102 protein-coding genes and 2 tRNA genes (2 of these 104 only partly in view) are annotated in these 114133 nt (G+C 75.2%); 62 read left to right on the top strand and 42 right to left on the bottom strand.

Going from position 1 to position 114133, the window contains the following annotated elements:
• Window positions 1-496, bottom strand: partial view of a hypothetical protein gene (locus HKK73_RS10690; RefSeq protein ID WP_051028327.1) — the 5' portion only. 422 nt of this gene lie to the left of the window's left edge; 496 of the gene's 918 nt are visible here — the first part of the coding sequence; the start codon lies at window positions 494-496; its stop codon lies beyond the left edge, outside the window.
• 271 nt (window positions 497-767) lie between these two features.
• Here HKK73_RS10690 and HKK73_RS10685 point away from each other — a divergent pair, with 271 nt between their 5' ends.
• The 4 genes from HKK73_RS10685 (at window position 768) to HKK73_RS10670 (ending at window position 3631) form a co-directional block, all read left to right on the top strand.
• Complete coding sequence (locus HKK73_RS10685) at window positions 768-1025, top strand: acyl carrier protein (protein WP_171467967.1); 258 nt, start codon at window positions 768-770, stop codon at window positions 1023-1025.
• Between the two features lie 116 nt (window positions 1026-1141).
• Complete coding sequence (locus tag HKK73_RS10680) at window positions 1142-2344, top strand: iron-containing redox enzyme family protein (RefSeq protein ID WP_137280605.1); 1203 nt, start codon at window positions 1142-1144, stop codon at window positions 2342-2344.
• On the top strand, window positions 2337-3341 hold the full coding sequence (locus HKK73_RS10675; RefSeq protein WP_171467966.1) for a glycosyltransferase: 1005 nt from the start codon (window positions 2337-2339) through the stop codon (window positions 3339-3341). Before HKK73_RS10680 ends, HKK73_RS10675 begins: the two co-directional genes overlap by 8 nt.
• The gene (locus tag HKK73_RS10670) at window positions 3338-3631 is read left to right on the top strand and encodes a CDGSH iron-sulfur domain-containing protein (RefSeq protein ID WP_051028329.1); all 294 of its coding nucleotides are present in this window, start codon (window positions 3338-3340) and stop codon (window positions 3629-3631) included. Before HKK73_RS10675 ends, HKK73_RS10670 begins: the two co-directional genes overlap by 4 nt.
• On the opposite strand, the gene HKK73_RS10665 is transcribed toward HKK73_RS10670, so the two are convergent.
• Both HKK73_RS10665 and HKK73_RS10660 read right to left on the bottom strand, forming a co-directional pair.
• Window positions 3565-4407, bottom strand: coding sequence for an SDR family oxidoreductase (locus tag HKK73_RS10665; protein WP_137280603.1), 843 nt, complete (start codon window positions 4405-4407; stop codon window positions 3565-3567). The two genes, HKK73_RS10670 and HKK73_RS10665, sit on opposite strands and share 67 nt — an antisense overlap.
• Window positions 4404-5000 carry a DUF2231 domain-containing protein gene (locus HKK73_RS10660; RefSeq protein WP_051876724.1) on the bottom strand — a complete coding sequence of 199 codons (597 nt, stop codon included), beginning with the start codon at window positions 4998-5000 and terminating at the stop codon, window positions 4404-4406. Before HKK73_RS10660 ends, HKK73_RS10665 begins: the two co-directional genes overlap by 4 nt.
• A 384-nt stretch (window positions 5001-5384) precedes the next feature.
• On the opposite strand from HKK73_RS10660, the gene HKK73_RS10655 reads away from it, so the two are divergent.
• The 3 genes from HKK73_RS10655 to HKK73_RS10645 are packed head-to-tail and all read left to right on the top strand — an operon-like array spanning window position 5385 to window position 8107.
• Window positions 5385-6266: a manganese catalase family protein gene (locus tag HKK73_RS10655; RefSeq protein ID WP_034653658.1), complete on the top strand. Its 882-nt coding sequence runs from the start codon at window positions 5385-5387 to the stop codon at window positions 6264-6266.
• A 15-nt stretch (window positions 6267-6281) separates the two neighbouring features.
• On the top strand, window positions 6282-6755 hold the full coding sequence (locus HKK73_RS10650; RefSeq protein ID WP_021483047.1) for a DUF4383 domain-containing protein: 474 nt from the start codon (window positions 6282-6284) through the stop codon (window positions 6753-6755).
• Window positions 6752-8107, top strand: coding sequence for a cytochrome P450 (locus HKK73_RS10645; protein ID WP_212715471.1), 1356 nt, complete (start codon window positions 6752-6754; stop codon window positions 8105-8107). The genes HKK73_RS10650 and HKK73_RS10645 overlap by 4 nt, the downstream gene beginning before the upstream one ends.
• A 62-nt stretch (window positions 8108-8169) precedes the next feature.
• Here the strand turns inward: HKK73_RS10645 and HKK73_RS10640 are convergent, their stop codons facing one another.
• Entirely contained in the window at window positions 8170-8349 is a 180-nt protein-coding gene (locus HKK73_RS10640) for a hypothetical protein (RefSeq protein ID WP_021482207.1), read from the bottom strand.
• A 223-nt stretch (window positions 8350-8572) separates the two neighbouring features.
• Here HKK73_RS10640 and HKK73_RS10635 point away from each other — a divergent pair, with 223 nt between their 5' ends.
• On the top strand, window positions 8573-9007 hold the full coding sequence (locus tag HKK73_RS10635) for a DUF6098 family protein (protein ID WP_137280602.1): 435 nt from the start codon (window positions 8573-8575) through the stop codon (window positions 9005-9007).
• A 12-nt stretch (window positions 9008-9019) separates the two neighbouring features.
• On the opposite strand, the gene HKK73_RS10630 is transcribed toward HKK73_RS10635, so the two are convergent.
• The 3 genes from HKK73_RS10630 to HKK73_RS10620 are packed head-to-tail and all read right to left on the bottom strand — an operon-like array spanning window position 9020 to window position 11018.
• Window positions 9020-9829: a cytochrome c oxidase assembly protein gene (locus HKK73_RS10630; RefSeq protein WP_137280601.1), complete on the bottom strand. Its 810-nt coding sequence runs from the start codon at window positions 9827-9829 to the stop codon at window positions 9020-9022.
• Complete coding sequence (locus HKK73_RS10625; protein WP_137280600.1) at window positions 9829-10311, bottom strand: DUF2243 domain-containing protein; 483 nt, start codon at window positions 10309-10311, stop codon at window positions 9829-9831. The genes HKK73_RS10630 and HKK73_RS10625 overlap by 1 nt, the downstream gene beginning before the upstream one ends.
• Window positions 10308-11018 carry an ANTAR domain-containing protein gene (locus tag HKK73_RS10620; RefSeq protein WP_171467965.1) on the bottom strand — a complete coding sequence of 237 codons (711 nt, stop codon included), beginning with the start codon at window positions 11016-11018 and terminating at the stop codon, window positions 10308-10310. The genes HKK73_RS10625 and HKK73_RS10620 overlap by 4 nt, the downstream gene beginning before the upstream one ends.
• A 103-nt stretch (window positions 11019-11121) precedes the next feature.
• Here HKK73_RS10620 and HKK73_RS10615 point away from each other — a divergent pair, with 103 nt between their 5' ends.
• Window positions 11122-11559 carry an SRPBCC family protein gene (locus tag HKK73_RS10615; RefSeq protein ID WP_043659384.1) on the top strand — a complete coding sequence of 146 codons (438 nt, stop codon included), beginning with the start codon at window positions 11122-11124 and terminating at the stop codon, window positions 11557-11559.
• Window positions 11560-11591: 32 nt separating this feature from the next.
• On the opposite strand, the gene HKK73_RS10610 is transcribed toward HKK73_RS10615, so the two are convergent.
• The 5 genes from HKK73_RS10610 to HKK73_RS10590 all read right to left on the bottom strand — a co-directional run bounded on the left by HKK73_RS10610 (window position 11592) and on the right by HKK73_RS10590 (window position 17746).
• Window positions 11592-13190, bottom strand: a complete 1599-nt coding sequence (locus tag HKK73_RS10610; protein WP_249355911.1) for an NAD(P)/FAD-dependent oxidoreductase — start codon at window positions 13188-13190, stop codon at window positions 11592-11594.
• Entirely contained in the window at window positions 13181-14374 is a 1194-nt protein-coding gene (locus HKK73_RS10605) for a zinc-dependent alcohol dehydrogenase (protein ID WP_021482794.1), read from the bottom strand. Before HKK73_RS10605 ends, HKK73_RS10610 begins: the two co-directional genes overlap by 10 nt.
• A 72-nt stretch (window positions 14375-14446) precedes the next feature.
• Window positions 14447-15406: a carbohydrate ABC transporter permease gene (locus HKK73_RS10600; RefSeq protein ID WP_085387839.1), complete on the bottom strand. Its 960-nt coding sequence runs from the start codon at window positions 15404-15406 to the stop codon at window positions 14447-14449.
• A complete protein-coding gene (locus HKK73_RS10595; RefSeq protein WP_232322557.1) occupies window positions 15403-16395 on the bottom strand; it encodes a carbohydrate ABC transporter permease in 993 nt (330 codons plus the stop codon). The genes HKK73_RS10600 and HKK73_RS10595 overlap by 4 nt, the downstream gene beginning before the upstream one ends.
• 1 nt (window position 16396) lies before the next feature.
• On the bottom strand, window positions 16397-17746 hold the full coding sequence (locus HKK73_RS10590) for an extracellular solute-binding protein (protein ID WP_253705618.1): 1350 nt from the start codon (window positions 17744-17746) through the stop codon (window positions 16397-16399).
• A 251-nt stretch (window positions 17747-17997) separates the two neighbouring features.
• Here HKK73_RS10590 and HKK73_RS10585 point away from each other — a divergent pair, with 251 nt between their 5' ends.
• The gene (locus tag HKK73_RS10585; protein ID WP_157446624.1) at window positions 17998-19134 is read left to right on the top strand and encodes a hypothetical protein; all 1137 of its coding nucleotides are present in this window, start codon (window positions 17998-18000) and stop codon (window positions 19132-19134) included.
• An 81-nt stretch (window positions 19135-19215) separates the two neighbouring features.
• Here the strand turns inward: HKK73_RS10585 and HKK73_RS10580 are convergent, their stop codons facing one another.
• From HKK73_RS10580 to HKK73_RS19105, 8 genes are all read right to left on the bottom strand, one after another.
• The gene (locus tag HKK73_RS10580) at window positions 19216-20079 is read right to left on the bottom strand and encodes a DUF1684 domain-containing protein (protein ID WP_171467963.1); all 864 of its coding nucleotides are present in this window, start codon (window positions 20077-20079) and stop codon (window positions 19216-19218) included.
• An 80-nt stretch (window positions 20080-20159) separates the two neighbouring features.
• On the bottom strand, window positions 20160-21464 hold the full coding sequence (locus tag HKK73_RS10575) for an acyl-CoA thioesterase/BAAT N-terminal domain-containing protein (protein ID WP_171467962.1): 1305 nt from the start codon (window positions 21462-21464) through the stop codon (window positions 20160-20162).
• The gene (locus HKK73_RS10570) at window positions 21461-22417 is read right to left on the bottom strand and encodes an Ldh family oxidoreductase (protein ID WP_171467961.1); all 957 of its coding nucleotides are present in this window, start codon (window positions 22415-22417) and stop codon (window positions 21461-21463) included. The genes HKK73_RS10575 and HKK73_RS10570 overlap by 4 nt, the downstream gene beginning before the upstream one ends.
• A 77-nt stretch (window positions 22418-22494) precedes the next feature.
• A complete protein-coding gene (locus HKK73_RS10565) occupies window positions 22495-23154 on the bottom strand; it encodes a GntR family transcriptional regulator (RefSeq protein ID WP_021483335.1) in 660 nt (219 codons plus the stop codon).
• 55 nt (window positions 23155-23209) lie between these two features.
• Window positions 23210-24106 carry an ABC transporter permease gene (locus HKK73_RS10560; RefSeq protein ID WP_081600323.1) on the bottom strand — a complete coding sequence of 299 codons (897 nt, stop codon included), beginning with the start codon at window positions 24104-24106 and terminating at the stop codon, window positions 23210-23212.
• The gene (locus HKK73_RS10555) at window positions 24103-24921 is read right to left on the bottom strand and encodes an ABC transporter ATP-binding protein (protein ID WP_171467960.1); all 819 of its coding nucleotides are present in this window, start codon (window positions 24919-24921) and stop codon (window positions 24103-24105) included. Before HKK73_RS10555 ends, HKK73_RS10560 begins: the two co-directional genes overlap by 4 nt.
• On the bottom strand, window positions 24918-25955 hold the full coding sequence (locus tag HKK73_RS10550) for an ABC transporter substrate-binding protein (RefSeq protein WP_021482976.1): 1038 nt from the start codon (window positions 25953-25955) through the stop codon (window positions 24918-24920). The genes HKK73_RS10555 and HKK73_RS10550 overlap by 4 nt, the downstream gene beginning before the upstream one ends.
• A gap of 183 nt (window positions 25956-26138) precedes the next feature.
• Entirely contained in the window at window positions 26139-26714 is a 576-nt protein-coding gene (locus tag HKK73_RS19105; protein ID WP_043659562.1) for an SHOCT domain-containing protein, read from the bottom strand.
• A 189-nt stretch (window positions 26715-26903) separates the two neighbouring features.
• Here HKK73_RS19105 and HKK73_RS10540 point away from each other — a divergent pair, with 189 nt between their 5' ends.
• From HKK73_RS10540 to HKK73_RS10530, 3 genes are all read left to right on the top strand, one after another.
• Window positions 26904-27287, top strand: coding sequence for an SHOCT domain-containing protein (locus HKK73_RS10540; RefSeq protein WP_034654895.1), 384 nt, complete (start codon window positions 26904-26906; stop codon window positions 27285-27287).
• Between the two features lie 9 nt (window positions 27288-27296).
• A complete protein-coding gene (locus HKK73_RS10535) occupies window positions 27297-28697 on the top strand; it encodes a hypothetical protein (protein WP_171467959.1) in 1401 nt (466 codons plus the stop codon).
• 65 nt (window positions 28698-28762) lie between these two features.
• Window positions 28763-31444: a LuxR C-terminal-related transcriptional regulator gene (locus HKK73_RS10530; protein ID WP_171467958.1), complete on the top strand. Its 2682-nt coding sequence runs from the start codon at window positions 28763-28765 to the stop codon at window positions 31442-31444.
• A 22-nt stretch (window positions 31445-31466) separates the two neighbouring features.
• On the opposite strand, the gene HKK73_RS10525 is transcribed toward HKK73_RS10530, so the two are convergent.
• The 8 genes from HKK73_RS10525 to HKK73_RS10490 all read right to left on the bottom strand — a co-directional run bounded on the left by HKK73_RS10525 (window position 31467) and on the right by HKK73_RS10490 (window position 40625).
• On the bottom strand, window positions 31467-34178 hold the full coding sequence (locus tag HKK73_RS10525; protein WP_171467957.1) for an HAD-IC family P-type ATPase: 2712 nt from the start codon (window positions 34176-34178) through the stop codon (window positions 31467-31469).
• A gap of 147 nt (window positions 34179-34325) precedes the next feature.
• Window positions 34326-35000 carry a response regulator transcription factor gene (locus HKK73_RS10520; protein WP_171467956.1) on the bottom strand — a complete coding sequence of 225 codons (675 nt, stop codon included), beginning with the start codon at window positions 34998-35000 and terminating at the stop codon, window positions 34326-34328.
• Window positions 34997-36457 (bottom strand): sensor histidine kinase, encoded by a 1461-nt coding sequence (locus HKK73_RS10515; protein WP_253705617.1) that lies wholly within the window; start codon window positions 36455-36457, stop codon window positions 34997-34999. The genes HKK73_RS10520 and HKK73_RS10515 overlap by 4 nt, the downstream gene beginning before the upstream one ends.
• Window positions 36458-36491: 34 nt before the next feature.
• Entirely contained in the window at window positions 36492-37265 is a 774-nt protein-coding gene (locus HKK73_RS10510; protein ID WP_253705616.1) for a hypothetical protein, read from the bottom strand.
• Window positions 37266-37335: 70 nt separating this feature from the next.
• Entirely contained in the window at window positions 37336-38226 is an 891-nt protein-coding gene (locus HKK73_RS10505; protein WP_171467954.1) for an ABC transporter permease subunit, read from the bottom strand.
• Entirely contained in the window at window positions 38223-38981 is a 759-nt protein-coding gene (locus tag HKK73_RS10500) for an ABC transporter ATP-binding protein (protein ID WP_114553763.1), read from the bottom strand. Before HKK73_RS10500 ends, HKK73_RS10505 begins: the two co-directional genes overlap by 4 nt.
• 199 nt (window positions 38982-39180) lie before the next feature.
• A complete protein-coding gene (locus HKK73_RS10495) occupies window positions 39181-39771 on the bottom strand; it encodes a hypothetical protein (protein ID WP_171467953.1) in 591 nt (196 codons plus the stop codon).
• A gap of 176 nt (window positions 39772-39947) precedes the next feature.
• Window positions 39948-40625, bottom strand: a complete 678-nt coding sequence (locus HKK73_RS10490) for a FadR/GntR family transcriptional regulator (RefSeq protein ID WP_144723278.1) — start codon at window positions 40623-40625, stop codon at window positions 39948-39950.
• 75 nt (window positions 40626-40700) lie between these two features.
• On the opposite strand from HKK73_RS10490, the gene HKK73_RS10485 reads away from it, so the two are divergent.
• The 4 genes from HKK73_RS10485 (at window position 40701) to HKK73_RS10470 (ending at window position 44322) form a co-directional block, all read left to right on the top strand.
• Window positions 40701-41966 carry a CynX/NimT family MFS transporter gene (locus HKK73_RS10485; RefSeq protein ID WP_171467952.1) on the top strand — a complete coding sequence of 422 codons (1266 nt, stop codon included), beginning with the start codon at window positions 40701-40703 and terminating at the stop codon, window positions 41964-41966.
• 70 nt (window positions 41967-42036) lie between these two features.
• On the top strand, window positions 42037-42726 hold the full coding sequence (locus HKK73_RS10480) for a YoaK family protein (protein WP_137280583.1): 690 nt from the start codon (window positions 42037-42039) through the stop codon (window positions 42724-42726).
• A 101-nt stretch (window positions 42727-42827) separates the two neighbouring features.
• Entirely contained in the window at window positions 42828-43682 is an 855-nt protein-coding gene (locus tag HKK73_RS10475; protein WP_171467951.1) for an SDR family NAD(P)-dependent oxidoreductase, read from the top strand.
• Window positions 43683-43830: 148 nt separating this feature from the next.
• On the top strand, window positions 43831-44322 hold the full coding sequence (locus HKK73_RS10470; RefSeq protein WP_171467950.1) for a hypothetical protein: 492 nt from the start codon (window positions 43831-43833) through the stop codon (window positions 44320-44322).
• Window positions 44323-44410: 88 nt separating this feature from the next.
• Here HKK73_RS10470 and HKK73_RS10465 read toward each other — a convergent pair.
• Window positions 44411-44498 (bottom strand) — tRNA-Leu (locus HKK73_RS10465).
• A 379-nt stretch (window positions 44499-44877) separates the two neighbouring features.
• Between HKK73_RS10465 and HKK73_RS10460 the strand changes: the two genes are divergently transcribed.
• The gene (locus tag HKK73_RS10460; RefSeq protein ID WP_085951296.1) at window positions 44878-46020 is read left to right on the top strand and encodes an AI-2E family transporter; all 1143 of its coding nucleotides are present in this window, start codon (window positions 44878-44880) and stop codon (window positions 46018-46020) included.
• Between the two features lie 82 nt (window positions 46021-46102).
• Here HKK73_RS10460 and HKK73_RS10450 read toward each other — a convergent pair whose 3' ends face one another.
• On the bottom strand, window positions 46103-47866 hold the full coding sequence (locus HKK73_RS10450; protein WP_253705615.1) for an amino acid permease: 1764 nt from the start codon (window positions 47864-47866) through the stop codon (window positions 46103-46105).
• Between the two features lie 108 nt (window positions 47867-47974).
• Between HKK73_RS10450 and ald the strand changes: the two genes are divergently transcribed.
• From ald to HKK73_RS10435, 3 genes are all read left to right on the top strand, one after another.
• A complete protein-coding gene (ald, locus tag HKK73_RS10445) occupies window positions 47975-49090 on the top strand; it encodes an alanine dehydrogenase (protein WP_137280579.1) in 1116 nt (371 codons plus the stop codon).
• 100 nt (window positions 49091-49190) lie between these two features.
• Window positions 49191-49826, top strand: coding sequence for a GNAT family N-acetyltransferase (locus HKK73_RS10440; RefSeq protein WP_171467949.1), 636 nt, complete (start codon window positions 49191-49193; stop codon window positions 49824-49826).
• A gap of 78 nt (window positions 49827-49904) precedes the next feature.
• Window positions 49905-52046 (top strand): M3 family metallopeptidase, encoded by a 2142-nt coding sequence (locus tag HKK73_RS10435; RefSeq protein WP_171467948.1) that lies wholly within the window; start codon window positions 49905-49907, stop codon window positions 52044-52046.
• Window positions 52047-52137: 91 nt separating this feature from the next.
• On the opposite strand, the gene HKK73_RS10430 is transcribed toward HKK73_RS10435, so the two are convergent.
• Together HKK73_RS10430 and HKK73_RS10425 are read right to left on the bottom strand one after the other, a co-directional pair.
• Complete coding sequence (locus HKK73_RS10430; RefSeq protein ID WP_043652640.1) at window positions 52138-52857, bottom strand: response regulator transcription factor; 720 nt, start codon at window positions 52855-52857, stop codon at window positions 52138-52140.
• Window positions 52854-54182, bottom strand: a complete 1329-nt coding sequence (locus tag HKK73_RS10425) for a sensor histidine kinase (RefSeq protein ID WP_081599846.1) — start codon at window positions 54180-54182, stop codon at window positions 52854-52856. Before HKK73_RS10425 ends, HKK73_RS10430 begins: the two co-directional genes overlap by 4 nt.
• Before the next feature lie 167 nt (window positions 54183-54349).
• Here HKK73_RS10425 and HKK73_RS10420 point away from each other — a divergent pair, with 167 nt between their 5' ends.
• The 3 genes from HKK73_RS10420 to HKK73_RS10410 all read left to right on the top strand — a co-directional run bounded on the left by HKK73_RS10420 (window position 54350) and on the right by HKK73_RS10410 (window position 58884).
• A complete protein-coding gene (locus HKK73_RS10420; protein ID WP_198285583.1) occupies window positions 54350-54808 on the top strand; it encodes a hypothetical protein in 459 nt (152 codons plus the stop codon).
• A gap of 241 nt (window positions 54809-55049) precedes the next feature.
• A complete protein-coding gene (locus HKK73_RS10415; RefSeq protein WP_171467947.1) occupies window positions 55050-56768 on the top strand; it encodes a multicopper oxidase family protein in 1719 nt (572 codons plus the stop codon).
• Window positions 56769-57510: 742 nt separating this feature from the next.
• Window positions 57511-58884 carry a M20/M25/M40 family metallo-hydrolase gene (locus HKK73_RS10410; protein WP_085388749.1) on the top strand — a complete coding sequence of 458 codons (1374 nt, stop codon included), beginning with the start codon at window positions 57511-57513 and terminating at the stop codon, window positions 58882-58884.
• Between the two features lie 18 nt (window positions 58885-58902).
• Here the strand turns inward: HKK73_RS10410 and HKK73_RS10405 are convergent, their stop codons facing one another.
• Window positions 58903-59751, bottom strand: a complete 849-nt coding sequence (locus tag HKK73_RS10405; protein WP_043652641.1) for a fructosamine kinase family protein — start codon at window positions 59749-59751, stop codon at window positions 58903-58905.
• A 38-nt stretch (window positions 59752-59789) separates the two neighbouring features.
• Window positions 59790-60023: a DUF5703 family protein gene (locus HKK73_RS10400; protein ID WP_009861400.1), complete on the bottom strand. Its 234-nt coding sequence runs from the start codon at window positions 60021-60023 to the stop codon at window positions 59790-59792.
• Window positions 60024-60124: 101 nt separating this feature from the next.
• Here HKK73_RS10400 and HKK73_RS10395 point away from each other — a divergent pair, with 101 nt between their 5' ends.
• Window positions 60125-60436, top strand: coding sequence for a hypothetical protein (locus HKK73_RS10395; protein ID WP_034651396.1), 312 nt, complete (start codon window positions 60125-60127; stop codon window positions 60434-60436).
• A gap of 31 nt (window positions 60437-60467) precedes the next feature.
• Here HKK73_RS10395 and HKK73_RS10390 read toward each other — a convergent pair whose 3' ends face one another.
• The gene (locus HKK73_RS10390; RefSeq protein ID WP_171467946.1) at window positions 60468-61436 is read right to left on the bottom strand and encodes an aldo/keto reductase; all 969 of its coding nucleotides are present in this window, start codon (window positions 61434-61436) and stop codon (window positions 60468-60470) included.
• A 142-nt stretch (window positions 61437-61578) separates the two neighbouring features.
• Here HKK73_RS10390 and HKK73_RS10385 point away from each other — a divergent pair, with 142 nt between their 5' ends.
• Window positions 61579-62454 carry an undecaprenyl-diphosphate phosphatase gene (locus HKK73_RS10385; RefSeq protein ID WP_171467945.1) on the top strand — a complete coding sequence of 292 codons (876 nt, stop codon included), beginning with the start codon at window positions 61579-61581 and terminating at the stop codon, window positions 62452-62454.
• A 16-nt stretch (window positions 62455-62470) separates the two neighbouring features.
• Here the strand turns inward: HKK73_RS10385 and HKK73_RS10380 are convergent, their stop codons facing one another.
• Window positions 62471-63535: a CorA family divalent cation transporter gene (locus HKK73_RS10380; protein ID WP_171467944.1), complete on the bottom strand. Its 1065-nt coding sequence runs from the start codon at window positions 63533-63535 to the stop codon at window positions 62471-62473.
• A 119-nt stretch (window positions 63536-63654) separates the two neighbouring features.
• Here HKK73_RS10380 and mshC point away from each other — a divergent pair, with 119 nt between their 5' ends.
• On the top strand, window positions 63655-64929 hold the full coding sequence (gene mshC, locus HKK73_RS10375) for a cysteine--1-D-myo-inosityl 2-amino-2-deoxy-alpha-D-glucopyranoside ligase (RefSeq protein ID WP_171467943.1): 1275 nt from the start codon (window positions 63655-63657) through the stop codon (window positions 64927-64929).
• A 46-nt stretch (window positions 64930-64975) separates the two neighbouring features.
• Here the strand turns inward: mshC and HKK73_RS10370 are convergent, their stop codons facing one another.
• Together HKK73_RS10370 and HKK73_RS10365 are read right to left on the bottom strand one after the other, a co-directional pair.
• A complete protein-coding gene (locus HKK73_RS10370) occupies window positions 64976-65842 on the bottom strand; it encodes a PAC2 family protein (protein WP_021482086.1) in 867 nt (288 codons plus the stop codon).
• A gap of 63 nt (window positions 65843-65905) precedes the next feature.
• Window positions 65906-67828, bottom strand: coding sequence for an alpha/beta hydrolase domain-containing protein (locus HKK73_RS10365; RefSeq protein WP_171467942.1), 1923 nt, complete (start codon window positions 67826-67828; stop codon window positions 65906-65908).
• A gap of 217 nt (window positions 67829-68045) precedes the next feature.
• Here HKK73_RS10365 and HKK73_RS10360 point away from each other — a divergent pair, with 217 nt between their 5' ends.
• From HKK73_RS10360 to HKK73_RS10220, 29 genes are all read left to right on the top strand, one after another.
• On the top strand, window positions 68046-68792 hold the full coding sequence (locus tag HKK73_RS10360; RefSeq protein ID WP_256380349.1) for an HAD family phosphatase: 747 nt from the start codon (window positions 68046-68048) through the stop codon (window positions 68790-68792).
• A gap of 74 nt (window positions 68793-68866) precedes the next feature.
• Window positions 68867-70045 carry a site-2 protease family protein gene (locus HKK73_RS10355; RefSeq protein WP_253705614.1) on the top strand — a complete coding sequence of 393 codons (1179 nt, stop codon included), beginning with the start codon at window positions 68867-68869 and terminating at the stop codon, window positions 70043-70045.
• Window positions 70046-70116: 71 nt separating this feature from the next.
• Entirely contained in the window at window positions 70117-71259 is a 1143-nt protein-coding gene (locus HKK73_RS10350) for a tRNA (adenine-N1)-methyltransferase (RefSeq protein ID WP_081599748.1), read from the top strand.
• Between the two features lie 180 nt (window positions 71260-71439).
• A complete protein-coding gene (arc, locus tag HKK73_RS10345; protein ID WP_171467940.1) occupies window positions 71440-73098 on the top strand; it encodes a proteasome ATPase in 1659 nt (552 codons plus the stop codon).
• Between the two features lie 86 nt (window positions 73099-73184).
• Window positions 73185-74822, top strand: coding sequence for a depupylase/deamidase Dop (dop, locus tag HKK73_RS10340; RefSeq protein ID WP_171468739.1), 1638 nt, complete (start codon window positions 73185-73187; stop codon window positions 74820-74822).
• 150 nt (window positions 74823-74972) lie between these two features.
• The gene (locus tag HKK73_RS10335) at window positions 74973-75173 is read left to right on the top strand and encodes a ubiquitin-like protein Pup (RefSeq protein ID WP_021479766.1); all 201 of its coding nucleotides are present in this window, start codon (window positions 74973-74975) and stop codon (window positions 75171-75173) included.
• A gap of 19 nt (window positions 75174-75192) precedes the next feature.
• Window positions 75193-76116, top strand: a complete 924-nt coding sequence (gene prcB / locus HKK73_RS10330; RefSeq protein WP_171467939.1) for a proteasome subunit beta — start codon at window positions 75193-75195, stop codon at window positions 76114-76116.
• A complete protein-coding gene (gene prcA / locus HKK73_RS10325) occupies window positions 76113-76889 on the top strand; it encodes a proteasome subunit alpha (RefSeq protein WP_171467938.1) in 777 nt (258 codons plus the stop codon). The genes prcB and prcA overlap by 4 nt, the downstream gene beginning before the upstream one ends.
• Window positions 76890-76895: 6 nt before the next feature.
• Entirely contained in the window at window positions 76896-78257 is a 1362-nt protein-coding gene (pafA, locus tag HKK73_RS10320; RefSeq protein WP_021479769.1) for a Pup--protein ligase, read from the top strand.
• A gap of 13 nt (window positions 78258-78270) precedes the next feature.
• Window positions 78271-79341, top strand: coding sequence for an FKBP-type peptidyl-prolyl cis-trans isomerase (locus HKK73_RS10315; protein WP_253705613.1), 1071 nt, complete (start codon window positions 78271-78273; stop codon window positions 79339-79341).
• Entirely contained in the window at window positions 79338-80108 is a 771-nt protein-coding gene (gene hisF / locus HKK73_RS10310) for an imidazole glycerol phosphate synthase subunit HisF (RefSeq protein WP_043651192.1), read from the top strand. The genes HKK73_RS10315 and hisF overlap by 4 nt, the downstream gene beginning before the upstream one ends.
• A 252-nt stretch (window positions 80109-80360) precedes the next feature.
• Window positions 80361-82268 carry an ABC transporter ATP-binding protein gene (locus HKK73_RS10305; protein WP_171468737.1) on the top strand — a complete coding sequence of 636 codons (1908 nt, stop codon included), beginning with the start codon at window positions 80361-80363 and terminating at the stop codon, window positions 82266-82268.
• Window positions 82265-84157: an ABC transporter ATP-binding protein gene (locus tag HKK73_RS10300; RefSeq protein WP_171467937.1), complete on the top strand. Its 1893-nt coding sequence runs from the start codon at window positions 82265-82267 to the stop codon at window positions 84155-84157. The genes HKK73_RS10305 and HKK73_RS10300 overlap by 4 nt, the downstream gene beginning before the upstream one ends.
• An 84-nt stretch (window positions 84158-84241) precedes the next feature.
• Entirely contained in the window at window positions 84242-84709 is a 468-nt protein-coding gene (hisI, locus tag HKK73_RS10295; RefSeq protein ID WP_051027462.1) for a phosphoribosyl-AMP cyclohydrolase, read from the top strand.
• A complete protein-coding gene (locus tag HKK73_RS10290) occupies window positions 84706-86283 on the top strand; it encodes an anthranilate synthase component I (RefSeq protein WP_034650999.1) in 1578 nt (525 codons plus the stop codon). Before hisI ends, HKK73_RS10290 begins: the two co-directional genes overlap by 4 nt.
• Window positions 86280-86921 (top strand): Trp biosynthesis-associated membrane protein, encoded by a 642-nt coding sequence (locus HKK73_RS10285; protein WP_051027460.1) that lies wholly within the window; start codon window positions 86280-86282, stop codon window positions 86919-86921. The genes HKK73_RS10290 and HKK73_RS10285 overlap by 4 nt, the downstream gene beginning before the upstream one ends.
• Window positions 86922-87007: 86 nt before the next feature.
• Window positions 87008-87283 (top strand): HGxxPAAW family protein, encoded by a 276-nt coding sequence (locus HKK73_RS10280; protein WP_228075274.1) that lies wholly within the window; start codon window positions 87008-87010, stop codon window positions 87281-87283.
• Entirely contained in the window at window positions 87280-87837 is a 558-nt protein-coding gene (locus HKK73_RS10275) for a DUF4190 domain-containing protein (RefSeq protein WP_171467936.1), read from the top strand. Before HKK73_RS10280 ends, HKK73_RS10275 begins: the two co-directional genes overlap by 4 nt.
• 12 nt (window positions 87838-87849) lie before the next feature.
• Window positions 87850-88281 carry a DUF2752 domain-containing protein gene (locus HKK73_RS10270; protein ID WP_051027455.1) on the top strand — a complete coding sequence of 144 codons (432 nt, stop codon included), beginning with the start codon at window positions 87850-87852 and terminating at the stop codon, window positions 88279-88281.
• Window positions 88282-88467: 186 nt separating this feature from the next.
• Window positions 88468-89280, top strand: coding sequence for an indole-3-glycerol phosphate synthase TrpC (gene trpC, locus HKK73_RS10265; RefSeq protein WP_043651188.1), 813 nt, complete (start codon window positions 88468-88470; stop codon window positions 89278-89280).
• 139 nt (window positions 89281-89419) lie between these two features.
• Window positions 89420-90676 carry a tryptophan synthase subunit beta gene (trpB, locus tag HKK73_RS10260; protein WP_043651228.1) on the top strand — a complete coding sequence of 419 codons (1257 nt, stop codon included), beginning with the start codon at window positions 89420-89422 and terminating at the stop codon, window positions 90674-90676.
• Complete coding sequence (gene trpA / locus HKK73_RS10255) at window positions 90673-91575, top strand: tryptophan synthase subunit alpha (RefSeq protein ID WP_081895742.1); 903 nt, start codon at window positions 90673-90675, stop codon at window positions 91573-91575. Before trpB ends, trpA begins: the two co-directional genes overlap by 4 nt.
• On the top strand, window positions 91572-92585 hold the full coding sequence (gene lgt / locus HKK73_RS10250; protein ID WP_085387877.1) for a prolipoprotein diacylglyceryl transferase: 1014 nt from the start codon (window positions 91572-91574) through the stop codon (window positions 92583-92585). The genes trpA and lgt overlap by 4 nt, the downstream gene beginning before the upstream one ends.
• A 139-nt stretch (window positions 92586-92724) precedes the next feature.
• Window positions 92725-97308, top strand: a complete 4584-nt coding sequence (gene gltB, locus HKK73_RS10245) for a glutamate synthase large subunit (protein WP_061267745.1) — start codon at window positions 92725-92727, stop codon at window positions 97306-97308.
• Window positions 97301-98767, top strand: a complete 1467-nt coding sequence (locus HKK73_RS10240) for a glutamate synthase subunit beta (protein ID WP_034651002.1) — start codon at window positions 97301-97303, stop codon at window positions 98765-98767. Before gltB ends, HKK73_RS10240 begins: the two co-directional genes overlap by 8 nt.
• A 112-nt stretch (window positions 98768-98879) precedes the next feature.
• The gene (pyk, locus tag HKK73_RS10235) at window positions 98880-100310 is read left to right on the top strand and encodes a pyruvate kinase (RefSeq protein ID WP_021480418.1); all 1431 of its coding nucleotides are present in this window, start codon (window positions 98880-98882) and stop codon (window positions 100308-100310) included.
• A 157-nt stretch (window positions 100311-100467) separates the two neighbouring features.
• A complete protein-coding gene (locus HKK73_RS10230; RefSeq protein ID WP_171467935.1) occupies window positions 100468-101334 on the top strand; it encodes a nucleotidyltransferase domain-containing protein in 867 nt (288 codons plus the stop codon).
• A gap of 58 nt (window positions 101335-101392) precedes the next feature.
• Window positions 101393-101749 (top strand): hypothetical protein, encoded by a 357-nt coding sequence (locus tag HKK73_RS10225; RefSeq protein ID WP_171467934.1) that lies wholly within the window; start codon window positions 101393-101395, stop codon window positions 101747-101749.
• Window positions 101750-101924: 175 nt separating this feature from the next.
• The gene (locus HKK73_RS10220; RefSeq protein ID WP_171467933.1) at window positions 101925-102749 is read left to right on the top strand and encodes an alpha/beta fold hydrolase; all 825 of its coding nucleotides are present in this window, start codon (window positions 101925-101927) and stop codon (window positions 102747-102749) included.
• Between the two features lie 33 nt (window positions 102750-102782).
• Here the strand turns inward: HKK73_RS10220 and HKK73_RS10215 are convergent.
• Window positions 102783-102856: transfer RNA gene (locus tag HKK73_RS10215), tRNA-Leu, on the bottom strand.
• Between the two features lie 190 nt (window positions 102857-103046).
• Between HKK73_RS10215 and HKK73_RS10210 the strand changes: the two genes are divergently transcribed.
• Together HKK73_RS10210 and HKK73_RS10205 are read left to right on the top strand one after the other, a co-directional pair.
• Window positions 103047-103667: an ANTAR domain-containing response regulator gene (locus tag HKK73_RS10210; RefSeq protein WP_044144409.1), complete on the top strand. Its 621-nt coding sequence runs from the start codon at window positions 103047-103049 to the stop codon at window positions 103665-103667.
• Between the two features lie 235 nt (window positions 103668-103902).
• Window positions 103903-104568 carry a GNAT family N-acetyltransferase gene (locus tag HKK73_RS10205; protein WP_253705612.1) on the top strand — a complete coding sequence of 222 codons (666 nt, stop codon included), beginning with the start codon at window positions 103903-103905 and terminating at the stop codon, window positions 104566-104568.
• A gap of 36 nt (window positions 104569-104604) precedes the next feature.
• Here HKK73_RS10205 and HKK73_RS10200 read toward each other — a convergent pair whose 3' ends face one another.
• Entirely contained in the window at window positions 104605-104988 is a 384-nt protein-coding gene (locus HKK73_RS10200) for a hotdog fold thioesterase (protein ID WP_043651213.1), read from the bottom strand.
• A gap of 100 nt (window positions 104989-105088) precedes the next feature.
• Here HKK73_RS10200 and polA point away from each other — a divergent pair, with 100 nt between their 5' ends.
• Window positions 105089-107794, top strand: a complete 2706-nt coding sequence (gene polA / locus HKK73_RS10195; RefSeq protein ID WP_085387879.1) for a DNA polymerase I — start codon at window positions 105089-105091, stop codon at window positions 107792-107794.
• 10 nt (window positions 107795-107804) lie between these two features.
• Here the strand turns inward: polA and HKK73_RS10190 are convergent, their stop codons facing one another.
• The gene (locus HKK73_RS10190; RefSeq protein ID WP_034651011.1) at window positions 107805-108662 is read right to left on the bottom strand and encodes a class I SAM-dependent methyltransferase; all 858 of its coding nucleotides are present in this window, start codon (window positions 108660-108662) and stop codon (window positions 107805-107807) included.
• Between the two features lie 203 nt (window positions 108663-108865).
• Between HKK73_RS10190 and HKK73_RS10185 the strand changes: the two genes are divergently transcribed.
• Both HKK73_RS10185 and rpsA read left to right on the top strand, forming a co-directional pair.
• Window positions 108866-109891, top strand: a complete 1026-nt coding sequence (locus HKK73_RS10185) for a 6-phosphofructokinase (RefSeq protein WP_034651013.1) — start codon at window positions 108866-108868, stop codon at window positions 109889-109891.
• A 217-nt stretch (window positions 109892-110108) separates the two neighbouring features.
• The gene (rpsA, locus tag HKK73_RS10180) at window positions 110109-111590 is read left to right on the top strand and encodes a 30S ribosomal protein S1 (RefSeq protein WP_021483115.1); all 1482 of its coding nucleotides are present in this window, start codon (window positions 110109-110111) and stop codon (window positions 111588-111590) included.
• Window positions 111591-111789: 199 nt separating this feature from the next.
• On the opposite strand, the gene HKK73_RS10175 is transcribed toward rpsA, so the two are convergent.
• Window positions 111790-113757, bottom strand: a complete 1968-nt coding sequence (locus HKK73_RS10175; RefSeq protein ID WP_114552746.1) for an ABC transporter ATP-binding protein — start codon at window positions 113755-113757, stop codon at window positions 111790-111792.
• Window positions 113758-113911: 154 nt separating this feature from the next.
• Here HKK73_RS10175 and HKK73_RS10170 point away from each other — a divergent pair, with 154 nt between their 5' ends.
• On the top strand, window positions 113912-114133 hold the beginning of the coding sequence (locus tag HKK73_RS10170; RefSeq protein ID WP_085387880.1) for a MarR family winged helix-turn-helix transcriptional regulator. The gene runs 312 nt beyond the window's last position; the window shows 222 of its 534 coding nt (coding positions 1-222); it begins with the start codon at window positions 113912-113914; the stop codon falls past the right edge of the window.

The raw sequence follows: 114133 nt of genomic DNA, 5'->3' as shown, positions 1-114133 counted from the left end.
GGCCGGCGCCGGCGGCGAGGAGGAGGAACGTCCCCGGACGGCGCCGCGCGAAGTCCTCGACCTCGTGCAGCACCGACGCGGGCTCGCGGTCCTCGAACCACTGCGCCACCTGCCCGGTGGCGTCCCCGGCGCGCCGCACGAGGTCGGTCGCGTAGCCCGGGTCCTCGGTGCCGTCCGCCATCTGGCGGAGCTCGTCACCGAGGGACCGCAGCCCGCCCGCGAGGCGCTCCTGCTGCGTGCGCGCCTGGTCGCTGAGCTCCGTCCTCGTCTGGTCGACCAGGCCGCGGGCGCGGTCCGTGGCCTCGTGCGCGACGTCGCGCGCCTTCTCCTTCGCGTCCTGCGCGACCTCGCGGCCGGCGTCGCCCGCGTGGGACGCGGCCTCGCTCGCGCGCTGCTTCACCCCGGACGCGGCGCCGCCGCCGTCCCCGGTGCCCTGCGCCGTCCCGACACCCGGCGAACCGGGTCCCGAGCCGTACGGCACGTTCGTCTCGCTCATGGTCGGACTCCCGTCGTCGTCGCCGCTCGTGCGGCGTGACTGAAGACGGAGCGGTAGCCGTGCCGGGCTCTCGCTCCGCCGGTACGGCCACCTCCTGGACCACCTCCCACGCTAGGCGCGGGCCGCGCGCACACAACTGGAACGAGGGGTCGCCCGCAGGTTGCGAGCGGGCGGGGCCTTGCGACCGTGGGAGGAGGTCCAGCAGCCGGCCGCCCCCGCCGGGCCGGGCCCGGCAGCACGACCGCGCCCCCGGGCGCAGGAGGTTTCGACCATGGCCACAGGAGAGACCGGGTTCGACGACGTCACGTTCGACCTCATCTCGGTGCAGTACCACTCGCTCAAGGCCGGGCACGACTACGGCCAGTACGTGCGCGACGCCCGGAACGCGGGCAAGGAGGAGATCGCCGCGTTCTTCGAGAAGGTGATGGCGGAGGACTCCGAGCGGGCCCAGCAGTGCCACCGCTTCCTCGCCGACGTGACCCAGGACGGCACGTCCGCGACGTCCCCGCAGGGCTCCCAGCAGGGCTGATGCACCGTCGGCCGCCCGCTCGGGAGCCGGTTCGGCTCGCGAGCCGGGCGGTCCGTGGGGAGCATGGCGGTGGCGTCGAGCAGGGGCGCCGTCCGCGCGAGCGTCAGGAACCCGTGATGACCTCCACCGCCCTCCCCGCCCACGTCCCCACCGCCGGGTCGGCGATTACGACCGGTCCGGCGGACGAGCCCGCGCCCGGAGCCTCGCCGGCACCGGGGTCGGGCCGCCTGCCGCTTCCCCGTCCGCGGGGCCCGCTGAGCGCCGCGCTCCTCGCCGCGCTCGTCGAGCCCCCCGGTGCGGCCGACCGCCTGCGCCCGGTCGAGGACGCGGTCGGGCCGGCGCTCGACGCCGCGGCCGGGACGATCCTGCGCGACGAGGACGTCCAGCTCACGCTCACCCTGCTCTACGAGCTCCACTACCGCGGGGTCGAGGGCGTCGACGACGACTGGGAGTGGGACCCGGCGCTGCTCGCTGTGCGGGCACGTCTGGAGGCCCCGTTCGAGGCCGCGGTGCGCGAGCGCGCGGGTCAGCCGGCGTGCGACGCGACCGACGCGGCGGGCGTCGCGCGACGGCTGTTCGAGCTCGCGGCGGCCGACGACGGCCCGAGCCTGTCGCGGTACGTCGCCAAGCGCGCCGACGCCGGGCAGGCGCGCGAGCTCCTCGCGCTGAAGTCCCTCTACCAGCTCAAGGAGGCCGACCCGCACACGTGGGCGGTCCCGCGGCTCGCGGGCGTGCCGAAGGCGGCGCTCGTGGAGATCCAGGCGGACGAGTACGGCGGCGGTCGGCCCGGCCGCATGCACGCCGAGCTGTTCGCGCAGGCGATGCGCGGCGTCGGGCTCGACGACACGTACGGCCGCTACGTCGACGCCGTGCCCGCGGTCGTGCTCGCGGCCCTGAACACGATGTCGCTCTTCGGCCTGCACCGGCGCCTGCGGGGCGCGATCGTCGGCCACCTCGCCGCGTTCGAGATGACGTCGTCGGTGCCGAGCCGCCTGTACGGCAACGGCTTCCGCCGCCTCGGGCACGACGCGGACACCACCTGGTACTTCGACGAGCACGTCGAGGCGGACGCGGTGCACGAGCAGATCGCGGCGCGCGACCTCGCGGGGCGCCTCGTCGAGCAGGAGCCCGCGCTGCGCGACGACGTCCTGCTCGGCGCGGCCGCGTGCCTGGCCGTGGAGGGCGACGTGGCCGCCCACGCGCTCGAGCGCTGGCAGCAGGGCGCGTCGGCGCTGCGCGAGCCGCTCGCACCCGCCGTCGAGCCGCAGCCGGGCACCGGCCCCGCCGCGGCGCAGGAGGGCGACGCGCCGCGTGGCTGACGTGACCTACGTGCTGCCGCTGCGCCGCGAGCAGCCCGACGAGCCGGCGACGGCCGAGCTGTCCGCGTACCTGCACGACCTCGCGCGCCACGTCGAGGTCGTCGTGGCGGACGGGTCGCCCGGTCCCGTCCGCGAGCGCCACGCCGCCGCGTGGGGCGGCGCGGCGCGCACCGTCGCCGTCGGCCCGCCGCCCCCGGGCTGCAACGGGAAGGTGGTCGGCGTCCTCGCCGCCCTGGCCGCGACGACCGCACCGCGCGTCGTGGTGGCGGACGACGACGTGCGCTGGGACGCCGCGACGCTCGACCGGGCGCTCGCGGCGCTCGACGACGCCGACGCCGTCGTGCCGCAGAACGTGTTCGACCCGCTGCCGCGGCACGCGCGCTGGGACACCGCGCGCTCGCTCGTGAACCGCGCGCTCGGTCACGACTGGGCCGGCACGGTGGTGCTGCGGCGCGACGCGCTCGGCCCCGCCGGGTACGACGCCCGCGTGCTGTTCGAGAACCTCGAGCTGGAGCGCACCGTGCGCGCCCGCGGCGGGACGGTCGCGCACCGTCCCGACCTCCTCGTGGCCCGGCGCCCGCCGTCGACGCGGAAGTTCGTCGAGCAGCGCGTGCGCCAGGCGTACGACTCGTTCGCCCAGCCCGTGCGGCTCGTCGCGGAGCTCGCGCTCGCCCCGCTCCTCGCCGCGTGCGTCGTCGGCGTGGTGCGGCGCCGCGGGGCGGTGCGCGCGGCGTGGCTGGGGACGCTGGTGGCGCTGCTCGCGGGCGCCGTCGCGCTCGCCGAGGCGGGACGACGGCGTGCTGGGGGCACCGCGGCGTGGCCCGCGTCGTCGGCGCTGTGGGCCCCCGCGTGGTTGGTCGAGCGGGCGGTGTGCGTGTGGGTCGCGGTCGCCTGCCGTGCGCACGGCGGCGTGCCGTACGCCGGCACGCGGATCCGCCGGGCCGCGCACCCGACGGCCGCGCTGCGCGGCGCGACGACGCGGGCGGTGGCCGCATGACGGGCGCCGGGGGTGCGTCGCGCGAGGAGTCCCGGGCGGGGTCGCGGGCGGAGGAGGTCACCGTCACGGCGTGCCCGGACGGGCCGCTCCTCGTGCGCGGTCCCGCGCGGCTCGTCGACCAGCAGGGTCGTGAGATCGAGCGGCACCGCGCGACGGTCGCCCTGTGCCGCTGCGGCGGCACGGCCATCCCCCCGTGGTGCGACGGGACGCACAAGGTGAACGGCTACCGCAGCGGCGAGCCCGACGACGGGGCGCGCGGGACCGCCAGCGACGGCGGGACGGGCGCGTAGAACCAGCCGTGGAACGCGGCGCGCGCCGGCTGGGGCAGGACGCGGGCGACCGCCAGCATGGCCTTGCCCTGGAGACCGTGGACGACCTCGGGCCGGCCGTGGACGAGCGCGTCCACGGCCTGCCGTGCCACGGCGGCGGCGCTCGGCTTCGGCAGGCGCCCCACGTGCGTGCGCTCCATGCCGGCCTCCCGGAAGAACGGCGTCCGGGTGGGCCCGGGCAGGAGCGCGGTGACCGTCACGCCCGTGCCGGCGAGCTCGCCGCGCAACGACCACGCGAACGACCGCAGGAACGCCTTCGACGCCGCGTAGGTCGCGAAGTGCGGCGCCGGCATCTCGCCGGCGACGGACGCCGTGACGAGCAGCCGCCCGTGCCCCTCGGCGAGGAGGTCGGGCAGCAGCAGGTGCGTCAGGTGCGCGACCGAGCGCACGTTGAGGTCCACGAGCCGCAGCTGCGCCTCGAGCGGGGTGCGGGCGTACGCGCCGTGCACCCCGACGCCCGCGTTGAGGACGACGGTCGAGACGCCGAGCTCGCGCGCCCGCCGGGCGGTGGCCTCGACGCCGCGCGGCGTCGTGAGGTCGACCGTGAGGCCCTCGTGCGTCCCGCCGTGCGCGGCCAGCTCGCCCACGGTGACGTCGACGTCGCGGTCGGCCACGACCAGGACGTCGTGGCCCCGCCGGGCGAGCTCGTGCGCGAGCGCGCGGCCGATGCCGCTCGTCGCACCCGTCACGAGCGCGTTCGCGCGGTCCCGCACGACCGCCGGGGGACGCGGCGTCACGGGAGGTCCGGGACGTCGTCGTCGCCGAGCGCGACCTCGGCGGGCGGCTCGCGCAGCGCCTGGGCCAGGTGGCCGCCGAGGAACGCGCTCGCCCCGGCGAGCCCGTAGGCGACGAGCGACACCGCGACGCCCGACCGGCGCCGGCCGCCGCGGCGCAGCAGCCACGACGCGCCGTAGAGCAGCGAGACGCCGGAGTTGAGCGCGGCATGGACCGCGCCGACGCGGCGCGCGCGGCGGTCGACGTCGAGGTAGTCGGCGAGGCCCGTGAGCGCGGTCGGCGCGACCGCGAGCACGCCGAGCCCGACGAGACGCTGCGCCGCGGGCGCGCTGCGCTCGCCCCCGACGAGGTCGAGCACGGCGGCGCTCGTCCAGAGACCGACGGGCACGTCGGTGAGGGTCGCGTGCAGGGCGTGGCCGAGCGAGCGGCCGTGCAGCTCCTCGCGCAGCCGCCCGTGCGAGGGGACGAGGGCGAGCGCGACGCCGCGCACGGTGCCGGAGAGCCCGTCGAGCGCGGGGGAGTCCTCGAGCCGCCGGGCGAGGCGCAGGAGGACGGGGGAGTCGTCGTGGACGGCGGTGCCGGGGGCGTCGGGCATGGTGGCTCCTCAGGTCTCGTCGAGCTCCCGTTCTCGAAGCTGCGTCGACCGTAGGCACGTTCGCGTGCGCTCGCGCGCGTGGGCCCGGACGCACGTCGCCCTCGTCCCGGCGGGCCCGGACGAGGGCGGTTCGCCGCGGGGCAGGCGTGCGGCGGTCTTCTTCACCGGCTGCCCCGCGACGGGCACCACGCTAGGGGCTCGGCTCCCGCGGCGGCGTTCCCCGCCGGGGGTGAAATCCGGCGTGTCGCGTCTCGGCGGCCCCCAGATGCGACCGGCGGCGGACGGCCACAGGGTGGGAGGACGCTCGACGCGTCGAGAACGGGGCGCGTGCCGTGGTCCTCCGCGCACGCTCGTGCGGGGAGGCGACCTCCCGAGGGAGAGAACATGTTCTTCCACCGTCAAGAGCTCCAGCACCAGGCCACGCCGGACCGCCCGGACGCCGTCTACGCCCGCAAGCTCCAGGAGGTGCTGGGCGGGCAGTACGGCGAGATCACCGTGGCCATGCAGTACGGCTTCCAGTCCTGGAACGCCCACATCCCCGGCAAGTACCGCGACCTGCTCTACGGCATCGGTGCCGAGGAGTTCGGGCACGTCGAGATGCTCGCGACGATGATCGCGCAGCTCCTCGAGAAGGCGCCCGTCGGCGCCGTCGAGGGAGCGGTCCAGAACGACCCGACCGTGGCGGCGGTCATCGGCGGCACGGACCCGCAGCACGCGATCGTCGCGGGGGCCGGTGCACGGCCCGTCGACTCGAACGGCAACCCCTGGTCGGCCGGGTACGTGACCGCGAGCGGGAACCTGCTCGCCGACTTCACGGCCAACGCCAACGCCGAGATGCAGGGCCGCGTGCAGGTGGCGCGGCTCTACCACATGACCGACGACGCGGGGGTGAAGGACCTGCTGGCGTTCCTGCTCGCGCGCGACACGATGCACCAGAACCAGTGGCTCGCGGCGGCGCAGGAGCTGCGTGACGAGGGCGTCGAGGAGCTGCCGGTGCCCAGCACGTTCCCGCTGTCGAAGGAGGACCGCGACGTGTCCTACCAGTACATCAACTTCTCCGACGGCGAGCACGCGTCCGAGGGGCGCTGGGCGAGCGGCCCGACCCCCGACGGCAAGGGCGAGTTCACGTACGTCGCCGAGCCGCCCGCGGGCGTCCCGATGCCGCCGCCCACGACGCCGGACGAGCGCTTCCACGGCACGACCGGGAAGCCCTCGACGCTCGAGAAGGCGAAGGGCGCCGTCAAGGACGCCCTGCACAAGGACTGAGAGGGGGCGACCGTCATGACCGCCGCATCCGCACCACGGGACGCCGCGCGGGCCGACCGCCCGGCGCGGGGCGTGCACCAGTACCTGGCGCTCGTCATCGGGATCGTCTACCTGCTGGTGGGCGTCGTCGGGTTCGCCGTCACGGGGTTCGACGGGTGGACCGTGCACGACCACTCGCAGACCCTGCTGGTCTTCGCGATCAACCCGCTGCACAACGTCGTCCACCTCGTCATCGGCCTCCTCGGCGTGCTGCTGTGGAGCCGGTCGTCGAGCGCCCGGACGTACGGCTGGATCCTCGCGATCGGCTACGGGGCCGCGTTCGTCTACGGGCTGGTCGTCGTGAACGACCCGGAGGCGAACGTCCTCAACATCAACGGTGCGGACAACGTCCTGCACGCGGTGAGCGCGGCCGCGGGCCTCGCCATCGCGCTGTGGCCGGCGCGCCGGGAGACCGGTCCCGCGACGCCCACCACGAGGACGGCCGCGTGACGGACACCCCGGTCGACCTGACGGCGAGCGAGACCGGGCGCGTCCTGCGGGACGTGCTCGGTCCGCTCGTCGCCCAGGGCGCCATCGTGCGGCGTCCCCGCGCGACCGCCTGGGCGGAGCGACGCCAGGTCGACCGCACGTCGCGCCGGGTCCTCGAGCGGCTGCGTGCCCGGTACGACGGCGCCCCGCTCGTCGTGCGCCTCGGGGGCCGGCGGCTCGTGCTCGCCACGCGGCCCGAGCACGTCGAGCGCATCCTGGCGGGGTCGCCCGAGCCCTTCACGCCGGCGTCCTGGGAGAAGCGGGGCGCGCTCGCCCACTTCCAGCCGGACGGCGTGCTGATCTCGCCGCTCCCGGAGCGGCTGGTGCGCCGCCCGTACAACGAGGCGGTGCTCGACATGTCCGAGCCCGTGCACCGCGACGGGGACGCGTTCGTCGCCGCGGTCGAGCGCGAGACCCGCGCGCTCGTCGCGACCGTCGAGGCGTCGGGCCGGCTGGACTGGGACACGTTCGCCGCGTCGTGGTGGCGCACCGTGCGGACGGTCGTCCTCGGCCGGGCGGCGCGCGACGACGAGCGACTCGTCGCGATCCTCGACGCGCTGCGGCGCGACGGGAACTGGTCGTGGTTCCGGCCGCGCCGACCCTGGCTCCGCGCCGCCCTGGAACGGCGGATCGCCGAGCACGTCGCCGTCGCCGAGCCGGGGACCCTCGCGGCGCGCGGCCGCGACACCGGCGGGGCGGACGCCGTGCGTCGGCAGATCCCGCACTGGCTCTTCGCGTTCGACGCGGCAGGCGCCGCGACGTTCCGCGCGCTCGCGGTCGCCGCGGCGCGGCCCGCCGTGCGCGACCGGCTGCTCGCAGAGCCGGCGACCGCCGGGGACGGTCCGGCCGTCCTCCCGTACGCCCGCGGGTGCGTGCTCGAGTCCGTCCGGCTGTGGCCGACGACGCTCGCGATCCTGCGCGACGCGACGGCCCCCGTGCGCTGGGGCGCGCGCACCTTCCCGGCGGGCACCGGGTTCGTCGTGCTCAGCGCGTTCTTCCACCGGGACGCGGACCGCCTGCCGTTCGCCGACGCGTTCACGCCCGAGGCGTGGCTCGACGGCCGGGCCGACGCCGACTGGGGCCTCGTCCCGTTCAGCGGCGGTCCCGTGTCGTGCCCCGGCCGCAACGTCGTGCTGCTCCTGGCGTCGCACACGCTCGCGCGCGTCGCGCGCCTCGACCTGGCCGTCGCGCGCCGCCGCTACCTCGCCCGGGACCCGCTCCCGCCGACGATGGACCACCTCGGCCTGCGGTTCGGGCTGCGCGGCGAGACGGCCCGCCGGGAGGGCGGGCTCGCCACGAGCGCGGCCGCCTAGGCACCGCCCGGACAGCACGAGGGCCCGGGTGCGCCGCACCCGGGCCCTCGTGCTGCCGTGCGTCAGGCGTCGCCGGACGCCTCCCCGCCGGTGCGCGGGTTGACGTTCCCCGGCTCGGCGTCCGGGTCCGTGTCCTCCGACCCCGAGCCGCTCGCCTGCCGCCCCTCGCGGGGGTTGAGCGACCGCGGGTCGGCGTCCGGGTCCTCGGCGGGGTCGTAGCCGCGCTCGTCGTTCTCGCTCATGTCGGCCTCCTCGGTCGGGCTCTCGTGCTGGTCTCGCGCCCCGGACGGGCGGCGCGTCCTGCCACCGTCGCACGACCTCCCGGCGCTCGCAGGGCTGGGGATGCCTGGCCGCGGACCCGCTCGTAGCCTGGGGGCGGCGGGCGTGACCGGCAGGTCCCGTCCGTCACGGAGAGTCGAGAAGGGGCCCCGCCGGCACGCAGCGACGCCAGTCCAGGAGGTCCCGATGCCCGACGCGCCCAGCATGCTCGACACGCTGCCCCGCCTGCGGAGCCTCGCGGAGGTCGCCGGGCTCGTGGAGGTGGTGCGCCCCCTCTACTTGCGGTTCAGCGGCGGTCCGGAGCAGGATGCCGAGAGCGTGAGCCGCGACCACGAGAGCGGGTGCCTGCTGCCCGGTCTCAGCGTCAACCCGCTGACGCCCGAGCCGTGGTGGGACCGCCCGGTGGAGCACTGGGTGGCACGCCAGCTCTGCCAGTACGCGCACCTCATGACGCCGGAGCGCTTCCCGTGGCTCCTCACGGGCGAGGTCGCCGGGCGCGGCCCGGACAGCGAGCCGCTCCTCGTGGACGTCGTGCCGGCCGCGTCGCTCGACCCGCGGGTCGTCGAGGAGGCGGGCCGGCTCTACCGGGAGGCGTTCGACGCGGGCGACGACGGCACGTGAGGAGCGGCGCCGTCACGCGAGCCCGGGTCGCGTGCGCACGCGCGTGGCCGGGATCTCCCGGGGCCGCGTCGCCGCGTACCACCCGGCCACGAGGAGCACCATGAGCGTGACGTCCACGACGTCGCCCGCGTAGTACATGAGCTGCGCGCCCGTGCGCGCGTCGGCGGGGGAGACGCCCGCCGGCGGGTGGGCGTAGAGCCACTTCGCGAGCACGGAGTGCGCGGCGACGAAGGCGACGAGCACCCCCGCGCGCACCCGGAAGGACGCGCGGGACGGGTGCGGGTCCGGTCCGACGAGCGACGCGGTGAACAACCAGCCCGCGAGCAGGACGTGCGCGTGCACCACCACGCCCACGACCGCGGAGGAGTGGGTGAGGTGGAAGAGCCCTGTCGTGTACAGGAGCCAGAGCCCGCCCGCGTCGAGCAGCCCGGCCACCACGGGGTGGCCGACGACGCGCGGCACGGGGGAGCGCAGCACCGCGCTGACGCGACGCGCCCGGGCGGGCGGCAGCGCGCGCAGGAGCAGCGAGACGGGCGCGGCGAGCACGAGGAGCAGCGGCGCCAGCATGCCCAGCAGGACGTGCCCGGCCATGTGGGCCGTGAAGCCCGACCGCGACGCCTCCGCGAGCGGCCCGACGGTCGCGACGCCCGCGCACGCGAGCCCCGCGTACCAGGACAGCGTGCGCCGCACGGGCCAGGGGCTGCGCGACCGGGCCGCCCGCAGCCCGGCGGCGTAGGCGGCGGCGCCCAGGGCGAGCGCGACGACCGCGACGACCGTCAGCACGGCGGGCCCGCCGGTCGCGACGTGATGGTGCGGGGGCATCACGCGGTCCCGGCGGCGCCGGCACGAGCGGGCCGCGCGCGGCGCAGGACGACCAGCCCGACGACGAGCGCGACGACCGCCGTCCCGATCCACACGACGTCGTACGCCAGGAGGTCGACGCCGTACCGGATCTGGTGGATCCCGAGGATCTTGTGGTTGAGGACGCCGTCCAGGAGCTGGAAGCCCCCGACGCCGACGACCACGGCCCCGACCCAGCGCGACCACGACACCTCCGTGCGGCGGCGCACGTCGGCGAGCAGGAACAGCCCCCAGACGGTGACGAACCAGCCCACCGCGTGGAAGACGCCGTCCGCGGCGAGCGCGACCTGTGTCGTCGACAGGTCGTAGAAGTGGTGCCACTGCAGGCCCAGGTGGAACACGAACAGGTCGATGATCGACGCCGCGATCCCGGCACCGAACAGGACGACCGACAGGACGGTCCGGCGGTCGTGCGCGCGCGCCGCGTCGGCCGGGCCGTTCACGAGCGGCCCGGGTCGTCGTCGGCGGGGTCCGGGGCGTCCTCGACGACGAGCGCGCGAAGGAGGGACTCGGCGACCTCGCGCGGGCTCACGTTCCGGTGCCGGGACGCCGAGTCGATGATGCGGCGGGCCACGTCGGCGGAGCACTGGTTCGTCTGCATGATCGCGCCGACGGCGCGCTCCGTGGCGACGGCGTCGGACATGTCCCGGTAGAAGCCCGCGGTCGAGTCCTCGAGCACCGCCAGCTCGAGCCGCAGCCCGACCGCGGACGCCACGAGCTGGGCGTACGCGTCGGCGGCGGTCAGGAGCTCCGGCGTCCACGGGTCGGGTGCGCGCGAGTACAGGTTGAGCGCGACGGCGACGTCCGCGGTGACGATCGCGGGGACGGCGACCGAGGAGACGAAGCCCTCCTCGGCGCACTGTCGTGCCCAGAGCTCCCAGCCGACCGACTCCTCGACGGACGGCACGAGCCGGGAGCCGCCGTCGTCCATCGCGTCGATGCAGGGGCCGGCGTCGTCGAGCGCCTCGGCCTGGTCGCAGCGCGCCGCGGCGTCGGTGCTGCTGCCCGCGCGCACGCTCACGCCGGCCTGGCGCATCGTCACGCTGACCTCGAGGCCGTGGCCGAGGATCGTCGCGGCCCGGTCCGCGAGCTCCTGCGGGAAGCTGGCGATGCCCATCGTGCCCTCCTGGAGGTCGGCGCCCGCGCCCACGCGGGCAGGTCCTCACGCTACGGCGGGTGCCTCCCGCTCGCGCGCACTCGCGCCGGGGTGCGCGAGCGGTTGCCGGTGCGGGGCGCGCGACTAGCGTCGCCTCATGGTGACCGTCACTCGGGCCGTGCGATGCCCCTCCGACGCGGTGCTCGGCGTCCTCGCGGACGGCTGGTCGTACTCGACGTGGGTCGTCGGGACGGCACGCATCCGTGCCGTCGACGACACGTGGCCCGCGCCCGGGTCGCGGATCCTGCACTCGGTCGGGCTGTGGCCCGCGTTGCTCGACGACGAGACGGTCGTGCGCGCCTGGGACCCGGACCGGGGGATCGACCTCCAGGCGCGCGGCTGGCCCGCGGGCGAGGCGCGCGTGCGGATCGAGGTGCGACCGACGGAGCAGGGCTGCACCGTGCGGATCACGGAGGACGCCGAGAAGGGTCCGGGCACGCTCGTGCCCCGGCCGGTGCGGAGCGCGGTGATCGGCCCCCGGAACGTCGAGGCCCTGCGCCGGCTCGCGTACCTCGCGGAGCGCCGGACCCCGTAGCGCGGGAGCACCGTGCCCGGGGCGCCCCCGCGTCAGGGGTCGCGCAGCAGCCGTGCCCACGCGGTGCGCACGAGCGCGCGGCGCAGCGACCCGCGCGGTCCGGCGGCGGCGAGAGCGGCCCGCGCCGCGTTCCACCCGCACGCCCCGTGGACCCCGCCGCCGGGATGGGCGGACGCGCTCGCGAGGTAGAGCGACGCGACGGGCGTCTCGGGGCGGCCGAGGCCGGGCGTCGGGCGCAGGAAGAGCTCCTGGTGGACGGCCGACGTGCCGCCGTTGATCGCCCCGCCCGCGAGGTTCGCGTCGGCCGCCTCCAGGTCGGCCGGGGTCTGCACGAAGCGACCCACGACCGTGTCGGAGAAGCCGGGCGCGACCCGCTCGACCGCGTCCTCCACGCGGCGCACCTCGTCCGTGACGCGCTCGCGCGTCCACGGGACGCCGTGCGGCACGTGCGTGTAGGCCCACGCCGACTCCGTGCCCGCGGGCGACCGCGTGGGGTCCGACGTCGTCATCTGCCCGAGGACGAGGAACGGCCGCTCGGGGACGTGGCCGCGCGAGAGCGAGGCCGCGACGTCGACGAACCCCGCCCGGTCGACGCCGAGGTGCACCGTGCCCGCACCGCGCGCCCCGGGCGCGGTCCACGGCACGGGCCGGTCGAGCGCCCAGCTCACCTTCACGGTCGGGTGGTCCCACTGGAACCGGCCGAGGTCGCGCACGAGCCGCGCCGGGAGCCGGTCGGCGCCGACGAGGTCGAGGTAGAGCGCGGGCGCGCTGACGTCGGCGAGCACGGCGTGGCGGGCGCGCACGTGCCGCCCGTCGGCCGTGCTCACGCCGACCGCGCGACCGCGCACCACGTGCACGCGCTCGACCCGCGCGCCGGTGACGACGTCGCCCCCGCGGGCGCGCAGCCGGGAGACGAGCGCGTCGGGGAGCCGGCCGGCACCCCCGGTCGGTACGGGGAAGCCCACGTCCTGGCCGAGCATGGCGAGCAGCCAGCCGAACACGCCGCTGCCCGCGGCGTCGGGCGGGACGTCGGCGTGCATGGCGTTGCCGGTGAGCAGCAGGCCGCCCCCCTCGCCGCGGAACGTCTCGTCGGCCAGGCGGCGCACGGGCAGGACGGCGAGCCGGGCCAGGTCGAGCGTGCCCGCCGCGCCGAGCCGGCGCAGCACGCGCAGCACCGGCCCGGCCGCCGGGAGCGGGCTGAACAGCGCGTCGAGGAGCGGGTCGCGCACGCGGTCCCAGCCCGCCACGAGCTCGAGCCACGCGTCGCCGTCGCCGGGTGCGACCTCGTCGAGCCCGGCGGCCGTGTCCTCGGCGCGGGCGCGCAGGACGGCGGCACCGCCGTCGTCGAGGGCGTGCGCGAGGACGTCCGGGGCGCGGGACCACGTGAGGCCGTGCTCCTCGAGGTGCAGTCCCCGGATCACGGGCGACCCCGCGGCGAGCGGGTAGAACGCGCTGAAGAGGTCCGTCTCGTACCCCGGCGCCGCGACCTCGGCGGAGCGGACCGCGCCGCCGTACGTCTCCTGCGCCTCGAGGACGAGCACGTCCCACCCGGCGTCGGCGAGCGCGTTCGCGGCGACGAGGCCGTTGGGCCCCGCCCCGACCACGACGGCGTCGACGGTGGTCAGGCCCACGGGTCGAGCACGACCTTGATGCAGCCGTCCTCCTTGCGCTGGAACGTGCGGTACGCGTCGGGCGCCGACTCGAGCGGCAGCCGGTGCGTGCGCAAATCCAGCACGCCGAGCGGGTCGGAGACGTCGGCGGCGAGGGGGAGGACGTCGTCGGTCCAGCGGCGCACGTTCGCCTGGCCCATGCGCAGGGTCACCTGCTTGTCGAAGAGCTGCATCATGGGCAGCGGGTCCTTCGCCCCGCCGTAGACGCCGGAGATCGAGATCGTGCCGCCGCGGCGGACGAGGTCGATCGCGGTGTAGAGGGCCGCGAGGCGGTCGGTCGCGGCGCGCTCGGTGAGGGGCGCGGCGAGCGCGTCGGGCAGGACGCCGACGACCTTCTGGGTGGCCTCGGCGACGGGGGAGCCGTGCGCCTCCATCCCGACGGCGTCGATGACGGAGTCCGCACCGCGGCCCGACGTGAGGTCGCGCACCGCGCCGACGAGGTCGTCGACCGCCGACGGGTCGAGGGTCTCGACGCCGTGACGCTCGGCCATCGCGCGCCGCTCCGGCACGCGCTCGATCCCGACGACGCGGGACGCGCCGCGGTGCAGCGCGATCCGGGCGGACATCTGCCCGATCGGGCCGAGCCCCAGCACCACGACCGTGCCGCCGGGCGGCACGTCGGCGTACTCGACGGCCTGCCACGCGGTGGGCACGACGTCGGAGAGGTAGAGGTAGCGCTCGTCCGGGGAGCCGTCGTCGGGCACGACGACCGGCCCGTACTGGGCCTGCGGCACGCGCAGGTACTGGGCCTGCCCGCCGGGCACCTGGCCGTAGAGCTTGGTGTACCCGAAGAGCGCGGCGCCCTTGTCCTGCGACCGGACCTGCGTCGTCTCGCACTGGGTCTGCAGCCCGCGCTCGCACATCCAGCAGTGCCCGCACGCGATGTTGAACGGGACGACGACGCGGTCGCCGACCCGGAGGTTCCCCGCCTCGGGCCCGACCTCCTCGACGACGCCCATGGCCTCGTGGCCCAGGACGTCGCCGGAGTCGAGGAACATCCCGAGCACCCCGTACAGGTGCAGGTCGGAGCCGCAGATCGCGGTCGACGTGACGCGCACGATCGCGTCCGTGGGCTGCTCGATCCGGGGGTCGGGCACGTCCTCGACGCTCACCTTCTCGCGTCCCTGCCAGGTCAGTGCTCGCATGGTGCTGCCGTCCTTCCGTGGGTGGTGCGTGTGCGTGGTGCGTGGTGCGCGTGCGTGGTGGGGACGGCGGGCTCAGCCCTTGCTCCCCGTCGTCGCCACCCCCTCGACGAAGTGCCGCTGGCCGAGGAAGAAGAGGAGGATCATCGGGAGGGTCGTGATGACGGAGGCCGTGACGACGACCTCCCACTGCGACTCGCCGCCGGGGCCGAACTGGTCGATGAGCGCCTTGAGGCCGCGCGGGATGGTGAACGTCGACGAGTCCTGCAGGTAGATGAGCGGGCGCATGAGGTCCGTCCAGGCTGCCTGGGCCTCGAAGAGGAGCGTCAGGACGAGGGCGGGCCGGCACAGCGGCACCGCGATGCGCCAGAACATCTGCCAGTTGTTCGCGCCGTCGAGGCGCGCGGCCTCGAACGGCTCGCGCGGCAGGCCGAGGAAGAACTGCCGCAGCAGGAACACGTAGAACGCGCTCGCGAACAGGTTCCCCGCCCACAGCGGCACGTTCGTCCCCACGAGCCCGAGCTGGTTCCAGATGAGGAACGTGGGGATCATCGTCACGGCGCCCGGCAGCATCATGGTCGCGAGCACGAGCGCGAACAGGGCGCCCCGGCCGCGGAAGCGGAAGAACGCGAAGCCCCACGCGACCAGCGCGCTCGACACCGTGACGAGGCCCGCCGCGAGCACGGTGACGACGACGGTGTTCCCGAGCCACAGCGCGAGCGGCGCCTCCTGCCAGACGGTCACGTAGTTGTCGAGCGTGAACGTGCGCGGCACGAGCCGGTTGTCGAACACCTCGGCGCGAGGCTTGAACGACGCGGAGAGCAGCCACAGCAGCGGGTACACGAACGCGACCGTGGCGAGCACGAGCGCGGCGAGCACGACGGCGCGCAGCCACCGGCGGCGCGGCCCGCGCCCGGCGCCGCGCGTCCGGGCGGGGGGCGGCGGCCCTTGCGCCTCGGGCGCGCCGGTGGCCGGGTCCGGCGCGGCGCCCGGGCCGCTCACGGCGGGGCGGGGGAACGAGGGTGCGGTGGTCATCGCTGCTCCCCCTCGTAGTAGACGAGCCGTCGGGACACGACGAGCTGGACGAGCGTGACGAGCATGATGACGACGAACAGCAGCCAGGCGAGCGCCGACGCGTACCCCATGTGGAGCTCCTGGAACCCCTCCTGGAAGAGGTAGATCACGTAGAACAGCGCGGCGTCGTTGCGGTAGGTGGAGTTGCCGGCGCCGAAGTAGGCCGAGTACGCCTCGGTGAACATCTGGAACCCGGCGATCGTGTTGATGACGACGACGAAGAACAGCGCGCCGCTGATCATCGGCACCGTGACGGCGCGCGTCCGGCGCCAGAACCCCGCCCCGTCGACGCGCGCGGCGTCGTACAGGTCGTTCGGCACGTTGCGCAGGGCCGCGAGCAGGATGATCACGGCCGACCCGACGGTCCAGAGGCTGATGAGCACGAGCCCTGGCTTGATCCAGGCCTGGTCGGTCGTCCACGACGGCCCCTGGACGCCGAACCAGGACAGCACCTGGTTGACGACGCCGTACTGGCCGTTGAACAGCAGCAGGAGCAGCACGCCGACGGCGACCGGCGGCGTCATCTTGGGGATGAAGAACGCGGTGCGGAAGAAGCCGGCCGACCGGCCCGCCTGGTTGAGGAGCAGAGCGAGCGCGAGCGCCACGACCGTGTAGAGGGGCACCTGGACCACCGTGTAGACGAGCGTGTTCCACAGCGACAGCGCGACCTTCGGGTCCTGCGCCATCTCCCGGTAGTTGTCGAGACCGACGAACGTCGGGTCGTTGATGACGTCGTAGTCCGTGAGCGACAGGTAGGCGCTGTAGAGGATCGGCCACGCCGTGAACACGAGGAACCCGACGATCCACGGGCTGATGAAGCGCAGCGCCGCGTTGCGCTCCCGCCGCGCGGACGCGCTCAGGCGCGGGCGGCGACCGCCCGGCGCCGTGCGGTGGCCGTCCGACGCCGGGGGAGGGGTCGGCAGGGTCGGCGCGACGTCGGCTGCCGCCACCTCAGTCCTCCTCGTCCCACTGCGCCCAGGCGTCGTCGAGCGCCTTCTGCGCCTCGTCCTGGGCCTGCGCGAGCGCCTCGGCCGGCTCCTGCTGGCCGTTGAGCACGCGGTTCACCGCGTCTTGCCACGCGGTCTCGAACTCGTTGTCCGCGGGGTTCGCCGGGAGCGCGAAGGTCGCGTCGTTCGCCTCGTACATCGCGTCGATCGCGTCCTGCCACGGCTGGGGCGCGTCGTCGGGCACGAGGTCGTCACGGATCTGCTGGTCCGCCTCCTCGTTGCCGGTGAGGACGCCCGTGAAGACCAGGCCGTCCTGCGCACGCGCGTCGGCGCGCGCCTGCGCCGCCTCGACCCAGGCGTCCGTCTCCGTCATGAGGCGCGCGAACCGGCACGCCGCCGCGGGGTTCTCGCTCCCGCGCGGGACCGCCCAGGCGGAGCCGGACGCGAACGCGATCGCGTCGCCGTCGGGCGTGCGCACGGCGTCGAACGCCATGGGGGCGTCCGGCGACGACTCGTTGAGCACGTTGATGTACCACTGCTCCATCGGCATCGCGCCGAGCGCGTCGGTCGCGAACTGGTTCCCGGCGCCGAAGAAGTCGGCGGAGTCGCGGAACGTCTTGACCGCCGGGAAGCCGCCCTGGGCGTCGTAGATCCCCACCGCCCACTCGAGCGACTCGACGACCTCGGGGGCGTCGAGCTGCGCGGTGCGGCCGTCCTCGGAGAGCAGGTCGGCGCCGACCGCCTTCGACCACAGCGGGAGGAATTCGGGCAGCTTCGAGTCGAACCCGATGACGCTCAGCGTCCCGCCGTCGATGCGCAGGAGCGCCTCGTTCGCCGCCGTGACGGCCTCGCGGTCCGAGCCGTTGACGTCCTCGACGGTGAGCCCGGCCGCGGAGAGCAGGTCGGCGTTCGCCATCGTCACCTGGACCTGGTTGAACTCGGGGATCCCGTACACGCTGCCGTCGAACGTCACCTGGTCGACGGCGGTGTCCACGAACGCGTCCATGTCGATCTCCTCGGCCGCGACGCACTCGTCGAGCGGGAGGATCGCGTCGCGCGACGCGAACGTGCCGATCTGGTCGCGGTTCGCGTACACCACGTCCGGCGGGTTGCCCGACGCGACCGCCGAGAGGAAGGCCTGGATGTCGAGCTCGCCCTCCGAGAGGCGCACGTCGACGTCGTCGAGGCCCTCGACGGCGCGGTCGTAGCGGACCTCGCCGATCTCGTCGCCGGTCCCGAAACCCATGACCGAGAGCTCGCCCGACGGCGACCCGTCGGCCGTGAAGTCGACGTCCGAGCCGTCGTCACCGGTGCCCTGCGCACAGCCCGTCAGGGCCAGGGCCGCGACCACCATGCTCGTTCCTGCGGCTGCCGCGCCGCGTCGGCGGACCATCATCTGCCTCCTCGTGGGAGCCACGGGGCGGACGGCAGGGGTGCGCGACGCCACCGTGTTCTCGACGGCGTCGGCGTTTCTCTGCACCGACGCCGCCAGTGAAGCACCGGCTCTGCCCGCTCACACCTCGAACCGCTGCTCGGGCCCGGCGCCCGGCGCGTGGACGGCGGGGCGCGCGTGCGGGCTCCCGCCGGGCGGGGCACCCTCGTCCCGTGGCACGAGACGAGAGCAGGACGGGACCGACCCCGCCCGCGGCCCGGGCACCCCGGGTGGTGGAGGCAGGGACACGGGCGCGCCGCGCGGTCACGGCCGCGCAGCGGCAGTGGGTGCGCCACCCCCGGTGGTCGTTGGCCGTCAAGGGGGCGCTCGCCGCGGCCGTCGCGTGGTACGTCGGGGTCCTTGCCCCGGCCCCGTTCTCCGAGTACCCCTACTACGCCCCGCTCGGCGCGGTCGTCGCGACGACGAGCACGCTCGCGCGCTCCGTCCGCGAGTCGACCCAGGCGATCCTCGCGATCCTCGTCGGCGCGGCGATCGCCCGCGGCGTCGACGTCGTCCTCGCCCCGAGCGCGCTGTCCGTGGCGGTCGTCGTGGGCCTCGCGCTCCTGTGCGCGGGGTGGCGGCGGTTCGGCGAGATGGGCACGTGGGCGGTCACGTCGGCCCTGTTCGTGCTCATCATCGGCAACGACGCGAAGGTCGAGTTCGTCGGCGCGTACGCCGGTCTCGTGGTCGTGGGTGCGGGAATCGGCGTCGTCATCAACCTGCTCGTGCCCCCGCTGCCCCTCACCCCGACCGAGGAAGCCCTCGACGGGCTGCGCGACACGCTCGTCGACCAGGTCGAGGCGCTCGGCGACGGTCTCGCGGGCGAGCGCCCGCCGTCGGCGGAGGAGTGGGAGGAGCGGCGGCGCGAGGTGGAGCCGACGCTCACCCGCGCGCGCGACGCCGTCGCGCGGACCCGGGAGGCCGCGCGCGCCAACATCCGGCTGCGTCGCCACCGCGACTGGGCCGCGTCGCAGGTGCGGCGCGCGCAGGAGCTCGAGGGGTCGGCCGACGTCGTCGAGTCGCTCGTCCGGCTGCTCGTCGAGTGGGAGCGCGAGGACCGCGACGACCCCGCGCTCGGCGCCCGCCTGCGGCCGCTCGCGGCCCGCGCCCTGGACGCCTACGCCGGTGCGCTGCGGTCCGTCGGCACGGAGCCCGCCGACGCGGACGCGCTGCGCGAGCTCTCGGCGCGGACGCAGGAGCTGCACGACGGCGTCCGGGCGGCGCGCCGCGAGGACGACCAGGACTACTTCGTCGCGGGCGCGGTCGTGCTCGCCCTGCGGCGCGGCGTGGCGGTGCTGACGGCCGGCTGACGCCGGGGAGGCCGCCGGGACGACGACGGCGGGCGACCGGACGCGCCGGTCGCCCGCCGTCGGGGGCGTCGCGCGGACGGGTCAGGAGGCCTGCGCGAAGGTCTGGATGCGGTCGATCTGGAGCGGCGGCTTCTTCTCGCCCGCGGTCACCGCGACCGGCAGCCGGTTCTGCGCCGGGGCGAGCGGGCACGTGACGAAGTTCGTGAACGCGCACGGGAAGGAGAAGGCGCGGTTGAGGTCGACCACGGTGTCGCCGTCCCGCTCGGTGTCGGGGACGCGCACGAGCCGGCCGTTGCCGTAGGTCTCCTTGCCGCTCGTGGTGTCCGTGAAGTGCGCGTTGCCGCGCTCGATGCCCGTGTCGTCGTCCGGGCGCCCGGCGACGAGGAGCGTGTGCTCCGTCCCGTCCAGGGTGAACGTCACGGTGCCGATCACGCGCTGCTCCTCGAACACGCCGCGCTCGACCGTCGGGTAGTCCGACGCCTGCTCGGCCGTCCGCGTGAACCGCGCCGGGAGGACCCACCGCTCGTCGAGCGGGAACGTCTCGATGTCGTCGAGACGCTTGCGGGCCGCCTCGCGCGGGTCGCGGACGCGCACGCCGAAGATCTGGCGGCCGGTCGCGTCGGTGCGGCGGATGGTCTCGACGCGCAGGTCGCCGTAGAACGCGGGCACGAGGGAGTACTTGTGGCCGGTCGACACGGGCGTCGGCGAGGTCACGGGGGCGCCGTCGAGCGTGACCGTCTCCCCGCTGCCGTCGGGCGTGTACACGACCTCGTCGTCCTGGACCGACCAGGTGCCGGGCACGCCCTCGACCTGCAGCGGCTCGTCGCTCGTCAGCCAGTCCTGGCTGACCATGGACATCCACCCGTAGGGGCTCGTCAGCTCGTCGATCCGGGCGCGGTGCCACCGCTCCCACTCCTGGCGGTACTCGGCGCTCACTGCGGACATGTCGGTCCTCTCGTCGGGGTTTCGGGTCACGGGTCGCGTCACAGGTCGGGTCACAGGTCGGGACAGGGTCGGGGCGCAGGTCAGGGCACGCGCGTCGCGCGCTCCACGAACGCGCACACCTGCGCGAACGAGTCGGCGTCGGCGAACGCGTTGCCCGCGGGGGTCCCGCCGGCCGACAGCTCGATGCCGGACACGGGGTGGCGCGTCGGGCCCTGCGCGACGGGGAGGTGCGGCAGGGCGATCGAGTGGCCCGCATCGGGGTAGTCGAGCAGCAGCGTCTCGTGGGCGTGGCCCGCGGCGCGCAGCGTCTCGACGACCTGGCGGGCGTACATGCTCGAGGGCCACAGGCCGTCGGCCATGCCGGAGACGCACGCGACGGGGCCCGCGACGCGCTCGACGGGGATGCGCGACGCGCTGGCGAACTCGCGGTCGCGCAGGCCGTCGACGTAGACGTCGCGGTACCGGTCCGGGGGCGGCCCGCCCGTCCACGGCTGCCACGTCACGCCGGGGTTGTCCTGCCACAGGTGCGGGAGCGGCTCGCCGTCGAGCGTCCACGTGGGGGAGTCCCACCCCTGCGCGGGGTCCGCGGCGCCCTGGGAGCCGTGCACGTGGGCCCCGGGCACGTAGGCGACGACGGCGCCCACCAGGCCGGGGTAGGTGGCGCCCAGCAGGAGCGCGAGCTCGCCGCCCCGCGATTGGCCGCTCACCACGACGACGCCGCCGCGCGGCGCGAGCTCGCGGTGCACGTGGTGCAGCGCGGTCTCGAAGTACTCCAACGGCGTGCGGGTGATGTGGTCGGGCAGCCCGGGAACGCCGAAGTAGCCGAGCGCGAGCGCCTGCACGCCGCGCGACGCGTAGAGCGCGCCGCGCTGCTCGTTGATCCCCCCGCCGGAGCCGTTGAGCACGACGATCGTCGGGTGCGGACCGTCGCCTTGCGGCACGAAGAGCGTGCCGACGAGCCCGTCCTCGCGGACCTCGCGCCGTCGCACCCCGGGCCCGGTCCAGCGCTGCACGAGGTCGGCCGTCGCGCGCTGCGTGGCGTCGGACTCGTCCCACGCCTCGAGGCGCGTGCGCAGCGGGCGCGAGACGTCGGTCGCGGCCGGCCGGCCGGCCGCTGTGCCGGGCGTCGGGTCGAGCCGCTGCGACGTGAGGAGCGCCATCCCGTCGACGCGCCCGTAGTCGCCGGACATCGGCGGGTCGCGGTCGAGCAGGACGGTGCCTGACCGGTCCGCGCGGTAGGTCGCGCGGGCGGACCACGCGGTCCCGGAGCGGTCCGTCGTCGCGCGGACCGTGACGAGCGCGCCCGGGGCGGCGCCGGTCACCTCGATGCGGCGGGGGACGTCGAGCAGGTCGTCGGCGGGGCTGACGGTGAGCCGGAGCGTCACGGCGTGCCTCCCGTCGCCGGGTCCAGCGCGTCCCAGACGTCGCGGTCGACGTCGAACGTCTCCGCGTCCGGCCGGTCGCCCGGGACGCGCCCTCCGGCGCGCGTCCAGTCGTCGCCGAGGCGGTCGGCCCGGTCGGCGAGGTCCTCGGCGCCGAACGCGCGGGGGTCCAGCGCGAGCACCCAGAGACCGCGGCCCACGGCGTCGCCGCGCGCCCCGGTCAGCAGCCCGGCGAGCGCCTCCACCGTGAGACCGAGGAGGGACCCGAGCAGCCCCGCGGGGAGCAGCGCGCCGACGGCAGCCGCGTCCCGGGTGGTCTCGCCGTCGGGGCCGAGCGCCGCGCCGTCGGGCAGGGGCGTGCCCTCCCGGGCGCGGCGCCGCGCGTCGGCGAGCGTGACGGCGCTCGTCGCGGCGTCCACGACGAGCGCACGACCCTGCCCGGCCCGCGGCACCGCCACGGCGAGCGGGTTCGTGCCGACCACGGGCGCGGTCCCGCCGTACGGGGCGACGGTCGCGGGGGACTGGGCGAGCGCGACCCCGACCAGCCCGTCCTCGGCGAGCGCGCGGACGTACGCGCCGACGCGCCCCGTCCCGCCCGCGTGGCGCACGGCGACCACGCCGACGCCGAGGCCGCGGGCGAGCCCCGCCGCCCGGCGGACCGCCGCGGCGAGCGCGACCGGCCCGGGGAGGTCGTGCGCGTCCAGCGTCGCGGTCGCCCCGGTCACGACGGCGGACGGCGCCCCGGTCCCGGCGCGCCCCGTCGTCGTCCGCTCGCGCGCGTCCCGCAGCTCGCGGACGAGGAGCGCGAGGCCGAACTCCGGCCACCCCGACGCGTCCCCCGCGACGACGGCGCGGGCCGCGAGGTCGGCGTCGGCGGGGTCGTGGGCGGCGAGCGCCGCGCGGGCCCGGGCACGGGCGGCCGCGGCGTCGACGCGCACGGTGGGGGTGGCGGGCACGGCGGTCCTCTCGGGTGGTGGCGGTGGGTCGGGTCGTGCGGGTGGGGCGGGACGCGCGGGTCGTCGCGCGGGGACGCTCAGTCGTCGCCGAAGAACGCCCCGGAGTCGATCGCGAGGCCCATGACGACGCTGCGACCGCGACGGATGTGCTCGAGCTCGAGGCGGGCCGCGCGCTCGCCGTCGCCCGCGCGGAGCGCCTCGATGAGGAGCCGGTGGTCGTCGAGCGGCGGCCCGGGCTCCAGCGGCTGGCGCCCGCAGAGCCGGAACGCCCGCTCCAGGTCCTCGAGCGCGAGCTCGGTGATCGCGTGCAGCCGGGGGTTGCGCGAGTACTTCGCGACCCGGCAGTGGAACAGGTGCGACGCCGACAGGATCGACTGCACGTCCTGCGCCTGCGGGTACGTGCCCTCGGCGATCGCCGCGAGCTCGTCGACCTCGGCCGGGCTCGCATGGGCGGCCGCGAGGCGCGTCGCCATCGGTCCCGTCGCCTCGCGCACGTCGAGCACGTCGACGAGCGTCTTGAGGGTGACCGGGGCGACGCGGCACAGCGCGCGCGGGCGCACGTCCACGAGGCCGTCGTGGTCGAGGCGGTGCAGCGCGTCGCGCACCGGCGTGCGCGACGTCCCGAACTCGGACGCCGTCTCCGTGACGTCGATCTCCTCACCGGGGCGCAGCTCGGTGAAGATGATCCGGCGCCGCAGCTCGTGGTAAATCCGGTCCGCGGCCGGGACGACGCTCATGCGCCGGCCCCGGGCACGCGGGACGGGTCGTGGTGGGGTGGGTTCATGCTGCCTCCTACTGACGGGACCAGGGCACGAGACGTCGTTCGAGCACCGTGACCAGGGTCGTGGAGAGGTAGCCCAGCACGGAGATGGTGACGATGCCCACGTACATCTTCGCGACGGCGAACGTCGTCCACGAGCTCCAGATGAGGTAGCCCAGGCCGTTGCGCGACCCGACGAACTCCGAGGCCGCGATGATGACGAACGCGCCGCCCACCGCGAGCTTGAGCCCGGTGAAGATGCTCGGCAGCGCGGCGGGCAGCGCGACCGTGCGCCAGCGCTGGAGCCGGCCCGCGCCGTTGGCGGTCGCCACGTCGAAGTAGATCTGCGGCGTCTGGAGCACGCCGCCCATCGCGTTGTAGAAGACGTAGAAGAACACGCCGATCGCGACGATCACGTACTTGCTCGCCTCGCCGAGGCCGAACACGAGGAGCAGCAGCGGGAAGATCGCGACCTTGGGCACGGGCAGCAGGCTCGCGAAGATCGGCCCGAGGAGCGTGCGCAGCGTCGTGACCGACCCGAGCGCGATCCCGAGGACCAGCCCGGGCACGGCGCCGAGCACGAACCCGATCGCGATGCGCGTGAGCGTGATGCCCGCGTGCTCGAAGAGCTCGCCGCTCCCGACGAGCTGCGCGAACGTCTCGGCGATCGACGACGGCGGCGGGAAGAACCGCGCGTCGAGCACGTTCGTCCGGCTCGCGAGCTCCCACACCGCGAGGAGCAGGAGCGGCGTGAAGGGCCCGACGACCCGCACGAGGCGACCCGTCCGCCGGCGGCGCAGCTCCTCGGTCAGCTCGCGCGTGATCTCGGCCGTGCGGTCGTCGGCGTCGTGGGGCGCGTCCGGGGCGCCGCCCGGCGCGGCGTGGCCGCCCGGGCGGACGGGGGCGCGCTCGTCCGTGGGGGTCGTCATGCGACCGCCTCCCGGACGCCCGCGGCGGAGCGCTCGTCCGCTCCCGCCCCGTCCTGCGCCGCAGCGTCCTGTGCCTCGGCGTCCCGCAGGAGCCGCCACAGCTCGTAGGTGATCTCGCCGTGGCGCGGGTCGCGGCGCAGCTCGAGGATGTCGCGCGGGCGGTCGAAGGGGACCCGCACGTCGGCGAGGATGCGCCCGGGCCGCGCGGACATGACGACGACGCGGTCCGCGAGCACGAGCGCCTCGTCGACGCTGTGCGTGATGAAGAGCACCGACCGCGAGGTCTGCGACCAGATCTTCAGCAGCTCCTGCTGCAGCACGACGCGCGTCTGCTCGTCGAGCGCGCCGAACGGCTCGTCCATGAGGAGGGTCGCGCCGTCGTCGGCCAGCGCCCGGGCGACCGACGTGCGCTGCCGCATGCCGCCCGAGAGCTGGTGCGGGTAGAAGCCGCGGAACTCCGTGAGACCCACCATGTCCAGCAGCGGGGCGACGCGCTCGCGCCGGGCCGAGCGCCGCACGCCGCGCAGGCGCAGGGGGTACTCGACGTTCTGCTCGACCGTGAGCCACGGCAGCACGCCGTGGTCCTGGAAGACGACGGACGGGCGCGCCGCCATCGTCACCGTGCCGCGGTCGGCATCCTCCAGGCCCGCGAGGATGCGCAGGAGGGTGCTCTTGCCGCACCCGGAGGGTCCGAGCACGCAGACGAACTCGTTGTCCTCGATGGTGAGCGACACGTCCTGGAGCGCGACGAGCACGTCGTCGCGGCGACGGTCGTGGAACCCCTTCCAGAGGCCCTCGACGGAGACGGCAGTCACGAGCCGAGCTCCGCGGCCCGCTCGCGCGCCTGCTCGAGAAGGTCGGCGCGGAAGATGCTCTCGACGTCCGCCTCGCCCTCGTACTCGAGCGTGCCGCGGTCGCGGAAGAACTGCTCCTGGGCGTGCACGTCCTCCCAGTCGATCTCGCCCGTCGGGTCCTGCTCCGTGAGCGCGAGCGACGTGAGCGTCTCGACCGGCAGCTCGGTGTACCGCGCGATGATCTCCTGGTTCGCCGGGTCGTCCCAGCCGCCCGCCTCGAGCTCCGCGGCGGCGCGCAGGTACGCGGCCGTGAACGCGACGACCGCGTCGGGGTGCTCGTCGACGTACTCGGTGCTGAACACCAGGGCGCCGAGCTCGGTGCCCGCGTGGTAGTCGATCGGGAGGATCTCGGACGCGATGCCCTCGCTCTCGAGCGACGACGAGATGGGCTCGATCGACCAGGCGGCGTCGACCGAGCCGCCCACGAGCGCGGGGCCCGTCTCGGGCGGGCCGACGTTGACGAGCTCGACGTCGTCGAGCGTGAGGCCGCCGGCCTCCAGCGCCTTGGCCACCGAGTAGATGCCGAAGCCGCCGTCGCCGGGGATGCCGACGCGGCTGCCGGCGACCTGCTCGATCGACGTGATGCCGGAGTCGGCCGCGACGACGAACGGGGCCGGGTTCGGCCCGCTCTCCGGCACGCGCGAGACGCTCGCGATGACCGAGAGCGACGCGCCGGCCTCGGTCGCGTTGAACAGGCCCGCGCCCCACGTCGCGCCACCGGCCGTGACGTTGTTCGTGCTGACGAGCTGGTAGGTCTCGCCCGACGTCCCGCCCTTGGCGAGGAGCTCGACGTCGACGCCCGCCTCCTCGAAGTACCCCTTGTCCTCCGCGAGGAAGAACGGCGCGTAGTCCGCGTAGGGGGAGTAGAGGAACGAGATCTGCGGCGCGGCGTCGTCCCCGCCGCCGGACGGGTCGCTCCCGCCCGCGCAGCCCGCCAGGATCCCTGCCGCCGCGACGAGCGAGATGGTGACCGACGAGCGGCGTGAGATGGCCATGAGTCCTCCTGGGGTCTGACACACGAGCAAGCGCGCCGTGATGTGCTTGCCACTATGCGCTAGTGCATCAGTTGGCCCCAGCGTGGCCCCCATCGTCTCGCCCAGTGGGACGACGTAACGCGAAAGAACCCCGAACGGGGCATCGGCCGACCGTGCGCGGCCCGCCCGCCCGGCCTGCCGTCCTCAGGGCTCGAGGACGCGCGCCTTCTGCTCCGCGAGCTCGGCGTCGGTGAGGACGCCCCGGTCCCGCAGCGCGGCGAGGTCGCGCAGCTGCGCGATGCGCACGTCCATCGCGGACGCGCCCCCGGCGGCCGTCCCGCCGTGCCCGGGGTCGTGCGCCCCGCCGTGCGCCCCGCCGTGCGGCCCGACGTGCGCGCCGGACCGGTCGTCGTCGGGCAGCCCGGTCACGGCGCCGAGCACGCCGACGAGGTCGGTGTCCTGCACTCGGTACGTCGTGCTCGACGCCGGGTGAGCACGCCCGACGTCGTCCAGCATCTGCTGCACGAGCGCGCCCACGGGGCCGCGGACGACGAGCTCGACGTCGGGCCGGTCGTCGGGCGCCGCGGTGCGCAGCTCGACGAGGTCGAGCCCCAGCGCCGCGAGCCGCTGGAGGAGGCCGTACAGCGCGGCCTGGTCGCGGACCCGGGCCTCGAGCCGCGTGCACTCCACGGACCGGCGCACGCCGAGCTCGGCGAGGTCGGGCTCGGGCAGCACCACCGGCCCCAGCACCGTCACCTCGACCAGCGTCGTGCGGTCCATGCGTCCTTCTCCCGGCTCGCCCACGTCGGTCCAGGATGCGCGGGCACGGACCCGGGCGGGATCACCCGGCGGGGGTGGCCCGCGGCGCCGGGCGGCCGACTACCCCCGACGGGTGAGCACGCGGACGCCGGGGCCGCTCCACAGTGGGAGCGTCACGGGCCCGCCGTGACCCGACACGAGGGGTGCCCGATGGACGGATTCTGGGACTGGTTCTGGCTCATGGTGTGGTGGTTCTTCTTCATCGCCTACCTCGTCGTGCTGTTCCAGATCGTCGCGGACCTGTTCCGTGACAAGACGCTCAGCGGCTGGTGGAAGGCGCTGTGGATCGTCGCGCTGATCTTCGTCCCCTACCTGTCCGCGCTGATCTACGTCATCGCGCGCGGGCGGGGCATGGCGGAGCGGCACGCGGAGGAGCAGCAGGCGCGTCGGCAGGTCATGGACGACTACGTGCGGGCCACCGCCGGCACCGGCAGGTCGCCGGCGAGCGAGATCGCGGACGCCAAGGCGCTGTACGACGCCGGCACGATCGACGCCGACGAGTTCGCCCGGCTCAAGGCCCGAGCGCTCGCCTGAGGACGCGCGATGGCCGACGAGACCGCGCCGGGGCACGAGGCGTCCGCCGTCGCCGCGCGCCTCGCCGCGCTGGAGCGCGAGAACGCGGAGCTGCGCCGACGGCTCGAGGAGCGGCCGGCCGCCGCGGCGCCCGCGGGCCCGGACGGCGACGCGACCCCGCCGGAGGCGGCGCGGCGGCCCCGGCGCGGGCTGCGCGCCGCCGCGTGCGCGGTCCTCATCACGCTCGGGGCGCTCCTCGCGCCGCTCGGCGCGGTCTCGGCGTGGGCGCAGCGCGAGCTCACGGACACCGACCGCTACGTCGCGACGGTCGGACCGCTCGCGGGCGACCCCGTCGTGCAGTCCGCGGTGGCCGGGCGGCTCACCGAGGTCGTGATGTCGCGCATCGACGTGGCCGCGCTCGTCGACGACCTCGTCGGCGGGCTGGAGGAGCGCGACGTCCCGCCGCGCGCGACCCGCGCGCTCGCCGCGCTGGAGGCGCCGCTCACGAGCGGCGTCGAGTCGCTCGTGCACGAGACGGCGACGCGGCTCGTGGAGAGCGACGCGTTCGAGGGCGCCTGGCTCCAGGCGAACCGCGTGGCGCACGAGCAGCTCGTCGCCGTGATGCGCGGCGAGGACGGCGACGTCCTGCAGGTGAGCGACGACGGCCGCCTGTCGATCCAGCTCTCCGGCCTGATCGACCTGCTCAAGGAACGCCTCGTGGACCGCGGCCTGGACGTCGCGGCCCGCATCCCGTCGGTCGACGCGACGTTCACCGTCGCGCAGTCCGCCGAGCTCGTCATGCTCCAGAACCGGTACGCCCAGGTCGTGACGCTCACGACGTGGCTGCCGTGGGTCGTGCTCGGTCTGCTCGCCGCGGGCGTCCTCGTCGCGAACCACCGCTCGCGCGCGCTCGTCGTGGCCGGGCTCGCCCTCACGGGGGCGATGGTCGCGCTGGGCGTCGGGCTCGCCGTCGCGCGCGGCCTGTACCTCGGCGCGCTCTCGGGCCAGGTGCTGCGGCTCGACGCCGCGGAGGTCGTGTTCGACCAGGCCGTCGGCTACCTGCGCCTCACGCTGCGCACCGTCGGCGTGCTGGGTCTCGTGGTCGCGCTGGCGGCGTACGTGGGCGGGCCGAGCGCGTCGGCCCGCAGCCTGCGCGCGGGGCTCGGGCGCGCGGGCGCCGCCGTGCGCGGCTGGGGCGAGGGCCGGGGCGTCTCGACGGGTCCCGTCGGCGACTGGCTCGGCCGGCACAAGGCGTTCGTGCGCGTCGTCGTCGTGGCGGCCGCCGCGCTCGTCCTGCTGCTCGCGGGCACGCCGACGCCCGGCCTCGTCGTCGGGGTCGCGCTCGTCGCGGGCCTCGTGCTCGTCGTCGTCGAGGTCCTCGCCCGCCCGCCCGCCGTCGTCGCCCCGCCGCCCGGTCCCGGGCCGGCCTGAGGCGCGTGGCGAGCCCGCGCTCCGCTCGCCCTGCGGTCCGGGGGCCCCGGGAATACCCTGCCCCCATGGCCTCGGTCGAGCCCCGTGCCGAGCCGGAGGACGTGACGCACGTCACGGACGCCTCCGGGACCTCGCGCGCCCGCACCACCGTCCCCGAGCTGCCCCCGTCCACGGTGGGCCGCCCGGAGGTCGAAGCGCTCGTCGCGGCGGCGGCCACGCGCCGCCTCACCCTCGTGTCGGCGGGCCCGGGCTGGGGGAAGACGACCGTCGCGGCGCGGTGGGCGCGCGGCGGCACCGGCCCGCGGGTCGCGTGGCTGACGCTCGAGCCGTTCGACGACAAGCCGGCGGCCTTCTGGGCCGACGTGCTCGCGGCGCTGCGGGCGGCCGGGGCGGTGCCCGCGGGGCACCCGCTCGAGACCCTCGTCGTGCCGCCGCGCCTCACGCCCGCCCTCCTGCGCCGCGTGCTCGCGGCGATCGAGGCGCTGCCCGAGCCCGTGGTCCTCGTGCTCGACGACTTCCACCACGCCGCGTGCGCCGAGGTCGCGGCGACGGTGGACGACCTCCTGCGCTACCGGCTGCCCCTGCACCTCGTGGTCCTCACCCGCGTCGACCCGCTCCTGCGCCTGCAGCGCCTGCGCGCGCAGGGCGAGATGACGGAGGTCGGCGCCGCCGAGCTCGCGTTCGACGCCCCCGCGGTCGCGGCGCTGGCGACGGCGCAGGGACGCGACCTCGCCGCGGGCGACGCCGGCCGCGTCGTCGGCGAGACCGGCGGCTGGGCCGTCGGGGTGCGGCTGCGCGTCGAGGAGCACGACGCGACGAGCCGGGCGCGCGCCGCCCGCTCGGCGGCGGAGTTCCTCCTCGCCGAGGTCCTCGACAGCCAGGGGCCCGAGGCCCGACGCTTCCTCCTGCGCACGAGCGTGGCGTCGGCGGTGTGCCCCGACCTCGCGGCCGTCCTCGACCCGGGGGCGCCGACGGACCGGCTGCTCCCCGGACTCGCCGCGGCGGACGGTTTCGTCATGACGTCGGGCGGCCGGCGCACCTGGTACCGCTACCACCCGCTCCTGCGCGAGATGCTCCTGCACCAGCTGCGGACCGAGGACCCGGCGGGCCTGCGCGAGGCGCACCAGGCCGCGGCGCGCTGGTTCGCGCAGGACGGGCAGGCGCTGCGCGCCCTGGAGCACGCGGCGGCGGCGGAGGACTGGCCGCTGCTCGGCGAGGTGTTCGTCGAGGGCGCGGCGGCGGAGCTCGCGGGGCCGCACCGCGAGACCGTCGCCCAGGTCCTGCGGCGCGTGCCGTACGCGACCCTGCGGCCCGACGCCCGCCTGCACCTGTGCGCGGGGGCGCTCGCGTCCGTCGACGAGCGGTTCGACGCCGTGCGGCTCCACGTCGCGCGGGCGCGCGACCTCCTCGCCCCGGCCGCGGACCCGGTGGCCGATCCCGCCGCCGCGGTGCTCCTCGAGCTGCTCGCCGCGTCCGCCGCGCGGTCGACCGGCGACGTGCGGGCCCTCGCGACGGCCGCGGGCGCGGCGCTCGCCGCGGCGGACGCGGTGCCGTACCCGTTCCCCGCCCTCGAGACGTACCGGGGCCTCGCGCGGGCGCACCGCGCGGCGGGCCTCGCATGGTGCGCGGTCGGCCCCGAGCCGGCGGGGGAGACGACGTCGGGGACGCTCGCCGCCCCCGGTGGCCGGTCGTGGCGCGCCCCGCAGCTCTACGTCCTCGGGGCGCGCGCCGCCGCGGCGCTCCTCGCCGTGGTCGCCGGTCGGCTCGACAAGGGGGACGCGGCAGCGAGTGAGGTGCTCGTCGAGGCGGAGCGCCGCGGCTGGGACGGGTACGCGCACGTGCGGCCCGCGCACGCGGCGCGCGCGTGGGTGCGGTACCTCCGGGCGTCGGACGACGGGCTCGACCGGCACCTCGCGCACGCCCTCGCGGCGGACGCCGGCGGGCGCGAGCCTGCGTCCGAGGCGGCCGTCCGGCTGCTGCAGGCGCTCGTCGCCGCGGACCGCGGGCACGCGCGCGCCGCGCGGCAGGCGCTCGTCGCCGCGGACCGCGCCCTGGGGCGGTCCGCGACGCCCCCTGTGCTCGCGGACCTGTGGGTGCGCGCCACGGCGGCCGCGCGTCTGGTCGACGACGGCACGGGCCCGGCGCTCGGGGCGCGCCTCGCGCGCGAACGCCTCGGGAGCGCCGCGGTCGTCGCGGTCTGCGGTGCGCGCGAGCTTTTGGCGGCGGGCCGCACCGGGGCGGCGGAGCGCGCCGTGGCGGGCCTCGGGGACGCGCCGGGGGAGGAGGGGGACGTCGTCGTGCGGGTGGAGGCGGCGCTCGTCGAGGCGTCCGCGCTCGCCCGGGCGGGCACGCGCCGCGTCGACGCCCCGCTCGGGCGGGCTCTCGACCTGGCCGCCGCCGAGCGGGTCGTCCGGCCGTTCCTCGCCGTCCGGGGCACCGAGCTCGACGAGCCGCTCGCGCGCACGGTCGCGCGCCGCGACGACGCGCTCGCCGCGCTGCTGCGCACCCACCTGGACGCGCCGGGCCGGGCACCGGAGCCGGTCCCGCTCGTCGAGCCGCTCACCGAGCGCGAGCTCGCGGTCCTCGCCGTCCTGCCGTCGATGGCGAGCAACGCCGAGGTGGCCGCCGACCTCTTCGTGTCGGTCAACACCGTCAAGGCGCACCTGAAGTCGGTCTACCGCAAGCTCGGCGTCGGCTCGCGGCGCGAGGCGGTGCGGCGCGGCCGCGAGCTCGGCGTCGTGCCCTGACGGGTCTTCCGAGGAGACGCGCTCAGGCGCGGCGCCGGTCCACCGTGCGCAGCACGAGCTTCCCGAGCTCGACGAGGACGAGGAAGGCGAGCGCGACGAGCGCGCACACGCCCCACTGGCCGCCGTCGAGGTCGACGGTGCCGAAGATCCGCTGCAGCCCGTCGAGCGTCGTGACGAGGAACGTGAGCCCGAGCGACGCGAGCAGGAGCACGACGAAGCGGCCGTTCGCGAGCGTCTCGGACGACAGGATGCTCGCCCGCGGGTCGCGCCACTCGAGCGCGGCGACGACGTGCAGGAGCGACATCGCGGTGAGGCCCATCGTCGTCGCGACCGCGAGGTCGGCGTCGGCCTCGCCCCACGCGACGGCGACGAGCGTGCCGACGGCGATGAGCACGCCCCCGACGGCGAGCCGCACGCCGAGCGCGCGCCCGATGACCGGCTCGGTGGGCGGGCGGGGGCGACGCCGCATGAGGCCGGGCGTCGCGGCGTCGAAGCCGAGGCCGACGGCGAGCAGCACGTCGATCGCGAAGTTGACCCACAGGATCTGCAGCGGCGTGAGCGGGGTGCCCCCGGCGACGGTGAAGATGCCCGCGCCGACGAACGTGAGGATGAACCCGACGAGGACGACCATCTGGAAGCGGATGTACTTCATGAGGTTGTCGTAGAGGCCGCGGCCGCCCTCGACCGCCGCCACGATCGTGGCGAAGTTGTCGTCGGTGAGGATCATCTCGGCGGCGTCCTTCGTCACCTCGGTGCCCGTGATCCCCATCGCGACGCCGATGTCCGCGCGCGTCAGGGCGGGGGCGTCGTTGACGCCGTCGCCCGTCATCGCGACCACGTCGCCCTTGCGCTTGAGCACGTCGACGAGCCGCACCTTGTCCTCCGGCGCCACGCGCGCGACCACGCCGATCTCGCCGACCTCCGCCTCGAGCTGTGCGTCGGACATCGCGGCGAACTCGGCGCCCGTGAGCGCGCGACCTTCGATCCCGAGCTGCCCGGCGATCGCCGCGGCCGTGGTGACGTGGTCGCCCGTGATCATCCGCACCCGGATGCCGGCGTCGCGGCACTCGGCGATCGCGTCGCGCGCCTCGCGACGCGGGGGATCCACGATCCCGACGAGCGCGAGGAGCTCGAGGTCGCGCACCGCGTCGAGCAGGTCGCCCCCGAGCTCGTCGCGCGCGACGGTGCGCCGCGCGACGGCCAGCACCCGCATGCCCTCGCCCGCGAGCGCGTCGTTCTCCGCGAGGACGCGCGCGCGGCCCGCGTCGTCGAGCGGCGCCGACCCGCCGTCGGCCGTGAGGTACCGGGCCGAGCGGGCGAGCAGCACGTCCGGGGCGCCCTTGACGAAGCACACGAGCTCGCCGTCGATCTCGTGGAACGTCGCCATGAGCTTGTACGCGGCGTCGAACGGGACCTCAGCGACGCGCGGGTGCTCGGCGCGCGTCTGCTCGACGTCGAGCCCGGCCTTCGCCGCGAGGACGACGACCGCGCCCTCCGTGGGGTCGCCGATGCAATCGCCGTCGCGCACGACGGCGTCGCTCGCGAGCGCCAGCGGGAGCGCGACCGGTTCGAGCGGGACGTCGGTCGACCCGGCCGCCGCGAGGATGCGGCCGGTCGTGGAGTAGCCCTCGCCGTCGACGGAGAACCGGCGTCCGGCGAGCACGAGCCGGCGCGCGGTCATCTGGTTGAGCGTGAGCGTCCCGGTCTTGTCGGAGCAGATCGCCGACGTCGACCCGAGCGTCTCGACGGACTTGAGGCGCTTGACGATCGCGCCCTCGTCGGCGAGCCGGCGCGTGCCGAGCGACAGGAGCATCGTCACGACGGCAGGCAGCCCCGTCGGGATCGCGGCGATCGCCAGGCTGATCCCGACCACGAAGAGGCTGTCGAAGTCCTCGCCGCGCACGAGCCCCAGCACGACGACCACGACGAGGGCGACCGCCGCCATGACCGTGATGATCACGGTGATGCGGTCGAGCTGGCGCGTGAGCGGCGACCTGTCCTGCTCGACCCCGCTGAGCATCCCGGAGATGCGGCCCACCTCGGTCGTCATGCCCGTGGCGGTGACGACCATCTCGCCGCGCCCGCGCGTGACCTGGGAGTTCATGTACGCCATGTCGGTGCGGTCGCCGAGCGGGGCGTCGTCGGCCGTGACCGCCGCGACGCCCTTCGCGACGGGCGTGCTCTCGCCGGTGAGCCCGGCCTCCTCGATCTCGAGCGAGGCGGCGACGAGCAGCCGCCCGTCCGCGGGGATCTTGCCGCCCGCCTCGAACCCGACGACGTCGCCCGGCACGAGCTCCTCGGCGGGAACCTGCTCCTGGCGCCCGTCGCGGCGCACGGTGGCCGTCATGACGAGCATCTGCTGGAGCGCGGCGACGCTCTGGGCCGCCTTGCCCTCCTGGTGCAGGCCCATGAGCGCGTTGAGGACGGTGAGGGCGAGCACGACGACGCCGGTCGTCACGTCCCCGAGCGCGATGATGCTCACGACGGCCGCGCCGACGAGGACGAGCTGCATGAGGTCGCGGTACTGGCGCAGGAACGCCTGCCACGGCCGTTCCTTGCGCTCCTGCGCGAGCGCGTTCGGCCCGTAGCGCGCGCGCCGCTCGGCGACCTGCGCGGACGTCAGCCCGACGGCCGGGTCGACGTCGAGCGCCGCGCACACCGCCTCGGGCGGTGCCGTGTGCCAGGGGCCCGTGGGGGCCGGTGCCTGCTGTCGGGGGATCGGTGCAGCCGTCATCCTCGGCTCCTCTCGGGCGCTCGTCCCACCGTCGCAGCGGGCTCGGGCGGGGTCCTCACCCGGCGGGGGTGAACGCCCCGCGGCGGCGCGGCACCGGTGCGCGACGTGCCGCCGACGCCCGCGCTCGACGCGCGTGCCGCCCGGGCCTCAGCCGCGCGACCCCACGAGCCCGCTCTCGTACGCGACGATCACGGCCTGCACCCGGTCGCGCACGCCCAGCTTGGCCAGGAGGTTGCCGACGTGCGTCTTCACGGTCGTCGCGGACAGTACGAGGCGGTCGGCGATCTCGGCGTTCGACATACCCTCGGCCACGCACCGCAGGACGTCGAGCTCGCGCGGCGTGAGGGAGCGCAGCCGGGGGTCGAGGCCGTCGTCGACGGCCGGCTGCTCGCCCGCGGGCAGGTGCGGCGCGAAGAGGTCGAGCATGCGGCGCAGCACGCGGGGCGCGACGACCGAGCTCCCTGCCGCGACGGTGCGGATCGCTTCGACGAGCTCGTGCGGGCGCGCGTTCTTCAGCAGGAACCCGCTCGCCCCGGCGCGCAGCGCCGCGAACGCGTACTCGTCCACGTCGAACGTCGTGAGCACGAGCACGAGCGTCCCGGGGTGCTCGGCGACGACGCGCCGGGTCGCCTCGATGCCGTCCATGCCGGGCATCCGGACGTCCATGACGACGACGTCGGGGGCGAGGGCCGCGACCTGGTCGAGCGCGACGCGTCCGTCGGAGGCCTCGCCCACCACCTCGAGGTCGGGCTCGGACTCGATGACGAGCCGGAAGCCCATCCGCAGCAGCGCCTGGTCGTCGACGAGCAGCACGGTCGTCACGGTCGTCCTCCCTCGTCGTCGTGCACGTCACGGTGCGGGTGCTCCTGGGCGGGGGCGCTCCGGGCTCCGCCCTCGGCCGGGTCGCAGGGCAGGACGACGTGCACCGCCCAGCCGCCGCCCGGCCGCGGGCCGGCCTCGACGCTGCCGCCGAGCAGCGCGGCGCGCTCGCGCATGCCCACGATGCCGCGCCCGCTCCCGCCCTCGGTCCCCGGGCGCGTGCCGCCGTCGTCGTGGATGTCGATCTCGACCGCGCGCTCGGTGCGACGCACGACGACCTCGGCCGCCGGCGTCCCGGGCGCGTGCCGCAGCACGTTGGTCAGGGCCTCCTGCACGATGCGCACGGCCCCGAGCCGCAGCGACGTGTCCGCAGGCAGCGCGACGTCGAGGCCGCTCGCGGCGACGGGCACGCCCGCCGCGCGGAACCGTGCGACGACGGCCGCGAGGTCCGTCCCGGTCGGCTCGACCGGGGTGCCCGCCCCGTCGCTGCCCTCCTCGGGGTCGAGCGCGCCGAGGACGCGCTGCATGTCGGCCAGCGCGTCCCGTCCCGTGCGGGAGAGCTCGTGCAGGGCCTCGCGCGAGCGGTCCGGCGCCCGGTCGAGCGCCGCGCCCGCGCCGTCGGACAGCGCGACCATCACGGACACGCTGTGCGCGACGACGTCGTGCATCTCGCGCGCGATCCGCGCCCGCTCGGCGGCCCGGGCGAGCGCCGCGCTCTGGTCGCGGTCGCGCGCCAGGGCGCGGTAGCGCGCGACGAGGTCCTCGTCGTGCAGCCGGCGCGCCCGCACCCCCGAGCCGGTGGCCATCCCCAGCAGCAGGAGCGCGACGAGGAGGAAGACCGACGCGGAGCGCCTGCCGGGGGAGAAGGGCGGTTGCGCGAGGTCGCGCACCGGGTCGCCGTCCGGCAGGACGATGGGGTCGCTCCACAGGAGCATCTCGGCGACCCCTATGTCCTGGCTCCACCACAGCGCGGCCACGACGACGCACAGCACCGCACCGCACACGACCCATGCCGTGCGGGGCGGGCGCTCGGCGGCGACGGCGTGCACCGCGCACGCGAGGCACACGCCGAGCACGCCGAGCACCCCCGCCGTCGCGAGCGACACGACGGCCAGGACGGTGAGGATCGCCGTGACGGTCAGCGGGCGCGACCGCCGGAGCAGGAGCAGCGCCGCCCCGAGGGCGGCGCCGACGAGCCAGGCCGTGACGACCACCTGCGCCACGGGCGCGTCGGCGTGGAACAGCCCCAGCCCGGTGGAGCCCTCGACGGTCATGAGCGCGTCCGCCGCGGTGACGAGCCCGAGCAGCGCGACCGCGCCCGCGAGCGCGAGGTCGGTCGCCCAGGGGTGCCGCGCGAGCACGCGGCCGACGGCGCCGCGCCGCCGGACGTCGGGCTCCGCGCGCGGTCCGCCGTCGTGCGCCCCGGGCGCGGAGGGGAGGGCGAGGGGCGACGAGGGCACGGGCCTACTCTCCCATCGGCCGTCGCGCGGCGCGTCAGACGACGTCATGGCGCCGCAGCCGGTACGCCGCCGCCGCGAGCAGCGCGGCGACCCACGCCGCGAGGACGAGACCCCCGCCCCACGTGCCGAGGTGCGGGCCCAGGGTCGTCGCGTCGAGCGCGGCGAGCCGGGCGTCGTCCTGCAGCAGGCGCGCCCCTGCCCCGGGCAGGAGCGCGCGTGCCGTGTCCGCGACCCGGCCCGGGTTCGTCGCGAGCACGTGGTCGAGCACGACGAGCAGCACGACCCCACCCACGAGCGCCCCGTCCGGTCGCCGCACGAGCGACCCCAGGCCCAGGCCCACGAGGGCGACCCCGGTCAGGTAGAGCACGAAGCCTGCGAGGACGCGCAGCGTCTCCCGGTCCGCGAGGTCGAGCACGAGCGCGACGTCGGCGCGCTGCCCGGCTGTCGCGGCGAGCGCCGCGCCCAGCGCGAGGACCGCGACGGCGAGCGCGGCCGCCGCCGTCACGAGCGCCTGCGCCGCGAGCACGGGCAGGCGGCGAGGGACCGCGACGAACGTCACGCGCGCGGTGCCGGTCCGGAACTCCCCGGCGCCGACGCCCGCGCCGAGCACGAGGAAGCCGAGCTGGGCGAGCACGAACCCCGCGACGGCGAGCGGTGCGCCCGACGACCCGGCGTCGGGCCGGGCGAACGCGCCCAGCGCCCACGCCGTCCCCGCCGCCGCGGCGACGGTCGCGAGCGCGAGCCAGGCCGTCGAGCGCAGGCTCGTCAGCTTGTCCCGCTCCGCCGCGAGCACCCGGAGCAGGGTCACCTGCGGACGGTCCGGCGCGCGCGCGGTGCGGGTCGGCGCGGGGTCCGGCGGGGGGATCGTCGCCGCCACGTCAGACCACGTCCCGCGTGCGCAGGCGGACGGCGGCCAGCGCGAGCGGCACGACGACCCACGCCGCCAGGACGAGCCCGCCGCCGACGGCGCCCAGGTCGGGCGCGCCCTCGACGGCACCCTCGCCCGTAAGCAGCGACGCCGCCCCGGTGGGCAGGAACGTGACCACCGTGTTCACCGCGGCCTGCGCGGACGAGACCCCCGCGGGCGCGGCGAGCGGGTCGCCCGACAGATCGGCCGCGAGGACGAGCGCGACGGGCAGGACGAGCACGACGAGCACCGCGGCGGTGACGGCGGGCACGGGTCGCCGCACCAGCGCGCCGATCGCGAGGCCGAGCAGGGCCATGCCGGCGAGCAGGAGCGTCATGCCGACGAGCACCTGCGGCGTGCCGTCGCCGCCGAGGTCGAGGGCGAGGTCGCGCGAGCGCGCCGACGGCAGCAGCGCGAGCACCGCCGCCGCGACCGCCATCACCGCGGTGAGCAGCGCGAACGCGGCGGTCGCCGCCGTCTGCCCCACGAGCACGGGCCAGCGCCGCGGCTCCGCGACGAACGTCGTGCGGAACGTGCCGGTGCTGTACTCGCCCGTCCCGACGAGGACGCCCAGGACGAGCGGCGGCACCTGGGCCAGCAGCAGGCCCGACGTGAGGGAGCCGAGCGGGTCGAACCCCGGGTCCACGGACGACGCCTGCGCCGAGAGGTACGTCAGCACCGCCGAGACGGCGACGGTGAGCGTGGCCGCCCACCACGACGAGCGCAGGCTCGTCAGCCTCGTCCACTCCGCGGCGACGGCGCGGGGGAGCGTGGGGCCACCGGCGATCGCGGGCCGGGGTCCTGCCGGGTGCGCACGCCGCGACGACGCGGTCGGTGCGGTCCGGGCGGTAGGTGCGGTCATCGGGCACCTCCGGCCGACGCCAGGCCGGTCTCGCCCGCGGCACGGCCGCGGTACTGGACGGCGTCGGCGGTGAGCCGCAGGTACGCGTCCTCGAGCGAGCCCGCCTCGCCCGCGAGCTCCGACACCGGCGCGTCGGCGAGCAGCCGGCCCTGGCCGATGACGACGACGCGGTCGGCGCACAGCGCGAGCTCGTGCATGAGGTGGGACGACAGCAGCACCGTGCGTCCCTCGGCCGCGAGGCCGCGCACGAGACCGCGCACCCACAGCACGCCGTCGGGGTCCAGGCCGTTGACGGGCTCGTCGAGGATGAGCGTCCCCGGGTCGCCGAGGAGCGCGCCCGCGATGCCGAGACGCTGGCCCATCCCGAGCGAGAACGTGCCCGCACGCCGCCCCGCGACGCTCTCGAGGCCCGTCATCCCGATCACCTCGTCCACGCGTGCCCGCCCGATTCCGTGCGTGCGGGCGAGCGCCGTCAGGTGGCGGAACGCCGTGCGACCGGGGTGCACGGAGCGGGCGTCGAGCATGACCCCGACGGCGCGCAGCGGCGCCGGCAGGTCCGCGTACCGCCGGCCGTCGACGGTCGCCGCGCCCGAGGTCGGCCGCTCCAGCCCGACGACGACGCGCATCGTCGTCGACTTCCCGGCGCCGTTCGGGCCGAGGAAGCCCGTCACGGTCCCGGGCCGCGCCGTGAACGTCAGCCCGTCCACCGCCGTCGTGGGTCCGTAGCGCTTCGTCAGCGCCTCCACCTGGATCATCGGTCCTCCCGTCGTCCGCGGGCCCGGTCGTCGGGCACCGCCGTCGTCGACGCTACGAAGACCCGCGGGGGCACCGGCTCGGGCGGTCGGCCGAGATCCGCGACACTCCCGCCTCCTCCTCGGGGAGGAGGAGGTCGTGCCCGGGTGGGACGGTGCGGCCGGGCGGGACGGGGTGCGGCCCCTGCGGGGACGACGACGGTCAGGCGGTGGCGGTCCTCGCGGCCACCCGGACGCCCGCGTCCCATCCCGGTGCGCGACCGCCGCCCGGGGGGACGTGGTCGGTCGCGAGCCCTGCCCGGGCGAGGGACCACGCGACGAGCGAGTTCGAGTTCCACATCTCGCCCTCGCCGGGCGGCCGCCGACCCCACGTGAGCGGCGGGACGCCGTGCACGGCCCGCAGGATCCGGGCGACAGCGGCGGCGTCGCGCGTGAGGACGACGGGTGGCCCGACGGCGTGCTCCCGGTCGGGGATGGCGCCGTGCGCCCAGCAGCGGACCTCGTACCGGAACCAGCGGGAGCGGCCCAGCGGCCGCAGGCCCACGGGGCCGGTCACGACGACGCCCCGGTCGCACGCCGGGCCGCCCCACGCGGGGGTCATCTCGACGACGTACGGCACCCCGTCGCAGCGGAGTCCCAGCGCCGCGTGGAACAGCGGGCGGGGACGCCGCCGCGCGAGCAGCGCGGCGGCGCGCTCCCACGCGGCGCTCGTGCGGCGGACGACGTGGCCCCCCGCCCCGACGGGCAGCCAGAGGAGCTCCGCCCGGTCGTCGCCGGGCGTGGTCGCGGTCACGCCCCGACGCTACGGCACCCGGGTCCGCGCGGGAGCGGTAGGCTCGGGGGCATGCTTCCGGCGTGAGAGCGCCGGCGGGATCCGAATGAGACAGCGGATCGAGAGGCCCCGTCGCTCCACACGACGGGGCCTCTCGCTGTCCCGGCGTGTCCTGCCGCCCGGCCGGGTGCCGTGCCTCACCGGACAGGGGAGGGCCCGGCGTCCGCTCCCGGCAGGAACGGGCCGAAGATGGCGGCGACCGCTGCGGCGGCCCCGGCGGCGTCCTGCCGCGCGACGGCCTCGACCAGCTCGTGGTGGTGGCGGTGCGCCGCCTCGTCGTCCTCGTTCTCCTCGTCGCGCATGTGCACGGTGAAGACGTCGAGCATGCTCGAGTAGAGCGTGACGTAGAGCGGGTTGTGCGTCGCGGCGACGATCGCGCGGTGCAGGTCGAGGTCGGCGCGCGCGCGGGCGTCGCGGTCGTCGGCCTCCCAGGCCGCCTCCCGCCGGTCGCGGAGCTCGCGCAGGTGCTCGACGTCGTCGTCCGAGCGGCTCGCCGCGGCGAGCGAGGCGGCGGTGCTGTCGAGGGCGAGGCGGAGCTCGAGGTAGTGGCGGCGGCTGCCGCCCGCGAGCTGGCGCTCCAGGGTGCCGGTCAGCTCGGAGCTCGAGATGACGAACGTGCCGCGGCCCTGCTCGCGGCGCAGCAGCCCGGCGTGCACGAGCGACTGCAGCGCCTCGCGCACCGTGTTGCGCCCGACGCCGAACTCCGCCACGAGCGCGGCCTCCGTGGGGATCCGTTCGCCGACCGCCCAGCGACCCGAGACGACCTCGTCCCGGAAGCGCGCCGCGGCCTGGTCGATGAGGCCTACTCGACGCATCGGTCCGCCTGTGCCAGACTGCTCCAGATTCATCCCATGATCCCATCATCCGTCGACCTCAGTGTGGAGTGTAGCGTGACGACCCTCTCTCCCTCCCGACCCCGCGTGCGCCCCGGACGCCTCACTCTCTGGGCGGGTCTCGCCGTCGCGCTGACGGCCCTCAACCTCCGGACGGCGGTGACCGGGTTCACCCCGCTGCTGGAGACGGTGGGCACCGACCTCGGGTTCGGGGTCGCCGTCGCGGGCCTGCTCGGCACGGTCCCCGCGGCGTCGTTCGCCGTGTTCGGCTTCCTCGCGCCCGCGGTCACGCGGCGGTTCGGGCTCGAGCGCACGGCCACCGTGGCGCTGGGGCTCACCGCGCTGTCCCTCGTGCTGCGCGCGGCCTCCCCGACGACGACCGTGCTCGTCCTGTCGACGGTGCTCGCGCTCGCGGGCATCGGGGCGGCCAACGTCGTCATCGTGCCGCTGGTGAAGGCGTGGTTCTCCGACCGGCTCGCGCTGTGGACCTCGCTCTACCTCCTCCTCATGCAGACGGGGCAGTTCGTCGCCCCGCTGCTCGCGGTCCCGGTCGCCGAGGCGAGCAGCTGGCGCGTGTCCGTGGGGCTCTGGGCCGGGCCCGCCGCCGTGGCCGCCGTCGTCTGGCTCCTGCTCGCGCTCCGGCTGCCCGCCGCCCACCACGCGCCCGCACCCGTCGCGGCGGCCGGCACGCGCCTCCGGGTGGGCCGGTCGTCCACCGCGTGGGGCCTCGTCGGCCTCTTCGCCATGATGTCGTTGTCGAACTACGCGATCATCACGTGGGTGCCGGCCGTCCTCACCGACGCAGGGGGCAGCGCGGCGCTCGGTGGTTCCATGGTCGCGCTGTACTCGGCGTGGGGCGTGCTCGCGGCGCTGGTGGTGCCCCAGGTCGCCACCCGGATGACCAACCCGTTCGTCGTCGTGGTCGCGTGCTCGGTGGTGCTCGTCGCCGGGTACCTGGGCCTCCTGCTCTCCCCGCTCGACGGCACGGTGGTGTGGGTGTGCGCCCTCGGCATCGGGGTGAGCACCTTCCCCCTGTGCATGACGCTCATCAACCGGCGCACGCGGACGGCCCAGGCGGCGTCGGCCGTGTCCGGCTTCGTCCAGGGCATCGGGTACGGGATCGCCTGCTTCGGGCCCCTCGGGCTCGGCCTGCTGCGCGAGGCGACCGGCTCGTGGTCCGTCCCGCTCGTCGTGCTCGCCGCGACCGCCGTCCCCGGGGTCGTGGCCGGCTGGTTCGCCTGCCGACCCCGCTTCGTCGACGACGCCGTCGTGGTCGCCGACCGCCCGGCGGACGACGTGGAGGACCGCGCGGCCGGCGCGTGACGCCGCGCGCGGGCTCGGGGCGGCGCCCGGCCGCCGCGCCGCGGCAGGTCCCGGCCCGTACGGTCGGACGATGACCGACCCGCGCGACCGGCCGTACGTGGCCGGGCTGCTCGTCCTGACCGTGGCGACGGGCGTCGTCGACGCGGTGAGCTACCTCGCGCTCGACCAGGTGTTCACCGGCAACATGACGGGCAACGTGCTCTTCGTCGGGTTCGCCGCCGCCGGTGCGGGCGGGATCCCGTTGCTCAACAACGTCGTCGCGCTCGTCGCCTTCGTCCTCGGCGCCGCCCTGTGCGGGGTGCTGCTCCGGGGGCGCGCCGACGACGCGCGGATGCCGCGGCGCGCGCTCGGCGTGCTCGCCGGGGGAGCGGTGCTCGTGGTCGCGGGCGGCGCGCTGTGGCTCGCCGTCGGGCGCCCGCCCACGCCCGCGGTCCTGGCCCTCACCGCCGCCCTCGCGCTCGTGATGGGCGCCCAGGCGGTCGCCGCGCGGGGCGCCCACGTCCAGGACGTCTCGACCGTCGTCGTCACCACGACGCTCGTGAACCTCGCCCTCAGCAGCCCGCTCGCGGGCGGTTCCGGAGAGGGCGCGGCCCGACGCGCGGGGGCCGTGCTCGCGATGGGCACGGGCGCGGCCGTCGGCGCCGTCGTCGTGCGGTCGTGGTCCGGTGCGGCCGGCCTGCTGCTGGCGGGCGTCCTCGTCGCGGTCGGCTCGACGACGCTCGCCCTGGCCCGCCGCCACGACGCCGTGGCGCCGCGCTGACGCGCCCGACGGGCTCGCCGGGCGCCTCAGCCGCGCTCCGGCTGCCAGCCCTCGGTCCCGCGGCTAGCCTCGCGGGACGGCACCCTCGGAGGGAGAGCGGGATGAGCCAGGGACGAGTGGTCGTGGTCACCGGCGCGGCGCGCGGGATCGGGCGCGCGACGGCGGTTGCGTTCGCGCGGGCGGGCTATCGGGTCGCCGGCCTCGACATCGCGGCCGTCGCGAGCCGCGCGCTCGAGTACGAGCCCGCGAGCCCGGCCGATCTCGCGCGGACCGGCGAGCTCGTGGAGGAGGCCGGGGCGTCGTGGCTGCCGCTGGTCGCCGACCAGCGCGACCTCGCTGCCGTGCGCGCGGCGCTCGGGGAGGTCGTCGAGCGGTTCGGTGGCCTCGACGTCGTGTTCGCCAACGCCGGGATCCAGGGCTTCGCCTCGGTCCTCGACATGAGCGACGAGCTCTGGCACGACACGATCGACGTCAACCTCACCGGCACCGCGAACGTGCTGCGCGCCGCGGCGCCGCTGCTCGTCGAGCGCGGCGGCGGGCGGATCATCCTCACCTCGTCGACCCAGGGTCAGCACGGCACCCTCGAGGGCAGCGCGTACTCGGCCTCCAAGTGGGGGCTCATCGGGCTCATGAAGTCCGCGGCGCTGGACCTCCGCCCCCACGGCATCACCGTCAACGCCGTGATCCCCGGCCTGATCGACACCGCCCTGACGCGCCACGAGGAGCGGTACGCCCAGGCCCTGGAGTCGTCGGGGAAGGCGCCCACCGGCGACGTCGCCCGCGACGAGCAGGCAGCCGCCGCCGGGCTGGCGAGCAAGCTCCCCCTCGGGGTGCCGTGGCTCGCGCCGGAGGACGTCGCCCCGGCCGTCGTCTTCCTCGCCTCGCCGGAGGCGTCCATGATCAGCGGCACGAGCCTCGCGGTCACCGGCGGCGACAGCGCCAACGTCACGGCGTGAGCCGACGCGTGGGGCGCGGCCCCTCCGGTGCTCAGGCACCTCAGGCTCGGAGCACCCGGGGCTGAGGAGGTGCGGCGCGCGCTGAGGCCCCGGGGCGGGTCGGGACGGCGCGTTCGACCGATCCGGGACGGGGCGCCTCAGGACGAGCGTGAGCACCATGCCCGCCATCGACCCGCAGCTGCCCGTCCTCGTCCGCACGGCCCGTCTCGTCGGCACCTCGGTGCTGAGCATCGGCGCGGCGGTCGCCCTCGTCGCGTGCGCGGCAGCCACCGACCCTATCGACCCGTCCGTCGCGGATCGCACGTATCTCGGGCTGCCCGCCGAGGGCGGCGAGGTGCACCCGTGGTCCGACGCCGAGACCCCGGCCGTCGGCTACGCGCGCGGCGGCGAGCCGCAGACCGTGAACGTCGTGACGTTCGGGTCGAGCTCGTGCCCGCTCGTCCCGGTCGACTACACGTGGGACGCCGAGGAGCGCGCGCTGAGCTTCCGCCTCGGTCGCCGGGCGGGCACCGACGAGCGCCCCTGCACGCTCGACACCGCGCCGTCGACGAGCGTCGTCGTCGTGCCCGGCCTGCCCGCGGACGAGGCCGTGACGATCCTCACCTCGGGCGACGACGTCGTCCTCCCGCCGGGGCGCTGACACCACGTGCGCGCCAGGGGACTGGTGTGTGCCGCGGGGACGACGAAGGCCCCTGGTCTGCGTCTCCGCAGGCCAGGGGCCTCGATCATGGTGTCCGGAGGGGGACTTGAACCCCCACGCCCGATAAAGGGCACTAGCACCTCAAGCTAGCGCGTCTGCCATTCCGCCACCCGGACGAGTGGACCTTCCCGGCGTTTCCGCCGTTCGGGTGCGGGGAAAAACATAGCACGGTTCGGGGGTGGTCCTCACATCGCCGTCACGGCCCGGACCAGGGCCGCGACCTCGACCGCTACCTCGACCGCGACCTCGACGTGACCTCGGGCGAGGCCGTGCGCGGCGCCCGGCGTGCGGGGACGACCTGGGGCAGACTGGGCGGATGGTGGCCACGACGCGACGGAGGCACGCGTGACGGACGAGCAGCGACCCGCGGCAGGCCCGGCACCGACACCTCGGCCGGGCTCCGGCTCCGACCGCTCGGCGGCGTCGGTCAAGCACCTCGCCGGGGCGTCGAGCGCGGCGCGCAAGGTCGCCGGGGCGCGTCGCAACCCGTCGGTGGTGGGGTACGACGAGACGGTCCCCGCCTGGCTGCGCACGACGGCCGGCTGGTCGTGGCGCCTGCTCATGATCGTCGCGGCCGTCGCGCTCGTCTTCTTCGCGACCGCGCAGGTGCAGCTCGTGTTCGTGGCGGTCTTCCTCGCGCTCGTCATCACGTCCGTGCTGCGACCGGTGACCGACTTCTACAGCAGGATCATGCCGCGCGGCCTGGCCACGGGGCTCGCGATCCTCACGGCCCTGCTCTTCTTCGCGGGCCTGCTGACGTACGTCATCACGTCGGTCGCGGGCCAGTGGCAGAGCCTCGCGGAGCAGTTCGACCAGGGCATCGAGCAGATCTTCGACTTCCTCGAGAACGGCCCGCTGCCGGTCACGATCACCGCGGACGACGTCAACGGCTGGATCGACAACGGGCGCCAGTGGCTCACGGAGCACGGCGGCGACATCGCGAGCCAGGCCGCGGCGAGCGCGGGCTCGGTCTTCGAGGCCTTCGCGGCGATCGCGCTCGCGATCTTCTGCACGGTGTTCTTCCTCGCCCGCGGCAAGGACATGTGGACGTGGTTCCTCAACCAGCTCCCGTCGCGCTCGCGCGACAGCTGGAAGATCGCGGGCGGCGCCGGCTGGTACACCTTCTCCGGCTACGCGCGCGGCACGGTGATCATCGCGCTCGTCGACGGCATCCTCGCGGGGATCTTCCTCGCGATCCTCGGCGTCCCGCTCGCGGCCCCGCTCGCCGTCCTCGTGTTCATCGGGGCGTTCATCCCGATCATCGGCGCCCCGCTCGCGATGATCATCGCCGCGATCGTCGCGCTCGCGGCCAAGGGCTTCCTCATCGCGCTGATCGTGACGATCGGCATCGCGCTCATCGGGCAGTTCGAGGGCCACGTGCTGCAGCCGCTCGTCATGGGCAAGCAGGTGTCGCTCCACCCGGTGGTGGTCGCGATCGCGGTGACGGCGGGCACGCTGCTGGCCGGGATCCTCGGCGCGGTCGTGTCGGTGCCGCTCGTCGCGGTCGCGTGGTCGGTGTTCTCGCACCTGCGGCACAAGGACCCACCGATGGAGGACGAGCTGCCGACGGCGAAGGAGATCGCCCTCGGGGACGTCGGCCCGGGCGTGACGCCGCCCCCGGAGGGCGCGACGAGCTGATCGCCGCGCCTCCCCGCCCGGGCGGCGCCCGGCCGGGACGCATCGACCCGTGCGCTGCCGCGCCACGGAGCCGGGAGCGGGATCACCGCGGGACGGCGGAGACCCCCGCGTCGAGCCGGACCGAGACGTGCACGGTGTCCCCGACGTCCTTGCCCGTCGCGGCTCGCACGGACCGCAGCACGGCGAGCAGGTGCGGGCCGCCGTAGGCGACGAGGGACGCGTGGTACGCGACGTCGTCGACCGCCGCGAGCACGGGGACCCGGCCGCGCGTCCCGAACAGGTCGAGGACGTCGACGGGGAGCGTGACGAACGCTCCCGACCGTGTCCCGGCGGCGACCACCACGGCGTCGAACTCCACCGGGCCGGGGTCCGTCCACGTGGGCATGGCGTCGACCGTAGCGGAGAGCGCGGACGCGGGGAACGGGCCGCCCGGGCGATTTCCGCGCGGCCCGGTCAGCCCGCCTCGGGCCCGGCCGACCGGCCGTCGGCCCGCGCGCGACCGGCGCCGCGGCGGACGAGCGTCACCACGACCGCGGCCGCGGCGAGCAGCGCCGGTGCGACGAGCGACGCCCCCGCGAGGACCAGCAGCACCGCCGTCAGGGCCGTCGCGACCGCGGCGAGCCACCAGCCGGGAGAGCGTCGGGGGAGCAGTCGCAGCGCCGCCACCATGCCCAGCGCGTAGACGGCCACCATGCTGCTCGTGTGGACGCGGACGAACGGCTCGAGGTCGAGCCCCGTGGCGACGAGCACCGCGAGGTAGCCCGTCGCGAGCGCGAGCGTGACGGCCAGCGCGCGGCGCGGGACGCCCGCACGGCCCGAGAGCGCGGCGGGGGGGGCGCGGGAGGTCGCCGTCCCGGGCGAGCGCCTGCCCGAGGTTCGCGAACGCGGCGAGGTAGGCGGTGAGCACCCCGGACGTCACGAGCGCGGCGACGACGCCCACGAGCACCGGGCCTACACCGGGGGCACCGACGCGCGCGAGGTCGAGGAGCGCGACCGTCCCCGTCCCCGCGTCCGTGCCGAGCACCCCGACCGTCGTGACCTGGAGCGCCAGGTACGCGACGCCGACCACGACGAGCGCCACGCCCGTCGCGGCGGGGATCGTGCGCCGCGGGTCGCGGAAGTCGGCCGAGACGTGCGTGCCGACCTCCCACCCCGCGAACGCCCACACGAACAGGCTCACGGCGGAGCCCACGCCGGACCACCCCTTGCTGAGGAACGGCGTGAAGCGCTCGGCGCTCGCCGCCGGCGCGGCCGCTGCGACGACCACGACGACGGCCGCGAGCAGGAGCGTCGTCAGGCCGAGCTGGACGGCGCCGGCCACGCGCACGCCGAGCGCGACGGCGAGCGCCGGCACGACGACCAGCGCGACCGCCACGACCGGGACGACGGCGCGGTCCGCCCCGACGACGGCGACGACGTACTCGGCCCCGAGCACCGCGACGACGGGGACGCCCGCGCACACGCCGAGGAAGAACCAGTACCCGGTGGCGCGGGCCGCCGTCGGGCCGAGCGCCGCACGCACGGCGCTCGCGACCCCGCCCCGGTCGGGGTGCCGTGCGGCGAGCGCGGCGAACGTCCCCGCGAGCGGCACGCTCGCCACGAGGACGGGCGCGACGGCGAGCACGGACGCAGGCCCGGCGACGCGCGTCGCGAGGCCCGGCAGCGCGAGGACGCCGGTCCCGAGGACGCTCGCGACGTACAGCGCGCTGCCGCGCGCGAGGCCCAGCGTGCCCGCCGGGGCCGGGGCGGAGTCGAGCGGGCTGGTGGGCAGATCCCGTCCGGAGGGGGAGAGCGGGCCGCCCGTCGGGGTGGGGCGGGTCGTCGGGCGGGAGATCGTCGGGTCCACCCGCCCACCCTGGCAACGAGGGCGGGACCGCACGAGTGGCAGTCAGGACACGCAGGGACAAGATCCTGCCACCCTGCGTACGACGGCCGCCTGCGGCCACACTGGACCATGAGGATCGGGATACCCACCGAGGTCAAGAACCACGAGGACCGCGTCGCGCTCACCCCCGCCGGCGCGCACCACCTCGTGCGGGCCGGGCACGACGTGCTCGTCCAGTCCGGGGCCGGGACCGGCTCCCACCTGCCCGACGCGGAGTTCGAGAGCGCGGGCGCGCGCATCGTGCCGACCGCCGAGGAGGTCTGGGGCGAGGCGGAGCTCGTCTGCAAGGTCAAGGAGCCGGTCGCGAGCGAGCACCGCTTCCTGCGCGACGACCTCCTGCTCTTCGCCTACCTCCACCTCGCCGCCGACGCGGCGTGCACGCGCGCCCTGCTCGACGCCGGCACCACCGCGGTCGCCTACGAGACCGCCCAGGCCCCGGACGGCACCCTCCCGCTCCTGGCGCCCATGAGCGAGGTCGCCGGACGCATGGCGACCCAGGTCGGCGCGTGGTTCCTCCAGCGCGCGGCAGGCGGCCGCGGCGTCCTGCTCGGCGGCGTGCCCGGGACGCGACCCGGCCGGGTCGTCGTGCTCGGGGGCGGCACCGCGGGGCGCCACGCCGCCGAGATCGCCGTGGGCATGCGCGCCGAGGTCACGGTCGTCGACCTCGCGCTGCCCGTGCTGCGCGCCGTCGACCAGGAGTTCTCCGGGCACGTGCGCACCGTCGTGTCGAGCGCGTACGCGATCGAGCGCGAGGTGCTGGAGGCCGACCTCGTCGTCGGCGCCGTGCTCGTCGCGGGGGCGCGCGCCCCGCGCCTCGTCACCGACGACCTCGTCGCGCGGATGCGGCCCGGAGCCGTGCTCGTGGACGTCGCCGTGGACCAGGGCGGGTGCTTCGAGGGGTCGCGGCCCACCACCCACGACGACCCGACGTTCGCCGTCCACGGCACCACGTTCTACTGCGTCGCCAACATGCCCGGCGCGGTCCCCGTGACGAGCACGCTCGCGCTGACCAGCGCGACGCTCCCGTACCTCGCGGCGCTCGCGGACGGCGGGGTCGACGCGGTGCGGGAGGACCCGCTCCTGCGGTCGGGGGCGTCCACCCACCGCGGCACGCTCCTCAACGCGGCCGTGGCCGCCGCGCACGACCTGCCGTGGACGCCCGTGGTGGACGCCCTGCGCCGATGACCCACCCGGGGCCGGACGCGGTCGAGAGCGGCCGTCGCTCCGGGCTCCCGGGCCGGGAATCCGGGTGACGCCGCGCGGCCGGCGTGCCAGGCTCGGGCGGGTGCACCCCTTCGCCCTCGACGACGGCCGCGTCCACCTGTCCACCCCGACCCTCGACGACGTCGACGCGATCACGGCCGCGTGCCAGGACCCGGACGTCGCCGCGTGGACGGTCGTGCCGTCGCCGTACACGCGCGCGGACGCGGTGCAGTTCGTCCAGGAGTACGTCGGTCCCGGGTGGGAGCGCGGGGACGTCCTCACGTGGGGCGTGCGCGAGAGCGCGGGCCGCTCGGGCATCCCCGGCCCCGACGGCGTGAGCCCGCTCCTCGGCATGATCGGCCTCAGCCTCGACGACGCGCCCGAGGGCCGGCGGTCGGCCGAGATCGGCTACTGGACCGCACCCGGTGCCCGGGGGCGGGGCCTCATGACGGCTGCGGGCCGTCTCGTCGTCGACTGGGCGTTCGACCCCGAGGGGGCGGGTCTCGCGCGGCTCTTCTGGCAGGCGTACGTCGGCAACTGGCCCTCGCGCCGGACCGCGTGGCGCCTCGGCTTCCGGGTCGAGGGCACGGTGCGCGGCTTCGCGCTGCAGCGCGGCGAGCGACGCGACGCGTGGCTCGGCACGCTCCTGCCCGACGACCCGCGCGAGCCCGCGGAGCCGTGGCCGGCGGACGCGCCGCCGTCGGGCCGCGCGGCCTGACGCCGTACCGCCACCGTGCTCCCGGGCGGCGGGGTGTCCGTTTCCGTGGCGCCTGCCCGCGGGGTCAAGATGGGCACCATGACCTCCGAGCCCACGACTCGCGTTGACGCGCCCGCGCCCACCACCGCGCCGGCCCTCCTCGACCTCGACCCCGCCAACCCGTTCGCGGCGCCGTCCGTGCTGCCGTACGAGCTGCCCGACTACGACGCGATCCGCGAGGAGCACTACCTCCCGGCGCTGCGGGCCGCGACGGCCGCGCAGCGTGCGGCGATCGAGGCGATCGCGACCGACGACGCGCCGCCCACCGCCGCGAGCGTGCTCGAGGCGCTCGAGCGGTCGGGCCGCGACCTCGCGCGCGTGCTCAACGCGTTCTACAACCAGCTCTCGGCCGACGCGACGCCGGGCCTGGAGCAGATCGAGGAGGAGTTCGCGCCCGAGCTCGCCGCGCACCACGACGCGATCTACATGGACGCGCGCCTCTACGCCCGCGCCCGCGCGCTCCAGGACGCGGTGGACGCCGGCGAGCAGACCCTCGAGCCTGACGCCGCGTGGCTGCTCCGCACGCTGCTCGTCCGGTTCCGCCGCTCGGGCGTGGAGCTCGACGCGGACCAGCAGGAGCGCCTGCGCGCGCTCAACGGCCGCCTGACCACGCTCGAGGCCGCGTTCGGCCGCAAGCTGCTCGCGGGCGCGAACGCCGCGAGCGTGCTCGTCACCGACCGTACGGAGCTCGAGGGCCTGGCCGAGGACGCCGTCGCGGGCGCGGCGGCGGCCGCCGCCGCGCGCGGGCACGAGGGCGCGTGGCTGCTGGAGATGCAGCTCCCCACCCAGCAGGGCGTCCTCGCCTCGCTCGCGCGCCGCGACGTGCGCGAGCGCGTGCGGCAGGCGTCGGAGTCGCGCGGTGCGACCGGCGACGACCACGACACGCGCGAGATCGTGCTGGAGACCGTGCGCCTGCGCGCCGAGCGCGCGCGCCTGCTCGGCTACGAGCACCACGCCGCGTACGTCGCGGAGGACGCGACCGCCAAGACGACCGAGGCCGTGAACGCGATGCTCGGGCGGCTCGCTCCCGCCGCCGTCGCGAACGCGCGCCGCGAGGCGGCCGACCTCGAGACGGCGCTGCGGGCCGACGAGCCGGGCGCGACGCTGCGCGCGTCCGACTGGTCGTTCTACGCCGAGCGCGTGCGCAAGGACCGCTACGCGCTCGACGACGCGCTGCTGCGCCCGTACCTCGAGCTCGAGCGCGTCGTGCACGACGGCGTGTTCCTGGCCGCGAACCGCCTGTTCGGCATCTCCTTCGCCGAGCGCCACGACCTCGTCGGGTACCACCCGGACGTGCGCGTCTTCGAGGTGTTCGACGCCGAGACGCCGGGGGAGCCGGGCCAGGGCCTGGGCCTCTTCCTCGCCGACTGGTACACGCGCGAGTCCAAGCGCGGCGGCGCCTGGATGAACAACCTCGTCGACCAGAACCACCTGCTCGGGCAGAAGCCGGTCGTCGTCAACAACCTCAACATCGTCAAGCCGCCGGCCGGCCAGCCCACGCTGCTCGTGTGGGACGAGGTCATCACGCTCTTCCACGAGTTCGGGCACGCGCTGCACGGCCTGTTCTCCGACGTGCGCTACCCGTCGCAGTCCGGCACCGAGGTGCCGCGCGACTTCGTCGAGTACCCCTCGCAGGTCAACGAGATGTGGGCGTGGGAGCCGTCGGTCCTGCGCTCCTACGCGGTGCACCACGTCACGGGCGAGCCGATGCCCGCCGAGTGGGTCGACACCATGCTCGCCTCGCGCCAGTTCAACGAGGGCTTCGGCACGACCGAGTACCTCGCCGCTGCGCTGCTCGACCAGGCCTGGCACCAGGTCGGGCCCGACGGCGTCCCCGCGTCGGAGGCGGACGTCGTGCCGTTCGAGGCCGCCGCGCTCGAGTCGGCGGGCGTCGCGTTCGCGCCCGTCCCGCCGCGCTACCGCACGACGTACTACAACCACGTGTTCGGGGGCGGGTACGCGGCCGGGTACTACTCGTACATCTGGTCCGAGGTCCTCGACGCCGACACGGTCGAGTGGTACCGCGAGAACGGCGGCCTGTCGCGCGAGAACGGCGAGCGCTTCCGCCGCGTGCTGCTCGCGCGCGGCGGCTCGCAGGACCCGCTGCAGTCGTTCCGTGAGCTCCGCGGCCGCGACGCCGACATCGCGCCGCTCCTCGCGCGCCGCGGCCTCGACGCCTGAGGTGTGGGCCCCTCCCGTCGCGAGGTAGAGCCGTGGTAGCGCGAGGTAGAGGCCTGGTCATGACCACGCCTCTACCTCGCGGACCTCGGCTCTACCTGGGCGGGGTGCCCGGGCGGACCAGGCCGGTCTCGTAGGCGACGACGACGAGGCCGGCCCGGTCCCGCACCCCCAGCTTGGCGAGGATACGGCCCACGTGCGTGCGGGCCGTCGCCGGGCTCATGAACAGGGCCGCGCCGATCTCGTCGTTCGTCAGGCCGCGGCCGACGTGCGCGAGCACCTCGCGCTCGCGGTCCGTGAGCCGGTCGGCGACCGCGGCGACAAGCGCCTCGTCCCGTCGCCCGGCGTCCACCGCCTGCGCGACCACGCGCGCCGTCACCGCGGGGGAGAGCAGCGCGTCGCCCGCCGCGGCAGTGCGCACCGCGCCGCGCAGCTCGTCCGGGCTCGCGTCCTTGAGCAGGAAGCCCGACGCCCCCGCCCGTAGCGCCGCGAAGAGGTTCGTGTCGTCGTCGAACGTCGTGAGGACCACGACGCGCGGTCCGGCCGCCGCCCCGTCCGCGCCCGTCGCGCCGTCCGGTAGCCCCGAGCCGGGGGCCGCGTCGTCGACAATCTGCCGCGTGGCCGCGATCCCGTCGAGCACGGGCATCTGGAGGTCCATGAGAACGACGTCGGGGCGCACGCGGCGCGCGAGCGCGACGCCCTCGCGACCGTCGGCCGCCTCGCCGACGACCTCGACGTCGTCCGCGCGCTCGAGCAGCGCGCGGATGCCCGTCCGCACGAGGGGCTGATCGTCGACCAGCACGACGCGGATCACGGGGCACCCCCGCCTGAGGAGTGCGGGCCCCGCACGGCGGCCGTCCCGCGCACCGCGGCGCCGGGCGTGACCGGCACGCGCGCCCGCAGCCGGAACCCGCCGCCGTCGGGTGCGTCGGTCTCGACCGTGCCGCCCAGGACCGCGACGCGCTCGCGCAGCCCGCGCAGCCCGAGCCCGCCACGGTCCGTGGCGTCACCCCCGCCCCGTGCCCCGGGGCCGTCGTCGCGCACCTCGACCGCGAGCACGTCGCCCGGTGCACCAGGCGCACGCTCCAACGCCACGCGGACGACGGCGGCGTGCGCTCCGGCGTGCCGCAGCACGTTGGTCAGGCCCTCCTGGACGACCCGGTACGCCGCCGCGCCCGCGGCGGTACCCTCCGCGGTCCCCGAGGGCAGGTCGACGTCGAGGGTGACGTCGAGCCCGGCCGCCCGGGCCGTGAGCGCGAGGTCGTCGAGCCGGTCGATGCGCGCCTGTTCCGCGAGCCCCGCGGGCGCGGCCGTCCCGCGCAGCGCGCGCACCGTGGCGCGCAGGTCCGCCAAGGCGGTCGTCGTGGCCGTCCGGACGAGCTCGAGCTCGGCCCGCGCGGTCGCGAGCGCGTCCGACTGTGCGGCACCGACGGCGTCCACGTCGTCGAGTGCCTCGCGGGCGACGTTCGCGTGCAGCGAGACGACGGCGAGGTGGTGCCCGACGACGTCGTGCAGGTCGCGGGCGACGGCCTCCCGGTCGTGCGCGAGCCGGTCGGCGGCCTCGAGCTGGAGCGTCTGCTCGCGCAGCGCGTCCGCGTGGCGCCGCTGCTCGTCGCGCTGCCGGCGGGTGAACGACCCGTGCCCGAGGGCGATCGCCGCGGCCATGAGCGCCACGGTCGTCGCCAGCTCGTAGCCGATGACGTACCGGACGTCGTCGCCCTCGGCGAGCCGGAAGTACGTCGAGGTGACGACGAGCGCCGCCGCGACCCCGACGGCCCAGCCGAGCCGGCCCGCGACGGCCGCCGAGTACAGGGCGACCGAGACGGGCAGGGCGAGGCCGATCGCGGGCAGGTCCAGCGTGTAGTAGGCGCAGATGACGAGCGCGGTCGCGACGAGGACCCCGACGGGGAAGCGGCGCCGGCCGAGCACGAGCAGCCCCAGCACAAGGGCGATCGGGTACGCGACCCACGGGTCGGCCCGCGTGCCCCCGACGTCGGCGGCGATGGCGAACGCGACGACGTCGAACACCGCGAACCCCAGCAGAACGTCGACGAGCCACGGCGGGGGCGACGAGCGCGACGGCCGGGTCGCGGGAGGCGACCCGGCGGGCCGGTCGTGCGGGAGATCGCGAGACGTCACGACCACCGAGTCTAGGAAGACACACCCTGACGCGCGTCCGTCGTGGGGCGGGTCCAGGTCAGGGGTCGGCTACGTCGAGACGCGTACGCGCGGGGCGCGGGACGACGCATCGCGTCACGCGCCGGGGCGGACGCGGCGCCGCACCGCCGCTCCCTAGCGTCGACGTCATGAACCCGACTCCCGGACCCGCACCCCACCGCCCGGTCCCGCCCGGCCCGCCGCGCCCCACGCTCGGCGAGACGGTCCGCTCGCTGAGCTGGCCGCTCGTCCTCGGGCTCGGCGCGCTCGCGCTCGTCCGACCGCTCCTGAGCGTCACCGGCCTCGACGACGCGATCGGACGGCCCGCGGCGCCCCTGCTCGCGACCCTCGTGCTCACGATCGTGTGGGTCGGCGCGATCGTCATCGCCCGCCCGGCGCACCCGCTCGCGACCGGCGTGGCCGTCGGGCTCGCCTACGGTGTCCTCGCGCTGATCCTCAGCGCCCTGCTGTCGCCGATTCTCACCGGCGAGCTCCAGGGCCCCGTCGCGCACCCCGTCGCGATCGTTCCGATGCTGCTCACCAACGCGGCCTGGGGCGCGTTCGCGGGAGCCATGGCGCTCGGTCTCCTCGCGGCCCGACGTCGTTGAGGCCCCACCAGCCGACGTCTCGCCGCGCCACCCCGCTTCCCCGACTCCGAGACCGCCCCGTCCCTGGCACCACCCCGAGCCGCGGCCGCGCGCGCTCGGGGTCGGCTCCGGGCATGCGTACGCTGCCGAGCGGACGCGCCCGGCACCGCCCGGTACCTAGCGTCGACAGCGTCGCCCGCACCGCCGGGCCGCCGTCGAACCGCACCCGCCGCCCGCCGTCGTCCACCCTGGAGAAGACCCGATGACGACCACGCACACCACCCCGCTGCCCGCCGTCCCCCCGACCTCCGGGGCACCCGGCGGACCGCCCGGACGTCGCCCACGACGGCGGCGTGGCCCGCTCGTCCGCGTCCTCCTCGTGCTCGGGCTCGTCGTCGTCCTGCTCGTCGGGGCCGTCGCAGTGGTCGTGGGCGTCGCGTGGGCGCGCGCCGCGACGAGCACGGCGGGAGCCGTGGAGTTCACGCGGCCGCTCGCCGTCCCGCCGCTCGCGGAGTCGCGCGTGGAGGACGGCGTGCGCGTCTTCGAGCTCGAGGCGCGCGAGGGCGTCGCCGACCTCGGCGCGTCCGCCCCCACTCCGACGATCGGGCTGAACGGCGACTACCTGGGGCCCACCTTGCGGGCCGCGCGCGGGGAGCGCGTGCGCGTCGACGTGACTAACGCTCTCGACGAGACGACGACGCTCCACTGGCACGGCATGCACCTGCCGCCCGCGATGGACGGCGGCCCCCACCAGATGGTCGAGCCGGGCGAAACGTGGTCGCCCACGTGGACGATCGACCAGCCCGCCGCGACGCTCTGGTACCACCCGCACCTGCACGGGCAGACCGCGAGCCAGGTGTACCGCGGGCTAGCGGGGATGTTCCTCCTCGACGACCCTGCCGCCGCCGACGGCCTGGCCGCCGACCTGCCGCACGAGTACGGCGTCGACGATGTCCCCGTCATCCTCCAGGACAAGAGCTTCCACGCCGACGGGCGGCTCGACGACGCCGTCTCCTTCTTCTCGCCGGTCGGCCCGCTCGGTGGCACGGTGCTCGTCAACGGCACCCCGGGGCCCTACCTCGACGTCGCGACCGAGCGCGTCCGTCTGCGCCTGCTCAACGGCTCCGACTCACGCGTCTACGACGTCGGCCTCGCCGACGGCGGCACGGTCCAGCTCATCGGGACCGACGGTGGGCTGCTCCCCGCTCCGCAGTTGGTCGAGCGCGTGCGCCTCTCCCCGGGCGATCGGGCGGAGGTCGTCGTGACCATGACCCCGGGGCAGCGCGCGGTCCTGCGCAGCTTCCCGCCCGAGCTGGGCGTCAACCCGATGTTCGAGCGCTTCTCGGGCGGCGAGGACACCCTCGACCTCCTCGAGCTCCGCGCGGCCGGCACGCTCGAGCCGAGCCCCGACATCCCGGGCACGCTCGGCGCCGCCGACCCCGCGGACGCGCTCGACGAGTCCGACGCCGTGCGCACCCGCCGCTTCCAGCTCGCCGGTACCGCGATCAACGGGCGCTCCATGGACATGGCGCGGATCGACGAGGTCGTCACGGTCGGCGAGACCGAGGTGTGGGAGGTCACCGGGCTCGACGACACCCCGCACAACTTCCACGTGCACGACGTCCGGTTCCGCGTCCTCGACGTCGCAGGACAGCGGCCCGGGCCGGACCTCGCCGGGTGGCAGGACACGGTCTACGTCCAGCCGGGGCACGTGACGCGCCTGCTCGTCCGGTTCGACGCCGCCGAGGGCACGACCGATCCGACCACCCCGTACATGTTCCACTGCCACCTCCTCACGCACGAGGACCGCGGCATGATGGGCCAGCTCGTCGTCGTCGCCCCGGGCGAGCAGGCGCCGTCCCGTATCGACGTCCCCGACGGCGGCACCCATCAGGAGCACGACGCCGACGCGCTCCCGGGCGACGGCACCGGCCCCCGCCACACCCTCGCACGGGACGGGAAGCACGACCCTGACCACTGACCCGTCGAGGTAGAGCCGTGGTTGTGCGAGGTAGAGCCGTGGTCACCCTGCCCGACGGCGTGTGGTCGCCCTGGGTGGTCGTGGTGGGTGGTGGTGCCGCGTCTACCATCCGCCGTTCTTTCCTCGCGGCTCCCGCCAAGCCCGCCACGACGCGGCACCACCACCCACCCCGCCCGGCGTCGTCTTGCCTCGGTCTGTGCTCGCCCCGGGTGGCTGCCCGCGGGACCGTCGATCTCGCGACTTGCGCTTCGCGGTCCACTTCTCTCGCGTCGCACAGCGGCGCTCACGGCTGCACCGTGGTGCCGCGCCCTGGCGGCGCGCAGGTGATCTTGACGCGTCTCGTGCGTCTCGTGCGTCTCGTGCGTCTCGTGCGTCTGGTGCGTTCGGGTGCTTGCCCGATCCGCGCCGCTCACCGCCCGGGTTCAGCCCGGGCGACCCGACGGCCCTCGGCGGGGCCGACCACCTCGGATGGTGACCCAGCCGCAATGGTGGCCCCGACCGCGACGGGCGACCGGCCGCCGTCGGACACGACCACGGCTCTACCCGACCGGGCAGCGTTCTGCTTCGGTGGACCACGGCTCTACTTCGCGTGACCAGGGCTCTACCTCGCGTGACCACGGCTCTATCTCGCGTGACCAGGGCTCTACCTCAGCCCACCGGGGTCCTCGCTCGGCGTGTCCGGCATACGGGCGGTCGGGCGGGGCGGTCCGCACGCCCGACGGCGACGGGTAGCGTGTCGCTCATGACCGCTCCGCACCCGGACTCCCTGGCCAGCGCCCCCGCGGCGACCGACGCGACCCCCGGCGCGGTGCCGCGCGCCGAGGACGAGGTCGTGCGGATCTGCCGCGAGCTGCTGCGGATCGACACGTCGAACTTCGGCGACGGGTCGGGCCCGGGGGAGCGGGCCGCCGCGGAGTACGTCATGGGGCTGCTGCACGAGGTCGGGCTCGAGCCGGAGCTGTTCGAGTCGGAGCCCGGCCGGGCGAGCGTGGTCGTGCGGCTCGAGGGAGCGGACCCGACGCGACCGGCGCTCGTGCTCCACGGCCACCTCGACGTCGTCCCCGCGCAGGCGCAGGACTGGTCGGTGGACCCGTTCGCGGGCGAGGAGATCGACGGCCTGCTGTGGGGGCGCGGCGCCGTCGACATGAAGGACATGGACGCGATGATCCTCGCGGTCGTGCGCCAGATGGTGCGCGAGGGCCGCAAGCCCGCGCGCGACGTCGTCGTCGCGTTCTTCGCGGACGAGGAGGCGGGCGGTGCCTACGGGGCGCGCTACGCCGTCGACCACCGGCCCGAGCTGTTCGAGGGTGCGACCGAGGCGATCAGCGAGGTCGGCGGGTTCTCGGTCGAGGTCGGGGGGCGGCGGGCCTACCTGCTCCAGACGGCGGAGAAGGGCATCGCCTGGCTGCGCCTCGTCGCGGAGGGCCGCGCCGGGCACGGGTCGCAGGTGAACGACGACAACGCGGTGACGCGGCTCGCCGAGGCGGTGGCGCGCATCGGGACGCACCACTGGCCGAACACGCTCACGCCGACGGTCGACAAGCTGCTGCGCGGCGTCGCGGACCTCACGGGGCTGCGGTACGACCCCGAGGACTCCCGGTCGATCGAGGCCCTCGTGGCCGCGCTGGGCCCGGCGTCGCGGTTCGTCGGGGCCACGGTGCGGCACACGTCGAACCCGACGCAGCTCTCCGCGGGCTACAAGGCGAACGTCATCCCCGGCCGCGCCGAGGCGGCGATCGACGCGCGCCTCCTCCCGGGCCACGAGGAGGACGGGTTCGCGACGCTCCGCGCGCTCGCGGGCGAGCACGTGCGGGTCGAGGAGATCCACCGCGACATCGCGCTCGAGGTGCCGTTCGAGGGCGACCTGGTGGACGCCATGGTGGACTCGCTGCTCGCGGAGGACCCGGAGGCGACGGTGCTGCCGTACACGCTGTCGGGCGGCACGGACAACAAGTCGCTCGCCCGCCTCGGGATCACGGGCTACGGCTTCGCGCCGCTGCGCCTGCCCGCCGACCTCGACTTCTCCGGCATGTTCCACGGCGTGGACGAGCGCGTGCCCGTCGACTCGCTGCGGTTCGGTGTGCGCGTCCTGGACCGGCTCCTGCGCACCTGCTGACCGACGGGCGTCGCGCGGTCAGGTCTCGCCGAGCAGCGCCCGGACGGAGGAGCGCAGCTGCGCGCGGTACCCGCCGCCGAACAGCACCGCGTGCACCGCGACCGGGTACACCTGGTGCAGCGCGACGCGGTGGCGCCACCCGCGCGCGAGCGGGTGCGCGGCGTCGTACGCGGCGAGGATGTCGTCGAGGAACGGCGCGCCGAACAGCGCGAGCATCGCGAGGTCGGCCTCGCGGTGCCCGCCGTGGGCGGCCGGGTCGATGAGCACCGCCTCGACCGCGCCCGCCGAGCCGCCCGTGCGGTCGTCCGGCCCGCCGCCCCGGCCTGGCGCCCACAGCACGTTGCCCGACCAGAGGTCGCCGTGCACGCGCGCCGGCGCATCGTCGAGCGCCGGGCGGGCGAGGTCGGGCAGGCGCGCGGCGAGGCGGTCGAGGAGCCGCGCGTCCTCGGCGTCGAGCGCGCCCCGGTCGCGGCCCTGCCGCGCGACCGGCAGGAGGCGCGCCTCGGCGTAGAAGGTCGGCCAGTCCGGCCACGCACCCGTGGGCAGCGGCAGCGGGTCGTCGAGCGGGCCGAAGAACGCCTCACCGGACCACCCCGGCGGGGCCGCACCCCAGGCCGGCGCCCCGGCGTCGTGCACGACGGCGAGCGCCCGCCCGAACGCGCGGGCCGCCTCGCGGGTCGGCGCGGTCGTCGGCACACGCTCCAGGTCGAGGTGGTCGGGGCCGACGTCGAGCACGCGGGCGACGCGTGGCCCGCCGGGGACGGCGAGCCACGCCAGCCCGGCAGCCTCGCAGCGGAAGAACCCTGCCGGGGCCGCGGCGCGCGACTTCGTGAAGACGGCAGGCGCCGTCTCGTGCTCGCCGCTCACCGGGCCGCTCTCATGGCGCCGCGCTCACCGGGTCGTGCTCACAGCGTCGAGCTGACCCGGATGATCTTGCGCCGCAGCCAGACCCGGCGCTCGCCCCCGACGTACAGCCGGGTGCGGGCCAGCTCCCAGCGCCCGTACTCCGCCTCGTCGGTGAGGAGCCTGCTCGCGTCCGACCGGCTCGTGGAGCGGTCGATCGTCAGGACGCGGTACTCGTACTGCCCGCCGTGCGCGGCCCATCCGGACCTCCGGCGTGACGTCGGCCTCTCCTCCACGTGCCACCGTCCTCTCTCGCCTGTCTCGGTCGCGGGCCGGGTGGTGGGACCGACCCGGCCAACGAGTGCCATTGTGCCCCTCTCGGCGCTACCGTCAGGGTATGACCGCTGACCCGCGTGCCGCGCTCGACCGGTTCATCGCCGCGCTCGAAGCCCACTACAACGCCGTCGCCGCACGTCGCGGGGAGGACGACCCCGCGGTCGACGACGCCTACTACGTCCTCGGGGACGCCTTCGAGGTGTACGACGAGGCGCTGGGACAGGTGCACGGGGAGGCGACGCCGTTCTACCTCGCGGAGGAGGACGACGACGAGGACGACGAGGACGACGACGCGGAGGAGGACGACGACCTCGACGACACGCTCGACGACGACGTCCTCTCCGGCGAGCTCGAGACCGACGGCGCGCGCTGAGCCGCCCGAGGTCGCCGAGGGAGGGGCGGGGTCACCACCGCTCGGGGTAGCCGACGTCGAGCGTGCTCACGTCGTCGAGCGCTGCGCGCACGGCGTCGGGCAGCACGAGGTCGGTCGCGGCGAGCGACGTGCGCAGCTGCGCGGGGGTGCGCGCACCGACGACCGCGCTCGCGACGGCGGGGCGCCCCAGGAGCCAGGACAGCGCGACGTCGAGCGGCGCGCGGCCCAGGCCCTCCGCGGCGGTCACGACGGCCTCGACGATCCCCGACGACGCGTGGTCGAGGTACGGCTCGACGAACGCGGCGAGGTGCGGGGACGCGCCCCGCGAGTCGGCGGGGAGCGAGCGCCGGTACTTGCCGGTGAGGACGCCCCGCCCGAGCGGGGACCACGCGAGCAGGCCCAGGCCCAGCGACTCGGCGGCGGGGACGACCTCGCGCTCGGCACCGCGCTGGAGCAGCGAGTACTCGAGCTGGACGGCGGCGAGGCCGACGTCGTCGGTCCCGCCGAGCAGGGTCGCGGCCCGCGCCGTCGCCCACCCCGGGTGGTTGGACAGCCCGACGTAGCGCGCGCGCCCGGACGTCACCGCGTGGCGCAGCGCCGACAGCGTCTCGGTGAACGGCGTGCGCGGGTCGGGCGCGTGCACGAGGAACAGGTCGACGTGGTCGGTGCCCAGGCGCGCGAGCGAGTCGTCGAGCGAGTCGAGGAGCGCACCGCGGGACGCGTCGACCACGGGGCCCGACGGCGTGTGGCGCACCCCCGCCTTGGTGCACAGCAGGACGTCGCGCCGGTCGACCTTCGCCCCGAGCAGCGACCCGAGGAGCGACTCGGCGTCGCCGTCGGCGTAGGAGGCGGCCGTGTCCACGAGGGTGCCGCCGGCGTCCACGAAGTCCCGCAGCTGCTCGGCCGCGTCGAGCTCGTCCGTGTCCCGGGCCCACGTCATGGTGCCGAGTCCGAGCTCGGACACGCGCAGGCCGGTGCTGCCGAGGTGGCGGTTCTCCATGGTTGCCGAGGGTACCGGCGGGGGCCCGCGGGCGACCGTCGGGGCGCGCGGTAGGGGACCTGGTCGGCCCAGGTTCACCCGCTCGGCCTCGGGCCTGCAGGTGCGCGGCCACCGCGCCCCCGAGCGGGTATCGTGACCGCTCGTGAACGCGTGGGAAGCCGTCCTCCTCGGCCTCGTCCAGGGCCTGACCGAGTTCCTCCCGATCTCGTCGAGCGCCCACCTGCGCATCGTCGGCGAGCTGATCGGGTCGCAGGACCCGGGTGCCGCCTTCACGGCGATCACGCAGATCGGGACCGAGACGGCGGTGCTGCTGTACTTCCGGCGGGACATCGCGCGCATCTGCGCCGCGTGGTGGCGCTCGGTGCGCGGCGACCACGGCACGGACTGGCGGGCGCGGCTCGGCCGGCACGACCACGACGCCGCGATGGCCTGGTACATCGCGCTCGGCTCGGTGCCCATCGTGCTGCTCGGCCTGCTGTTCCAGGACGCGATCGAGAACACGTTCCGCAACCTCTACGTCACGGCGCTCATGCTCGCGGTGTTCGCGCTCCTGCTCGGCTGGGCCGACCGCATCGGCGCCAAGCGGCGCACCCTGCGCGAGCTCTCGGCCGGGCAGGCGGTCGCGTTCGGCTTCGCGCAGGCGCTCGCGCTCGTCCCCGGCGTCTCGCGCTCGGGCGGCACGATCACCGCCGGCCTGCTCATGGGCTTCACGCGCGAGGCGGCGGCGCGCTACTCGTTCCTCCTCGCGATCCCGGCCGTCATGGGCTCGGGCTTCTACCAGCTCTTCAAGTCCGCGGACGAGCCGGCCCCCGGGGCCCCCGGCGCCGGGGCGACCCTCATCGCGACGCTCGTCGCGTTCGTCGTCGGGTACTTCGTCATCATCGCGTTCCTCAAGATCGTCTCGACCTTCAGCTACACGCCGTTCGTGGTCTACCGCCTCGTGCTCGCGGCGCTCGTCGTGCTGCTCCTGCTCGTGGGCGTGCTGGAGCCGGGCGGGACGGCCGTCTCGACGCCGTGACCCTCTCGGGCCGCGGTCAGAGCCAGCCGACGCGCTTGAAGACGCGGTAGAGCACGACGCAGCCGCCCGCCATGAGGGCGAGCGCGAAGGGGTAGCCGAACGCCCAGTGCAGCTCCGGCATGTTGCGGAAGTTCATCCCGTACACGCCCGCGACGATCGTCGGGTACACGAGGATCGCCGCCCACGCCGAGATCTTGCGCATGTCCTCGTTCTGCCGCACCGAGACCTGGGTCATGTGGACCTGGAGCATGTCCGAGAGCAGGTCGTCGTGCGCGTCGAGGTGCCGGTCGATCCGTTCGACCGTCGTCACGACACGCTCGAGCATGCGCCGGTTCACCCCGAGGTGGTCGGGGACGTCCGGGTCGAGCAGCTCGGGCAGCTCCGCCGTGACGGGCATGAGGGCGCGCCGCGCCTCGGTGATCTCGCGCTTGAGGTCGTAGATGCGCTCGACCGGGTCCTCGCGCTGCTGGTCGAACACCACGCGCTCGGTGTCGGCGACGGCGTCGCCCAGGCCCAGCTCGACCTGCGAGGCGCCGCCGACGATGGCGAGGACCGCGGCGGAGACGATCCGCTGGACGGGCGAGCCGTGGGGGTCGCCGGGCGCGGCGACCTTGTCGAGCATGATCGCGTGCACGTCCGCGTCGCCCTCCTCGGCGGTGAGGACGAGCCCCGCGCCGAGCAGCGCGGCGAACTGGCCCGTGTGCACCTGGCGGTCCGACTCGGTGAACCATGCCGTCGGCGTCACCAGGAGGAGCCAGTCCGCTGCGACCCGGCGCACGTGCGCCAGGGGGTGGCGGTTGTGCCGCGCGAGGTCCTGTCGGGTCGGGCCCACCCCGGTCGTGACCTGGGCTGCGGCGTCGAGCACGGCGTCGAGGTCCTCCAGGCGCGCCCAGGTCACCGTGGCGCGGGCGGCGCGCCGGTCGCCGGGCGTGTCCAGGGTGCCGGGATCGGCCGGGTGCACGCCGTCGGCGCCGGGCTCGACCGTCCACGCCGCGACGGCGCGCACGGTCGGTCGTCGGGGCGCGGGGGCGGGTGCGCCGTCGGGCGGGGTGCCCGTCCGCGGCTCGGTGGGGTTCGTCACGTCCGCATTGTCCCGCGCCCCGCACGGACCTGCCCGGTCGCCGCCGGGCGCGGCGCCGCGCGTCGCCCGCGTGCCGGACGGCGGTCCGACGGCGGCGCCCCGGCGGCTAAGGTTGACGCGTGCACAGCTGGCCCGCCCCGCAGATCCCCGAGCTCCCCGGACGAGGCCTCCCGGTCCGGGTGCACGACTCGTCGACCCGTGAGCTCGTCGTCGCCGCCGCGGGCGAGGACGCCACGCTGTACGTGTGCGGCATCACGCCCTACGACGCGACGCACATCGGCCACGCGGCCACCTACGTCGCGTTCGACCTGCTCGTGCGCGCGTGGACGGACGCCGGGCACCGCGTGCGCTACGCGTCGAACGTCACCGACGTCGACGACCCGCTGCTGGAGCGTGCCGCCGCGACCGGCGTCGACTGGCGCGCGCTCGCCGTCGAGCAGACCGCGCTGTTCGCCGAGGACATGACGGCGCTCGGCGTCGTCCCGCCCCACGTCTACGAGGGTGCGGTGGAGACGATCCCCGCCGTCGTGGACGCGGTGACCCAGCTCCTCGACGCGGGTCTCGCGTACCGCGTCCCGGTCGAGCCCGGCGCCGGGGGCACGGACCCCGGGCTGGGCGACGTCTACGCCGACCTCTCGGCCGACCGCGCGTTCGGCTCGGTCTCACGCCTCGCGCGCGACGTCATGGAGCACCTCTTCGCCGAGCGCGGCGGCGACCCCGACCGCGAGGGCAAGAAGGACGCGCTCGACCCGCTGCTGTGGCGCCGCGAGCGCCCGGGCGAGCCCGCGTGGGACGGCGGCGCGCTCGGCACCGGCCGCCCCGGCTGGCACGTGGAGTGCGCGGTCATCTCGCGCGACGGGCTCGGCCTGCCGTTCGACGTGCAGGGCGGGGGAGCGGACCTGCTGTTCCCCCACCACGAGATGTCGTCCTCGCACGACCGCATGCTCGCGGGCGGCGGTGCGCCCCGCGCGCACGTGCACGCCGGACTCGTCGCGTACGAGGGCGAGAAGATGAGCAAGTCGCGCGGCAACCTCGTGCTCGTGTCGAACCTGCGGGCCACGGGCGTCGACCCGATGGCGATCCGCCTCGCGCTGCTCGCGCACCACTACCGCGGCGAGTGGGAGTGGACCGACGACGACCTGCCCGCGGGGGTGCGACGTCTCGAGACGTGGCGCGACGCCGTGTCCGGCAACGGTGGCCCGGACGCGACCGCGACGCTCGCGGCCGTGCGCGCCGCGCTCGCCGACGACCTCGACGCCCCAACGGCCCTCGCCGCCGTGGACGCCTGGGCCGCGGAGTCGCTGCGCCCCGGTCGTGACACGTCGCACGACGAGGAGGGCGCCCCGGGCGTCGTCGCGCGCGCGGTGAACGCCCTGCTGGGCGTCCGGCTCTGACGAGCAGCCCCGCGCTGACACCGCCGCCCGCGACGCGGGCCGTGCGTCAGACGGTCGGGCCCTTGCCCGGGTTGCCGCGGTCGCGGCGGCGCAGGTAGCGCTCGAACTCGCGCGCGATGGCCTCGCCGCTCGCCTCGGGGAGCTCGGCCGTGTCCTTCGCCTCCTCGAGCTGCTGGACGTACTCCGCGATCTCCGCGTCCTCCGCGGCGAGCTCGTCGACGCCGTGCTGCCACGCCTCGGCGTCCTCGGGCAGGTCGCCCAGCGGGATCGGCTCGGACAGCAGCTCCTCGATGCGCGCGAGGATCGCGAGCGTCGCCTTGGGCGACGGCGGGTGCGCCACGTAGTGCGGCACGGCCGCCCAGAGCGACACCGACTGCATCCCGCGCTCGGCCGCGGCGTGCTGGAGGACGCCGACGATGCCCGTCGGTCCCTCGTACGTGCTCGGCTCGACGTCGAGCACGGCCTGCAGGCCCACGCTCTCCGACGTCGCCGTCATGGGGATCGGCCGCGTGTGCGGCACGTCCGCGAGCAGCGCGCCGAGCGTGACGACCGTGCGCACGCCGTGCTCCTCCGCGACGTCGAGCAGCTCGCGGCAGTACCGGCGCCAGCGCATGGACGGCTCGATGCCGTGCACGAGCACCACGCGGCGACCCGTCGGCGAGAGGACCGCCGACGCGATCGTCGTCGTGGGCCACGTGATCTCGCGGCGGCCGTCGTCGTCGGTCGTGACGACCGGGCGGTTCACCTGGAAGTCGTGGTACTCCTCAGGGTCCAGCTCGTCGACGTCCTCGGCGCCCCACACCTCGTGCAGGTGCTGGAGGGCGGCCGTGGCGGCGCTCCCGGCGTCGTTCCAGCCCTCGAACGCCGCGATCATCACGGTCTGGCGGGTGCCCTCGGTCGCGTTCTCGGTCATCACCCCAGCCTATGCGGCCGGGCCCGACGGCGTCGGGGCGGGTTCGCGGCCGGCGTAGCCGCCTCAGCCGCAGTCGAGCGCCGGGTAGGCGACGTCGGCCGACGACGACCGCCCGTCTCCCGTGGCCGTCACCCGCGCGCTGCCCGCGTCGAGCGTGTCCGAGCGCGCCGAGAACGACTGGTACGCGGACGCGCCGGGCGCGACGCCCGCCACGGTGCGCTCGCCGAACGGCGTGCTCAGCGTGACGTCCGCGGGCACCGCGCCGTCGTTCGTCGCGCGGACCGCGACGTACGCCCGCCCGGCCAGGCACCGCGGGACGGCGGTCGCGGAGACGTCGGGGCCGTCGAGGGCGGCGGACAGCGCGAGGACGCCGAGCACGGCGGTGGTCGACCGCACGACGCTCGCCGACGCGCCGGCGTCCTCGATCGCCGTGGAGCCGAGAGCGAGCGCCTCCTGGACCAGGGTCTGCGCCGCGTCCCAGTCACGCCGGTCCGCGGCCTCGAGCGCGCGCCGCATCCGGTCCTGGACCCGCGCCCCGGCCTCCGGCTCGACCGTGCCCGCGGCGACGCGCTCGTCGACGAGGTCGACGACGTCGGTGTACCAGGAGGGGTCGGCCGCGACGTCGGCTCCCACGAAGCCCGCCTCCACCGCGGCACGGGTCGACGCGACGACGGCGTCGCGGTAGTCCTCGGCGTCCGGGTACCAGGCCGCGAGCGTGGCGTCGTCCACCGGGCGCGAGCCGCCGTCGAGGAAGCAGAACCCGGGCCCGGCGTTGGCGCCGGAGTTGATCCGCGTCGGGACGTCCTGCTGCGCGAGCCGGACGCCGCCCAGGCCCAGGCCGCGCTCGTCGCGCACCACCTGGCGCGGCGCCTGGTCGGACAGCGTGATGGGGGCTGCCGACGGCGGGGTCGTCCCGTCCGCGACCCACGCGGCCACGTGGTCGTACACCGACGCCTGGACCAGGTGCTGGGGCACGCGGGAGCCGGACGGCTCCTCGCACGTCTGCGGCGTCCCGGGGTAGCCGCCGGGCGCGGAGCCGACGTCGCGGATCCGCAGCCGACCGTAGTCGGTGATGAGCTTCCAGTCGCCGTGCGACGCGCCCGCGACCTCCCACGTGCGCCGCACGTCGGTGTCGGGCTGGCGCTGCGCCGCCCCGAGGAGGTCGATCGCGACGTCGGTCTCGCTGTTGACCTTGAACACCGGCGTCACGAGGTCGTCGCGCAGCAGCCCGCCCCCGCCGTGCAGCACGACGGCGTCGACGACCCCCGCGAGCGGGTCCACCGAGTTCACGTACGACCACAGCCGCCCCGCCGACTGCGAGTGCCCGGTCGCGACGACGCGCTCCGCCTCGAGCGGACCGAGCGGCGCCGTGCCCGCGGGGTCGCGCACCGCGGCCACGGCCTGGCTGAAGACGTCCCACGAGAGGGTGTCGTCGGTCACGGCGCCGCCGTCGGTGAGGTCGAGCGTGCCGTAGCGCTCGGGGCTCCAGGCCCGCAGGCCGGTGGGGGAGTGCACGCCCGCCCGCTGCGCCGACACCCCGACCCACGCGTAGCCCTCGCGCACCAGGTGCTCGTGCGTCTGGAACCAGTCGACCTCCTGGTCCCACTGGTTCGAGACGTTGTACCACTCGGCGATCACCGTGCCGTTGAACGTCGCGGGGTCGACGGGCCGGCGCACCACGACGCGCGTGCGGAACGCGTGACCGGTGCTGAGGACCGTCGCGTCCGTCACGCCGTCCGCCTGGTAGCGGGTCGCCTCGCCCTCGACGAAGAACTCCTCCTCGACGTAGCCGCGCGCGGCCAGGTCGTAGTCCGTCGCGAGGAAGGGATACCCGTGGGCAGGGTCGCCGGGCGCCGTCGTCGTGGGCACGGGGCCGGTCACCACGGGATCGGGGACGGCGGCGTTCGCGGGGAGCGTGGTCCCGGCGAGCACGAGCACCCCGGCGAGGGCGAGCGCGAGCGGGCGGCGGACGGGGGGTGCGGACATGGCGACTCCTTCGTCGGGCCCGACGGCGGTGGCGGGCGCTCAGCAGCCTAGGGAAGCCGCACGCTTCTGTCGACCGGCGCGCGAGTTCGGGAGCAGGATCGCCAGAAGCCGTCGCGCGCGACCGCACGCCCAGAAACGGCGGCGCGCCCGCGGCGGTGGCGTCCGGTTAGGGTCGAGGGTGCAGGGGTTCGTCGTACGACCGTTGATGGAGACCGCTTTGCCTTCTCGTCCTGACAGCACGTCCGCAGGTCAGCGCTCTGCCGAGCGTCCCGACGCCCCCGCGTTGCCCGAGGCGGTCCTGTGGGACATGGACGGGACGCTCGTCGACACCGAGCCCTACTGGATCGCGGCGGAGCACGAGCTCGTCGGCGCGCACGGCGGCACGTGGACGCACGAGGACGCGATGTCGCTCGTCGGGAACCCGCTGCGCGAGTCGGCGCGCATCCTGCGCGAGCGCGGCGGCGTCGACCTGCCGGTGGACGAGATCGTCGCGTTCCTCATCGGGCGCGTGATCGAGCAGGTGCGCGTCGAGGTGCCGTGGCAGCCCGGCGCGCGCGAGCTCCTCACGGCGCTGCGCGAGGCGGGCGTGCCGTGCGCGCTCGTCACGATGTCCTACCGCGAGCTCGCCCAGCCCGTCGCCGAGATGGCGCCGCCGGACGCGTTCCAGGTGCTGGTCTGCGGCGACGAGGTCGAGCGCGGCAAGCCCGACCCGGAGCCCTACCTCCTCGCCGCGCAGCGCCTCGGCGTCGACGTCACGCGCTGCGTCGCGATCGAGGACTCGCCCGCGGGGATCGCCTCGGCCCGCGCCGCGGGGGCCGCGACGCTGGGTGTCGAGGCCGTGGTCCCGGTGCTCCCGGCGCCGGGCCTGAGCCGCACGCCGTCGCTCGAGCTCGTCGACGTCGCGCTCCTGTCGCGTCTCGTCGCGGGCGACGTCGTCGACCTCATGGAGGACGACGCGGCCTGAGGCGCCGCCCGGACGGCCTGCCCGACGGTGCGCGGGCCGTCGGGACGGACCCGCCGAGCGCATAGGCTCTCAGGGTGGACGGACCCCAACCTCGAGCACCCCGCACGCCCGCACCGGCAGGCCCGCGCACGAAGGGCTGGGTGATCGGCCGCGTCGTCGGCGCACCGGTGATCCTCACGCCGTCCTGGTTCCTCGCCGCGGCGATCCTCACGGTCCTCTTCGCGCCGACGGTGCAGCGGCTCGCCCCGCACCTCGGCCCCGAGATCTACCTCGTGTCGTTCGCGTTCGTGCTGCTGCTGTTCGCGTCCGTCTTCCTGCACGAGGTCGCGCACGCGCTCGTCGCGCGCGCCCGGGGCCAGCACGTGACCGAGCTTGCGGTGACGCTGTGGGGCGGCCACACGGCGTACTCCGGCACGTCGGCGCGCCCGCTCGACGGCTTCCTCATCTCGGTCGTCGGCCCGCTGACCAACCTGGCGCTCGCGGTCGTGTTCTGGGTGACGTTCCAGGCGCAGCCGACCTTCTCCGTGCCCGCCCTCCTGCTGTACGCGGCCGCGTTCTCCAACGCGTTCGTCGGGTTCTTCAACCTCCTGCCCGGCCTCCCGCTCGACGGCGGCCAGATCCTCGAGTCCGCCGTGTGGGCCGCGACCGGGTCGCGGACGAAGGGCACGGTCGCGGCCGGCTGGGTCGGGCGCGCGGTCGCCGTCGGGGTCGTCGCGTGGGCGCTCGTGTGGCCGCTGACCTACGGCGGACGGCCGGACCTGTGGACCGTCGCCTGGGCGGCGCTCATCGGGGCGTTCCTGTGGAGCGGCGCGGGGCAGGCCATCACCGTCGGGCGCACCCGCGAGGCGGTGTCCGGGCTCACCGTCCGCAGCCTCGCGCGCCCCGCGGTCGCCGTGCCGTCCACGGCGACGGTCGGCGCGGTCGGGCGCTCGGTGGCGCTCGCGGGCGGTCCGCACGTGGTGGCCGTCCTGGTGGACGGCGCAGGCAGGCCCCTCGGGTACGTGGACCCCGCCGCGGCCGCGGCCGTGCCGCCCGACGCCGCCGAGACGACCCCGGTCGGCGCGGTCGCCGTGCCCCTGCCCGGGGCCGCGACGATCGACGCCCACAGCGCGGGGCAGGACATGCTCGCCGAGCTCTCGCGCGTCGGGCGGGACGCGGCGGTCGTCGTCGTGACCGACGGCGGCCGCGTCGTCGGCGCGCTCGAGGTCGCCCGGGTCGTCGCGGCGCTGCGGGACGCCCGGCGCGGGCGGTGACCGGCGCGTCGTCCGCGCGCACGACCGACCGGCGTCGGGCGTGGGGCGGGCGGCCCGTAGGATGGTCGCCCGTGACCTCCGAGCCCGCCACCACGCCCGGCCACCCGACCCCGCAGCCCGGTGGGGACGGCGCAGCCGCCCCCGCGCACGGCGCGTCCGACCGCCCCGGTGCGACGGGCGCGGACGAGCGCCGCGGCCCGCTCCGCGTGGGGGACAAGGTCCAGCTCACGGACCCGCGCGGTCGCCTGCACACCATCACGCTCGCGCCGGGCGCGACGTTCCACACGCACAAGGGCTACCTGCGGCACGACGACCTCATCGGCCGCCCCGAGGGCAGCGTCGTGCGCAACACCGCCGAGATCGAGTACCTCGCGATGCGCCCGCTCCTCGCGGACTATGTGCTCTCGATGCCCCGCGGCGCGGCGGTCGTCTACCCGAAGGACGCCGGCCAGATCGTCGCGATGGCGGACATCTTCCCGGGCGCGCGCGTCGTCGAGGCGGGCGTCGGGTCGGGCGCGCTGACGATGTCGCTGCTGCGCGCCGTCGGCGACGCGGGCGAGCTCCACTCGATCGAGCGGCGCGAGGACTTCGCCGCGATCGCGCGCGGCAACGTCGAGACGTTCTTCGGTGGCGAGCACCCGGCCTGGACGCTCTCCGTGGGCGACCTCGCCGACGTGCTCCCGACCGTCGCCGAGGACGGCACGGTCGACCGCGTCGTGCTCGACATGCTCGCGCCCTGGGAGAACCTCGACGTCGTCGCGCGCGCGCTCGTGCCCGGCGGCGTCCTCGTGTGCTACGTCGCCACGACGACCCAGCTCTCACGCCTCGCGGAGGACCTGCGGGCCGACGGCCGCTACGCGGAGCCCGTCGCGTGGGAGTCGATGGTGCGGGGCTGGCACCTGGAGGGTCTCGCGGTGCGGCCGCAGCACCGCATGATCGGGCACACCGGGTTCCTGCTCACCGCACGGCGCCTCGCGGACGGCGTCGCGCCGCCCGAGCGCAAGCGCCGCCCGGCCAAGGGCGCGTACCCGACCGACGCCGAGCAGTGGTCGCCCGAGGAGCTGGGCGAGCGCCCGGTCTCCGAGAAGAAGATCCGGCGCGTGCGGCGCGACGTCGGCCAGGGCCCCGAGCAGACGACCGGTCCGGGCGCGGAGCACGGCGTGCAGAAGGGCGCGGAAGACGCCGACGGGGCGCCCGACGTGTCGGGCGCGTGACGGTCCGGTAACGATCGGGGCGCCGCCGTCTCACCCTGGGTGTCGTCCGTGTGCACGGGCGAGACTTGTGCCTAAGGTCTACACCCGACCGCCGGACGATGGTCGGCACGGGCGCCTCGCGAGGCCCGTCGTCCGCCGTCCACCCGTGGTCGGGCGAGCCGGCGGCGAGAGGGACACCCGATGAGCGAGACATTCGGCCGTAGCGACCAGGCCCCGCAGGACGGCGCGCGCGAGCTCGCGCTGCTGTCCGCGAAGAACGAGAGGCTCGCCGAGGCGCTGCGCGCGGCCCGGGACCAGATCCTCGACCTCAAGCGGCAGATCGACGACCTCGCCAAGCCCCCGGGGACGTACGCGGTGTTCCTCGCCGCGCACCCGGACGGGTCGGTCGACGTGTCCGCCGCCGGGCGCAAGATGCACGTCGGCGCGAGCCCCACCCTCGACGTCCAGCGCCTGCGCCCGGGGCAGGAGGTCAAGCTCAACGAGGCGATGACCGTCGTCGCCGCGGGCGGCTACGAGCGCACGGGCGAGATCGTCACGGTCAAGGAGATCCTCGACGCCGACCGCGTGCTCGTCGTCGGCCGGGCCGACGAGGAGCGGGTCGTGCGGCTCGCCGGGTCGGTGGCGCGCACGACGCTCCGCGTCGGCGACTCGCTCACCATCGACACGCGCAGCGGCTTCGTGTTCGAGGTCATCCCGAAGTCCGAGGTCGAGGAGCTCGTCCTCGAAGAGGTGCCGGACATCGAGTACGAGGACATCGGCGGTCTCGGGCCCCAGATCGAGCAGATCCGCGACGCCGTCGAGCTGCCGTTCACGCACCCCGACCTTTTCCGCGAGCACGGTCTGCACCCGCCTAAGGGCGTCCTGCTGTACGGGCCGCCCGGGTGCGGCAAGACGCTCATCGCCAAGGCCGTCGCCAACTCGCTCGCGCACACCGTGGCGCGGGCGCGCGGCGAGCAGGTGGAGGACGGCTCGGGCGCGGCGCGCAGCTACTTCCTTAACGTCAAGGGCCCCGAGCTGCTCAACAAGTACGTGGGCGAGACCGAGCGGCACATCCGGCTGATCTTCGCCCGCGCTCGGGAGAAGGCGTCGCAGGGGACGCCCGTCGTCGTGTTCTTCGACGAGATGGAGTCGCTGTTCCGCACCCGCGGGACGGGCCTGTCGTCGGACGTCGAGACGACGATCGTGCCCCAGCTCCTCGCCGAGATCGACGGCGTCGAGCGGCTGGACAACGTCATCGTCATCGGGGCGTCGAACCGCGAGGACATGATCGACCCTGCCATCCTGCGGCCCGGGCGCCTCGACGTGAAGATCAAGATCGAGCGGCCCGACGCCGAGGGCGCCAAGGAGATCTTCGCCAAGTACCTCACGGAGGACCTGCCGATCCACGCGGCCGACCTCGCCGAGCACGGCGGCAACCAGCGCGAGGCCCTCGACGCGATGATCCGCTCGGTCGTGGAGCGCATGTACTCCGAGGAGGAGGAGAACCAGTTCCTCGAGGTCACCTACGCCAGCGGCGACAAGGAGATCCTGTACTTCAAGGACTTCAACTCGGGCGCGATGATCCAGAACGTCGTGGACCGGGCGAAGAAGTCGGCGATCAAGGACCTCCTCGCCACGGGACAGCGCGGCATCCGCGTCGACCACCTGCTCGCCGCGTGCGTCGACGAGTTCAAGGAGAACGAGGACCTGCCGAACACCACCAACCCCGACGACTGGGCGCGCATCAGCGGGAAGAAGGGCGAGCGCATCGTCTTCATCCGCACGATCGTCCAGAAGAAGGGCGAGGGCGGCTCGCCGCGCACCATCGACACGGTCACCAACACCGGCCAGTACCTGTAGCGGGGCGCGGTCGCGCCGCCCCGTGGACGGCGCGGCGCGGCGTCGGAGGGCGGACATAGGGTGAGCGCGTGAGCGTACGACGGGTCATGGGGATCGAGACGGAGTACGGCGTCCTGCAGCCGGGGAAGCCGATGGCGAACCCGATGCTCATGTCGAGCCAGGTCGTCACCACGTACCGGGCGCTCGCCGCGCGCAGCGACGGCGCCCGGGGCCGGGCGCGCTGGGACTACGACGACGAGGACCCGCTGCAGGACGCGCGGGGGTTCCACGTGCCGCGCGCGTCGGCGCACCCGTCCCTCCTCACGGACGACCCGTCGCGCCCCGCGCCGTCGGGGCCGGTCGACCGGACGGCGGAGGGCGGCGCCGCCGGGGCCTCCCTCCAGGAGGTCGCGCGGCCGACGACGGAGGAGTACGACGACCCGAGCGCGGCGAACGTCATCCTCACCAACGGCGCCCGGCTCTACGTCGACCACGCGCACCCCGAGTACTCCTCGCCCGAGGTCACGGTGCCGCACGACGTCGTGTGCTGGGACGTCGCGGGGGAGCGGGTCATGCTCGCCGCGTCGCGCGAGCTGGCCCAGGTGCCGGGCGGCGGCGTCGTGCTCTACAAGAACAACGTCGACGGCAAGGGCGCGAGCTACGGCACCCACGAGAACTTCCTCGTCGACCGCGAGGTGCCGTTCGGCGTCCTCGTGGAGATGCTCACGCCGTTCCTCGTGACCCGGCAGGTGTTCGCCGGCTCGGGGCGCGTGGGGCTCGGCCCGGCGGGGGAGGAGCACGGGTTCCAGATCTCCCAGCGCGCCGACTACGTCGAGGCGGAGGTCGGGCTGGAGACGACGCTGCGCCGCCCCATCGTCAACACGCGCGACGAGCCGCACGCGGACCGGCAGCGCTGGCGCCGGCTGCACCTCATCATCGGCGACGCGAACATGTTCGAGACCGCGACCTACCTCAAGACGGGCACGACGTCGCTCGTGCTCTTCGTCGTCGAGCACCTGGAGAAGCTCGGCCCGGACGTGCGCGCCCGCCTGGCCGAGCTGCGCCTCGCGGACCCGGTCGCGGACGTCCAGCGCGTGAGCCGTGACCTCGAGCTGACGCGTCGCCTCGCCCTCGCCGACGGGCGCGAGCTGACGGCGCTCGAGGTCCAGCGCGAGTACCTGGAGGTCGCCGCCGACGCGGCGGAGCGCCTCGCGGGACCGGACGGGGTCGACGCCCCGACGCGCGACGTGCTCGCGCGGTGGCGCTCGGTGCTCGACCGCCTGGCGACCGACCGCGACGCGTGCGGGCGCGACGTCGAGTGGGTCGCGAAGCTCCGGCTCCTCGACCGCCTGCGCGAGCGCGACGGCCTCGACTGGGGCCACTCGCGCCTCGCGGCGATGGACCTCCAGTGGTCCGACGTGCGGCCCGAGCGCGGCATCTACCACCGCCTCCTCGCCGCCGACGCCGTGGACCGCGTGGTCACCGAGCGCGAGGTCGGCGCGGCGGTGCACCACGCGCCCGAGGACACGCGCGCGTTCTTCCGCGGCGAGGTCATGGCGCGCTACGGCGACGAGGTCTCCGCGGCGAGCTGGGACTCGGTGATCTTCGACGTGCCGGGCGCGCCGTCGCTCCAGCGCGTCCCGATGATGGACCCGCTGCGCGGGACGCGCGCCCACATCGGGGCGCTGCTCGACGCGAGCCCGGACGCCGCCGCGCTGCTGGCGGGTCTGGCAGGCCCGTCGTGACCGGCGGCGACTAGGCTGGACGCACGACGGCGCCCGCCCTCCGTGGGAGGGGCGCCGCGTGCGAGCAGGGCCGGGAAGGGCGCGAGCCCGGACGGGGTTGGAACGGACAGAGCGTCGGCGCGAGGCCGGCCGACGGACGAGGAGGCAGCCATGGCGGGTACCGAACGCACGCACGCGTCGCACGAGGACCGGCGTCCCGACGACGAGCCCGAGGCCCCGGCGACCCCGGTCGCGCCGCAGGCGCAGTCGCGCGACGCCGAGGTGGACGCGCTCCTCGAGGAGATCGACGAGGTCCTGGAGACGAACGCGGAGTCCTTCGTCCGGGGCTTCGTGCAGAAGGGCGGCGAGTAGGAAGGGTGACGGCAACCCGATGAGCACGGACCAGCCCGGGCGCCTGCCCGACGCGTTCACGACCCCCGGGTCGTCGTCCTTCCTGGACTTCCTCTCCGGGCACGCCCCCGACCTGCTGCCGTCGCACCGCGCGGCCGGGCACGCGGCGTCCGGCACGGTGCCCGACGCTCCGCACGCCACGACGATCGTGGCGCTGACGTTCGGCGCCGAGGGCGTGGGCGCGGGCGTCGTGATGGCGGGGGACCGCCGGGCGACGATGGGCTCGATGATCGCGAACCGGGAGATCGAGAAGGTCTTCCCGGCCGACGAGTACTCGGCCGTGGGCATCGCCGGGACGGCGGGGATCGCCGTCGAGCTCGTGCGCCTGTTCCAGCTCGAGCTCGAGCACTACGAGAAGATCGAGGGCGCGCTGCTCTCGCTCGACGGCAAGGCGAACCGCCTGTCGACGATGATCCGGCAGAACCTCGGCCTCGCCATGCAGGGCCTCGCGGTCGTGCCGCTCTTCGCCGGGTTCGACCTCGACCGCGGTGCCGGCCGGATCTTCTCGTACGACGTCACGGGCGGGCGGTACGAGGAGCGGGCGTACCACTCGGTGGGGTCGGGCTCGGTCTTCGCGCGCGGCTCCCTGAAGAAGCTGTGGCGCACCGGTCTCGACCGGACGGCCTCCGTGCGCGTCGCGGTCGAGGCGCTCTACGACGCGGCGGACGACGACTCGGCCACCGGCGGCCCGGACCCGGTCCGCCGCATCTGGCCGGTGGTCGCGGTCGTCACGGCCGACGGCTACGAGCGCGTGCCGGACGACGAGCTCGCGGCGGTCGTCGAGCAGATCGTGGCGGAGCGCTCCGGGGCGGGCGTGGAGCGTGGCCGTCCCCCGGTGACGAACGCCGAGGCCGTCCCGCACGACCGCCCGCAGGACGGCCCGACCGGAGGTGACGACGCGTGAACATGCCTTTCTACGTCTCGCCCGAGCAGCTGATGAAGGACCGGGCGGACTTCGCGCGCAAGGGCATCGCGCGCGGCCGGTCGGTCGTGGTCCTCGCCTACGAGGACGGCATCGCGTTCGCGACGGAGAACCCGTCGCGCGCGCTGCACAAGATCTCGGAGATCTACGACCGCATCGCGTTCGCCGCGGTGGGCAAGTACAACGAGTTCGAGAACCTGCGCGTCGCCGGGGTGCGGTACGCGGACCTGCGCGGCTACTCCTACGACCGCACGGACGTCAACGCGCGCGGTCTCGCGAACGCGTACGCCCAGACGCTCGGCACGGTGTTCACCACGGAGTCGAAGCCGCTCGAGGTCGAGCTCGTCGTCGCGGAGGTCGGTCGCACGGCGGAGCAGGACCAGCTCTACCGCATCTCCTACGACGGCTCCGTCGCCGACGAGCAGGGCGTGGTCGTCATGGGCGGCCAGGCCGACCAGCTCGGTCGCGTGCTCCAGGACGCGTGGCGGCCCGGTCTCGGGCTCGCCGAGGTGCTGCGCCTGGCGGTGCACGCGCTCGCGTCCGGCGGCGAGGGGGACGACGCCCGCACCATCCCGGCCGCGCAGCTCGAGGTGGCCGTCCTGGACCGCACCCGGCCCCGGCGCGCGTTCCGCCGTCTCACGGGCTCCGTCCTCGAGGGCCTCCTCGCGGACGACGACGCGGCGTCCACCACCGACGGGACCGCCGAGGGCGCGCCCGACGACACGACGGGCGCCGGCCCGACGGACGAGGGGTAGCGCCGCATGGACCGCAGGATCTTCGGGCTGGAGACCGAGTACGGCGTGACGTGCGCGTCCGACGACGGGCGCGGGCTCTCGGCGGACGAGGTCGCGCGGTACCTGTTCCGCAAGGTGGTCGCCTGGGGCCGGTCGTCGAACGTGTTCCTGCGCAACGGCTCGCGGCTGTACCTGGACGTCGGCTCGCACCCCGAGTACGCGACGGCGGAGTGCGACGACGTCCGTCAGCTCGTCGCGTACGACCGTGGCGGCGAGCGGATCCTCGAGGGCCTCGTGGCGGACGCGCAGCAGCGGCTCGAGCACGAGGGACTGCCCGGCCGGATCCACCTGTTCAAGAACAACACCGACTCGGCGGGCAACTCGTACGGCTGCCACGAGAACTACCTCGTGCGACGCCAGGGCGACTTCGCGCGCCTCTCGGACGTCCTCGTGCCGTTCCTCATCACGCGCCAGGTGCTCACGGGCGCCGGCAAGGTCCTCGCGACGCCGCGCGGCGCCGTGTACTGCCTGTCCCAGCGCGCCGACCACATCTGGGAGGCGGTGTCGAGCGCGACGACCAGGTCGCGCCCGATCATCAACACGCGCGACGAGCCGCACGCCGACGCCGAGAGCTATCGGCGCCTGCACGTCATCGTCGGCGACTCCTCGATGGCGGAGACGACGACCATGCTCAAGGTCGGCTCGACCGACCTCATCCTGCGCATGGTCGAGGCGGGGGTCCCCATGCGGGACCTGGCGCTCGAGAACCCCATCCGGTCGATCCGCGAGATCAGCCACGACATGACGGGCAAGCAGCCCGTCCAGCTCGCGAGCGGCCGGACGGTCACCGCGATCGACCTCCAGGGCGAGTACCTCCAGCGCGTGCGCGAGTTCGTCGAGCAGGACGTCGCGCCGACGCCCGTCGTCAAGCAGGTGCTCGACCTGTGGGAGCGCGGGCTGCGCGCCCTCGAGACGGGCGACCTCTCGCTCGTCGACCGCGAGCTGGACTGGGTCATCAAGTACCGCCTGATCCAGCGTTACCAGGCGAAGCACGGTCTCGAGCTCGACGACCCGCGGATCGCGCGCCTCGACCTCGCCTACCACGACATCTCGCGCACCGAGGGGCTGTACAACCTGCTCGCGGCGCGCGGCATGGTCGAGCGCGTCACCACCGACCTCGAGGTGTTCGAGTCGACGGCCGTGCCGCCGCAGACCACGCGCGCCAAGCTGCGCGGCGACTTCGTGCGCGCCGCGCAGGAGGCCCGCCGCGACTACACGGTGGACTGGGTGCACCTCAAGCTCAACGACCAGGCGCAGCGCACCGTGCTGTGCAAGGACCCGTTCCGGAACGTCGACGAGCGCGTGGAGCGCCTCATCGAGTCGATGTGATGCAGGACGTGATGTGACGAACCTGGCCCTCGCGGCCGGGCGCCCTCGGGGCGTCCGGCGCGCTCGTCGTGCGCCCGCGTCCCGGGCCGCGCTCGTGCTGCTCGTGGCGCTCCTCGCGGCGCTCGTGCTCGGTGCGTGCACGGAGCCGGAGGACGCGACGGAGACGCCGCTCAACACCGACCTCACGGTCGCCGGCTCGTCCGGCGCCCCGCCCGCGCTGGAGTACCGCGCGCCGCTCGACGTGCCGGACGCGCGGTCGGAGGTCGTGTGGCCGGGCGCCGGGGCGGAGCTCGTCGACGGCGGCCCGCTGCTGCTCAACCTCTACGCGGAGGACCTGCGCGACGGCACCGTCCTGCAGAACACGTACACGGACGCGCCGCGCTGGCGCACGCTGACCGACGAGTCCGTCGGCCGCGAGCTGCGCGACCTCCTGCGCGGGCAGCGCGTGGGAGCGCGCCTGCTGCGCCTCGAGGTGGACGACGGCGTCCCCGTCGCCCTCGTCGTCGACGTCCTGCCGACGCGCGCGTCCGGGGAGCCGGTCGAGCCGGTCGAGGGCCTGCCCACGGTGACGCTCGACGAGCAGGGCGCACCGAGCGTGACCGTCCCGTCGGAGGCCGCGGCGCCCGCGGGCCTCGTGGTGCAGCCGCTCGTCCGCGGCGACGGGCGCCAGGTCGAGGTCGGTCAGGTGGTCACCGTCCGGTACTCGGGCGTGCGCTGGTCCGACGGCGAGGTCTTCGACTCGACGTGGACGGACGGCGCGGCGCCCCTGTCGGTGATGATCGGTATCGGCGAGGTCATCGAGGGGTGGGAGCAAGGGCTCCTCGAGCAGTCGGTGGGGAGCCAGGTGCTCCTCGTCGTGCCGCCCGACCTGGCCTACGGCGCCACCGCCAACCCGCTGGCCGGCGAGACGCTCGTCTACGTCGTCGACATCCTCGACGCCCAGTTCCCCGTGACCGAGGAGAGCGCGGGCGACACCGGCACGGCCGACGACACAGCCGGCACCGATACCGGCACCGACACGACCGGCACGACCGGCACCGACACGACCGGCGGAGCGCCGGCCGACCGAGGAGACTCCCCATGACCGTCGCGATCCGCGTGATCCCGTGCCTCGACGTCGACGCGGGACGCGTCGTCAAGGGCGTGAACTTCGAGAACCTGCGCGACGCGGGCGACCCCGTCGAGCTCGCCGCGCGCTACGACACCGAGGGCGCCGACGAGCTGACGTTCCTCGACGTCTCCGCGTCCTCCGGCAACCGGGAGACGACGTACGACGTCGTGCGGCGGACCGCCGAGCAGGTCTTCGTCCCGCTCACGGTCGGCGGCGGGGTCCGCTCGGCGGACGACGTGGACCGTCTCCTGCGCGCGGGCGCGGACAAGGTCGGCGTGAACACGGCGGCGATCGCCCGCCCGGAGCTCATCGCGGAGATCGCGGACCGCTTCGGCAGCCAGGTGCTCGTGCTCTCGGTGGACGCCCGCCGCACGACCGGCGACGTGCGGACGGAGTCCGGCTACGAGGTGACGACCCACGGCGGGCGTCGCGGCACGGGGATCGACGCCGTGGAGTGGGCGTCGCGCGCCGCGGGGCTGGGCGCGGGCGAGATCCTGCTCAACTCGATGGACGCGGACGGCACGACGGCCGGGTTCGACCTCGAGATGCTCGCCGCGGTGCGCTCCGAGGTGCGCGTGCCGCTGATCGCGAGCGGCGGGGCGGGGACGCCCGAGCACTTCGTGGCGGCGGCGCGCGCCGGGGCTGACGCGGTGCTCGCCGCGAGCGTCTTTCACTTCGGCGCCCTCACCGTCGGTCAGGTGAAGGACGCGATGCGGGCCGAGGGCGTGCAGGTGCGCTGACCGGCGCGGACGCCCGGCGGCGGTGTCGGGAGCCCGTGAGAGGATCGGGCCACCCCCTGAACGAAAGACGAGGACCGTCCCGTGCCCGGCAGCAGGACGCGCCCCACCGGCGCCGACGCCCCGCCCGCCCCGACCGACCCGCCGGCCACCGCCGCCCGGCACGACCGCCCCCGCGACCGGCTCCCTGCCGAGCCGTCGGTCCGGCGACCGCACGCGCTCACCGGTTCCCGCGTCCGCCGCTCGCTCGCGCTCATGGGGCGCGGCATCCGCGACGAGCCCCGCACGTACGTGCTGGCGATCGGGTCCTCCGCGCTCTTCGGCGCGCTGACCGTCGCCGTGAGCGGCGCGGTCGGCCGGGTCACCGACGAGGTCGTGGTGCCCGCGCTCGCGGGCGACGAGGCCGCGCGCGGCCGCATCTGGGTCGCGGGCCTCGTGCTCGCCGGGATCGCGCTCTCGCTCGCGGTGAGCGTCGCCGCGCGGCGCATCTTCGCGGGCAACGGGTACGCCGCGCTGCAGGCGCGCCACCGCACCGCGGTGACCCGCCAGTACCTGCGCCTGCCGATGTCGTGGCACCGCTCGCACCCGGCCGGGCAGCTCCTGTCGAACGCGAACTCCGACGTCGAGGCCGCGACGGGCGTCTTCAACCCGCTGCCGTTCGCGCTGGGCGTCGTCGTCATGATCGGCGTCGCCGCCGTGATGCTCTTCCGGGTGGACGTCTGGCTCGCGTGCGCGGCGCTCGTGGTCATCCCGGTCGCCGTCGCCGTGAACATCGTGTTCCAGCGCTACATGTCGCCCGCCATCACGCGGGCGCAGCAGCTGCGCGCCGAGGTGTCCGACGTCGCGCACGAGAGCTTCGAGGCCGCGCTCCTCGTCACGTCGCTCGGCACCGCGGACCGCGAGGAGCGCCGCTTCGCCGAGCGCACCGACGAGCTGCGCGCCGCGAACGTGCGGGTCGGCGTCGTGCGCGCGTTCTTCGACCCCGTCATCGAGCTCCTGCCGTCGCTCGGCACGCTCCTCGTGCTGGGCGTCGGGACCGTGCGCCTCACCGCGGGCGACGTCGCGCCCGGCGACATCATCACCGCCGCGTACCTCCTGACCGTGATGGCCGTGCCGGTCCGCGCGTTCGGCTGGGTCCTCGGCGAGCTCCCGCGCGCGCTCGTCGGGTACGAGCGCATCAGCCGCGTCGTCGACGCGGGCGGCGTGCTGCGTCCCGGGACCACGGCCCTGACCGGGTCCGGTGCCGGGGTGGGCGTGCGGCTCGAGGGCGTCGGTGTCGACGTCCGGGCGGGCGGCCGCGAGCTCACGCTGCTCGACGGCGTGGACCTCACCGTGGCGCCGGGGACGACGGTCGCCGTCGTGGGCCCGACGGGCGCCGGCAAGACGACGCTCGTCTCGCTCCTCGCGCGGCTCTCGGACCCGACGCGCGGGCGCGTGCTCCTCGACGGCACCGACGTGCGCGACGTGCGCGAGGCGGACCTCACGACGCAGGTCGCCCTCGTCGCGCAGCAGGCGTTCGTGTTCGAGGACACCGTGCGCGCGAACGTCACGCTCGTCGACGACGGCGATCCCGGCCCGGACGACGCGGAGGTCTGGGCGGCCCTGCGGCTCGCGCGCGTGGACGACGTCGTCGAGCGGCTCCCGGAGGGCCTCGACGCCCCGCTCGGGGAGCGGGGGGCCAACCTGTCCGGCGGCCAGCGCCAGCGTCTCGCGATCGCGCGCGCGCTCGTCCGGCGTCCGCGCCTGCTCGTCCTCGACGACGCGACCTCGGCCGTCGACCCACGGGTCGAGCAGGAGATCCTCGCGGGCGTCGCGCGGGGCGGCGACGACCGCCCGACGGTCGTCATGGTCGCCTACCGCATGTCGAGCGTCGCGCTCGCGGACGTCGTCGTGCACGTGGAGTCGGGGCGGGTGGTGGACGTCGGGACGCACGACGAGCTGCTCGCCCGCGATCCCGGGTACCGCGAGCTCGCGACCGCGTACGCGCGCGAGGCGGAGCGCCGGGAGAACGAGCGCGCCGACGCGACGGACGACTCCGTGCGCGAGGCGGGCGAGGACGACCAGGTCCGCGACGGTCGCCGGGACGACGACCTCGCGCGCCAGGAGGAGACGGAGGAGGACGACGTCGTGCGGCACGTCGAGACGGGGGCGCTGGAGGAATGACCCGGACCACGACCGAACGACCCGGGCGGTCGACCCGCCGGGGCACGGGCCTCGCCGTCGACGGCGGTGCCGCCGACGGCCGCACCGGCGACGCGCGGATCGCCTCGGCGAGCTCCCTGGGCGTCCTCGCGACGCTGCGTCGCGGCGTGCAGGTCTCGCCGCAGATCCTGGCCGGCATCTGGGTCACGCTCGGCCTCGCCGTCGCCGCCGCGCTCGGCCGGGTCGTCGTGCCCGTGACCGTGCAGCAGACCATCGACACGGGCGTGCTCGCCGACGGCGGTCCGGACACGACGCGCGTCGCGGTGCTCGTGGGCGTCGCCGCCGGGGTCCTCGTCCTCGCCGGGCTGTGCTCGGCCCTCGTCAACGTGCGCCTGTTCCGGTCGACCGAGGCGGGCCTCGCCGCGCTGCGCGTGCGCGCCTTCCGGCACGTGCACGACCTGTCGGTGCTCACCCAGAACTCCGAGCGGCGCGGGTCGCTCGTCTCGCGCGTCACGAGCGACGTCGACACGATCTCGCTGTTCGTGCAGTGGGGCGGGATCATGCTGCTCGTCTCGGTGCTGCAGATCGGCGTCGCGACGGCGCTCATGGCGGTGTACTCGTGGCAGCTCACGCTCGTGGTGTGGGCGTGCTTCGTGCCGCTGTTCCTCGTCCTGCGGCCCGCGCAGTCGCGGGTCAACGACGCGTACACCCAGGTCCGCGCGCGGGTCGGCGCGATGCTCGGCGCGATCTCGGAGTCCGTCGTCGGCGCGGAGACCATCCGCGCGTACGGCGCCGGGGCCCGGACGGCCCGCCGCATCGACGCCGCGGTCGACGCGACGCGGCGCGCGATGGTCCGGGCGCAGAAGCTCGTCGCCGTCGTGTTCTCGAGCGGCGTGCTCGTGGCGAACCTGGTGCTCGCGGTCGTCGTGGTCGTCGGGTCGCTGCTCGGCGTGGCGGGCGACATCTCGGTGGGCCAGCTCCTCGCCTTCCTCTTCCTCGTCCAGCTCTTCACCGGCCCCGTCCAGATGGCGACGGAGATCCTCAACGAGCTGCAGAACGCCGTGGCGGGCTGGCGCCGCGTCCTCGCGGTCCTGGAGACGCCGGTCGAGGTCGTCGACAAGGGCCCCGACGGCGTGCGCAGCCCGCGCGGCCCGGCCCACGTTCGCCTCGAGGGCGTCCGGTTCGCCTACCCCGACGGGCCCGAGGTGCTCCACGGCGTCGACCTCGACCTCCCGGCGCGTGCCTCGGTCGCCGTCGTCGGCGCGACCGGCTCGGGCAAGACGACGATCGCGAAGCTCGTCACGCGGCTCATGGACCCGACGGGCGGGCGCGTGCTCCTGGACGGCACGGACCTGCGCGACCTGTCCGTGGCGTCCCTGCGCGAGCGGGTCGTGCTCGTGCCCCAGGAGGGCTTCCTGTTCGACGGGACGCTCGCCGACAACGTCGCCTACGGGCTCCGGGGCGCCGCCGAGGAGGAGCCGGCCGCCGCGCGTCGTGCTCGGATCGAGGCGGCGGTCGAGCGGCTCGGCCTCAACGACTGGGTCGCGGACCTGCCGGACGGGCTCGACTCCTCGGTCGGCCAGCGGGGCGAGTCCCTCTCCGCGGGCGAGCGACAGCTCGTCGCGCTCGTCCGGGCGTACCTCGCGGAGGCGGACCTGCTCGTCCTGGACGAGGCGACGTCCGCCGTCGACCCGGCGACCGAGGTCCGGATCGCGCGGGCGCTCGCGTCGCTCACCGCGGGCCGGTCGACGCTGACGATCGCGCACCGCCTCTCCACGGCCGAGGCGGCCGACCTCGTCGTCGTCGTCGACGCCGGGCACGTCGTGGAGGTGGGCCACCACGACGACCTCGCCCGCGCGGGCGGCGTCTACGCCCGCATGCACGACGCCTGGGTCTCCCAGACCCGCTGACCTGCCCGGTCGGGCGACCGACGTCACGCCGGGTTGGGCGAGACGGGGGACCGGCGGCGGCCCGGCGTCTGGCAGGATTCTCGGGTGCCCGACTCCACGACCGGCCCGCAGACCACGGCCCCGTCCGCGCTCGACCCCGAGGTCGCCGCGCGGCTCAAGCGCGACGACGCCGGACTGGTCGCCGCGATCGTCCAGCAGCACGACACCGGTGAGGTGCTCATGCTCGGCTGGATGGACGACGAGGCGCTCCACCGCACCCTGACGACCGGCCGGGTGACGTTCTGGAGCCGGTCGCGCCAGGAGTACTGGCGCAAGGGCGACACGTCGGGCCACGTCCAGGTGGTGCGCTCGGTTGCGCTCGACTGCGACGGCGACGCGCTCCTCGTGCGCGTGCACCAGGTCGGCGCCGCGTGCCACACGGGCACGCGCACGTGCTTCGAGGCCGGGGGAGACCTGGGCGCCGTCGTCGGCGAGCTGCCGTCCGCGCCCGGTGCCCCGGACGCCGGGGCCGCGCCCGCCGTCGGACCGGACCCCGAGGAGGAGAACCAGTGAGCACGACCGTCGACCCGGCCGGCACCACCACCGTCCCTGCGGGCGGTCCCGCGTGGGGCACGACGTGGCCCGTGCTCGACGGCTTCCGCGCGCTCGCCCGCTCCCGCCGGGTCGTCCCGGTCGTGCGGCGCCTCCTGGCCGACGACGTCACGCCCGTCGGGCTCTACCGCACCCTCGCGCAGGGTCGGCCCGGCACCTTCGTGCTGGAGTCCGCGGAGTCGGACGGGCGCTGGGCCCGGTACTCGTTCGTCGGCGTCGCGTCCCGCGCGACCCTCACGGCGCGCGACGGCCGGGCGGTCTGGTCGGGCGACGTGCCCGCGGGCGTCCCGCGCGAGGGCGACGTGGTCGACGTGCTGGAGGCGACGCTCGACGTGCTGCGCACGCCCGCGGTCGACGGCCTCCCGCCGCTCACGGGCGGGCTCGCCGGGGCGATCGGGTGGGACGTCATCCGGCACTGGGAGCCGACGCTGCCGGCGCACGCGCCCGACGAGCTGGGCGTCCCGGAGCTCACGCTGTGCCTCGCGACGGACCTCGCGGTCGTCGACCACGCGGAGGGCAGCGTGTGGCTCGTGGCGAACGCGATCAACTTCGACGACACGGACGAGCGGGTCGACGAGGCGTACGCCGACGCCGTGCGGCGCCTGGACGCGATGCAGGCACGCCTCGTCGCGGGCGGTGCGCACGTCGTGTCCGTCGTGGCCGCGGACGCCGTCGAGCCGGAGCTCGAGTTCCGCTCGACGCGCGACGAGTTCGAGGCGTCCGTCGTGGCGGGCAAGGACGCGATCCGCGAGGGCGAGGTCTTCCAGGTCGTCCTCTCGCAGCGCCTGGACCTCGACTGCCCGGCGGACCCGCTGGACGTCTACCGGGCGCTGCGCACGATCAACCCGAGCCCGTACATGTACTACTTCCAGCTCACGGACGCGGACGGGCGCGACTTCGCGGTCGTCGGGTCGAGCCCGGAGACGCTGGTCAAGGTCGAGGACGGGCGGGTCACGACGTTCCCCATCGCGGGCTCGCGGCCGCGCGGCGCGACGCCCGAGGAGGACGTCGCGCTCGGGGAGGAGCTGCGCGAGGACCCCAAGGAGCTCGCGGAGCACATCATGCTCGTCGACCTCTCGCGCAACGACCTCGTCAAGGTCTGCGAGCCGACGTCGGTCGAGGTCGTGGAGTTCATGGCGACCAAGCGGTTCAGCCACATCATGCACCTGTGCTCGACGGTCGTCGGCACGCTGCGCGACGGCGCGACGGCGCTCGACGCCTTCCGGGCCACGTTCCCCGCGGGGACGCTCTCGGGCGCGCCCAAGCCGCGCGCGATCGCCCTCATCGACGAGCTCGAGCCCGCCTCGCGCGGGATTTACGGTGGGACGGCCGGGTACTTCGACTTCGACGGGAACATGGACATGGCGATCGCCATCCGCACGGCGCTGATCCGCGACGGGCGCGCGAGCGTCCAGGCCGGGGGCGGGATCGTCGCCGACTCCGTGCCGGCGCTCGAGTACGCGGAGTCGCGCAACAAGGCGGCCGCGGCGGTCCGCGCCGTGCAGGTCGCGGCGCGGCTGCGGGGGCTCGCATGAGCCGACCGGGCGGCCCGGCCCGCCGCACGGCCATCTGGGTCCTGCTGCTCCTCGGGGGCGCGACCCTCGCGGCGGCCGTGCCCACGTGGCTGCGCACGACGGGGGCCACCGCGCTCGACCCGCAGGTCGACGTCGCGGTGGCCGGCACGTCGGCCGCACCCGGCGTGAGCGCGGCCGCGCTCGTGCTCGTCGCGGCCGCGCTCGCGCTCGGCCTCGTCGGACGTGTCGGCCGGTGGGTCGTCCTGGCGGTCGCGGCGGCGAGCGGCGTCGTCGCGACGGTGTCGGCGCTGAGCGTCGCGATCGACCCGGAGCCGACCGCCCGGTCGGCGGTGGCCGAGGCGACGGGCGTGACGGAGCTGACCGCACCGGTCGAGCTCACCGCGGCGCCCTGGGTGGCGGCCGTGCTCGGCGTGCTCACCGTGCTCGTGGTGGTGTGGGTGGCGCTCGGCGCGCGGTCGTGGGCGAGCGCCTCGACGCGGCACGAGCGGGCCGGGGCGGTCCCCGCGACGGCAGCCGGCACGCCCGCGGACGGGACGCCTGAGGTCGCGGGCGCGGCGGGCCCCGCCGACGCCGCGGACGTCTCCGACCACGACGCGTGGGACGCGCTGTCCCGCGGCGAGGACCCCACGGACCGCTGAGCAGCGCGGACGTGTCCCACGCGACGTCCGCCGACGTCCCGCGACGGGACGGGCCCCGGCCCGGTCCGATAGGCTCTGACCACATCTTGACGAAAGGCACGACCCTCATGGCCGAGAACCAGCAGACCACCGAGATCGCCTACCTGCCGCCCGCGGCACCGCCCACGAACCACGGCCACACCGTCGCCGCGTGGTTCACCATGATCGGCATCATGGTCGGCGCCCTCGTGGCCGCGATCGGTGTCGTGGTCGCCGCCGTCTGGCTGTTCTGGGTCGGCATGGGCGTCGTGGCCGTGGCGCTCGTCGGCGGCCTCGTGCTCCGCAACATGGGCTACGGGCAGAAGAAGCAGGACGCGCGGTGACGCAGCCGCCGGAACCGGGCCCGCACGACGCCACGCCCCCGCAGGACGGGTCGCAGGCGCCGTACGGCTCGTCGGTGCCCGGCGGCGCGCAGCACCCCGGCCCGCAGGGTCCTGACCAGGGCTACCCCGGTCAGCAGCAGCCCGGCCAGCCGTACCCGGGCCAGCAGCAGCCCGGCCAGCCGTACCCGGGCCAGCAGCAGCACCCGGCGCAGGCGTACCCGGGCCAGCAGTACCCCGGTCTGCAGTACCCGGCCGGCGCGTACGCGCCGCCGCCGTACTACCCGAAGAACAACCTCGCGATCTGGTCGCTCGTCCTGGGCATCGCCGCGTTCGTGCTCAGCTGCGGCTTCTTCACGGGCATCCCCGCGGTCATCGTGGGCAACGCGGCGAAGCGTGCCGTCGCGGAGGGCCAGGCGGACAACGACGGCATGGCGACGGCGGGGATCATCCTCGGCTGGGTCGCGATCGGCCTGTCCGCGATCGGTCTGCTGCTCCTGCTGGTGTTCTTCCCCGCCGTCCTCGCCTGGGTCGGCACGATCCCCGACCAGTACTGACGGGGCGGTCACGTGACGTCCGAGGCGGTGCGCCGACGGCGGGTGCCGCGCGAGGCCGTGGCGCCCCTCGCCGTCGGTGCGCTCGTCGCCGCCGCGACGGCGTACGTGGGCGCCGTCGACCCGAACCGCCCGGGCCACTACGTCACGTGCCCGCTGCTCGCCCTGACGGGCCTGGCGTGCCCCGGGTGCGGCGGCCTGCGGGCCACGCACGACCTCGTGCACCTCGACCTCGCCGCGGCCTGGTCCATGAACCCGCTGTGGGTCGTCGTCGCGCCGCTGCTCGTCGTGCTGTGGGGCCTGTGGCTCGTCCGTGCCTGGCGCGGCCGTCCCGCGCCGCGCGTGCCCGCGGGGGTGGCGTGGACGTCGCTCGCCGTGCTCGTGCTCTTCGGGGTGCTGCGCAACGTGCCCGCCCTGGTCCCGTGGCTCGGCCCGGTGGCTGCCTGAGCCGGCGGCCGTGACCGCGACCGGCCGCGCCGCGCGCGTCTCGGGGGCTGGGCCGTGGTCATCGTCACTCGGGGGCGGCTCTACGATGGCAGGTACCTCCCTGTCAACGGGTCGGCCCGAACCTGTGGGTGCACGCCGGCCGACCGGCCCGGCAGGGGGCGGGACGACACGGGGAGTGGTGGGACGATGACGGTGCTGGACGACATCGTCGCGGGTGTGCGCGAGGACCTCGCGGCACGCCAGGCGACGACCTCGCTCGACGAGCTCAAGGAACGAGCCGCCCGCGTCCCCGGTGCGCTCGAGTGCGTGAGCCGCCTCAAGGCGGACGACGCCGTGGCCGTCATCGCCGAGGTGAAGCGGTCGAGCCCCAGCAAGGGTGCGCTCGCGTCCATCTCCGACCCGGCCGAGCTCGCGGGGGAGTACGAGAAGGGCGGCGCGGCCGCGATCTCGGTGCTCACCGAGCAGCGGCGGTTCAACGGGAGCCTCGCCGACCTCGACGCCGTCCGGGCGCGGGTCGACGTCCCGGTGCTCCGCAAGGACTTCGTCGTGACGCCGTACCAGGTGTGGGAGGCGCGCGCGCACGGCGCGGACATCGTGCTCCTCATCGTCGCCGCGCTCGAGCAGACGGTGCTCACGTCGCTCGTCGAGCGCGTGCACTCGCTCGGCATGACCGCGCTCGTCGAGGTCCACACGCTCGACGAGGTGACGCGCGCGCTCGACGCCGGGGCGCGGGTCGTCGGCGTGAACTCGCGCGACCTCAAGACGCTCGACGTCGACCGCACGACCTTCGCGCGCCTCGCGCCCGCGATCCCCGACGAGGTCGTCCGCGTGGCCGAGTCCGGCGTGCGCGGGCCGCACGACGTCATGGACTACGCCCGCTCCGGCGCGCACGCCGTGCTGGTCGGCGAGGCGCTCGTGACCGACGACGCGCCGCGCTCGTCCGTCGCCGACCTCGTCGCGGCCGGGTCGCACCCGTCGCTGTGGTCCGTGCGGCCCTGAGGCACGACGGCACCGTCCGTCACGTCGCAGGCGCCGCGCCCCGGCCCAGCACACCCCACCACGCAGGAGGACCGGCCCCGTGCCCGACTCGACACCATCGACCACCCCTCCGAGCGGCGCGCACTCCGTCCGCGCCGACCTGACGCGCTCCCTCGCGACCCAGGAGGGTCCCTACTTCGGCGAGTTCGGCGGGCGCTACGTGCCCGAGGCGCTCGTCGCCGCCCTCGACGAGCTCGAGACCGAGTACCGCAAGGCGCTCGACGACCCGGCGTTCGTCACCGAGCTCGCGCGCCTGCAGCGCGAGTACACCGGCCGCCCGAGCCCGCTCACCGAGGTGCCCCGCTTCGCGGAGCACGCCGGCGCCTCGCGCGTGTTCCTCAAGCGCGAGGACCTCAACCACACCGGCTCGCACAAGATCAACAACGTCCTGGGCCAGGCGCTGCTCGTCAAGCGCATGGGCAAGAAGCGCGTGATCGCCGAGACGGGCGCCGGCCAGCACGGCGTCGCGACGGCGACGGCCGCGGCCCTGCTCGACCTCGAGTGCGTCGTCTACATGGGCGAGGAGGACACGCGGCGCCAGGCGCTGAACGTCGCGCGCATGCGCCTCCTCGGCGCCGAGGTCGTCCCCGTGACGATCGGCCAGCGCACCCTCAAGGACGCGATCAACGAGGCGCTGCGCGACTGGGTCGCCAACGTCGACACGACGCACTACCTGCTCGGCACCGTGACCGGGCCCCACCCGTTCCCCGAGATGGTGCGCGAGTTCCACCGCGTCATCGGCGAGGAGGCGCGCACGCAGATCCTCGACCGCATCGGGCGTCTGCCCGACGCGCTCGCCGCGTGCGTGGGCGGCGGCTCGAACGCGCTCGGGCTCTTCAACGCCTTCCTCGACGACGAGGGCGTCGAGCTCTTCGGCTTCGAGGCCGGGGGCGAGGGCATCGAGACGGGCCGCCACGCGGCCCGCTTCAGCGGCGGCGCGCCGGGCGTCCTGCACGGCGCGCGCTCGTACCTCCTCCAGGACGAGGACGGCCAGACCCTGCCGAGCCACTCGGTGTCGGCGGGTCTCGACTACCCGAGCGTCGGGCCGGCCCACTCGTGGCTCCACGACCTCGGCCGCGCGACGTACCTGCCCGTGACCGACGCCGAGGCGATGGACGCGTTCCGGCTGCTGTGCCGCACCGAGGGGATCATCCCCGCGATCGAGTCGGCCCACGCCCTCGCGGGCGCGCTGCGGATCGGGCGCGAGGCCGCGGCCGCGGGCCGCACCGACCACGTGATCCTCGTGAACCTCTCGGGGCGCGGGGACAAGGACGTGGCGACCGCCGCCCGGTGGTTCGACCTCGTGGACGACGACGCGATCGCCGAGACGGCGACGGGCACGGAGGGACAGCTGTGAGCGCCGCCCAGACCCAGGACGCACCCGGGGCGTCGACGCCGGGGACGGCGTCGGCCACCGCCAGCCGCCTGCTCGAGCTGCGCGCGGAGGGCCGCGCGGGGCTCGTCGGCTACCTGCCCGTCGGCTTCCCGACCGTCGAGCGCTCCGTCGAGGCGGCGCTCGCGCTCGTGGACTCGGGCGTGGACGTGCTCGAGCTCGGCATCCCGTACACGGACCCCGTCATGGACGGCCCGGTGATCCAGGCCGCGGCCCAGGCGGCGCTCGACGGCGGCGCGCGCGTCGCGGACGTCTTCCGCGTCGTCGCGGCCGTCACGGAGCGCACGGGCGGGCGCGTGCCGGTGCTCGTCATGACGTACTGGAACCCCGTGCTGCGCTACGGCGTCGACGCGTTCGCGCGCGACCTCGCTGCGGCCGGGGGAGCCGGGCTCATCACGGCCGACCTCGTCCCCGACGAGGGGCGCGCGTGGCTGGACGCCGCCGAGGCGCACGGTCTCGACCGCGTGTTCCTCGTCGCGCCGAGCTCGACGCCGGAGCGCCTCCGGCTCACCGCGCGCGCGTCGCGCGGCTTCGTCTACGCCGCCTCGACGATGGGCGTCACGGGCGTGCGCGCCGCCGTCGGGCCCCAGGCCGCGCGGCTCGTCGCCGACACGCGCGCGGCGGGCGCCGAGCTCGTCTGCGTCGGCCTCGGCGTCTCCACGGCCGAGCAGGCCGCGGAGGTCGCGCGCTACGCCGACGGCGTCATCGTCGGCTCGGCGTTCGTCCGGCCCCTGCTGGGCGACGCCCCGTGGGACGAGCGACTCGCCGCGCTCCGTACGGTCGCCGCCTCGCTGGCGGCCGGGGTGCGGTCCGCCCGTCAGGAGCAGCCCGGCACGACGGCGCCCGGCGGGGTGGTCGCATGAGCGCCGCGCTCGCCGTCGGGCAGCTCGTGGAGGCCGCGGGCGTCCTGCCCGCGGCGATCCCGAGCCCGCCCCAGCACACCTGGTACCTCGGGCCGTTCCCGATCCGCGCCTACGCGCTCGCGATCCTCGCCGGGATCGGCGTCGCCCTGTGGCTCACGCGGCGTCGCTGGGTGGAGCGCGGGGGAGAGGCCGACGACGTCCTGGAGATCGCGTTCTGGGCGGTCCCGTTCGGGATCGTCGGCGGGCGGCTCTACCACGTCTTCTCGACGCCCGACCCGTACTGGGGCCCGAACGGGGACCCCGTCCGCGCGCTGTACGTGTGGGAGGGCGGCCTCGGCATCTGGGGCGCGGTCGCGCTCGGCGCGGTCGGCGCGTACATCGGGTGCCGTCGCCAGCGCGTGAGCTTCCCGGCGTTCGCCGACGCGCTCGCCCCGGGGCTGCTCCTCGCGCAGGCCGTCGGCCGCCTCGGCAACTGGTTCAACCAGGAGCTGTTCGGCTCGCCCACGACGCTGCCGTGGGGCCTGCGGGTCGACGACTCGGTCGCCGCCGCGGCCGGCTACCCGCCGGGCACGCTGTTCCACCCGACGTTCCTCTACGAGATGGTCTGGAACATCGCCGCTGCCCTGCTCCTGATCTACCTGGACCGTCGGTTCCGGCTCGGTCATGGTCGGGTATTCTGGCTCTACGTCTTCGTCTACACGCTCGGTCGGGTGTGGATCGAGATGCTGCGCATCGACGAGGCCGAGCTCGTCCTCGGTCTCCGGCTGAACGTCTGGACCTCGATCCTGGTCGGTGTCGGTGCGTTGGTAGCGTTTATCGTTGTCGGGCGTCGCCACCCCGGGCGCGAGGAGACGGTGTCCCTCGACGCGCCGGGCGAGGCGCCCGCCACGGAGCCCACGGAGCCGGTCGAGGAGTCGACCGACGCCGCGGACCCCGAGAAGACCGCGGACTCCGACGACTCGGAGGAGTCCGAGCAGGCAGATGCCGCGCGACCAGACCCCGGTCGCTGAGCCTCCGTCACTTAACGGCGAATCCGCCGGGCGACCGCCCGGTGGTTCCGTCATGTCCACCAGGGCCGACGACGTCCCGAACCCCCCCAGCTGGAACCAGCCCGGCCGTCTCGGTCGGGCGCCTGTGAGGACGGTGTTGATGACCACGCCGCAGTATCGGGACGCGCACCGGGCACCCGCCCTGTCCGCCCCTCCCACGGCATCCGGTCTGTACGACCCCGCCGCCGAGCACGACGCGTGCGGCGTCGCCTTCGTGGCGACGCTCCGCGGCACGCCCGGACGCGACATCGTGGACGCGGGGCTCACGGCCCTGCTCAACCTGGACCACCGCGGCGCGGTGGGCGCCGAGGAGAACAGCGGCGACGGCGCGGGGATCCTCACGCAGATCCCCGACGCCTTCGTGCGCGACGTGGTCGACGCCGAGCTCCCGCCCGCCGGGCACTACGCCATCGGCATGGCGTTCCTCCCGCAGGACCCCGAGGCGGCCGCGACCACGGCCCGCGCGGTCGAGGCGATCGCCGCCGAGGAGAAGCTCGAGGTCCTCGCCTGGCGCGACGTCCCCGTGACGGCCGACCTCGTGGGCCCGAGCGCGCGCGCCTCGATGCCGCTGTTCCGTCAGGTCGTCGTGGCCGACCCGTCGCGCGAGCTGGCCGGCGTCGACCTCGACCGCCGGACGTACCGCCTGCGCAAGCGCGCGGAGAACGAGCTCGGCCTCTTCTTCGCGTCGCTGTCGGCCCGCACGCTCACCTACAAGGGCATGCTCACGACGGCGCAGCTCGAGCCGTTCTTCCCGGACCTGTCCGACCCGCGGTACGCGAGCGAGATCGCGCTCGTGCACTCGCGGTTCTCGACGAACACGTTCCCGTCCTGGCCGCTCGCGCAGCCGTTCCGGATGATCGCGCACAACGGCGAGATCAACACGGTGCGCGGCAACCGGAACTGGATGGCCGCGCGCGAGGGCACGCTCGCGAGCGACGCCCTCGGCGACCTCGCGCCGCTGCTCCCGGTCTGCTCCGACGGCTCGAGCGACTCGGCGAGCTTCGACGAGGTGCTGGAGCTGCTGCACCTGTCGGGCCGCTCGCTGCCGCACGCCGTGCTCATGATGGTCCCGGAGGCGTGGGAGAACCACGCCGAGATGGACCCGGACCTGCGCGCGTTCTACGAGTACCACTCGACGCTCATGGAGCCGTGGGACGGCCCCGCGTGCCTCAACTTCACCGACGGCACCCTCATCGGCGCGGTCCTCGACCGCAACGGCCTGCGCCCCGGGCGCTACTGGGTCACGGAGGACGGCCTCGTCGTGCTCGCGAGCGAGGCGGGCGTGCTCGACCTCGACCCCGCGACGATCGTCCGCAAGGGCCGTCTCGAGCCGGGCCGCATGTTCCTCGTCGACACCGGCCAGGGCCGGATCATCGAGGACGAGGAGATCAAGTCGCAGCTCGCGGCGCAGCGCCCGTACGCGCGGTGGGTCGCGGAGAACGCGGTCTACCTCGACCAGCTCCCCGAGCGCGAGCACGTCGCGCACAGCCCCGCGTCGGTCGAGCGCCGCCAGCGTGCCTTCGGGTACACGCAGGAGGAGCTCAAGGTCATCCTCACCCCGATGGCCAACACGGGCGCCGAGCCCCTCGGCGCCATGGGCACGGACACGCCCATCGCCGTCCTCGCGAAGCGCCCGCGCCTGCTCTTCGACTACTTCACGCAGATGTTCGCGCAGGTCACGAACCCGCCGCTGGACGCGATCCGCGAGGAGCTCGTCACGTCGATCGGCGGGGCGATCGGCCCCGAGCCGAACCTGCTCGTCGACACCCCGGAGCACGCGCGCAAGCTCATGCTGCCGTTCCCGGTGCTCGACAACGACCAGCTCGCGAAGATCATCCGCGTCGACAAGGACCCGAACCTCGCGGGCGTCTTCCGCGCCGTGACGATCAAGGGCCTGTACCGCGTCGCGGGCGGCGGCGAGTCGTTGCTCGCGCGGCTCGAGGAGATCTTCGCCGAGGTCGACGCGCACGTCGCGGCCGGCGCGAGCTTCATCGTGCTGTCGGACCGCGACTCGGACGCCGAGCACGCGCCGATCCCGTCGCTGCTGCTGTCGAGCGCGGTGCACCACCACCTCCTGCGGCGCCACACGCGCACGCAGGTGTCGCTCGTCGTCGAGGCGGGGGACGTGCGCGAGGTGCACCACGTCGCGCTCCTCATCGGCTACGGCGCCGCCGCGGTGAACCCCTACCTCGCGATGGAGACCGTCGAGGACCTCGCGCGCCGCGGCTACCTCGCGGTCGACCCGGCCAAGGCCGTCGCGAACCTCATCAAGGGCCTCGGCAAGGGTGTCCTCAAGGTCATGAGCAAGATGGGCATCTCGACCATCTCCTCCTACCGCGGCGCCCAGGTCTTCGAGGCCGTGGGTCTCTCGCACGACCTCGTGCAGGCGTTCTTCACGGGCACGACGTCGCGCCTCAGCGGCATCGGGCTCGACGTCGTCGCGGCCGAGGTCGCGGCGCGCCACGTGGACGCGTACCCGCGCTCCGGCAACCACCGCCCGCACGTCCGTCTGACCACGGGCGGCGAGTACCAGTGGCGCCGCGACAGCGAGGAGCACCTGTTCGACCCGGAGACGGTGTTCCGCCTCCAGCACTCGACGCGCGAGCGCCGGTTCGACATCTTCCGCGAGTACACGCACCGCGTGGACGAGCAGTCCTCGCGGCTCATGACGCTGCGCGGCCTCCTCGAGCTGCGCGAGGGCGAGCGCCCCGCGGTGCCGCTCGACGAGGTCGAGCCCGTGAGCGAGATCGTCAAGCGCTTCAACACCGGCGCGATGTCGTACGGCTCCATCTCGGCCGAGGCCCACGAGACCCTCGCGATCGCGATGAACCGCCTCGGTGGTCGGTCGAACACGGGCGAGGGCGGCGAGGACCCCGAGCGCCTGTACGACCCGGAGCGTCGCTCGAAGGTCAAGCAGATCGCGTCGGGCCGCTTCGGCGTCACGAGCGAGTACCTGACGAACGCCGACGACATCCAGATCAAGCTCGCCCAGGGCGCCAAGCCCGGCGAGGGCGGTCAGCTGCCGGGCCACAAGGTGTACCCGTGGGTCGCGAAGACCCGGCACTCCACGCCGGGCGTCGGCCTCATCTCGCCGCCGCCGCACCACGACATCTACTCGATCGAGGACCTCGCGCAGCTCATCCACGACGCGAAGAACGCGAACCCGGCGGCGCGCGTCCACGTCAAGCTCGTCTCCGAGTTCGGCGTCGGCACGGTCGCGACGGGCGTGTCCAAGGCGCACGCGGACGTCGTCCTCATCTCGGGCCACGACGGCGGCACGGGCGCGAGCCCGCTGACGTCGCTCAAGCACGCGGGCACGCCGTGGGAGATCGGCCTCGCCGAGACGCAGCAGACCCTCGTGCTGAACAACCTGCGCGACCGCATCGTCGTGCAGGTCGACGGGCAGATGAAGACCGGGCGCGACGTCGTCGTGGCCGCGCTGCTCGGGGCCGAGGAGTTCGGCTTCGCGACCGCGCCGATGGTCGTCTCGGGCTGCGTCATGATGCGCGTGTGCCACCTGGACACGTGCCCGGTGGGCGTCGCGACGCAGAACCCGGAGCTGCGGGCCCGCTTCACGGGCAAGCCGGAGTTCGTCGTGAACTTCTTCGAGTTCATCGCGGAGGAGGTGCGCGAGTACCTGGCGCGCCTCGGGTTCCGGAGCATCGAGGAGGCGATCGGCCACGTCGAGTACCTCGACACGCGCCAGGCGATCGACCACTGGAAGGCGCAGGGTCTCGACCTCGCGCCCATCCTCGAGAAGCCCGTCCCCGTCGAGGGCGCGTCGCTGCGGAACACGACGACGCAGGACCACGGCCTCGAGAAGGCGCTCGACAACCAGCTCGTCGCGCTGGCCGAGGACGCGCTGGAGCGGCGTGAGCCGGTGCGGATCTCGCTGCCGGTCCGCAACGTCAACCGCACGGTCGGCACGATGCTCGGCCACGAGGTGACCAAGCGCTTCCGCGGCGAGGGCCTGCCGGACGACACGATCGACGTGACCCTCACGGGGTCCGCCGGCCAGTCGCTCGGGGCCTTCCTCCCGCGCGGCGTCACGCTGCGCCTGTTCGGGGACGCGAACGACTACGTCGGCAAGGGCCTGTCGGGCGGGCGGATCGTCGTGCGGCCGGACCGCAACGCGGTCCTCACCGGGTCGAGCAACGTCGTCGCCGGGAACGTCATCGGCTACGGCGCGACGTCGGGCGAGATCTTCCTGCGCGGCCGCGTCGGGGAGCGCTTCGGCGTCCGCAACTCGGGCGCGACGCTCGTCGTCGAGGGTGTGGGCGACCACGGGTGCGAGTACATGACGGGCGGCACGGTCGTCGTGCTGGGCCCGACCGGGCGCAACTTCGGCGCCGGCATGTCCGGCGGCACCGCGTACGTGCTCGACCTGCGCGAGAGCGCCGTGAACACGAGCGCGCTCGCGACCGGCGAGCTCGGGCTGAGCCCGCTCGAGGACGCCGAGGTCGCGCTCGTCGAGCGGCTCGTCCGCCGTCACCACGAGGAGACCGGATCGCCGCTCGCGGCCGAGCTGCTCGAGGACTTCGCCACGGCGGTGCAGCGCTTCACGCGCGTCCTGCCGACCGACTTCGCCCGCATGCGCTCGGCGCTCGAGAAGGCCGAGTCGGCCGGTCTCGACCCGGCCGCGCCCGGCGTGTGGGACCAGATCTTGGAGGTGGCCCGTGGCTGACCCCCGCGGATTCCTGAAGGTGCGGGAGCGCGAGCTCCCGCCGAACCGCCCGGTGGCCGTGCGCCTGCGGGACTGGAAGGACGTGCACGCGCACCTCGAGGAGGGTCAGCCGTTCCTCAAGGAGCAGGCGGGCCGCTGCATGGACTGCGGCATCCCGTTCTGCCACCAGGGCTGCCCGCTCGGGAACCTCATCCCCGAGTGGAACGACCTCGTCTACCGCGAGCAGTGGGCCGACGCGATCGACCGCCTCCACGAGACGAACAACTTCCCGGAGTTCACCGGTCGCGTGTGCCCGGCGCCGTGCGAGTCGAGCTGCGTGCTCGGCATCAACCAGCCGCCCGTGACGATCAAGAACGTCGAGGTCTCGATCATCGACGAGGCGTTCGAGCGCGGGTACGTCACGCCCCAGGTGCCGCAGCGGCTCACGGGCTTCACGGTCGCGGTCGTCGGGTCCGGTCCTGCCGGGCTCGCCGCCGCGCAGCAGCTCACGCGCGCCGGGCACACCGTCGCGGTGTACGAGCGCGACGACGCCGTCGGGGGCCTGCTGCGCTACGGCATCCCCGACTTCAAGCTCGAGAAGCACCACATCGACCGCCGCGTCGCGCAGATGGAGGCCGAGGGCACGCGGTTCCGCCCCGGCGTCGAGATCGGCGTCGACATCACGTGGGACGACCTGCGGGCGCGCTACGACGCCGTCGTGGTCGCGACCGGTGCGACGGTGCCGCGCGACCTGTCGGTGCCCGGGCGCGAGCTCGGCGGCATCCACTTCGCGATGGACTTCCTGCACCAGGCGAACGCGGTCGTGGCGGGGCACGAGGTGCCCGACCAGATCACGGCCACCGGCAAGCACGTCATCGTCATCGGTGGCGGCGACACGGGCTCGGACTGCCTCGGCACCTCGCTGCGCCAGGGCGCCGCGAGCGTCACGACGCTCGCGATCGGCAAGCAGCCGCCGCTCGAGCGGTCCGCGACCCAGCCGTGGCCGACCGACCCGATCGTGTTCGAGGTGTCCTCGTCCCACGAGGAGGGCGGCGAGCGCGAGTTCCTCGCGTCGACCGTCGCGTTCCTCGGCGACGAGAACGGGGCCGTGCGCGCGCTGCGCGTCGCGGAGACCGAGTACCTGCCCGACGGCCGTCGCGTGCCCAAGGAGGGCACCGAGCGCGAGATCCCCGCGGACCTCGTGCTCGTCGCGATGGGCTTCACCGGACCGGAGACGGCTGCCCTCACGACCCAGACCGGCGCGGACCTCACGGGGCGCGGCCTCGTGGCGCGCGGCGACGACTTCGCGTCGTCGCTGCCCGGGGTCTTCGTGGCCGGCGACGCCGGTCGTGGGCAGTCGTTGATCGTGTGGGCGATCGCCGAGGGGCGGGCGGCGGCGGCATCCGTCGACGCCTACCTTCAGGGAGGGACCGAGCTGCCCGCGCCCGTGCGCGCGAACACCGTGTCCTTGCGCGCTTGACGTGCACCCCGACGTCGGATGTCCGGCGCCGGGACGATGAGCGGGGCATCCTAGGGAGGGGCACCCCGCGACGACCGGCTCCTGGCCGGTCGGAAGACTAGAGGCTGGAGATATGCGCAGAGCAAAGATCGTCTGCACCATCGGACCCGCGACCGAGTCGAAGGAGCAGCTCCGCGCGCTCGTCGACGCGGGCATGGACGTGGCGCGGATCAACCGCAGCCACGGCAGCGCCGAGGAGCACGCGGCCGTCTACCACGGCGTGCGCGAGGCCGCCGCCGAGTCGGGGCGCTCCGTGGCCGTCCTCGTCGACCTCCAGGGGCCGAAGATCCGTCTGGGCCGCTTCGCGGGCGACGAGAAGCACTGGCTCGAGGAGGGTGACACCTTCACGATCACGACCGAGGACGTCGTCGGGACCAAGGAGCTCGTCTCCACGACGCACAAGGGCCTGCCGGGCGACGCCCGCGTCGGCGACCCGATCCTCATCGACGACGGCAAGGTGCTCGTCCGCGTCACCGCCGTCGAGGGCCCGCGCGTCGTCACGCGCGTCGAGGTCGCCGGCCCGGTGTCGAACAACAAGGGCCTGAACCTCCCGGGTGTCGCGGTCTCCGTGCCGGCGCTCTCCGAGAAGGACCAGGACGACCTGCGCTGGGCCCTCGCGCTCGGCGCGGACATCATCGCGCTGTCGTTCGTGCGGTCCGCGAAGGACTTCGAGGACGTCAAGCGGATCATGGACGAGGAGGGCCGCACGGTCCCCGTCGTCGCGAAGATCGAGAAGCCGCAGGCCGTCGAGAACCTCGCCGAGATCGTCGACGCGTTCGACGGCGTCATGGTCGCCCGCGGCGACCTCGCGGTCGAGCTCCCGCTGGAGCAGGTGCCGCTCGTCCAGAAGCGCATCGTCGAGCTCGCGCGTCGCAACGCGAAGCCCGTCATCGTCGCCACGCAGGTGCTCGAGTCCATGACGAACTCGCCGCGCCCGACGCGCGCCGAGGCGTCCGACTGCGCCAACGCCGTCCTCGACGGCGCCGACGCGGTCATGCTCTCGGGCGAGACGAGCGTGGGCGAGTACCCGATCCTCACGGTCCAGACGATGGCCCGGATCATCGAGGCGACGGAGGAGGCGGGCCGCGAGCGCATCGCGCCGCTCGGCTCGACGCCGCACACCCGCGGTGGCGCCATCACGCGCGCGGCGGCCGAGATCGGCGAGATCCTCGGTGCGAAGTACCTCGCGACGTTCACGCAGTCGGGCGACTCGGCGCGCCGCATGTCGCGCCTGCGCTCGTCCATCCCGCTGCTCGCGTTCACGCCGCGCGAGCACGTGCGCAACGTCCTGTCGCTCACGTGGGGCACCCAGACGTACCAGGTGCCCGAGGTGGAGAACACCGACGCGATGGTCGGCCAGGTCGACACGACCCTGCAGGCCAACGGCCTCGCCGAGGTCGGCGACCTCGTGGTCGTCGTCTCCGGCGCCCCCGTGGGCCAGCCGGGCACGACGAACTCGATCCTCGTGCACAAGATCGGCGACCACTCCGACACCCGGAACTGACGTCCGGAGCTCTCACCGGAGCTGACGCCGCGCGCCCGCCACGGGCGCTCGTGCTGCCCGACGGCGGCGCCCCCTGCGCGGGGGCGCCGCCGTCGGTCGTCCTACGGGTGCGGGAAAGCCCGCGACACGGCCCCCGGCGCGCCCCTACCCTCGCGGGATGCGAGCCGTGCCTGCGTCCCTGGACCCCGCGGTCGTGCGTCGGGTCGACGCGCGGCTGGACGCCGTCGTGCGCGACGAGGGCGTCGCGGTCCCGCTCGCGGTGGAGAGCGGCAGCCGCGCGTGGGGGTTCCCGTCGCCGGACTCGGACTACGACTGCCGCTTCGTGTACGTGCGCCCGGGGGCCGACTACCTCGACCCCTGGCCGCGGCGCGACGTCGTCGAGACGCCGCTCGACGCGGTGCTGGACGTCAACGGGTGGGACCTCGTCAAGGCCGTGCGGCTGCTCGTGCGCGGGAACGCGACGCTGCTGGAGTGGCTGCGCTCGCCGATCGTCTACCGCGGCGACCCCGCGTTCCGCGCGGACCTGCTCGCGCTCGCCGAGCGGGTCGTCGACCGCGACACCGTGCGGCGCCACTACCTGCACGTCGCGCTCGGCCAGCGGGAGCGCTGGTGGACGGCGGACGACGTGCCGCTCAAGAAGCTCTTCTACGTCCTGCGCCCGGCCGCGACGCTGCGCTGGCTGCGCGTGCGGCCGGACGCCGTCCCGCCCATGCGCCTCGCGACGCTGCTCGACGAGGGCGAGGCACCGAGCGCGGTGGTGCAGGAGGCGTCCGGGCTCGTCGCGCTCAAGGCGGTCTCGCGCGAGATGGGCGCGGGCCCCGTCCCGGCCGTGCTCCGCCGGTTCGTCGACGACGAGCTCGCCGCCGCCACGGCGGCCGTGACGGTGGCGGGGGCCGGGGCCCTGACCGCTCGCTCGGTGGCGGGGGAGTTCTTCCGGTCGGCGGTCGCGCGGCACGGCCCGGCGGGGTCGCGGTCGACGACGGCTGCGGGCGCGCCGGGCGCCGCGTCGGGGGAGTGGCGGTGACCGACGGGCGCGCGCCTCGCTCGAGCGAGCGCGGCGGGTCGGCCCTACCCTCACGTGGGTGACCAGCGACCAGATCGAGGACGTCGACCAGGACCTGTACGCGGCGGCGAGCGACCCCGACGCCGACGGCGCGGCGGCCGCCTCGCGCGAGGCGACCTTCCGTGCGCTCGTCGCGCGCCGCGACGCGCGCGAGACCGCGGAGGCGGCCGCCACCGTGTGCGAGCAGGTCCAGCAGGTGGCGGAGGCCGCCGCACGCAGCGCGCAGGACGCGCTGACGTCCGCGACCGTCGCGCACTCCGCCGCTCTCCTCGGCGACGAGGCGATCGCCCGGCAGGCGGCGCGCGACGCGAGCGCCGCCGCCCGGGAGGCCGCGCGCGAGGCGGTCGTGCTGGACGCGGCGCGGCCCGAGCTCTAGACACCACCGGTTCGTGCGCGCGGCGCCCGTCGTCCGTCCGTGCCGTCCCCAGTCCCGAGTCCCGAGTCCCGCGGCGCCGCTCGTCCTCGCCCTCTACCCTGGTGGCCCAGCGCTCGGCGACCGCTCGGTGCTGACCATCCAGCCACCGGTCGACGGTGGGAGAGCGAGGTCCGTCGTGCCCCGAGCGCACCGGCGCGGGCGCTCCTCGGGGAGCGCGGTCCTTCCGGCCCTCCAGGAGCGGTACGACCTGATCGACGGGGTGCGGGTGTACTCCGTCGTGGCGGAGCCGGACCGGACGGACTGCCCGGAGGGTCGCGCCGTACCCGCGGACGTGGTCCTCGTGCACGGGCTCGCGCTGTCGACCCGGTACCTGGAGCCGGGCGTCCGCCGGCTCGGGACGGACCGCCGCACCGCCGCACTGGACCTGCCGGGCGTCGGGCGCAGCGGCCGCCCGCCGCACCTGCCGTCGATGGCCGAGATGGCGGACGTCGTGGCCCGCTGGATGGACGGGCTCGACATGACGGGCGCGGACGTCGTCGGGCACTCGTTGGGCTGCCAGATCGTCAGTCATCTCGCCGCGGAGCGGCCCGACCTGGTCCGGCGGGTCGTCCTCGTCGGCCCTTCCCGGGACCCGGAGCACCCCCGGTGGTGGCAGAGCGCGTGGCGCCTGCTCCTCGACGGCCCGCGCGAGAGGTGGTCGCTGCTGCCGATCGCCGTCGTGGACTACCTGCGTGCCGGTCCGGTCGCGGCGGTGCGGGCCCTGAAGCAGGCGCGCCGCGCCGAGGTCAGCCACCTGGTGCAGAGCATCACGCAGCCCGTCCTCGTGGTCGTCGGGGACCGCGACCCGCTCGTCTCGGGGACGTGGGCCCGCCGACTCGTCGACGCGCTGCCCGACGGGCGGCTCGTCACGGTCCCGGGGGCTCCGCACGGGCTGCCGTACTCCAGCGTGGAGTCCTTCGTCACGACGACGCGGGACTTCCTCGACCGCGAGGAGCCGTGACGTCGAGCACCGTACGCCTGCCGAGATGAGGGGTGCCCCGGGTGGGATTCGAACCCACACTGGATCGGGTTTGAGCCGAACGCCTCTGCCGGTTGGGCTACCGGGGCCGCGCGCGGAGGTGTCCAGCCGGGCTCCGCCGCGCGGGCACCATCGAACCACACGCGCGCGCCTTCACGAGAATCACACTCCTCGGAGGGTGAAACGCGGGGGCGGCACCCGGTGCGGCGCACTACGATGAGTCCCGTGAGTGACCAGACAGCGCAGCCCGAGGACAAGCAGCCGCTCGACCTGCCCCCGATGATCGAGCCCGAGCCCGCCGCCACCCCCGCCCCGTCGGGTCGCGCCGCGCGCCGCGCCGTCGTCGCGGAGGACGAGGCCCTGATCCGTCTCGACGTCGTCGAGACGCTGCGGGACGCCGGGTTCGACGTCGTGGGTGAGGCCGGCGACGGCGCGACGGCGGTGAAGCTGGCGCTCGAGCTCAAGCCCGACGTCGTGGTCATGGACGTGAAGATGCCCGAGCTTGACGGCATCTCCGCGGCGGAGCAGATCGGCAAGGCGCACGCCGCCCCGGTCGTCCTGCTCACGGCGTTCTCGCAGGCGGAGCTCGTCGAGCGGGCGCGCGACGCCGGCGCCATGGCGTACGTCGTCAAGCCGTTCACCCCGGCGGACCTGCTGCCCGCGGTCGAGATCGCGATCTCGCGCTACTCGCAGATCTCGGCCCTCGAGTCCGAGGTGGCCGACCTCGCGGAGCGCTTCGAGACGCGCAAGCGCGTCGACCGCGCGAAGGGCCTGCTCATGACGAAGATGGGCCTGTCCGAGCCGGAGTCGTTCCGCTGGATCCAGAAGACGTCGATGGATCGCCGCCTCACGATGCGCGAGGTCGCGGACGCCGTCATCGAGCAGGTCGGCGGCGCCTGAGCCGCCCGCCGCGCCCGGTGCGCCGCGCGGGGGTCCTGATCAGGACCTTTGTCACGGGGCTCCGGGCGGGCTATCGTCTTGGACTGGCGTCCAGCAGTTCCGGGGCGGTGAACACGGTCGCCACGTAGTGCTCATGTCGACGGCCGACGGTGCTGTCCGAGCGACGTGGACCTTCTCACGCCCCACGTCCCTCGGTGCCGCCGCCGGTCCCACGGTGCGAACGAGGAGGAGCGCAGTGCGCCCAGCAGTGGAGGTCAGGCCCGCGGTCGGTGACGACCTGCCGGGGATCGCTGTGCTGTGCTCGGAGGCACGCCGCGAGTCGGCGTCCGTGGCGCAGATCTGCGCGCCCGACGAGGACCGCCTGGTCCGGCACCTGTCGGTGCTGCTCACCCTGCCCGGCGGCAACGTGCTCGTCGCCCTGCACGACGGCCGCCCCGTCGGGTTCGTCCTGGCTCGCGTGCTCGACCCGCACCTGTTCGCGGACGAGCCGAGCCTGTACGTCGAGGCGGTGTACGTGGGGGAGGACGCCCGGCGCCGCGGCGTGGGCCACGCGCTCCTCAGCGCGACGGCCGAGCTCGCCGCGTCGTCCGGCGCGACGCACGTCTACTCCGTGCCCATCCCCGGTTCCCGCGGCGTGCAGCGCTTCCTCGCGCGACTGGGCTTCGGCCCCGTGGCCGGGCACCGCGTCGTCTCGACGGCGGTCCTGCAGCGCCGGCTCGCGGCCGACCTCACCCCGGCCCGCCGGGGCACCCGCTCTCTCGAGGACCTCATCGCGCGCCGTCGGCGCGCCCGCACCGAGACGATGTCGGGGCCGGTCGACCTGCGCGAGTTCCAGGCCGAGTACAACAGCCGCGCGGGCGTGGTGACGCAGGCCGACACCCGCGAGACCCTGCCCGGCTGAGCCGGGCTCCCGCGCCCTGCGACCGGCGTCGCCCGGTCAGCCCTGCGCGAGGATCATGCACGTGAGGCGCGCCGTGCACACGCGGCGACCCTCGTCGTCGGACACGACGATCTCGTAGCTCGCCGTCGTGCGCCCGCGGTGCACCGCCACCGCCTCGCCGTGCACCCAGCCGTCGCGCACGCCCCGGTGGTGCGTCGCGTTCACCTCGATGCCGACGGCCGCGCGCCCGGGCCCGCCGTGCAGCTGCGCGGCGATGGACCCCAGCGTCTCGGCGAGGACGACGGACGCGCCCCCGTGCAGCAGCCCCGCGGGCTGCGTGTTGCCCGCCACGGGCATGCGTGCGGTGACGCGGTCGGCCCCCACCTCGCCCAGCTCGATGCCCATGCGCTCAATGAGCGTCCCCTCGGTGCGCAGGCCCATCGCCTCGTAGGCGTGACGCGGGACGTCGGGTGTCGACGGGGTGGCGGGGGTCGGCGTCCCGGTCGGGGCGGCGTTCTGGTCGGAACCGTGCGTGTGGGTCATGGGCGATAGGTTGGCACCCGTGACGACCTCCGCGCGACCTCGCCTCCTGCTCATCGACGGACACTCCATGGCCTACCGCGCGTTCTTCGCGCTCCCGGCGGAGAACTTCTCGACGACCACGGGGCAGCACACGAACGCGGTCTACGGGTTCACCTCGATGCTCATCAACCTCCTGCGGGACGAGGAGCCCACGCACGTCGCCGTCGCGTTCGACGCCGGGCGCCAGTCCTTCCGCACCGAGATCCTGCCCAGCTACAAGGGCACGCGGGAGTCCACCCCCGAACCGTTCCGGGGCCAGGTGCCGCTCATCAAGGAGATCCTGGAGACGCTGCACATCCCGACGCTCGAGCGCGAGGGCTACGAGGCGGACGACATCTTCGCGACCCTCGCGACGCAGGGGGCCGCGGCCGGGATGGAGGTGCTCGTCTGCTCGGGGGACCGGGACTCGTTCCAGCTCGTCGGCCCCGACGTCACGGTGCTCTACCCGAAGAAGGGCGTCTCCGAGCTCGCGCGCATGGACAGCGCCGCCGTCGTCGAGAAGTACGGCGTGCCGCCCGAGCGCTACCCGGACCTCGCCGCCCTCGTCGGCGAGACGTCCGACAACCTGCCGGGCATCCCCGGCGTCGGTCCCAAGACGGCCGCCAAGTGGATCACGGCGTACGGCGACCTGGACGGCCTGCTGGACCACGCGGACGAGATCAAGGGCAAGGCGGGGGAGAACCTGCGGGCGCACCTCGACCAGGTCCGCCTCAACCGGCAGCTCAACGCGCTCCTGCGCGACCTCGAGCTGCCCGTCGGCCCCGACGACCTCGCGACCCGTCCCTGGGACCGCGAGGCCGCCCACCGCGTGCTCGACGCCCTGGAGTTCCGCGCCCTGCGCGACCGGCTCTTCGCGATCGCCCCCGAGGGCGAGGTCGCGGCCGAGGCGGGGTTCGACGTCGCGCTCGCCGACGTCCTGCCGGGGGGCCTGGGCGCCTGGCTGGCCGAGCACGGCACGCGCCCGCTGGGCGTCGAGGTGGCCGGCAAGGTCGTGCCGGGCGGCGGGGACGCGTGGGGCCTCGCGGTGTCCGACGACGCCGGGGCGGCCGTCGCGCTCGAGCTCGCCGACGTCGCAGGCGCCGACGACGAGGCGCTCGCCGCGTGGCTCGCCGACCCGGAGCGACCCAAGGTCGTGCACGGCGTGAAGTCGGCCTGGCACGAGCTCGCGGCGCGCGGCTACGACCTCGCGGGCGTCACGTTCGACACCGAGCTCGCCGCGTACCTGTGCCACCCCGACCAGCGGGGGTACGACCTGGGCGACCTCGTCGTGCGGCACCTGCACCGCGAGCTGCGCCCGGACACGGAGGCGGGCAACGACGCGCAGGGCGCGCTCGACCTCTCGCTCGACGGCAGCGGCGAGCAGGAGCGCGACGCGGTGCGCGCGCTCGCCGTCGCCCAGCTCGGCGAGGTCCTCGCGGGCGAGCTCGAGGACCGGGGGGCCACCACGCTCCTCGCCGACCTCGAGCTGCCGCTGTCCCAGGTGCTCGCGCGCATGGAGCAGCGCGGCATCGCGGCGGACGTCACGTACCTGCGCGAGCTCGAGCAGCACTTCGGCGACCTCGTCGCGACCGCCGCGTCGGAGGCCTACGCCGTCATCGGGCGCGAGGTGAACCTGGGCTCCCCGAAGCAGCTCCAGGAGGTGCTGTTCGACCAGCTCGGGATGCCCAAGACGAAGAAGATCAAGACGGGCTACACGACCGACGCGTCGGCGCTCGCGGACCTCTTCGTCAAGACGCAGCACCCGTTCCTCGAGCACCTGCTCGCCCACCGCGACGCGTCGCGGCTGCGCCAGACGGTCGAGGGGCTGCTGAAGTCCGTCGCCGACGACGGCCGCATCCACACGACGTTCCAGCAGACGATCGCGGCGACGGGCCGGCTCAGCTCGACCGAGCCGAACCTCCAGAACATCCCGATCCGCACCGAGGCGGGCCGGCGCATCCGGCGCGCGTTCGTCGTCGGCGAGGGCTACGAGACGCTCATGACGGCCGACTACAGCCAGATCGAGATGCGCATCATGGCGCACCTCTCGGGCGACGAGGGTCTCATCGAGGCGTTCCGGTCCGGGGAGGACCTGCACTCCTACGTCGGGTCGCGCGTGTTCGAGGTCCCGGCGGCCGAGGTCACGCCCGCGATGCGCTCGAAGATCAAGGCGATGTCGTACGGCCTCGCGTACGGGCTGTCGGCGTTCGGGCTCTCGCAGCAGCTCACCATCGAGGTGGGCGAGGCCCAGAAGCTCATGGACGACTACTTCGAGCGCTTCGGCGGCGTGCGCGACTACCTCACGGGCGTCGTCGACGAGGCGCGGGCCACGGGCTACACGGCCACCATCCTCGGGCGCCGCCGGTACCTGCCGGACCTCACGAGCGACAACCGGCAGCGCCGCCAGATGGCGGAGCGCATGGCCCTCAACGCGCCGATCCAGGGCAGCGCGGCCGACATCATCAAGGTCGCGATGCTCAACGTGCAGCGCGCGATCGACGAGCGCGGGCTGCGCTCACGGCTGCTCCTCCAGGTGCACGACGAGCTCGTGGTCGAGGTGGCCCCGGGAGAGCGCGACGCCGTCGAGGAGGTGCTGCGCACGCAGATGGGTGCCGCAGCGGACCTCGACGTGCCGCTCGACGTCTCGGTCGGCGTCGGCGCCACGTGGCACGAGGCGGGTCACTGACCCGCGCGTGTCAGCCCGGGAGGCGCGTGCGGAAGATCGCCGTCCCGGGCAGGTAGGCGCCGCGCACCGGTCCCCATCCGCCCCACACCTCGGCGTTGTCGGCGGGCCACTCGGGCTCGACGACGTCGCGCAGCTCCAGCCCGGCGGCGACCACCTCGCGCACGTGGTCGCCCAGGGTGCGGTGGTATTCGGCGTAGACGACACGGCCGGCCGCGTCGGTCTCGACGTAGGGCCGGCGGTCGAAGTAGGACCGGTTCGCGGTCAGCCCGTGCTCGCTCGGGTCGTCGGGGAACGCCCACCGGGTCGGGTGCGTCACCGAGAACGTCCACGTGCCGCCGGGCCGCAGCACGCGCGCGACCTCGCGGTGGACGGCCGCCGCGTCGGGCACGAACGGGATCGCGCCGAACGAGGTGAACGCGACGTCGAACGTGGCGTCGGCGAACGGGAGCCGGCGCGCGTCGGCCTGGACGGCCGGGACGCGCACGCCCGTCGCCCGGTCCAGCGCCGCCCCCGCGGCGAGCATGCCGCCGGACACGTCCGTCGCGACGACCTCCGCCCCCTGCGTGACGAGCCAGCGCGAGCACTGCGCCGCGCCCGCGCCGACCTCGAGCACCCGGCGCCCCGCGACGTCGCCGAGCAGCCGCGCGTCCCGCTCGCGCAGGCCCTCCGGGCACCAGCAGAAGTCCGCCGCGCCGAGGAAGGCCCCGTGCTCGTGGAGGTACTCCTGCGCGTTGGCGTCCCACCAGCCGCGGCCGGCGCGGCCGCCCTCGGTCGCGGGCACGTCGCGGTAGCCGGCGTCGGCGGTCGGACCGGGGGTCGCGCCCGAGGGCGCGACGACGGGCGGCTCGGGCGAGGAGGACGCGCTCATGCCCCCATTCTCCCGGTCCCGCCGCACGGCCCGTCCGGTCGGGACCTTGGTCGTCGGCGTGCCCGCGGACCGGGACGGGCGATGACCCGTCGCGCGGGGGTGGCTAGGGTTGAGGGCGACGCGGTGCCGCGGAGGTCGGCACCTCCGTCGACGCCCGGCATGCGCGCGAGGCCGCGCGACGCGACGACGAGACGGAGGAACAGGTGCGCATCGGACTTCTCACCGGCGGGGGCGACTGCCCCGGGCTGAACGCGGCGATCCGGGCCGTGGTCAAGCAGGGGACGGGGGAGTACGGGCACACCATCATCGGCTTCCGCAACGGCTGGCGCGGCGTCGTCGACGGCGACGTGCACCCGCTCGGCCGTCAGGACATCCGGAACGTCCTGCCCGTGGGCGGCACGCTGCTCGGCACGGCGCGGTTCCACCCGCGCGAGGAGGACGGCAGCATGGACGCCGTGCTCGCGACGGTCGAGGCCGAGCACCTCGACGCGCTGATCTGCATCGGCGGCGACGGCACGCTGCACGCGGCGAGCCGTGTCGCGGAGGCGGGCGTGAAGATCGTCGCCATCCCCAAGACGATCGACAACGACGTCGAGGGGACGGACCTGTCGATCGGGTTCCACACCGCCGTGAACATCGCGACGGAGGCGCTCGACCGCGTGCACACGACGGCGGAGAGCCACAACCGCGTCATGGTGGTCGAGGTCATGGGCCGCCACGCCGGCTGGATCGCGGTCAACGCGGGCATCGCCGGCGGCGCCGAGGTCGTGCTCGCGCCGGAGCAGCCGTTCGACATCGACCAGGTCGTGAAGTTCCTCCGCCACCGGCACCGCGCGCACGCGAACTTCTCGATCGTCGTCGTGGCCGAGGGCGCCGTGCCGCGCGAGGGGTCGTCGATGGAGTTCACGCAGCAGCTCGGCCGGTTCGGGGAGATCGTCGCCGGCTCGATCGGGGAGCGGGTGAGCGCCGAGATCGCGGAGCGCACCGGGTTCGACACCCGGCTCACGGTGCTCGGCCACGTGCAGCGCGGGGGCGAGCCCACGCCGACCGACCGGATCCTCGGCAGCCGCTTCGGCGTCGCGGCCGTGGACGCCGTGAGCGCGGGGACGTCGGGCGTCATGACGGCGCTGCGGGGCGAGCGGGTCGAGCTCGTGCCGCTCGCGGAGGTCGCGGGCCGGCCGAAGCGGGTCCCGGAGGAGCTGCTGCGGGTCGCCCGCGTGCTCGCGTGACGCGGAACCGGTAGTCGGGACGCCCCGGCTGGGCGCGCAAGACGCGTTGACCGCCGGGGTGACACCCGGATAAGGTGGACGGCGGTGCGCTGCGCCTGCCTACATCCCGAGCCACGACGTCGACCACGACGCCGGAGCGTCCGGGGGCGTCGGCGGGAGACGCGCCGAAAACCCTACCCGCTCGACTACACCTGTCCGCATCGGAGCATCGAACTCAATGACCATCTCTACCCCCGCGAAGTCCGCACCCCAGGTTGCCGTCAACGACATCGGCACCGAGGAGGACTTCCTCGCCGCCGTTGACGCGACCATCAAGTACTTCAACGACGGCGACATCGTCGAAGGCACGATCGTCAAGGTGGACCGCGACGAGGTCCTCCTCGACATCGGCTACAAGACCGAGGGCGTCATCCCCTCCCGCGAGCTGTCCATCAAGCACGACGTGGACCCCGGTGAGGTCGTCAACGTCGGCGACGCGGTCGAGGCCCTCGTCCTCCAGAAGGAGGACAAGGAAGGCCGTCTGATCCTGTCCAAGAAGCGCGCCCAGTACGAGCGCGCCTGGGGCACGATCGAGAAGATCAAGGAGGAGGACGGCGTCGTCACCGGCACCGTCATCGAGGTCGTCAAGGGTGGTCTCATCCTCGACATCGGCCTCCGTGGCTTCCTCCCGGCCTCCCTGGTGGAGATGCGTCGCGTCCGCGACCTCCAGCCGTACGTCGGCAAGGAGATCGAGGCGAAGATCATCGAGCTCGACAAGAACCGCAACAACGTCGTCCTCTCGCGCCGTGCCTGGCTCGAGCAGACGCAGTCCGAGGTCCGCTCCACCTTCCTGCAGACCCTGCAGAAGGGCCAGGTGCGCCCCGGTGTCGTCTCCTCGATCGTCAACTTCGGTGCGTTCGTGGACCTCGGCGGCGTCGACGGCCTCGTGCACGTCTCCGAGCTGTCCTGGAAGCACATCGACCACCCGTCCGAGGTCGTCGAGGTCGGCCAGGAGGTCACGGTCGAGGTCCTGGACGTCGACTTCGACCGCGAGCGCGTCTCGCTGTCGCTGAAGGCGACGCAGGAGGACCCGTGGCAGACGTTCGCCCGGACCCACGCGATCGGTCAGGTCGTCCCGGGCAAGGTCACCAAGCTCGTCCCGTTCGGTGCGTTCGTGCGCGTCGAGGACGGCATCGAGGGCCTCGTGCACATCTCGGAGCTGGCCGTGCGCCACGTCGAGCTGCCGGAGCAGGTCGTCAACGTCGGTGACGAGGTCTTCGTCAAGGTCATCGACATCGACCTCGAGCGCCGCCGCATCTCGCTGTCGCTCAAGCAGGCCAACGAGGGCGTGGACCCGGAGTCGGACGACTTCGACCCCGCGCTCTACGGCATGGCCGCCGAGTACGACGAGCAGGGGAACTACAAGTACCCCGAGGGCTTCGACCCGGAGACCAACGAGTGGCTCGAGGGCTTCGAGGCGCAGCGCGAGGCGTGGGAGGCGGAGTACGCCAAGGCGCACGAGCGCTGGGAGGCGCACCGCAAGCAGGTCGCCGAGGCCGTCAAGGCCGACTACGACGCCGCGTCGGGCGAGACCACGAGCTCCTCGAGCTCGTCGTCCTCCAGCACGTCCTACTCGTCGGCCCCGGCCGCCGAGGCGACGGGCACGCTCGCGTCGGACGAGGCGCTCGCCGCGCTCCGCGAGAAGCTCACGGGCAACTGACCCGGCCGGCGGCCCCGCGCGGGACGCCACGCTGAGCAGACGAAGGCCCGCCACCCCTCGGGGTGGCGGGCCTTCGCCATGTCCGGCACGTGCCCGGGCACTCACGGCGCCGACCAGGTGGTCCTGGTCCGTCAACGGCCCCGGACGAGCCAGGACCACCTGGTCGACGCCCCGGGACCGCCTGCTCGGCGGTCGGACGTCAGGCGGTCGCGGGCGCGGGCTCGGGGGCCGTGGCAGCGGCCGGGACGGTGGCCGGGTCGGTGCCCGACGGCGCGGGCGAGTCGGCGAACTGCGTCCGGTAGAGCGTGGCGTAGCGCCCGCCACGAGCCAGGAGCTCGGTGTGCGTGCCCGTCTCGACGACCCGGCCGGCGTCGAGCACGACGATGAGGTCGGCCTCGCGGACGGTGGAGAGGCGGTGCGCGATGACGAGCGAGGTCCGGCCGCGCAGCGCCTCGGCGAGCGCGGCCTGGACCGCCGCCTCGGAGTCCGAGTCGAGGTGCGCCGTCGCCTCGTCGAGGACGACGAGCTGAGGGGCCTTGAGGAACACCCGGGCGATCGCGAGGCGCTGCCGCTCGCCGCCGGACATCCGGTAGCCGCGGTCGCCCACGACGGTGTCCATGCCGGACGGCAGGGCGGCGACGACGTCCCACACGTGCGCGCGCCGCAGCGCGGACTCGAGCTCGGCGTCGGTCGCGTCGGGCTTGGCGTACCGCAGGTTCTCCGCGATCGAGTCGTGGAACAGGTGCGCCTCCTGCGTGACCACGCCGACGGCGTCGTGCAGGCTCTCCTGCGTGACGTCGCGCAGGTCGCGACCGGCGATCCGGACGTGGCCGGCGCTCGGGTCGTACATGCGCGTCACGAGCTGCGACACGGTGGTCTTGCCCGCGCCGGACGACCCGACGAGCGCGACCATCGCGCCCGCGGGCACGGAGAACGAGACGTCGTGGAGCGTGTCGGTGGTCGGGTCCGTGCCCTCGACGGCCACGGACTCGAGCGACGCGAGGGAGACCTCGGCCGCGCTCGGGTAGCGGAAGGTCACGCCGTCGAGCTCGAGGCTCGCGCCCTCGCGCGCGACGTCCGCGGCGAGGTCGTGGGCGTCGGGGGCGTCCGTGACGGTGGGCTCGAGGTCGAGCACCTCGAGCACGCGCTCGAAGCTGACGAGGGCCGTCATGACGTCGACCTGGACGTTCGACATCGCCGTCAGCGGGCCGTAGAGACGGCCCAGGTAGGCGGTGAGCGCGACGACCGTGCCGACGGTCAGCGAGCCCGAGATGGCCATGACGCCACCGAGACCGTAGACGATCGCGACGGCGACGGACGCGACGACCGTGAGACCGACGCGGAAGACCGTCCCGTACATGGCCTGGCGGACCCCGATGTCACGGACCCGGCGCGCCTGGGCGGCGAACCGTGACGACTCGCGGTCCGGGTCGCCGAACACCTTGACGAGATGGGCGCCCGCCACGTTGAAGCGCTCGTTCATCGTCTGCGCCGCCTCGGCGTTGAGCTCGTAGCTCTCCCGGGTGATCGCGGCGAGGCGCTTGCCGACCCAGCGGGCGGGCAGGACGAACGCGGGCAGGAGGGTGAGCGCGAGGAGGGTGAGCTGCCACGACATCGAGAGCATCGCGGCGAGCACGAACACGACGGTGAGCAGGTTGGAGAACACGTTCGACAGGGTCGACGTGAACGCCTGCTGGGCGCCGAGGACGTCGCCGTTGAGGCGCTGGACGAGCGCACCGGTGCGCGTCCGGCTGAAGAAGGCGAGCGGCATGCGCTGGACGTGGTCGAAGACCGCGGTGCGCAGGTCGACGATGAGCCCCTCGCCGATGCGGGAGGAGAACCAGCGCTGCGCGACGCCGAGCGCGCCGGAGAGCACGGCGAGGCCGGCGGCGACCGCCGAGAGCGCGACGACGAGGCCGACGTCGCCCGCGGTGATGCCGTCGTCGATGATGCGCTGGAACAGGAGCGGGGTGACGGCACCGGCGGCGGCGTCGACGGAGATGAGCACGAGGAACGCGGCGAGCTGGCGCCGGTAGGGCCGGGCGAACGTGAGCACCCGGCGGATCGTGCCGCGGTGCAGCCGCCGGGAGGTGACGGAGGCGTCCTGGCGGAAGGAGCGCATGCCGCGCCCGCCGCCGGCGCCGGGGAGGGATGAGGGGAAGGACATGGGGCCTCCTGGGTGGGGGAGGGGCGCGTCGTCCGCGGCGGCGGTGGCCGTCCGGCGGGCGCGGTCCGGGGATCGCTCGCGCGACCACGATAGTGAGTCTAACTCACAATGAGCCGATACCACAAGTGGGCCCGGTCCCGGTACGCTCAGCCTCGTGACGACCGACGCGAGCCAGCCTGCCACGCCGGGCGCAGCCCCGGGCGGCCGAGCCACCTCCACCGACGAGGCGGGGGAGTTCCTCGCGCTCCTGCACGCCGCGCTGCGCAGCGTGCGCCGCGAGGCGAGCGAGCGGCTCGAGCCCGCGGGCACGACGCCCGGCCAGTTCCGGATGCTGCGCTTCCTCTCCCGCTGCGACGGCCCGTGCCGGCTCGGCGCG

It is taken from the genome of Cellulosimicrobium sp. 72-3 (genome assembly GCF_013127315.1).
Classification (GTDB): Bacteria; Actinomycetota; Actinomycetes; order Actinomycetales; family Cellulomonadaceae; genus Cellulosimicrobium; species Cellulosimicrobium funkei.
Note: the sequence above shows the minus strand (reverse complement) of the source record. Positions and strands in the feature narration are given on the sequence as shown.

Excerpts from the sequence above, each read along its gene's own strand:
- HKK73_RS10685 (WP_171467967.1), top strand. The coding sequence starts at position 768 with ATGGCCACAGGAGAGACCGGGTTCGACGACGTCACGTTCGACCTCATC.
- HKK73_RS10680 (WP_137280605.1), top strand. The coding sequence starts at position 1,142 with ATGACCTCCACCGCCCTCCCCGCCCACGTCCCCACCGCCGGGTCGGCG.
- HKK73_RS10670 (WP_051028329.1), top strand. The coding sequence starts at position 3,338 with ATGACGGGCGCCGGGGGTGCGTCGCGCGAGGAGTCCCGGGCGGGGTCG.
- HKK73_RS10660 (WP_051876724.1), bottom strand. The coding sequence starts at position 5,000 with ATGCCCGACGCCCCCGGCACCGCCGTCCACGACGACTCCCCCGTCCTC.
- HKK73_RS10655 (WP_034653658.1), top strand. The coding sequence starts at position 5,385 with ATGTTCTTCCACCGTCAAGAGCTCCAGCACCAGGCCACGCCGGACCGC.
- HKK73_RS10650 (WP_021483047.1), top strand. The coding sequence starts at position 6,282 with ATGACCGCCGCATCCGCACCACGGGACGCCGCGCGGGCCGACCGCCCG.
- HKK73_RS10640 (WP_021482207.1), bottom strand. The coding sequence starts at position 8,349 with ATGAGCGAGAACGACGAGCGCGGCTACGACCCCGCCGAGGACCCGGAC.
- HKK73_RS10635 (WP_137280602.1), top strand. The coding sequence starts at position 8,573 with ATGCCCGACGCGCCCAGCATGCTCGACACGCTGCCCCGCCTGCGGAGC.
- HKK73_RS10630 (WP_137280601.1), bottom strand. The coding sequence starts at position 9,829 with ATGCCCCCGCACCATCACGTCGCGACCGGCGGGCCCGCCGTGCTGACG.
- HKK73_RS10615 (WP_043659384.1), top strand. The coding sequence starts at position 11,122 with ATGGTGACCGTCACTCGGGCCGTGCGATGCCCCTCCGACGCGGTGCTC.
- HKK73_RS10605 (WP_021482794.1), bottom strand. The coding sequence starts at position 14,374 with ATGCGAGCACTGACCTGGCAGGGACGCGAGAAGGTGAGCGTCGAGGAC.
- HKK73_RS10600 (WP_085387839.1), bottom strand. The coding sequence starts at position 15,406 with ATGACCACCGCACCCTCGTTCCCCCGCCCCGCCGTGAGCGGCCCGGGC.
- HKK73_RS10590 (WP_253705618.1), bottom strand. The coding sequence starts at position 17,746 with ATGGTGGTCGCGGCCCTGGCCCTGACGGGCTGTGCGCAGGGCACCGGT.
- HKK73_RS10580 (WP_171467963.1), bottom strand. The coding sequence starts at position 20,079 with ATGTCCGCAGTGAGCGCCGAGTACCGCCAGGAGTGGGAGCGGTGGCAC.
- HKK73_RS10565 (WP_021483335.1), bottom strand. The coding sequence starts at position 23,154 with ATGAGCGTCGTCCCGGCCGCGGACCGGATTTACCACGAGCTGCGGCGC.
- HKK73_RS10560 (WP_081600323.1), bottom strand. The coding sequence starts at position 24,106 with ATGACGACCCCCACGGACGAGCGCGCCCCCGTCCGCCCGGGCGGCCAC.
- HKK73_RS10550 (WP_021482976.1), bottom strand. The coding sequence starts at position 25,955 with ATGGCCATCTCACGCCGCTCGTCGGTCACCATCTCGCTCGTCGCGGCG.
- HKK73_RS19105 (WP_043659562.1), bottom strand. The coding sequence starts at position 26,714 with ATGGACCGCACGACGCTGGTCGAGGTGACGGTGCTGGGGCCGGTGGTG.
- HKK73_RS10540 (WP_034654895.1), top strand. The coding sequence starts at position 26,904 with ATGGACGGATTCTGGGACTGGTTCTGGCTCATGGTGTGGTGGTTCTTC.
- HKK73_RS10535 (WP_171467959.1), top strand. The coding sequence starts at position 27,297 with ATGGCCGACGAGACCGCGCCGGGGCACGAGGCGTCCGCCGTCGCCGCG.
- HKK73_RS10530 (WP_171467958.1), top strand. The coding sequence starts at position 28,763 with ATGGCCTCGGTCGAGCCCCGTGCCGAGCCGGAGGACGTGACGCACGTC.
- HKK73_RS10525 (WP_171467957.1), bottom strand. The coding sequence starts at position 34,178 with ATGACGGCTGCACCGATCCCCCGACAGCAGGCACCGGCCCCCACGGGC.
- HKK73_RS10505 (WP_171467954.1), bottom strand. The coding sequence starts at position 38,226 with ATGACCGCACCTACCGCCCGGACCGCACCGACCGCGTCGTCGCGGCGT.
- HKK73_RS10500 (WP_114553763.1), bottom strand. The coding sequence starts at position 38,981 with ATGATCCAGGTGGAGGCGCTGACGAAGCGCTACGGACCCACGACGGCG.
- HKK73_RS10490 (WP_144723278.1), bottom strand. The coding sequence starts at position 40,625 with ATGCGTCGAGTAGGCCTCATCGACCAGGCCGCGGCGCGCTTCCGGGAC.
- HKK73_RS10480 (WP_137280583.1), top strand. The coding sequence starts at position 42,037 with ATGACCGACCCGCGCGACCGGCCGTACGTGGCCGGGCTGCTCGTCCTG.
- HKK73_RS10475 (WP_171467951.1), top strand. The coding sequence starts at position 42,828 with ATGAGCCAGGGACGAGTGGTCGTGGTCACCGGCGCGGCGCGCGGGATC.
- ald (WP_137280579.1), top strand. The coding sequence starts at position 47,975 with ATGAGGATCGGGATACCCACCGAGGTCAAGAACCACGAGGACCGCGTC.
- HKK73_RS10435 (WP_171467948.1), top strand. The coding sequence starts at position 49,905 with ATGACCTCCGAGCCCACGACTCGCGTTGACGCGCCCGCGCCCACCACC.
- HKK73_RS10420 (WP_198285583.1), top strand. The coding sequence starts at position 54,350 with ATGAACCCGACTCCCGGACCCGCACCCCACCGCCCGGTCCCGCCCGGC.
- HKK73_RS10415 (WP_171467947.1), top strand. The coding sequence starts at position 55,050 with ATGACGACCACGCACACCACCCCGCTGCCCGCCGTCCCCCCGACCTCC.
- HKK73_RS10410 (WP_085388749.1), top strand. The coding sequence starts at position 57,511 with ATGACCGCTCCGCACCCGGACTCCCTGGCCAGCGCCCCCGCGGCGACC.
- HKK73_RS10395 (WP_034651396.1), top strand. The coding sequence starts at position 60,125 with ATGACCGCTGACCCGCGTGCCGCGCTCGACCGGTTCATCGCCGCGCTC.
- HKK73_RS10390 (WP_171467946.1), bottom strand. The coding sequence starts at position 61,436 with ATGGAGAACCGCCACCTCGGCAGCACCGGCCTGCGCGTGTCCGAGCTC.
- HKK73_RS10370 (WP_021482086.1), bottom strand. The coding sequence starts at position 65,842 with ATGACCGAGAACGCGACCGAGGGCACCCGCCAGACCGTGATGATCGCG.
- HKK73_RS10365 (WP_171467942.1), bottom strand. The coding sequence starts at position 67,828 with ATGTCCGCACCCCCCGTCCGCCGCCCGCTCGCGCTCGCCCTCGCCGGG.
- arc (WP_171467940.1), top strand. The coding sequence starts at position 71,440 with ATGAGCGAGACATTCGGCCGTAGCGACCAGGCCCCGCAGGACGGCGCG.
- dop (WP_171468739.1), top strand. The coding sequence starts at position 73,185 with ATGGGGATCGAGACGGAGTACGGCGTCCTGCAGCCGGGGAAGCCGATG.
- HKK73_RS10335 (WP_021479766.1), top strand. The coding sequence starts at position 74,973 with ATGGCGGGTACCGAACGCACGCACGCGTCGCACGAGGACCGGCGTCCC.
- prcB (WP_171467939.1), top strand. The coding sequence starts at position 75,193 with ATGAGCACGGACCAGCCCGGGCGCCTGCCCGACGCGTTCACGACCCCC.
- pafA (WP_021479769.1), top strand. The coding sequence starts at position 76,896 with ATGGACCGCAGGATCTTCGGGCTGGAGACCGAGTACGGCGTGACGTGC.
- hisF (WP_043651192.1), top strand. The coding sequence starts at position 79,338 with ATGACCGTCGCGATCCGCGTGATCCCGTGCCTCGACGTCGACGCGGGA.
- HKK73_RS10305 (WP_171468737.1), top strand. The coding sequence starts at position 80,361 with ATGGGGCGCGGCATCCGCGACGAGCCCCGCACGTACGTGCTGGCGATC.
- HKK73_RS10300 (WP_171467937.1), top strand. The coding sequence starts at position 82,265 with ATGACCCGGACCACGACCGAACGACCCGGGCGGTCGACCCGCCGGGGC.
- HKK73_RS10285 (WP_051027460.1), top strand. The coding sequence starts at position 86,280 with ATGAGCCGACCGGGCGGCCCGGCCCGCCGCACGGCCATCTGGGTCCTG.
- trpC (WP_043651188.1), top strand. The coding sequence starts at position 88,468 with ATGACGGTGCTGGACGACATCGTCGCGGGTGTGCGCGAGGACCTCGCG.
- lgt (WP_085387877.1), top strand. The coding sequence starts at position 91,572 with ATGAGCGCCGCGCTCGCCGTCGGGCAGCTCGTGGAGGCCGCGGGCGTC.
- gltB (WP_061267745.1), top strand. The coding sequence starts at position 92,725 with ATGACCACGCCGCAGTATCGGGACGCGCACCGGGCACCCGCCCTGTCC.
- pyk (WP_021480418.1), top strand. The coding sequence starts at position 98,880 with ATGCGCAGAGCAAAGATCGTCTGCACCATCGGACCCGCGACCGAGTCG.
- HKK73_RS10230 (WP_171467935.1), top strand. The coding sequence starts at position 100,468 with ATGCGAGCCGTGCCTGCGTCCCTGGACCCCGCGGTCGTGCGTCGGGTC.
- HKK73_RS10210 (WP_044144409.1), top strand. The coding sequence starts at position 103,047 with ATGATCGAGCCCGAGCCCGCCGCCACCCCCGCCCCGTCGGGTCGCGCC.
- HKK73_RS10200 (WP_043651213.1), bottom strand. The coding sequence starts at position 104,988 with ATGGGCCTGCGCACCGAGGGGACGCTCATTGAGCGCATGGGCATCGAG.
- polA (WP_085387879.1), top strand. The coding sequence starts at position 105,089 with ATGGGCGATAGGTTGGCACCCGTGACGACCTCCGCGCGACCTCGCCTC.
- HKK73_RS10190 (WP_034651011.1), bottom strand. The coding sequence starts at position 108,662 with ATGAGCGCGTCCTCCTCGCCCGAGCCGCCCGTCGTCGCGCCCTCGGGC.
- rpsA (WP_021483115.1), top strand. The coding sequence starts at position 110,109 with ATGACCATCTCTACCCCCGCGAAGTCCGCACCCCAGGTTGCCGTCAAC.
- HKK73_RS10175 (WP_114552746.1), bottom strand. The coding sequence starts at position 113,757 with ATGTCCTTCCCCTCATCCCTCCCCGGCGCCGGCGGCGGGCGCGGCATG.